General features: G+C 42.6%; 112 protein-coding genes, 1 pseudogene and 1 other annotated feature (2 of these 114 cut by a window edge). Of the genes and pseudogenes, 77 read left to right on the plus strand and 36 right to left on the minus strand.

All coding sequences use genetic code 11. The annotated features are described in order from the left end of the window. From AC4EHK_RS04700 to AC4EHK_RS04715, 4 genes are all read right to left on the minus strand, one after another. Positions 1-523, minus strand: the 5' portion of a protein-coding gene (locus AC4EHK_RS04700; protein ID WP_490977628.1) for a hypothetical protein. Its footprint begins 320 nt before the window's first position; the window shows 523 of its 843 coding nt (coding positions 1-523); its start codon is at positions 521-523; its stop codon lies off the left edge, out of view. 180 nt (positions 524-703) lie between these two features. Beyond that, positions 704-1426, minus strand: a complete 723-nt coding sequence (locus AC4EHK_RS04705) for an amino acid ABC transporter ATP-binding protein (protein WP_490977629.1) — start codon at positions 1424-1426, stop codon at positions 704-706. Then, positions 1419-2078 (minus strand): amino acid ABC transporter permease, encoded by a 660-nt coding sequence (locus tag AC4EHK_RS04710; RefSeq protein ID WP_490977630.1) that lies wholly within the window; start codon positions 2076-2078, stop codon positions 1419-1421. The genes AC4EHK_RS04705 and AC4EHK_RS04710 overlap by 8 nt, the downstream gene beginning before the upstream one ends. Before the next feature lie 28 nt (positions 2079-2106). Next, entirely contained in the window at positions 2107-2886 is a 780-nt protein-coding gene (locus tag AC4EHK_RS04715) for an ABC transporter substrate-binding protein (RefSeq protein WP_490977631.1), read from the minus strand. A 170-nt stretch (positions 2887-3056) separates the two neighbouring features. Between AC4EHK_RS04715 and pcp the strand changes: the two genes are divergently transcribed. Further along, on the plus strand, positions 3057-3659 hold the full coding sequence (gene pcp, locus AC4EHK_RS04720; protein WP_490977632.1) for a pyroglutamyl-peptidase I: 603 nt from the start codon (positions 3057-3059) through the stop codon (positions 3657-3659). A 448-nt stretch (positions 3660-4107) separates the two neighbouring features. Here the strand turns inward: pcp and AC4EHK_RS04725 are convergent, their stop codons facing one another. Then, positions 4108-4809, minus strand: coding sequence for an HAD family hydrolase (locus AC4EHK_RS04725; protein ID WP_490977633.1), 702 nt, complete (start codon positions 4807-4809; stop codon positions 4108-4110). Positions 4810-4917: 108 nt separating this feature from the next. On the opposite strand from AC4EHK_RS04725, the gene AC4EHK_RS04730 reads away from it, so the two are divergent. Beyond that, the gene (locus tag AC4EHK_RS04730) at positions 4918-5208 is read left to right on the plus strand and encodes a hypothetical protein (RefSeq protein ID WP_490977634.1); all 291 of its coding nucleotides are present in this window, start codon (positions 4918-4920) and stop codon (positions 5206-5208) included. Between the two features lie 107 nt (positions 5209-5315). On the opposite strand, the gene AC4EHK_RS04735 is transcribed toward AC4EHK_RS04730, so the two are convergent. Together AC4EHK_RS04735 and aceB are read right to left on the minus strand one after the other, a co-directional pair. After that, positions 5316-5444: a protein YhfH gene (locus tag AC4EHK_RS04735; RefSeq protein WP_490977635.1), complete on the minus strand. Its 129-nt coding sequence runs from the start codon at positions 5442-5444 to the stop codon at positions 5316-5318. A gap of 19 nt (positions 5445-5463) precedes the next feature. Beyond that, the gene (gene aceB, locus AC4EHK_RS04740) at positions 5464-7065 is read right to left on the minus strand and encodes a malate synthase A (RefSeq protein WP_490977636.1); all 1602 of its coding nucleotides are present in this window, start codon (positions 7063-7065) and stop codon (positions 5464-5466) included. Between the two features lie 164 nt (positions 7066-7229). Here aceB and AC4EHK_RS04745 point away from each other — a divergent pair, with 164 nt between their 5' ends. The 3 genes from AC4EHK_RS04745 to AC4EHK_RS04755 all read left to right on the plus strand — a co-directional run bounded on the left by AC4EHK_RS04745 (position 7230) and on the right by AC4EHK_RS04755 (position 9883). Beyond that, on the plus strand, positions 7230-7880 hold the full coding sequence (locus AC4EHK_RS04745; RefSeq protein ID WP_490977637.1) for a LytTR family DNA-binding domain-containing protein: 651 nt from the start codon (positions 7230-7232) through the stop codon (positions 7878-7880). Between the two features lie 238 nt (positions 7881-8118). Further along, positions 8119-9282, plus strand: a complete 1164-nt coding sequence (locus AC4EHK_RS04750) for an aminotransferase class I/II-fold pyridoxal phosphate-dependent enzyme (protein WP_490977638.1) — start codon at positions 8119-8121, stop codon at positions 9280-9282. A gap of 106 nt (positions 9283-9388) precedes the next feature. Next, positions 9389-9883: a cupin domain-containing protein gene (locus AC4EHK_RS04755; protein WP_490977639.1), complete on the plus strand. Its 495-nt coding sequence runs from the start codon at positions 9389-9391 to the stop codon at positions 9881-9883. A 97-nt stretch (positions 9884-9980) separates the two neighbouring features. Here AC4EHK_RS04755 and ahlS read toward each other — a convergent pair whose 3' ends face one another. After that, entirely contained in the window at positions 9981-10829 is an 849-nt protein-coding gene (gene ahlS / locus AC4EHK_RS04760) for an AhlS family quorum-quenching N-acyl homoserine lactonase (RefSeq protein ID WP_490977640.1), read from the minus strand. A gap of 115 nt (positions 10830-10944) precedes the next feature. Next, entirely contained in the window at positions 10945-12309 is a 1365-nt protein-coding gene (locus AC4EHK_RS04765; RefSeq protein WP_490977641.1) for an aspartate kinase, read from the minus strand. Positions 12310-12436: 127 nt separating this feature from the next. Between AC4EHK_RS04765 and AC4EHK_RS04770 the strand changes: the two genes are divergently transcribed. From AC4EHK_RS04770 to thrB, 3 genes are read left to right on the plus strand one after another with little or no spacing between them, the layout of a single operon-like run. After that, positions 12437-13729 (plus strand): homoserine dehydrogenase, encoded by a 1293-nt coding sequence (locus AC4EHK_RS04770; RefSeq protein ID WP_490977642.1) that lies wholly within the window; start codon positions 12437-12439, stop codon positions 13727-13729. Next, positions 13726-14787 carry a threonine synthase gene (gene thrC / locus AC4EHK_RS04775; RefSeq protein WP_490977643.1) on the plus strand — a complete coding sequence of 354 codons (1062 nt, stop codon included), beginning with the start codon at positions 13726-13728 and terminating at the stop codon, positions 14785-14787. Before AC4EHK_RS04770 ends, thrC begins: the two co-directional genes overlap by 4 nt. Continuing rightward, on the plus strand, positions 14784-15689 hold the full coding sequence (gene thrB, locus AC4EHK_RS04780; RefSeq protein ID WP_490977644.1) for a homoserine kinase: 906 nt from the start codon (positions 14784-14786) through the stop codon (positions 15687-15689). Before thrC ends, thrB begins: the two co-directional genes overlap by 4 nt. 60 nt (positions 15690-15749) lie before the next feature. On the opposite strand, the gene AC4EHK_RS04785 is transcribed toward thrB, so the two are convergent. Beyond that, complete coding sequence (locus AC4EHK_RS04785) at positions 15750-17174, minus strand: NAD-dependent succinate-semialdehyde dehydrogenase (protein ID WP_490977645.1); 1425 nt, start codon at positions 17172-17174, stop codon at positions 15750-15752. A gap of 322 nt (positions 17175-17496) precedes the next feature. On the opposite strand from AC4EHK_RS04785, the gene AC4EHK_RS04790 reads away from it, so the two are divergent. From AC4EHK_RS04790 to AC4EHK_RS04830, 9 genes and pseudogenes are all read left to right on the plus strand, one after another. Then, positions 17497-18693, plus strand: a complete 1197-nt coding sequence (locus AC4EHK_RS04790) for a hypothetical protein (protein ID WP_490977646.1) — start codon at positions 17497-17499, stop codon at positions 18691-18693. Between the two features lie 18 nt (positions 18694-18711). Continuing rightward, a complete protein-coding gene (locus AC4EHK_RS04795) occupies positions 18712-19887 on the plus strand; it encodes an amidohydrolase (protein WP_490977647.1) in 1176 nt (391 codons plus the stop codon). 25 nt (positions 19888-19912) lie between these two features. Next, on the plus strand, positions 19913-21214 hold the full coding sequence (locus tag AC4EHK_RS04800) for a M20 family metallo-hydrolase (protein WP_490977648.1): 1302 nt from the start codon (positions 19913-19915) through the stop codon (positions 21212-21214). 207 nt (positions 21215-21421) lie between these two features. Next, positions 21422-21721 (plus strand): replication/maintenance protein RepL, encoded by a 300-nt coding sequence (locus AC4EHK_RS04805; RefSeq protein ID WP_490977649.1) that lies wholly within the window; start codon positions 21422-21424, stop codon positions 21719-21721. Positions 21722-22117: 396 nt separating this feature from the next. Next, a complete protein-coding gene (locus AC4EHK_RS04810; RefSeq protein ID WP_490977650.1) occupies positions 22118-22786 on the plus strand; it encodes a YveK family protein in 669 nt (222 codons plus the stop codon). A 28-nt stretch (positions 22787-22814) separates the two neighbouring features. Next, complete coding sequence (locus AC4EHK_RS04815; protein WP_490977651.1) at positions 22815-23825, plus strand: GNAT family N-acetyltransferase; 1011 nt, start codon at positions 22815-22817, stop codon at positions 23823-23825. Between the two features lie 55 nt (positions 23826-23880). Next, positions 23881-24351, plus strand: a complete 471-nt coding sequence (locus tag AC4EHK_RS04820; protein ID WP_490977652.1) for a hypothetical protein — start codon at positions 23881-23883, stop codon at positions 24349-24351. A 35-nt stretch (positions 24352-24386) separates the two neighbouring features. Then, positions 24387-24717, plus strand: a pseudogene (locus tag AC4EHK_RS04825) (MGMT family protein). 188 nt (positions 24718-24905) lie between these two features. Continuing rightward, complete coding sequence (locus AC4EHK_RS04830; RefSeq protein WP_490977653.1) at positions 24906-25640, plus strand: gamma-glutamyl-gamma-aminobutyrate hydrolase family protein; 735 nt, start codon at positions 24906-24908, stop codon at positions 25638-25640. Between the two features lie 35 nt (positions 25641-25675). On the opposite strand, the gene AC4EHK_RS04835 is transcribed toward AC4EHK_RS04830, so the two are convergent. The 3 genes from AC4EHK_RS04835 to AC4EHK_RS04845 form a co-directional block, all read right to left on the minus strand. After that, on the minus strand, positions 25676-26269 hold the full coding sequence (locus AC4EHK_RS04835) for a DUF3267 domain-containing protein (RefSeq protein WP_490977654.1): 594 nt from the start codon (positions 26267-26269) through the stop codon (positions 25676-25678). A gap of 96 nt (positions 26270-26365) precedes the next feature. Then, a complete protein-coding gene (locus tag AC4EHK_RS04840) occupies positions 26366-26701 on the minus strand; it encodes a hypothetical protein (RefSeq protein ID WP_490977655.1) in 336 nt (111 codons plus the stop codon). A gap of 5 nt (positions 26702-26706) precedes the next feature. Further along, complete coding sequence (locus AC4EHK_RS04845; protein ID WP_490977656.1) at positions 26707-28002, minus strand: helix-turn-helix domain-containing protein; 1296 nt, start codon at positions 28000-28002, stop codon at positions 26707-26709. A 509-nt stretch (positions 28003-28511) separates the two neighbouring features. Here AC4EHK_RS04845 and AC4EHK_RS04850 point away from each other — a divergent pair. Both AC4EHK_RS04850 and AC4EHK_RS04855 read left to right on the plus strand, forming a co-directional pair. Next, positions 28512-29105, plus strand: coding sequence for a general stress protein (locus tag AC4EHK_RS04850; protein ID WP_490977657.1), 594 nt, complete (start codon positions 28512-28514; stop codon positions 29103-29105). Positions 29106-29239: 134 nt separating this feature from the next. Next, positions 29240-30109 (plus strand): YflT domain-containing protein, encoded by an 870-nt coding sequence (locus tag AC4EHK_RS04855; protein WP_490977658.1) that lies wholly within the window; start codon positions 29240-29242, stop codon positions 30107-30109. Positions 30110-30151: 42 nt separating this feature from the next. On the opposite strand, the gene brnQ is transcribed toward AC4EHK_RS04855, so the two are convergent. The 3 genes from brnQ to AC4EHK_RS04870 form a co-directional block, all read right to left on the minus strand. After that, a complete protein-coding gene (gene brnQ, locus AC4EHK_RS04860; RefSeq protein WP_490977659.1) occupies positions 30152-31474 on the minus strand; it encodes a branched-chain amino acid transport system II carrier protein in 1323 nt (440 codons plus the stop codon). Positions 31475-31593: 119 nt separating this feature from the next. Further along, positions 31594-31770 (minus strand): CsbD family protein, encoded by a 177-nt coding sequence (locus AC4EHK_RS04865; RefSeq protein ID WP_490977660.1) that lies wholly within the window; start codon positions 31768-31770, stop codon positions 31594-31596. Positions 31771-31833: 63 nt separating this feature from the next. Then, positions 31834-32136, minus strand: coding sequence for a hypothetical protein (locus AC4EHK_RS04870; RefSeq protein WP_490977661.1), 303 nt, complete (start codon positions 32134-32136; stop codon positions 31834-31836). Positions 32137-32244: 108 nt separating this feature from the next. On the opposite strand from AC4EHK_RS04870, the gene AC4EHK_RS04875 reads away from it, so the two are divergent. Together AC4EHK_RS04875 and AC4EHK_RS04880 are read left to right on the plus strand one after the other, a co-directional pair. Next, positions 32245-33207, plus strand: coding sequence for an NAD-dependent epimerase/dehydratase family protein (locus AC4EHK_RS04875; RefSeq protein WP_490977662.1), 963 nt, complete (start codon positions 32245-32247; stop codon positions 33205-33207). Positions 33208-33415: 208 nt separating this feature from the next. Beyond that, complete coding sequence (locus AC4EHK_RS04880) at positions 33416-34492, plus strand: glycosyltransferase family 4 protein (protein WP_490977663.1); 1077 nt, start codon at positions 33416-33418, stop codon at positions 34490-34492. A gap of 88 nt (positions 34493-34580) precedes the next feature. Here the strand turns inward: AC4EHK_RS04880 and AC4EHK_RS04885 are convergent, their stop codons facing one another. Together AC4EHK_RS04885 and AC4EHK_RS04890 are read right to left on the minus strand one after the other, a co-directional pair. Further along, entirely contained in the window at positions 34581-35630 is a 1050-nt protein-coding gene (locus AC4EHK_RS04885; RefSeq protein WP_490977664.1) for an LCP family protein, read from the minus strand. A gap of 171 nt (positions 35631-35801) precedes the next feature. Next, positions 35802-36437 (minus strand): YigZ family protein, encoded by a 636-nt coding sequence (locus AC4EHK_RS04890; protein ID WP_490977665.1) that lies wholly within the window; start codon positions 36435-36437, stop codon positions 35802-35804. 155 nt (positions 36438-36592) lie between these two features. Here AC4EHK_RS04890 and AC4EHK_RS04895 point away from each other — a divergent pair, with 155 nt between their 5' ends. Then, positions 36593-37738: a sensor histidine kinase gene (locus tag AC4EHK_RS04895; protein WP_490977666.1), complete on the plus strand. Its 1146-nt coding sequence runs from the start codon at positions 36593-36595 to the stop codon at positions 37736-37738. Between the two features lie 27 nt (positions 37739-37765). Beyond that, positions 37766-38440 (plus strand): response regulator, encoded by a 675-nt coding sequence (locus AC4EHK_RS04900; RefSeq protein WP_142826075.1) that lies wholly within the window; start codon positions 37766-37768, stop codon positions 38438-38440. A gap of 361 nt (positions 38441-38801) precedes the next feature. Here AC4EHK_RS04900 and AC4EHK_RS04905 read toward each other — a convergent pair whose 3' ends face one another. Further along, a complete protein-coding gene (locus AC4EHK_RS04905) occupies positions 38802-39410 on the minus strand; it encodes a 3'-5' exonuclease (protein WP_490977667.1) in 609 nt (202 codons plus the stop codon). A 133-nt stretch (positions 39411-39543) separates the two neighbouring features. Between AC4EHK_RS04905 and AC4EHK_RS04910 the strand changes: the two genes are divergently transcribed. The 5 genes from AC4EHK_RS04910 to AC4EHK_RS04930 all read left to right on the plus strand — a co-directional run bounded on the left by AC4EHK_RS04910 (position 39544) and on the right by AC4EHK_RS04930 (position 43466). Beyond that, positions 39544-40110, plus strand: a complete 567-nt coding sequence (locus tag AC4EHK_RS04910) for a DUF4440 domain-containing protein (protein ID WP_490977668.1) — start codon at positions 39544-39546, stop codon at positions 40108-40110. A 103-nt stretch (positions 40111-40213) separates the two neighbouring features. Then, positions 40214-41047, plus strand: a complete 834-nt coding sequence (locus AC4EHK_RS04915; protein WP_490977669.1) for a DegV family protein — start codon at positions 40214-40216, stop codon at positions 41045-41047. 38 nt (positions 41048-41085) lie between these two features. Then, entirely contained in the window at positions 41086-42414 is a 1329-nt protein-coding gene (locus AC4EHK_RS04920) for an ATP-dependent helicase ComFA (RefSeq protein ID WP_490977670.1), read from the plus strand. Then, the gene (locus AC4EHK_RS04925) at positions 42411-43067 is read left to right on the plus strand and encodes a ComF family protein (RefSeq protein ID WP_490977671.1); all 657 of its coding nucleotides are present in this window, start codon (positions 42411-42413) and stop codon (positions 43065-43067) included. The genes AC4EHK_RS04920 and AC4EHK_RS04925 overlap by 4 nt, the downstream gene beginning before the upstream one ends. Before the next feature lie 39 nt (positions 43068-43106). After that, complete coding sequence (locus AC4EHK_RS04930; RefSeq protein WP_490977672.1) at positions 43107-43466, plus strand: PilZ domain-containing protein; 360 nt, start codon at positions 43107-43109, stop codon at positions 43464-43466. Here the strand turns inward: AC4EHK_RS04930 and AC4EHK_RS04935 are convergent. Then, the gene (locus tag AC4EHK_RS04935; protein ID WP_490977673.1) at positions 43463-43924 is read right to left on the minus strand and encodes a hypothetical protein; all 462 of its coding nucleotides are present in this window, start codon (positions 43922-43924) and stop codon (positions 43463-43465) included. The two genes, AC4EHK_RS04930 and AC4EHK_RS04935, sit on opposite strands and share 4 nt — an antisense overlap. Positions 43925-44045: 121 nt before the next feature. Continuing rightward, the gene (locus AC4EHK_RS04940; protein WP_490977674.1) at positions 44046-44753 is read right to left on the minus strand and encodes an SDR family NAD(P)-dependent oxidoreductase; all 708 of its coding nucleotides are present in this window, start codon (positions 44751-44753) and stop codon (positions 44046-44048) included. 126 nt (positions 44754-44879) lie between these two features. On the opposite strand from AC4EHK_RS04940, the gene hpf reads away from it, so the two are divergent. The 12 genes from hpf to AC4EHK_RS05000 all read left to right on the plus strand — a co-directional run bounded on the left by hpf (position 44880) and on the right by AC4EHK_RS05000 (position 57605). Continuing rightward, positions 44880-45446, plus strand: a complete 567-nt coding sequence (gene hpf, locus AC4EHK_RS04945; protein WP_490977675.1) for a ribosome hibernation-promoting factor, HPF/YfiA family — start codon at positions 44880-44882, stop codon at positions 45444-45446. A gap of 283 nt (positions 45447-45729) precedes the next feature. After that, positions 45730-48246 (plus strand): preprotein translocase subunit SecA, encoded by a 2517-nt coding sequence (gene secA / locus AC4EHK_RS04950; protein WP_490977676.1) that lies wholly within the window; start codon positions 45730-45732, stop codon positions 48244-48246. Between the two features lie 61 nt (positions 48247-48307). After that, a protein-coding gene (prfB, locus tag AC4EHK_RS04955) for a peptide chain release factor 2 (RefSeq protein WP_490977677.1) occupies positions 48308-49409 on the plus strand; the annotation gives its coding sequence in 2 pieces (ribosomal slippage) (positions 48308-48379 and positions 48381-49409; 1101 coding nt in all). A gap of 161 nt (positions 49410-49570) precedes the next feature. Further along, complete coding sequence (locus tag AC4EHK_RS04960; protein ID WP_490977678.1) at positions 49571-50443, plus strand: YitT family protein; 873 nt, start codon at positions 49571-49573, stop codon at positions 50441-50443. Positions 50444-50493: 50 nt separating this feature from the next. Continuing rightward, on the plus strand, positions 50494-50835 hold the full coding sequence (gene cccB / locus AC4EHK_RS04965) for a cytochrome c551 (RefSeq protein ID WP_490977679.1): 342 nt from the start codon (positions 50494-50496) through the stop codon (positions 50833-50835). Between the two features lie 266 nt (positions 50836-51101). After that, positions 51102-51788, plus strand: coding sequence for a cell division ATP-binding protein FtsE (ftsE, locus tag AC4EHK_RS04970; RefSeq protein ID WP_490977680.1), 687 nt, complete (start codon positions 51102-51104; stop codon positions 51786-51788). Further along, complete coding sequence (gene ftsX, locus AC4EHK_RS04975) at positions 51778-52662, plus strand: permease-like cell division protein FtsX (RefSeq protein WP_490977681.1); 885 nt, start codon at positions 51778-51780, stop codon at positions 52660-52662. Before ftsE ends, ftsX begins: the two co-directional genes overlap by 11 nt. 112 nt (positions 52663-52774) lie before the next feature. Then, positions 52775-54265, plus strand: coding sequence for a murein hydrolase activator EnvC family protein (locus AC4EHK_RS04980; protein ID WP_490977682.1), 1491 nt, complete (start codon positions 52775-52777; stop codon positions 54263-54265). Positions 54266-54396: 131 nt separating this feature from the next. After that, positions 54397-54975 carry a TlpA family protein disulfide reductase gene (locus tag AC4EHK_RS04985; protein WP_490977683.1) on the plus strand — a complete coding sequence of 193 codons (579 nt, stop codon included), beginning with the start codon at positions 54397-54399 and terminating at the stop codon, positions 54973-54975. Between the two features lie 11 nt (positions 54976-54986). Continuing rightward, on the plus strand, positions 54987-56093 hold the full coding sequence (locus tag AC4EHK_RS04990) for a trans-sulfuration enzyme family protein (RefSeq protein ID WP_490977684.1): 1107 nt from the start codon (positions 54987-54989) through the stop codon (positions 56091-56093). Between the two features lie 90 nt (positions 56094-56183). After that, on the plus strand, positions 56184-57335 hold the full coding sequence (locus tag AC4EHK_RS04995) for a PDZ domain-containing protein (protein ID WP_490977930.1): 1152 nt from the start codon (positions 56184-56186) through the stop codon (positions 57333-57335). Positions 57336-57347: 12 nt separating this feature from the next. Then, positions 57348-57605: a CsbA family protein gene (locus tag AC4EHK_RS05000; protein ID WP_490977685.1), complete on the plus strand. Its 258-nt coding sequence runs from the start codon at positions 57348-57350 to the stop codon at positions 57603-57605. A gap of 20 nt (positions 57606-57625) precedes the next feature. Here AC4EHK_RS05000 and AC4EHK_RS05005 read toward each other — a convergent pair whose 3' ends face one another. Both AC4EHK_RS05005 and AC4EHK_RS05010 read right to left on the minus strand, forming a co-directional pair. Further along, the gene (locus tag AC4EHK_RS05005; RefSeq protein WP_490977686.1) at positions 57626-57931 is read right to left on the minus strand and encodes an AzlD domain-containing protein; all 306 of its coding nucleotides are present in this window, start codon (positions 57929-57931) and stop codon (positions 57626-57628) included. After that, positions 57931-58623: an AzlC family ABC transporter permease gene (locus AC4EHK_RS05010; protein WP_490977687.1), complete on the minus strand. Its 693-nt coding sequence runs from the start codon at positions 58621-58623 to the stop codon at positions 57931-57933. The genes AC4EHK_RS05005 and AC4EHK_RS05010 overlap by 1 nt, the downstream gene beginning before the upstream one ends. 138 nt (positions 58624-58761) lie before the next feature. On the opposite strand from AC4EHK_RS05010, the gene AC4EHK_RS05015 reads away from it, so the two are divergent. From AC4EHK_RS05015 to AC4EHK_RS05045, 7 genes are all read left to right on the plus strand, one after another. Beyond that, positions 58762-59388, plus strand: coding sequence for a TVP38/TMEM64 family protein (locus AC4EHK_RS05015; protein ID WP_490977688.1), 627 nt, complete (start codon positions 58762-58764; stop codon positions 59386-59388). 79 nt (positions 59389-59467) lie between these two features. Then, the gene (addB, locus tag AC4EHK_RS05020) at positions 59468-62944 is read left to right on the plus strand and encodes a helicase-exonuclease AddAB subunit AddB (protein WP_490977689.1); all 3477 of its coding nucleotides are present in this window, start codon (positions 59468-59470) and stop codon (positions 62942-62944) included. Further along, positions 62922-66530 (plus strand): helicase-exonuclease AddAB subunit AddA, encoded by a 3609-nt coding sequence (gene addA / locus AC4EHK_RS05025; protein ID WP_490977690.1) that lies wholly within the window; start codon positions 62922-62924, stop codon positions 66528-66530. Before addB ends, addA begins: the two co-directional genes overlap by 23 nt. A 10-nt stretch (positions 66531-66540) precedes the next feature. After that, positions 66541-67719: a DUF418 domain-containing protein gene (locus tag AC4EHK_RS05030; RefSeq protein ID WP_490977691.1), complete on the plus strand. Its 1179-nt coding sequence runs from the start codon at positions 66541-66543 to the stop codon at positions 67717-67719. 43 nt (positions 67720-67762) lie between these two features. Continuing rightward, positions 67763-68662: a fumarylacetoacetate hydrolase family protein gene (locus AC4EHK_RS05035; RefSeq protein ID WP_490977692.1), complete on the plus strand. Its 900-nt coding sequence runs from the start codon at positions 67763-67765 to the stop codon at positions 68660-68662. A gap of 68 nt (positions 68663-68730) precedes the next feature. Beyond that, a complete protein-coding gene (locus AC4EHK_RS05040; protein ID WP_490977693.1) occupies positions 68731-69102 on the plus strand; it encodes a YisL family protein in 372 nt (123 codons plus the stop codon). 221 nt (positions 69103-69323) lie between these two features. Continuing rightward, positions 69324-70790, plus strand: a complete 1467-nt coding sequence (locus tag AC4EHK_RS05045) for an alpha-amylase family glycosyl hydrolase (protein ID WP_490977694.1) — start codon at positions 69324-69326, stop codon at positions 70788-70790. A 62-nt stretch (positions 70791-70852) separates the two neighbouring features. Here the strand turns inward: AC4EHK_RS05045 and AC4EHK_RS05050 are convergent, their stop codons facing one another. Genes AC4EHK_RS05050 through AC4EHK_RS05060 form a run of 3 tightly spaced genes read right to left on the minus strand, consistent with a single transcriptional unit; the run spans position 70853 to position 73881 of the window. Then, a complete protein-coding gene (locus AC4EHK_RS05050) occupies positions 70853-72187 on the minus strand; it encodes a CoA-disulfide reductase (RefSeq protein WP_490977695.1) in 1335 nt (444 codons plus the stop codon). Beyond that, the gene (locus AC4EHK_RS05055; RefSeq protein ID WP_490977696.1) at positions 72184-73053 is read right to left on the minus strand and encodes a DegV family protein; all 870 of its coding nucleotides are present in this window, start codon (positions 73051-73053) and stop codon (positions 72184-72186) included. Before AC4EHK_RS05055 ends, AC4EHK_RS05050 begins: the two co-directional genes overlap by 4 nt. Before the next feature lie 21 nt (positions 73054-73074). Next, on the minus strand, positions 73075-73881 hold the full coding sequence (locus AC4EHK_RS05060; RefSeq protein ID WP_490977697.1) for a Cof-type HAD-IIB family hydrolase: 807 nt from the start codon (positions 73879-73881) through the stop codon (positions 73075-73077). Positions 73882-74040: 159 nt separating this feature from the next. Between AC4EHK_RS05060 and AC4EHK_RS05065 the strand changes: the two genes are divergently transcribed. The 3 genes from AC4EHK_RS05065 to AC4EHK_RS05075 all read left to right on the plus strand — a co-directional run bounded on the left by AC4EHK_RS05065 (position 74041) and on the right by AC4EHK_RS05075 (position 77540). Beyond that, the gene (locus tag AC4EHK_RS05065) at positions 74041-74811 is read left to right on the plus strand and encodes a prolyl oligopeptidase family serine peptidase (protein WP_490977698.1); all 771 of its coding nucleotides are present in this window, start codon (positions 74041-74043) and stop codon (positions 74809-74811) included. Between the two features lie 67 nt (positions 74812-74878). After that, positions 74879-75187 (plus strand): metal-sulfur cluster assembly factor, encoded by a 309-nt coding sequence (locus AC4EHK_RS05070; protein WP_215100039.1) that lies wholly within the window; start codon positions 74879-74881, stop codon positions 75185-75187. Between the two features lie 211 nt (positions 75188-75398). After that, positions 75399-77540 (plus strand): ATP-dependent Clp protease ATP-binding subunit, encoded by a 2142-nt coding sequence (locus AC4EHK_RS05075; protein ID WP_490977699.1) that lies wholly within the window; start codon positions 75399-75401, stop codon positions 77538-77540. Positions 77541-77569: 29 nt separating this feature from the next. Here AC4EHK_RS05075 and AC4EHK_RS05080 read toward each other — a convergent pair whose 3' ends face one another. Continuing rightward, positions 77570-77758 (minus strand): DUF2929 family protein, encoded by a 189-nt coding sequence (locus AC4EHK_RS05080; RefSeq protein WP_490977700.1) that lies wholly within the window; start codon positions 77756-77758, stop codon positions 77570-77572. Between the two features lie 187 nt (positions 77759-77945). On the opposite strand from AC4EHK_RS05080, the gene AC4EHK_RS05085 reads away from it, so the two are divergent. The 7 genes from AC4EHK_RS05085 (at position 77946) to opp4A (ending at position 86477) form a co-directional block, all read left to right on the plus strand. After that, positions 77946-78884, plus strand: coding sequence for a beta-ketoacyl-ACP synthase III (locus AC4EHK_RS05085; RefSeq protein ID WP_490977701.1), 939 nt, complete (start codon positions 77946-77948; stop codon positions 78882-78884). 27 nt (positions 78885-78911) lie between these two features. After that, the gene (gene fabF / locus AC4EHK_RS05090; protein ID WP_490977702.1) at positions 78912-80147 is read left to right on the plus strand and encodes a beta-ketoacyl-ACP synthase II; all 1236 of its coding nucleotides are present in this window, start codon (positions 78912-78914) and stop codon (positions 80145-80147) included. A 543-nt stretch (positions 80148-80690) separates the two neighbouring features. Further along, positions 80691-81707: an ABC transporter ATP-binding protein gene (locus AC4EHK_RS05095; RefSeq protein WP_490977703.1), complete on the plus strand. Its 1017-nt coding sequence runs from the start codon at positions 80691-80693 to the stop codon at positions 81705-81707. Beyond that, positions 81694-82629: an ABC transporter ATP-binding protein gene (locus tag AC4EHK_RS05100; RefSeq protein WP_490977704.1), complete on the plus strand. Its 936-nt coding sequence runs from the start codon at positions 81694-81696 to the stop codon at positions 82627-82629. Before AC4EHK_RS05095 ends, AC4EHK_RS05100 begins: the two co-directional genes overlap by 14 nt. 5 nt (positions 82630-82634) lie before the next feature. Beyond that, positions 82635-83597, plus strand: a complete 963-nt coding sequence (gene opp4B / locus AC4EHK_RS05105) for an oligopeptide ABC transporter permease (RefSeq protein WP_490977705.1) — start codon at positions 82635-82637, stop codon at positions 83595-83597. A gap of 25 nt (positions 83598-83622) precedes the next feature. Next, positions 83623-84534 (plus strand): ABC transporter permease, encoded by a 912-nt coding sequence (locus tag AC4EHK_RS05110; protein ID WP_490977706.1) that lies wholly within the window; start codon positions 83623-83625, stop codon positions 84532-84534. Between the two features lie 116 nt (positions 84535-84650). Continuing rightward, the gene (opp4A, locus tag AC4EHK_RS05115; RefSeq protein WP_490977707.1) at positions 84651-86477 is read left to right on the plus strand and encodes an oligopeptide ABC transporter substrate-binding protein; all 1827 of its coding nucleotides are present in this window, start codon (positions 84651-84653) and stop codon (positions 86475-86477) included. A 45-nt stretch (positions 86478-86522) separates the two neighbouring features. Here opp4A and trpS read toward each other — a convergent pair whose 3' ends face one another. Together trpS and AC4EHK_RS05125 are read right to left on the minus strand one after the other, a co-directional pair. Beyond that, entirely contained in the window at positions 86523-87509 is a 987-nt protein-coding gene (trpS, locus tag AC4EHK_RS05120) for a tryptophan--tRNA ligase (protein ID WP_490977708.1), read from the minus strand. Positions 87510-87553: 44 nt separating this feature from the next. Beyond that, positions 87554-87766, minus strand: a binding site (T-box leader). Between the two features lie 43 nt (positions 87767-87809). Further along, on the minus strand, positions 87810-88112 hold the full coding sequence (locus AC4EHK_RS05125; RefSeq protein ID WP_490977931.1) for a DUF3899 domain-containing protein: 303 nt from the start codon (positions 88110-88112) through the stop codon (positions 87810-87812). 282 nt (positions 88113-88394) lie between these two features. Here AC4EHK_RS05125 and AC4EHK_RS05130 point away from each other — a divergent pair, with 282 nt between their 5' ends. From AC4EHK_RS05130 to pepF, 10 genes are all read left to right on the plus strand, one after another. Beyond that, complete coding sequence (locus tag AC4EHK_RS05130) at positions 88395-90104, plus strand: peptide ABC transporter substrate-binding protein (RefSeq protein ID WP_490977709.1); 1710 nt, start codon at positions 88395-88397, stop codon at positions 90102-90104. Between the two features lie 186 nt (positions 90105-90290). After that, positions 90291-91226 carry an oligopeptide ABC transporter permease gene (gene opp3b / locus AC4EHK_RS05135; protein WP_490977710.1) on the plus strand — a complete coding sequence of 312 codons (936 nt, stop codon included), beginning with the start codon at positions 90291-90293 and terminating at the stop codon, positions 91224-91226. Further along, positions 91226-92254: an oligopeptide ABC transporter permease gene (gene opp3C / locus AC4EHK_RS05140; protein ID WP_490977711.1), complete on the plus strand. Its 1029-nt coding sequence runs from the start codon at positions 91226-91228 to the stop codon at positions 92252-92254. The genes opp3b and opp3C overlap by 1 nt, the downstream gene beginning before the upstream one ends. Positions 92255-92269: 15 nt before the next feature. After that, positions 92270-93325, plus strand: a complete 1056-nt coding sequence (locus AC4EHK_RS05145; protein ID WP_490977712.1) for an ABC transporter ATP-binding protein — start codon at positions 92270-92272, stop codon at positions 93323-93325. After that, positions 93325-94263, plus strand: coding sequence for an ABC transporter ATP-binding protein (locus AC4EHK_RS05150; RefSeq protein WP_490977713.1), 939 nt, complete (start codon positions 93325-93327; stop codon positions 94261-94263). The genes AC4EHK_RS05145 and AC4EHK_RS05150 overlap by 1 nt, the downstream gene beginning before the upstream one ends. 299 nt (positions 94264-94562) lie before the next feature. After that, the gene (locus AC4EHK_RS05155; protein WP_490977714.1) at positions 94563-95771 is read left to right on the plus strand and encodes a putative glycoside hydrolase; all 1209 of its coding nucleotides are present in this window, start codon (positions 94563-94565) and stop codon (positions 95769-95771) included. Between the two features lie 456 nt (positions 95772-96227). Next, a complete protein-coding gene (gene spxA / locus AC4EHK_RS05160; protein WP_006829729.1) occupies positions 96228-96623 on the plus strand; it encodes a transcriptional regulator SpxA in 396 nt (131 codons plus the stop codon). Positions 96624-96865: 242 nt separating this feature from the next. Next, positions 96866-97522, plus strand: a complete 657-nt coding sequence (mecA, locus tag AC4EHK_RS05165; protein WP_191713877.1) for an adaptor protein MecA — start codon at positions 96866-96868, stop codon at positions 97520-97522. 29 nt (positions 97523-97551) lie between these two features. Continuing rightward, positions 97552-98700 carry a competence protein CoiA gene (locus AC4EHK_RS05170; RefSeq protein WP_490977715.1) on the plus strand — a complete coding sequence of 383 codons (1149 nt, stop codon included), beginning with the start codon at positions 97552-97554 and terminating at the stop codon, positions 98698-98700. A gap of 45 nt (positions 98701-98745) precedes the next feature. Then, entirely contained in the window at positions 98746-100554 is a 1809-nt protein-coding gene (gene pepF / locus AC4EHK_RS05175; RefSeq protein ID WP_490977716.1) for an oligoendopeptidase F, read from the plus strand. Between the two features lie 624 nt (positions 100555-101178). On the opposite strand, the gene AC4EHK_RS05180 is transcribed toward pepF, so the two are convergent. From AC4EHK_RS05180 to AC4EHK_RS05190, 3 genes are all read right to left on the minus strand, one after another. After that, the gene (locus AC4EHK_RS05180) at positions 101179-101976 is read right to left on the minus strand and encodes a ClpXP adapter SpxH family protein (protein WP_490977717.1); all 798 of its coding nucleotides are present in this window, start codon (positions 101974-101976) and stop codon (positions 101179-101181) included. Continuing rightward, on the minus strand, positions 101973-102371 hold the full coding sequence (locus AC4EHK_RS05185) for a globin domain-containing protein (protein ID WP_490977718.1): 399 nt from the start codon (positions 102369-102371) through the stop codon (positions 101973-101975). Before AC4EHK_RS05185 ends, AC4EHK_RS05180 begins: the two co-directional genes overlap by 4 nt. 104 nt (positions 102372-102475) lie before the next feature. Beyond that, positions 102476-103063, minus strand: a complete 588-nt coding sequence (locus tag AC4EHK_RS05190) for a CYTH domain-containing protein (RefSeq protein ID WP_490977719.1) — start codon at positions 103061-103063, stop codon at positions 102476-102478. 206 nt (positions 103064-103269) lie between these two features. On the opposite strand from AC4EHK_RS05190, the gene AC4EHK_RS05195 reads away from it, so the two are divergent. The 4 genes from AC4EHK_RS05195 to AC4EHK_RS05210 all read left to right on the plus strand — a co-directional run bounded on the left by AC4EHK_RS05195 (position 103270) and on the right by AC4EHK_RS05210 (position 106114). Further along, entirely contained in the window at positions 103270-103659 is a 390-nt protein-coding gene (locus AC4EHK_RS05195) for a UPF0738 family protein (protein WP_490977720.1), read from the plus strand. Between the two features lie 93 nt (positions 103660-103752). After that, entirely contained in the window at positions 103753-104430 is a 678-nt protein-coding gene (gene yjbM, locus AC4EHK_RS05200; RefSeq protein ID WP_490977721.1) for a GTP diphosphokinase, read from the plus strand. Further along, positions 104427-105233 carry an NAD kinase gene (locus AC4EHK_RS05205; protein WP_490977722.1) on the plus strand — a complete coding sequence of 269 codons (807 nt, stop codon included), beginning with the start codon at positions 104427-104429 and terminating at the stop codon, positions 105231-105233. The genes yjbM and AC4EHK_RS05205 overlap by 4 nt, the downstream gene beginning before the upstream one ends. Positions 105234-105238: 5 nt before the next feature. Then, complete coding sequence (locus AC4EHK_RS05210; protein ID WP_490977723.1) at positions 105239-106114, plus strand: RluA family pseudouridine synthase; 876 nt, start codon at positions 105239-105241, stop codon at positions 106112-106114. On the opposite strand, the gene prpE is transcribed toward AC4EHK_RS05210, so the two are convergent. Continuing rightward, the gene (gene prpE / locus AC4EHK_RS05215; RefSeq protein WP_490977724.1) at positions 106111-106848 is read right to left on the minus strand and encodes a bis(5'-nucleosyl)-tetraphosphatase PrpE; all 738 of its coding nucleotides are present in this window, start codon (positions 106846-106848) and stop codon (positions 106111-106113) included. The two genes, AC4EHK_RS05210 and prpE, sit on opposite strands and share 4 nt — an antisense overlap. 102 nt (positions 106849-106950) lie before the next feature. Between prpE and mgtE the strand changes: the two genes are divergently transcribed. Further along, the gene (mgtE, locus tag AC4EHK_RS05220; RefSeq protein WP_490977725.1) at positions 106951-108321 is read left to right on the plus strand and encodes a magnesium transporter; all 1371 of its coding nucleotides are present in this window, start codon (positions 106951-106953) and stop codon (positions 108319-108321) included. A 79-nt stretch (positions 108322-108400) separates the two neighbouring features. After that, positions 108401-109171: an enoyl-ACP reductase FabI gene (gene fabI / locus AC4EHK_RS05225; protein WP_490977726.1), complete on the plus strand. Its 771-nt coding sequence runs from the start codon at positions 108401-108403 to the stop codon at positions 109169-109171. Between the two features lie 64 nt (positions 109172-109235). Here fabI and AC4EHK_RS05230 read toward each other — a convergent pair whose 3' ends face one another. The 3 genes from AC4EHK_RS05230 to AC4EHK_RS05240 form a co-directional block, all read right to left on the minus strand. Beyond that, entirely contained in the window at positions 109236-109667 is a 432-nt protein-coding gene (locus tag AC4EHK_RS05230; protein ID WP_490977727.1) for a GNAT family N-acetyltransferase, read from the minus strand. After that, the gene (locus AC4EHK_RS05235; RefSeq protein WP_490977728.1) at positions 109668-110186 is read right to left on the minus strand and encodes a YjcG family protein; all 519 of its coding nucleotides are present in this window, start codon (positions 110184-110186) and stop codon (positions 109668-109670) included. A gap of 64 nt (positions 110187-110250) precedes the next feature. After that, positions 110251-110973, minus strand: a complete 723-nt coding sequence (locus AC4EHK_RS05240) for an alpha/beta hydrolase (protein ID WP_490977729.1) — start codon at positions 110971-110973, stop codon at positions 110251-110253. 104 nt (positions 110974-111077) lie between these two features. On the opposite strand from AC4EHK_RS05240, the gene AC4EHK_RS05245 reads away from it, so the two are divergent. The 4 genes from AC4EHK_RS05245 to AC4EHK_RS05260 all read left to right on the plus strand — a co-directional run. After that, complete coding sequence (locus tag AC4EHK_RS05245; RefSeq protein ID WP_490977730.1) at positions 111078-111662, plus strand: phosphatidylglycerophosphatase A family protein; 585 nt, start codon at positions 111078-111080, stop codon at positions 111660-111662. Between the two features lie 121 nt (positions 111663-111783). Beyond that, the gene (locus AC4EHK_RS05250; protein WP_490977731.1) at positions 111784-112764 is read left to right on the plus strand and encodes a TAXI family TRAP transporter solute-binding subunit; all 981 of its coding nucleotides are present in this window, start codon (positions 111784-111786) and stop codon (positions 112762-112764) included. Continuing rightward, a complete protein-coding gene (locus AC4EHK_RS05255; RefSeq protein WP_490977732.1) occupies positions 112765-113364 on the plus strand; it encodes a DUF1850 domain-containing protein in 600 nt (199 codons plus the stop codon). It begins immediately after the preceding gene. Beyond that, positions 113354-115343: the 5' portion of a TRAP transporter permease gene (locus tag AC4EHK_RS05260; protein WP_490977733.1), read on the plus strand. The gene runs 44 nt beyond the window's last position; the window shows 1990 of its 2034 coding nt (coding positions 1-1990); the start codon lies at positions 113354-113356; its stop codon lies beyond the right edge, outside the window. Before AC4EHK_RS05255 ends, AC4EHK_RS05260 begins: the two co-directional genes overlap by 11 nt.

Consider the following 115343-nt stretch of genomic DNA (forward strand, 5'->3'; position numbering starts at 1 on the left):
ACACACCTTCTTCAGTGGTAAATTCAGCAATCTCATGGCGCAGCTCCTGCACCCATTCACCATTGCCAAGTTGCAGGCTGCGGGATACATAGACGTTGCCAATCAGAATTTCACCAGCGTCTTTTGTGAATACTCCGTAAGGATTAGTTGTTGGATCTGGACCATAAAGTGCTTCATCGAGTCTAACGGTCGGTTCAGGATTCCAAGACTTAAATTCCGCATTTTCCAATCCGTTGACGTTCAATGAGAAAGTATAAGGAATCCAACCGGTATTTTGGATTTCTTCAAAAATAATGGACGTGCCGTTTGGCAGCGATCGGTCAACCAATGTGTACGTGCCAACGTCCAATCCAAGAAACGTCATATTGTATATTTGTGTAAAGTCTGAGCCATTCTCACTGGTTTCGGGTTCACTGAGTGTAATGAACGTCGGTTTTTCAACTGATAAAGAAACATTATTTTGCGAATAAAGTTCCACTTCATTTTTTAGAAACATGACGGCTGTAAAAATGATCAGCGACATGAAAAATAAGACTCCCAGTAAAATAATAATTTTTCTAAACACATTTCCACCTCTGTTTTCTGCATGTTTGCCAAAACTGATTATAACATGTCGAGGTGTTAAGCAGCCTGTCCATATTTGAGCATCAAATGAACAAACAGAATCAACAGCGACAAAAAACAGGCATCCAAGGGATGCCTGTTACAATACTTTAGCCAAAAAATCTTTGGCACGTTCAGTTGTAGGGTTGCTGAAAAACTCGACCGGCTGGCCTTCTTCAACAAGGACGCCGTGGTCAAGGAACAAAACACGGTCTGCAACTTCCCGAGCAAAGCCCATTTCATGCGTAACAACGACCATGGTCATACCGGATTTCGCCAAATCTTTCATGACGTCCAGCACTTCTTTGACCATCTCTGGATCGAGTGCTGAAGTAGGTTCATCAAACAGCATCAGTTCAGGTTCCATTGCCAACGCACGCGCAATGGCAACACGCTGCTTTTGGCCGCCTGACAAGCTGTTTGGATAGGCTTTTTCTTTTTCGGACAAACCAACTCGTTCAAGCAGGAGGCGAGCCTTCATTTCTGCTTCTGCTTTTTTGACGCCTTTAGCTTTCATTGGTGCATAGGTCAAATTTTCAAGTACCGTCAAATGCGGAAACAAATGAAAATGCTGAAACACCATGCCGATTTGCTGGCGAATCTTATGGATATTTTTTTTAGATGCCGTCAAGTTCTTGCCGTTGATTTCAATCGTGCCGGAAGTTGGAACTTCCAACAAGTTCAGACAGCGAAGGAACGTCGACTTGCCGGAACCAGAAGGACCGATAATCGACACCACCTCACCTTTTTTTACTGTCGTGGAAATATCGCTCAACACTTCATTGGTGCCGAACTTTTTATACAGGTTTTGGACATTAATCACTTTGTTTCAGCCTCCGTTCGAAAACTCTGCCAATCATCGTTAAGCCCATTACAAGGCACCAGTAGATGAGGCCAACAAATAATAGGGGTTCGAAGTTGCGGAACAGGTCGGCGCCCACTACTTGCGCCCGTCTCATCAGATCGAGATAGCCAATGGTCGAAACGATGGCGGATTCTTTTGTTAACGTAATAAACTCATTCATCAAAGCTGGCAGAATGTTTTTCAAGGCCTGGGGCAAAATGATGTCTTTCATCATGGCGCGGTAAGGGACGCCAAGAGCTTGTGCTGCTTCCATTTGTCCTTTGTCGACAGCTTGAATGCCGGCACGAATAATCTCCGAAATGTAAGCGGATGAATTTAGTCCGAAAGCCAAGATAGCTGACAGAAATGGTGAAATGTCATAGCCGCTCAGCTGGGGAATGGAGTAATAAATAATCATCAATTGCAAAATCAATGGTGTTCCGCGGAAAACCGACGTATAAGCATCGGCGAACCATCGCAACGGCTTTATGCTGCCAATCTTGAACAAAGCAAGCACTGTTCCAAGAATGGAACCAAGAATAATGGCGAAGAATACAAATTTTAAGGTGACCCATATCCCTTCCAGCATGAAAGGGATATAGGGAACTATTTGTGAGAAATCCAGGTTCATCTACTACAACTCTTTTCTAAAGGAAAGTTTACTCTTCGTCAGTCAGCCATTTTTCTTTCAGTTCGTCCAACTCGCCGCTTTCTTCCATAGCAGCTAGTACACCGTTAACATCTTCTACAAGTTCACTGCCTTTAGGAAAAGCGACAGCCATACCAGGTGAAGCTGTGGTCGGATCATCGAATGCGCCAAGGTCCTGCGCTTCGATATAGCCAAGTGCAACTTGTTTATCCATATATGCAGCATCGATGCGGCCGGATAGGATTTCCTGAATCAATGCGCCAGAATCGTCCAAAGCTTTTAATTCAAAATTAATGCCTTCGTCAGCAATAATGCTTTTCGCACCTTCTTCTTGGATCGTACCAAGCTGAACACCTACCGTTTTGCCTTCCAATGATTCGAGACTAGTAAGCTCTGAATCTTTAGGGGTAACGAACATTTCGCCCGAATGGTTGTACTCTGTAGAGAAATCAACATTTTCTTTGCGGGAATCAGTTGCAGACATGCCAGCAATGACCATATCAACGCGATCATTTTGCAAAGCGCCGATCAACCCATCAAATTTCATATCTGTGATTTCAAGTTCATAGCCAAGCTCGTCTGCAATATGATTGGCAAGGTCAATGTCAAAACCGACAATTTCACCTTCTGGATTGCGCGATTCAAAAGGCGCAAATTCTGCCGATGTGCCCATTTCCAATACTTCTTTTTCCTCTGAAGATCCTGCTTCACTCGAAGTATCGCTTCCACAAGCGCCAAGCAATAAAGCAGATGATGCAAATAAAGCGATAAATGGTTTTTTCTTAATCATAATTAGTTCCCCCTGTTATGTGTATGTTTATTCATTAAAATGAATTTTAACACAGGTAAAAATTTTTGGGAAGTTTTTTTCTGTACAAATAAAAAGTTTATGTTTTCAGAATTTTATCTTGTATGAAAGTATTTGGAAATGCGTATAATAGCGGATAGGGGGTGATAAAGTTGAAAAAACTATTAGTGACAGGATTTGAACCATTTTTAGATTTTACGGTCAATCCTACGTTGAAAATTGTGGAAGCGTTAGACGAAACGACGATTGGAAGTTATCACATAGTCGGAAAAATTATGCAAGTGGATTTTAATTCATCAGGAGCCGCATTGCTCAAGTTTATTGAAGAGGAAAATCCGGATGCTGTGATTTCGCTTGGCCTTGCAGCAGGGAGGTACAAGATAACGCCAGAACGCATCGCCATCAACTTCAAAGACGGTGCTGTGGATAATGAGGGGCATAAACCCGTGGATGAACCCATTCGGGAAGAGGGGGAACCGGCATACTTATCAACACTTCCTATCCGAAAAATGGTGGAGAATTTGCTTGCTAATGGATTGCCTGCCACCATTTCAAATACAGCAGGTGCATATCTATGCAATAACGTGATGTACGAGGGATTGCATTACGCCAAAACACACAAGCCGAACATGCCATCAGGATTTATCCACATTCCAGCATCGCACGAACTGGCGATCCAGCATGGCCGCATTCCGAGCTGGTCTCATGAAGATTTGCTGAAGGGTATCAAGATCTGTATTGAGACACTCGAGTAGATGTGAAAAAATGCGATTCGCTTTTCCAGCTTGTTGAAAAAGGGCATCACACATCCATTTCGCTTCAGCCGGATGCATTCCACGGGCACGGTTTCTGCCGCTTCCCTCGCTCTGCTCAGTCTAGTGGCTCTAGCTCGTGTCGCTCTGTCGCTTTGCTCCGCCGCTGTTCCCGTAGGAGTCGCTGCCTTCCGCTGCATTCAAAAAGTGAGTCTTTACTAAGTGGGTTGGAGAAGCGTCCGTTCGACTCTAGCGGGAAAGCGAGACGGCCGAGACCCCGCAGGGAACAGCGTGACTGAGGAGGCTTGGACGCGAGCCCGCGGAAAGCGAACGGTAAGCTTCGGAAACCCACGGCTTGTTATCAGTTTCTCGACAGTCTGAAAAAGCGAATCGCACCTGCGATTCGCTTTTCTGTTTATATCCACTTTAATCTAAACCGTTCACTGACCGATTAAATAATTTCCCAGTTGCGCTTTGTGGCAACGGTCCGCAGCCGGGGTTCTGGCTGAACCGCTACCGGGTTGCCGACGAGTTCAAGTACAGGAAGGTCCGAGTGGCTGTCGCCATATGCGTAACTGTTCGCCCAGTCGATGTCCTGTCCCTTAAGTGCTTCTTTGATCTTTAGTGTTTTCAATGGTCCTTGAATATGTGTAATGCGTGTCCGGTGGTCCAAAATATTGTTTTTGTAAAGAATGTCAGTTCCAATAATGGTCTTGATTGGCAATTGCTTGGTGACTGCGTGAAGAAGGGGCGTGAAAGCTCCAGATACAAGCATGACGTAATCATTATTGGCAACGTGGTTTTTCAACCGCTCGATAACTGTAGGATTCATATCACCGTGCATCCGGTCGGCAATTTCACCGAAATATCGCTCGAGTTCAGTTTGTGTGAAGGTTTCCAAAGCAGATAAGTAGGCTTGGACAGAGCGTTCGCGCATTTTTCGTTCCGGGTAAATTTTTAGCTTGTGGCCAATATACGGCGGCATGATGGCACGGTAAAATTGGCGGTACCGTTTGCTGTGCTCAGGATGGTTTTTCAAGTGGTCCATCATCAGTTGGAACGTTTCTTTCGAATACAAGGTCCCATCAAAATCAAATATGGCGACGCGCAAGACGATCAACTCCGGTCTGTCTTTTTTTGTTGCACTCATCATAACGGAAATTCAAGTTCTCTTCCAGTGACTGGCAGCTGCAGGTTTACGGAATTTCTACCGAAGGGTATAGAGACAGAAATGAATCATTACGCTACAGGAGGTTTTACTATGGAAAAGCAGCGCATTACAGTAGGCTACGTTGAATTGACACAAGAAGAATCGGACCGGCTATTCGAGCAAGTCCAAAAAGATAAGGAAGTTGAGAGCTATGGCGAACTTCAAGGATTGATGGACGATTTTGATTCGGTGATTATCGAACCCGAAGCCCGTCCGCTTGCCGATATCCTCGATGGAGAAGAAGCACCAACCGAAACACAAGGCGGTACACGCTATATAGAAGTCTTCAATAAACTCGAAGAAGACACCCGCTATCGTTTTAAATCATCTGATCAACAATAAAGCCAACCGCCCAAATTGAATTTGGGCGGTTTAGTTTTGGTTTTTTGCAACTCTTCCTCGAACATCAAAAAAGGACAACCCGTTGTTGGATTATCCTATCTTTCGATTCACTCTTCTTTATTCCCCATGCAGCGCTCACATTCATAGACAATCGATTCGCGCTGTTCTTTGATTTCACATCCACATTCCCGGCATTCTTTTTTTGAGCGAGTTTCATAAGTGTGCGTATTGTTCATCATGATCCTCTCCAATCGTTTAATTTAGTAGTTGATAACCAGGCAGTGTCAGGAATTCAGCAAAATCACTTTGCAAAGTGAGGGTTGTGAATAACTCTCGGGCTTCCGTATAATTTCCAGACGCATATCGTTCCTCGCCAATCGCTTGCTTAATCTTAGATGCTTCCTCTTCGACGACTTCATGGAATAAAGAAACATCAATCTTCCGGCCATCTTCCAAAATGCCTTTCGGATGGCGAATCCATTGCCATACTTGTGAGCGGGAAATTTCAGCAGTAGCAGCATCCTCCATTAAGTTATTGATAGGGGCTGCACCGTTTCCGGCTAGCCAGGATGCGATGTACTGGATGCCAACTGAAATATTGGAGCGGAGACCTTCTTCAGTAATGGTACCCGTTGGCACGGCCACCAATTGTTCAGCGGTCACCTGGACATCCTCACGCTTTTTATCAATTTGATTTGGTGCAGGCATATATTCATCAAATTGTTCCATCGCGATTGCCACCATGCCAGGGTGGGCCACCCATGTTCCGTCGTGGCCGTCCATTGCTTCCCGTCGCTTATCTTCTGCCACTTTTTGAAAAGCGGCAGCGTTGGCCTCGTCATTTCCTTTGATCGGAATCTGGGCTGCCATGCCGCCAAGAGCAGGTGCGTTGCGACGATGACAAGTCTTAATGCATAACTGTGTATAAGCTCGCATGAACGGTACGGTCATGGTTACTTGTGAGCGATCAGGGAAAATATACTCCGGCAGGTTGCGCATCCGCTTGATGACACTAAAGATGTAATCCCATCGCCCACAGTTTAATCCAGCAGAATGGTCGCGCAGCTCGTACAGAATTTCGTCCATTTCAAATGCGGCCAAAATGGTTTCAATCAAAACAGTTGCTCGGATGGTGCCTTGTGGAATTTCCAGTTCATTTTGCGCAAAGACGAAAACATCGTTCCATAGGCGAGCTTCTAAATGGCTTTCCATTTTCGGGAGGTAAAAATAAGGACCGGTGCCGCGGTCAATCAATTCTTGTGCGTTGTGAAAAAAGTAAAGACCGAAATCAACAAGGCTTCCGGAAATTGGCTGGCCGTTAATATGGAGATTCTTCTCCATCAAGTGCCATCCACGAGGACGTACCATCAATACGGCCGTTTTTTCATTTAACGCATATTTCTTTCCGGTTTCAGGTGCTTCAAAATCAATCTGGCGCCGAACTGCATCGCGCAAATTGATTTGTCCGTCAATAACGTTAAACCAATTGGGGGCAGTCGCGTCTTCCAGGTCCGCCATGAACATTTTGGCGCCGGAATTTAATGCGTTAATCAACATTTTTCGATTGGTAGGTCCGGTAATTTCCACGCGCCGGTCTTTCATATCTTCCGGAAGAGGAGCAATCGTCCACTCGTTGTTTCGAATATGTTTGGTTTCAGGCAGAAAGTCGAGTTTTTTTCCAGCATCGATTTCTTTTTGCCGTACTTGGCGTTTTTCAAGAAGCTTGACGCGGCGCTTATCGAAAGTTGTATGCAGTTTTTCAATGAACTCCAACGCTTCGGGCGTAAGAATGGATTCCATTCCCGGTATTTCTTCACCTTTTATGGTCACAGTCGATTTCGTTAACAAACAAATCATCCCTTTCTAAAAAAAGTTTTATTAACTGTATTAATACAGTTTATTTTATTGTATATTAATATATAACAGAGAGAATCAACTGTCAGGCAAATGCGATGAAAAGGAATAGGCAACGATAAAAGCGGTTATTTGGGGATAAACACATCTGGAAGGAGAATCAGGGAATGGAAAACAATGTGCTGGAGCAAATGGGTTTTATCATTGGGGACTGGATACCAAAAGAAGCATCGATCGCCATTTCTGTGGAGGAGAAGTATATCTACTATAAAGCGGGTGTTCATGACCTCCAGATTCGGGAAGGGCAACCCGTGCTTCCTGGCAGTATTGCTGCACGTGCCAAAAAGGAAGGGCAGCGGATTGAGATGTTTGTCGAAGAGTCGATTCTGGGAACAGCTTACTACGGTATCGGCTATCCAATGAAGTTTGGCGAAAAAAGTGGGGTATTGGTGATCATCCTGCCGCCTGATTACCTCGTCCGCCAAAAACAGCCGATTCGATTTCTGACGGGCAAGCTTGATGAAACGTGGCGTCCGGTTCCAGTTGACCTCGTATCCCATATCGAAAGCAGCCAGAAGAAAACCTGGTTCTTTACGGACAATGAAACCTATTGTTCCATCCATACCTTGAAAAACTTGAAGCATCAATTGCCGGACAGTTTTCTGCCAATCCATCGTTCCTATATTGTCAATATTAATTATATAGAAGAAATATCCCGTGATATTGCTTCGAATTATCAATTGACGTTAAGGGACGGTTCGATTTTGCCAGTCAGCCAGAATTATGCCGCGAGTGTCCGGGAGAGGCTCGGGTTTTGATAAGTCATAGATGGCAGCTGTTAAAACACTAGTGTATGCTTATATTTATCAGTGAATTTGCTTAGTATTTAGGTAAAGAAGTTGGCTGCTACTAAGAGTAGCTAATTATACAAATACTTTTGCATTACTGTTACCAGGCAAAATCCTCTTCATTTATTTGGTTCATAGGATTAATCCGATGTATATTTTAAATGGTAGTTCATTTGAATTAACTTATGTAAAAGAAAGGTTGTCACTCATGAGCATCTCAATCAACAGCCGGATCGAGGCTATTGAAATTTCCGGCATTCGCCAGTTTTCCAACCAAATGATCAACTTTCCAAACGCCATTAATCTAACAATCGGCCAGCCGGATTTCCCAACACCCGAGGCAGTCAAATTGGCGGCAATCGAGGCCATCCAAAACGATCAGACGAGCTATACGCACAATGCAGGATTGTTGGAGCTGCGTGAGGAAATCGCATCTTTTTTCCGCGATTCTTACAATTTGCACTATGATTCAAAAACGGAAATCATTGTTACCAACGGTGCAAGCGAAGGGCTGGATTCTCTTTTTCGGGCCATTTTGCAAGAAGGCGATGAAGTGATCTTGCCAGCGCCTGCTTATCCAGGATACGAACCAATTATTAACTTGTGCGGAGGGAAAGTGGTGTACTTGGACACATCGGATACTGGCTTCCAGCCAGATCCGAAGCGCCTTGAAAGTTTGATGACTGAGCGCACGAAAGCAGTATTGATGAACTTTCCCTCCAATCCAACCGGTGTCACAATGGAATCCGACCAGCTTCAAAAGGTTGCAGAAGTATTGGAACAACATGAGGTTTTTGTGATCACTGACGAAATTTACAGTGAAAACTCGTACGGTGAAAAACATTCAACTTTTGCACGTTTTGAAAAATTGCGTGAACGTACATTTTTAGTCCATGGCTTGTCCAAATCCCATTCGATGACCGGCTGGAGAATTGGGTTTGTGCTGGGACCGGAACTGTATATGAAACATGTGTTGAAAGTCCACCAGTACAATGCCATTTGTGCTTCTGTGCCAGGCCAATTTGCAGCACTCGAAGCATTGAAAAATCAGCGCCACATTCCCGCTGAAATGAATAAAGAGTATATTCTGCGCAGAGATTTTGTTTATAGCCGTTTAACTGGCATGGGGATTGATGTGGTACTGCCAAAAGGTGCGTTTTACATCTTTCCTTCAATTGAAAAATTTGGCATGACTTCCTATGAATTCGCTATGCGCTTATTGAAAGAAGGGGGCGTAGCTGCAGTGCCTGGCTCAGCTTTCACTAAATACGGAGAAGGATTTGTGCGAATTTCCTATGCCTATAGCATGCCTGTACTCGAAGAAGGTATGGATCGATTGGAGAAATTTATCCATAGCTTAACTGAGCAATAGGCTTTTAGAGCATCTAGTGATTTGCTCTCTATTAGTTCAATTTTCAATTTGTGATTAATCTATCGCCTCACGGGTAAAGTTCCTTAAACGAAAAGGAGCTGAGAAAATGGAAAAGTCACAGTTTTATCGATTTCAGGATGATGGATCAATCCCTAATCATCCCTCGTTGGAAGTGATTGTTTATCCGGCTGTTTTTAAAGAAAATCCGCACGAAATTGAAAGGGTCTTTAACAGCCACGACTGGACAAACAGCTGGACTGGAGGTGTCTTCAGTTACCATCATTACCATAGCAATACGCATGAAGTGTTGGGCGTTTGCCGTGGCTCTGCAACTTTACAGATTGGTGGGGAACAGGGAACAGCATTAGCCGTTGAAACAGGTGATGTCGTGTTGCTGCCAGCAGGAACAGGCCACAAAAAGCTGGAAGCCAGCAGCGATTTTGCAATTGTTGGTGCATATCCTGGGGGTGTCTCGTATAACCTGAAAACGGGTGAGCCAGGAGAACGCCCCTATGTGTTGGAAGATATACAAAACACGCCCTTGCCAAAAACCGATCCTGTATACGGCAATAAAGGTCCAGTCATCGAAAAATGGATATAAATCTAGAACAGATAAAAGCCCTTTGCCAGTCCCTGGCGAAGGGCTTTGAGTGCTTTGGCGTCTCTAGAAAAATGAAGACTGATCGACCTGTAACCAGTTATTCGTAATAGCCTTCGGTTGATTTGCGGAAGGTCTTAAACTGATTGGCGTCATGGCCAAACCAGACATCAGAATTGGTTTCTTTAGAGATTCTGCGAATTTTTTCAACGGCTGAAGTATAGCCAACGGAATCGTATAAAATACCAGGCGGTTTGATCGGTGGGCCAAAACTTTCCGCTGTGTATATAGCATCAGAAGCCAAAATGATTCCACCGGTTTCGGGAAGCTGAATTTGGAGGCCGAGCATTCCCCATGCATGGCCGCTGCCGAAGTTCAGAATTTTGATGCCTTCAGCAAGCTGCAGCCCATCTTCGGTCCGTTTGACGGTTTGCCATTGCAGATTGTTTTTGATCCACGCATCAATGTCCCCCCAAATATAAGCCCCTTCTTTCATATTGCGGGCATAGGTTTGCAAGGCACCGTTCAATTCATCTTCATGGACGATGATGGTCGCATTGGTGAACAACTCAAGACAGCCGGCATGATCCAGATGCAAATGGGAAGCGACCACATATTTGATGTCTTCCGGACGGACATTCAGTTCCTCTAGCCGGTGATGCAAATAGCATTCCTCGGGCATATCAATTGGAAAAAGGGATTGCGTCACCTGCCCCCAGCGGCCTTCTGCACCCATTGAATTGGGGTTGCAGGCTGTGTCGAACAAGATTTTGCCTTCTGGATGGTCGATTAATACCGTATAGACCGGGAATGTTACCATCTCGCCAGGTGGATTTGGGTTCTGTACACTTGCCGGGTTGTGCATTGAAATCATATAATTTTTATCCATGCTTAATGTACCATTATCCATTACGTAAAGTTTTGGATTTGGCTTGATTATACCTGTCATTAATTTTCCCCCTCTCAGAATAATTCCATAATATCACAATTTTCTGATAACTGTACAGAGTGAAATAAAAAACTCCCGGGCTAAGGTACCCAGGAGTTGAAGATAGGAATGCGGTTTAACGAACCATGGCGGGTTCAAAAAATTCTTTATACAATTCATTCAAGATTTTTTGCTCGTCTTCTTTCAGTATGCCAAACACCAAACTCACTTCAGAAGAACCCTGATTAATCATTTCAATATTGACGCCAGTTCGGGCGAAGGCATTTGCTGCCCGTGCTGTGAGGCCTTTAGAGTTGTTCATCCCTTCCCCAACCAGAACAATCATGGAAAAATCACTGCGAATGTGGACATCATCTGCTTGCAGTTCTGATTTTACACGTTCAATAATGCGCAGCTCTTTGTCAGCCGTCAATTGGTGGCTGCGCAGAATAACAGACAGGTTATCGATGCCGGACGGGATATGTTCATAGGAAATTTCTTCGTCTTCCAGTATTTGAAGCAGTTTTCGGCCAAAGCCGATTTCACGGTTCATTAAGTATTTACTGACATAGAGTGTCGAGAAGCCGCTGTCGGCAGAGATGCCTGTTACCGGACGCAGCGAGTGGTCGCGCTCGGCAACAATCATTGTGCCGGGAGCAGCAGGGTTATTCGTATTGCGGATGCATAAAGGAACCGCTGCTTTAAATACGGGCATTAGCGCCTCATCGTGTAGCACGGCAAATCCAGCATAGGAAAGCTCCCGCATTTCTCGGTAAGTCATTTGTTCGATTTCAACTGGATTTTCAACAACCCGCGGGTTTGCGGCAAACACACAGTCCACGTCTGTAAAATTTTCATACAACTCAGCTTTGACTGCGGCAGCCAGAATCGAACCGGTAATGTCTGATCCACCGCGTTCAAATGTCCGAAGTATTCCTTCTTTTGTATAACCGAAAAAACCGGGGAAGACGGTGATGGTTTCTTTCTTGCGAAGATCTGCCAGAAGATCATAAGCTTCAGGAAGCGCTTGTGCCCGCTCAGGCAAGCCATTAACAAACAATCCAGCGTCAAACGGATTGACGTATTCGGCAGATAGTCCAATCGATGTTAGATACGCAGCAATCAATTTGGCTGAGTTGTCTTCGCCACTCGCTTTAATCAGATCCGCAAAAAGAGGTGGGGAGCTTTTATCTGATTTGAGACGATTCATCAGGTCTGTTTCGATGACTCGCGTAATCTCACTGCCCATTCCTAAGTCTTGAGCGATTTCCGAATAGCGTCTGACAACTTTGGCCAATGGCTCTTCAGTTGATTCTTCCCGGAGCGCTGCTGCTGACAGGTTGATCAGCAGGTCTGTTACTTTTACATCTCCATCAAATCGTTTGCCTGGAGCAGAGACGACAACAATCTTACGGGAAGGCTCCGCTTCAATGATTGCGGCCACTTTTTTTATCTGTTGTGCACTAGCTACTGACGTCCCGCCAAATTTGCTCACTTTCATCCAATCAAGTCCCATCTTTTTTAATAGTCTGTAAAAGGGTTGTTTTAACTAAGATATAATACTATAATGTCCCTATGACAAAAACAGCTGTTTTTTCACAGTGTACACACCATGGGAGGAATCGTCAATGAAAAATGAAATTTCAATCGGATTATTAGGCCTTGGAACGGTGGGCAGCGGAGTTGCTAAAATCATCCAGCAGCATCAGCAGGATTTGCATCATAAATTAGGTGCCCAAGTTTCAATCCGGAAAGTACTGGTAAGAGATGCAAAAAAAGACCGGCTTTCCAGTTTAGATCCGAGTGTATTCACGACGGATATAGAAGAAATATTGAACGATTCTTCTCTCGATATCATTGTTGAAGTGATGGGCGGCATGGACGGTGCTAAATCCGCCATTGAAAAAGCATTAAGGGCAGGCAAGCAAGTTGTGACAGCCAATAAGGACGTCATGGCGGAATATGGCCACGAACTGTTAAAACTCGCGGACGCTGAAAAATGCGACCTATTTTATGAAGCAAGTGTAGCTGGCGGCGTGCCAATTATTCGGACGCTTGAAGATGGCCTGGCTTCTGATCGAATCTCCAGTTTGATGGGCATTGTCAATGGCACGACCAATTTTATTTTGACGAAAATGAAAAAAGAAAATATGACTTATGAAGATGCATTAGCGGAAGCTACGGAACTGGGCTATGCTGAGGCTGATCCTTCAGCGGATGTGGATGGCATCGATGCAGCTCGGAAAATGGTTATTCTGTCTTCTCTGGCATTCTCAACGGAAGTTCATCTCGATGATGTGCTGGTAAGAGGCATGAAAGAAATCCGTGACGGCGACCTGGAGCTGGCAAAGAAATTTGGTTATACCATGAAAATGGTCGGTTCTTCAACGAAAGATGAAGATGGAATCGAAGTCTCCGTAGAACCAATTTTCCTGGCAAACTCGCATCCGTTAGCATCTGTTAACAATGAATTCAATGCAGTCTACATATACGGAGATGCAGTAGGTGAGACCATGCTGTATGGCCCGGGAGCAGGATCATTGCCGACTGCGACATCCGTAGTATCCGATATCATTGCGGCTTGCCGCAACCTGCAGCTTGGCGTAAATGGAAAACGAGCGCATGCAGCACAGCATGAGCGCCTGATCAAACCTGTGTCAAAACGGTTTGCGAAATATTGCCACCGCCTGCTGGTAAATGACGAAGTCGGTGTCTTATCAAAAATGACTTCCATTTACAGCAAACATGGGGCAAGCATCCAATCGGTAATGCAGTCGCCTGCAGCAGATGCCGGCAAAGCCGAATTGGTATTGCTCACTCACAAAGTTTCACAGCAGCAGCATTTGGATGTATTAGATGAGATCAAAGCTACGGCGAGTGTCATTAGCCATTACCGCATAGAAGGAGAGGAAACAGCATGAAATGGCAAGGACTGATTGAAGAGCATAAAGAATGGCTTCCGGTTACAGAGAATACACCTTCGTTAACGTTGCAAGAAGGCAATACGCCGCTGGTGCGTCTGGAGAGTTTGTCGGAAAAATGGGGAATTGACCTCTACGTAAAACTGGAAGGAGCCAACCCCACCGGTTCATTTAAAGATCGTGGCATGGTGATGGCCGTAGCAAAAGCGAAAGAAGAAGGAAAAACGGTATTGATTTGCGCCTCAACCGGCAATACATCGGCTTCCGCAGCTGCCTACGGTGCAAGAGCGGGCATGCGGACCATCGTCGTCATTCCGGAAGGGCGTATTGCACTTGGGAAACTGGCCCAGGCAAAAATGTATGGAGCGGAAATTCTTGAAATCAAAGGGAACTTCGACGAAGCGCTGCAAATGGTGCGTGAGGTAGGGCAAGAAGCCGGAATTGCATTAGTCAACTCGGTTAATCCGTATCGTCTCGAGGGACAAAAAACCATCGCTTTTGAAGTAATTGACCAATTGGGAGAAGTGCCGGATATTTTTGCATTGCCGGTTGGCAACGCTGGCAACATCTCTGCATCGTGGAAAGGGTTTACGGAGTACGCAGAACGCTCAGGTGAAAAACGTCCAAAACTGTTGGGTGTCCAAGCAGCAGGTGCAGCCCCAATCGTGAATAATAAAGTCGTAGAACATCCGGAAACAGTGGCTACGGCCATCCGCATTGGCAACCCGGCAAGCTGGCAACTGGCGCTTAACGCACTCGATGAATCAAACGGCACCATTTTAGCAGCGACAGACGAAGAAATTTTGGAAGCTTATCAGCTGCTGGCTTCGACTGAAGGCATATTCGCTGAACCAGCTTCATGTGCTTCTATTGCGGGCATCAAAAAGCAGGTAGAAAGCGGTATGCTCGAACAAGGAGCAAAAGTAGTTGCTGTATTAACTGGGAATGGGTTAAAAGATCCTGAAACAGCAATTTCAGTGAATCAGCACAAAGCACTTCTTGTTCCGGAAGACATGGAACGTTTCTGGGAGGATTTAAAAAAAGGAGTGAAGATATGAGCTGGAAAGAATTTTCAGTGACTGTTCCTGCTTCAACGGCTAATTTGGGCCCTGGATTTGATTCAATTGGTCTGGCATTGGATCTCCGCATGTTTGTTCATGTATCGCCTGCGGCCGAATGGTTGGTCGAATACGAAGATCCCGGCTACCAACAAATTGCGAGTGGCAAAGACAACTTGATTGTCTCAACGGCACAGGCCGTTGCAGACAAATACAGGCGTCCTTTGCCAAGCGCAAAATTGATGGTGGAGACGGAAATTCCCTTAGGCCGTGGCCTTGGAAGCAGTGCCTCTGCAATTGCTGCAGGAATTGAAATTGCAGACCGATTGATAGACTTAAAACTGTCGATGAAAGAAAAATTGAGAATCGGCACGGAAATGGAAGGGCACCCAGATAACATTTCAGCTTCTTTGCTTGGCGGTTTGACGATTTCCTATTTTGATGAAGAGGATTTGGAAATTGTTCATGTACCAGAAGTAGAGATCGGGGTGGTTATTCTTGTTCCGCCAACCGAGTTTTTAACAACGGAATCCCGAAATTTGCTGCCGGAAAATTTGCTGTTCAAAACCGCCATACGCGGCAGTGCAGCTGGCAATGCTATGGCGGCGGCATTAGCAAGAGGGGACTGGGAAACAGCCGGGCGTATGATGCAGAAAGATGTTTTCCATGAACCTTACCGCAAAGACAGATTTCCTGATTTTGATGCAATCCAAACGAGCTGCCGTGAGTTAGGTGTTTATGGATCGGCTATCAGCGGAGCGGGTCCATCCCTGTTCATCGCTGTAAAAAAAGGACAAGAAACTAGAATAGCTGCTGACTTGGCAGAGAAATTCCCGCATTACGAATGCCTGGCTACCAAGCCTTCTGCAACAGGCATTAAAATAGGTGAAACGGTTTTATAAAACCCAAAAAAGCGTTCCGGAATTTTTCCGGAACGCTTTTTTTACGTGTTATTTAACACTTCATACTTTTATCGAGATGTACTTCGTTTCCAGGAAAGCATCCAAACCTTCTTGTCCGCCTTCACGTCCAACGCCGCTTTCTTTCATTCCGCCGAATGGAGCTTGTGCTGTCGATGGGGCCCCATCGTTCCAGCCAACAATTCCATAATCCAGATTTTCGGATAAGTAGGTGCCGCGGGACATGCTTTCAGTGAAAAAGTAAGCAGCTAATCCGAAACGCGTATTATTTGCCAATTGGACCGCTTCTTCATCAGTCTCAAAAGACATGATTGGAGCAACAGGGCCAAAGGTTTCCTCGTTCATGACCAGCATGTCCGAAGTGGCATCAACCAAAACTGTTGGGTTATAGAAATAAGCATTGTTTTCAGAACGGCCATCACCGCCGACCAGCACTTTGGCTCCTTTTTCAACAGCATCCTGAACATGTTTCTCCACTTTTTCGTAGCCGTCTTTGTCCACCAGCGGTCCGATTTGGACACCTTCGTCAAGTCCATTGCCGACTTTTAAGTTGCCAGCAGCCTGCTGAAGCTTTTGCGAAAATTCTTCAACAATGCTTTGCTGCACATAAATCCGGTTTCCGCAGACGCATGTTTGTCCGGCGTTTCGAAATTTGGATGCCATAACGCCTTCAACGGCCAAGTCCATATCCGCATCTTCCAAAACGATGATGGGAGCATGTCCACCTAATTCAAGAGACAAGTTCAACATGGTTTCTGAAGCTTGCTTCATCAGTTCTTTGCCAATTTCGGTTGATCCGGTAAACGTCAGTTTGCGAACATCGGGGTGGCTCGTGAAAACTTTGCCGATTTTGCTGGCGCTGCCTGTCACCAGATTGATGACGCCTTTAGGGAATCCGGCTTCGATCGCTAATTCGTACATCTTTACCGCAGTCAACGGAGTCATTTTTGCCGGTTTGGCAACAAACGTGCAGCCAGCAGCCAGAGCAGGAGCCATTTTTCTGGCCATCATTGCGGCCGGAAAATTCCATGGGGTAATGGATACGACAACACCAACCGGTTGTTTATTAATCTGAATGCGTTTGCCTTCTTTGCTTGCGGGAATCGTTCGGCCATACATGCGTTTGCCTTCTTCCGCAAACCAGGAGACAAATGAAGCTGAATACTCGATTTCACCGATCGCTTCAGCTAAAGGCTTGCCCATTTCTTTAGTTAAGATTTCTCCAATTTCTTCTTTATGCTCAAGCAACAGATCATGCCACTTCATTAAAAGTTCAGCACGGTGATAGGCCGTTGTCTTCGACCATTCCGGAAAAGCTTCGGCAGCAGCTTCGATCGCCGCTGTGGCTTCTTCTTCGCCTCCATTAGGCACGGAACCTACAACTTCACCTGTTGCGGGATTCATTATTTCAATTTTTCCATCGCCAGTTTCTGTCCATTCACCATTGATATAGTGTTTGCCATTCATGTGTTTAACTCCTCCTTTAAATTTTCGCTTATCCTAATAAATACCTCTAATGATTAACAAATAAACGTCTGCTCGGTCTTCGGTAATGGTTGGACGAAACCTTTTATTCAGATAGAAATTTGAGATCCAAACGAAAAGAATGAGTATATAAACAGAAAAATGAATAGAAATTCAGTTTAATGTTATTTCATAATAGTCGTTTTATTCTATTTATTATGCTGCGATATTGTGCTACTATTGCAACATTATTAAAATTTTCATGGCAATGCTTTGAAACGAATAGCTTATTTGCTATTGAAGAGAGAAAAGGAGGAAACAAAAGATGGCTCAGATGCTCGCATTAACAATTTTAATACTTGTACTCTTTATCGGCGAGGCAATTTCTACCCGCACCAAAGCTTGGATTCCTTCTATATTTGTCAGTGGGGTTTTGTTCCTTCTGGGATATTGGACGTTCTTTCCTCCAGAAATCGTTGCCATTGCGGGAATTCCACCTGCAGTAGCAGTCATGCTCATTTATTTACTGATCACGAATATGGGAACATTATTGTCTTTGGAAGAACTGAAAAATCAGTGGAAAACAATTTTAATTGCTATATCAGGCATACTTGGAATTATTGCGGCATTATTCAGTATCGGCATCTTATTGTTTGATTTTGAAACCGTCGTAGTTGCAATTCCGCCATTGGTCGGCGGATTGGTATCGGCATTGATTATGTCAGAAGGAGCAGCCGCAGCTGGTTTGCCAACTTTAGCTGTCTTCGCCATTGTTATTTATGTGGTACAAGGGTTTGCTGGATACCCGTTGACGTCAATCATGCTGAAAAGAGAAGGGCAAAATCTATTAAATAAATACAGAAACAATGAACTAACGGCAAAACAATTGCCTGGTGAGAAAAAAGGGTCGACGGGCAAGACAGTCAAAGAACCGCGCATGTTCGCGAACATGCCGGAAAAATACAATACCGATTTCTTTAAATTTTTCCGTTTGGCATTGGTCGGCTACTTGGCTTATTTAACGTCAACGCTTGTTGCGCCGATTTTTGAGATCAGCCCGTTCGTCTTGTGTTTACTGTTCGGTGTTATCGCCCGCAGCATCGGTTTCTTGGAACGCCACCCGCTGCAAAAAGCGAATGGTTTCGGGTTTGCAATTATGGGCTTGTTGCTTTATATATTCGACGGCTTAAAAAATGCAACCCCAAGTATGATGCTGGAAATTCTTTATCCGTTAATTGGTTGTATCGTTATTGGTGTGGTCGGCATGTACATTTTTTCATTCGTGATCGGTAAACTTCTTAAAGTCAGCAAAGAGATGGCTTTTGCAGTTTCGTTAACGGCACTTTATGGATTCCCGGCAGATTATATTATTACTGTGGAAGTGATCAACTCACTGACGAAAGATGAAGAAGAACGGGAAGTACTAACGAGTCACATGCTGCCACCAATGCTCGTTGCAGGTTTTATCACAGTTACCATTGTTTCGGTTATCTTGGCAGGTATATTCGTCGGCTTCCTATAAAACTGGAGGAGATTACACATGATTAACCAAACTATAAAGAATGCTATCAAAGAAAATAATGAAGAAATGGTCAAAATCCGCCGCAAACTTCACAGTGAACCGGAGTTATCGTGGGAAGAGTTTCAAACATCCCAATTTGTTTATGATTACTTAACAGAGCTTGGAATCGAAGCGCGTAAAACAGAACCAACTGGTGTGATCGGAGAACTCAAAGGTGGCAAAGAAGGCAGGACCGTAGCACTGCGTGCCGATATGGACGCTTTGTCTGTGGAAGAACTGAATGTCGATCTGCCATACAAATCAAAAGAACTTGGCAAAATGCATGCATGTGGACATGATGCGCATACGTCGATGCTTTTGGCAGCCGCCAAAGCGTTGGTCGGCGTCAAGAAAGACATTCCAGGAAATGTTCGATTTATTTTTCAGCCTGCTGAAGAAGTGGCGACAGGTGCTAAAGTGATGGTCGAACAAGGTGCTGTAGAAGGTGTAGATGATGTTTTTGGCATTCACATTTGGTCTCAAAGTTCTTCGCATACCGTTGCCTGCAATCCAGGGCCATCGTTTGCTTCGGCAGATATTTTTAAAGTGCATTTTAAAGGACAGGGAGGACATGGGGCGATGCCTCAAGATTGCATCGATGCAGCCATTATCGCTTCATCATTTGTCATGAACGTGCAATCAGTCGTCTCTCGTACAATCGATCCTCAGAAGCCGGCAGTGATAACGGTTGGCAAAATGGTCGTGGGAACCCGCTTTAACATCATCGCAGAGAATGCAGAGATTGAAGGCACGGTAAGGTGTTTTGATCCAGAAGTACGAGATCATATCGAAAAGCAACTGAAGGTATATGCTGACCACACGGCTGCGATATACGGCGGAACTGCAGAAGTGGAATACATTAGAGGAACACAAGCTGTAATTAATGGCACTGAAAGTGCCGAATTGGTGCGGCAAGTCGCAATTGAGGCATTTGGTGAAAAATCGATTTACGATGAAAAACCGACGATGGGTGGAGAAGATTTTTCCTTTTACCTTGATGAAGTGCCTGGCAGCTTTGCATTAGTGGGCAGTGGGAATTCAGAGAAAGACACGGAGTGGGCCCACCATCATGGCAAGTTTAATATCGATGAAGATGCCATGGCTACAGGCGCAGAACTCTATGCACAGTACGCATGGTCATTTTTAACTAAATAACACAGTCAAAATCAAGGAGGAAATTATGCCAGTAAACAATGACAATCCTTTGTATGAAGACTTAATGAAAGGCTACAACAACGACCTCGATCATTCGGGCATTCAGGGAGAACGCATTGCACAACGCTTGTTCGAATTGTCTCAGATCGGTTTTGTACAAATCGGTGGCGTAAAGCGTCCAGGTTTTTCAAATGAAGAAAAAGAAGCAAAGACATTGGTGAAAAAATGGATGAGTGAAGCTGGTTTAACCGTTTCCGAAGATGGGGCAGGCAACATCACAGCTCGATTGGAAGGCAGAGCCAAAGGGCCGGCAATCGCATCGGGATCACATGTGGACAGTGTTCCAAATGGTGGAAATTTTGATGGGCCTCTTGGAGTTTTATCGGCTCTGGAAGTTGTTGAATCCTGGAAAGAAACAGGCTATACTCCTGAAAAACCTTACGAAGTCATTGTTTTTTCAGACGAGGAAGGATCGCGTTTCAATAGTGGATTGACCGGAAGTCAGGCAATGACTGGAGCCATTTCAGAAGAGGAAATGGCGCAGCTGCGTGACTACAATGGAGATACACTCGAACAAGTTTTAGCGCATTACGGCAGCACGCTCGATTCTTTTAAAGCATCCAAGAGAGACATCAGTGAATTGGAATTGTTCGTGGAAGTGCATATTGAACAAGGGAAAAAACTAGAAAAAGCAAATGAACCGGTCGGAATCGTCAGTGGCATTGCAGGCCCTGCTTGGCTCGAAGTCGAGTTTGTGGGGGAAGCTGGACATGCTGGAAATACGCCGATGATTGGGAGGAAAGATTGCCTCGTCGCAGCTGCAGACTTTCTCCACTCAATCCCGGAATTTCCAAAAGGCGTGAGTGATACGGCTGTGGCAACGGTTGGGAAGATGGACGTTTTCCCAAATGGAGCAAACGTCATTCCAGAAAAAGTGAAGATGCTTGTGGACATTCGTGATATCCACGAAGAACCGAGAGACCGTCTTATCGATGAGATAATCGAACAGGCAGAAAAAGTGGCTGCGAAACACGACATTCAAAGCAACATCAAACTAAACACACGTATTCAACCTGTGCCTATTGCTGAGGATTTACAAAATCGTTTGTCGGCTTCATTGAATAAATTTGGGATTACGCCAACTTATATTCCAAGTGGAGCAGGGCATGATGCCATGAATCTCGGGCGTTTTATCCCAGTAGCAATGCTTTTTGTCAGAAGTAAAGATGGTGTGAGCCACAATCCAAAAGAATGGTCTTCTTTAAATGACTGTGTAATGGGGATTCATGTGCTAAAGAATTTCATTGAAGATGCTATGAAGAAATAAAAAGTTCTGTAACAAAAACAGGGAAGAAAATTTTTCCTGTTTTTTTATTTAACTAAGTCTCATTTGGAAAAACCTATCCTTAAAATGGATATTTTTAATTAATATTGGAATTATCAGTATTTATTGAAATTCTGTGTATAATTTTAAAAAGAAAGGGTATATAAATTATAAGCATGATCAACTAGCTTTAATTTTGGAGGTGTTTAGATGAAAGTGATGGAAAACAGAGTGAACAGGAATACCAAAATTTTTTCTGAAGAAAGAATTTTAAGCGAATGTCGCGAGTATTTTTCATCAGAAACTGAAAAAACAGCGGAAATTGGAGAGAAATTCATGCATTATTTTATGAAAAATGCTTCATCAGAAGGTGTCCTATTTAAAACAATCAAGGAAATCACGACGGACATCAATATTTCTCACCAAACCTTAACTAAAGTATTAAAGACACTCGAATCCAGAGAAATAATTTATCGCAGAAACGGCATCATTGGTTTGTGGAAAGAATAATAGTTGAAAGAACATTTCTCAGTAAATGAGAAATGTTCTTTTTTTATTTAGAAAATATTGATTGAGAACAAAAAGAAGCAGAATAATTGGGAGAAAAGACAATTAATTTGAATAAGAATCAAGCTAACCTCATCGTATTTCTAAAATAAAGACATGCCTTAAGAATCATTGTAGTAAAAATCTAAATTAGGCATAAGTATCTAATTTAAGTAAAATTTTTATAATTATTTTTTAAATAAAAGACTAAGTGCTTATATTTTTTAATAATAATTTTAAAAAAATCTTCTAAAGTGTAGATTGAACCAAAAAATTATGATATAAATGAACTATAATAATCTGAATTTTTAGAAATAAATTCTAAAAATCTATCTTTTTCGATGAGGAGAGGGGTGCCAGATGACCAGTAATCAGGCGAAGACAGAGTTACTCAAAAAAACTAAAATTCTTTTTTTATTCGCGGTCTCATTCGTACCTTTTCTTGTATTGGCAGCAGGGGGGGCATTTGAGTTTATCCTTGATCCGGAGTATCAGGCATCGAGCCAATTGCTAATTGAAGAGTCAGTCCAGGCCAATCAATATCAAAATGTGGAATACAATCGAGTGGATTCTCAGACTATTGAAGCTTATGTAAGCTTTGCAACAAGCCCTAAAATTTTGGGGGAAGTTAAAGAAAAACTAGATTTACATAGCTCCCTTACTAATATTCGTCAGAAAATCCAAGTAGATTATGACACCAATTCACCAGTCTTAACGATCACTGTTGCATCTAAAGATAAGCAACAAGCAACCATCATTGCGAATACGCTATCATCTGTTTTTCAAAATGAAGTAAAGAATTCATTAAAAGACGGTCATATCAGCATTATTTCTCAGGCATCATCCGAAAATATAGATGCAGGCCAAAGTCAACAGAAGAAGATGCTCAGCCTATCAATAGCCGCAGTTTTAGGACTCATCTCAAGTTTCCTTATTACTTTTATAGTTAGAGCAAAAAAGGATTCTACTAAGCCGACAAATAGAGATACAAGAAAAAAAGAAAATCAAATGCAGACAGTGTTCAAATGATTTTCTAGGTGGAGCAGGGGTGAAATGTATGTACGAGCTAATATCAATACGAGAGCACAGCCGTTGGCAAAGAATTCTCGATATTTTACAAATATCGGATATTTACTACACAAGCCAATATTTTTTAAGTGCTTTGAAATTAGATCCAGGAGAAGCGCTGCTCTTTTACTATAAGGATGATGCTGGAGAAGTTGCTTATCCTTTCATTAAAAGGCAGATAAATGATATAGACACCCCTTATTTTGATGTTACGACCCCTTTCGGTTATGGAGGTCCGATATTGAAAACGGTAGAAAGCAGTGAAAAGTTGGCAGCCAATTTCAGAAAAGCCTTTGTTGAATATTGTAAAAATGAAAAAATTATTGCTGAATATATACGTTTCCATCCATTAAAAGAAAATGCTCATTTTTTTAATAAATATCTAAAAATTTCTCCGCTTTATGAAACTTTTTCAATCAAGTTAAAAGATTACGTTGAGTCCTTAAAGAATAACCCGCTCTTACAACAAGAGTCAGATAAAAATACAGATCTAGTAGTAAAAAAATTGGGAACGGTGCGTCATATGTTCGAGTTTCTTGTCTTGTACTACTCCGCTGCAAGGCGAAGAGAAGAAGCAGATAGCTACTATTTTTTTACCAACGATTATTTTGAAACACTGATTAGTTCTATAGGTCCGAATCTTCACTTGTTTGGAGCCTATGATAATAACAAGTTGGTGTCAGCGTGCTATATTCTCGCGATGGGAGATACAATTTACTTTCATCTCGATGGCAGTTTATCTGAAGCAGACAGTGAAAATACCATGAGGACTTTACTGCTGAAAGTTGCGGAATGGGGAGAAGAAAACTATTATGCATTTTTCCATCTAAGTGGAGATTTTCAAGGAAATGCAAACAAAGAGCGAAAAATAAAAAGGGAGATTGGCAATTGCAAACCTTCCATTTTCTATATAGGACAACAAGTGCATGATCAGCAAATCTATAATAAATTGGTTTCTTTAGAAGATAGTGACATTGTACGAAGATACCGAAATATTTAAAACACTGCTTAATCAGCAGAGCATAAAAATCTAAGTTACTCTGGGAGGTATACTCATGAGATATATGCAATATAAGGGTGTTGTAGAAAGAGAATATAAAAAATCATTAAGAAAAATTATGTATGAAATTTGTGTGGTAGAAGGGTTGAATGCTTCCCTCGGAGCAAAAAAGTTGGGAGTAGCAAAAGAAATCTTTGTTTTTTGGCGAAATTTTTACCGCCTCGACAAAAACCAACAACTCTTTGATCAAGCAGTTGATAGTTTTGATCAAATGAAGTTCCTTTATTTAAATGAAGCAATAGGCATTGATTTGTCTAGACCATTGCAGCACGAAAATGAACAATCGGTTGAAGCGCTTGAAGAATTGATTGAGCGGATGGTAGAGTATTATAAGTGCAAACACGCCGAAAGTGGCGGTTTGGATGTAGAGACTGGAAAATTGCCATTGTATGAATTTGCACAAGAGTTGCTCAAGGATTACAAAACTGGAAGTTTGCTACTAGAAGTTAAAAAACAGATAGAATAAGCATATGGACACTGCCAACGGAATGGATGAACTTGATGAAAACTTTTACTGAACAAGCCTTGAATGTCTTACAGAGGATACCTCCTGGTAAAGTGATGACATATGGCCAAGTTGCGGCAGCTGCTGGAAGCCCTCGTGCTGCAAGACAAGTGACTAGAATACTTCACAGCATGAGTGCAAAGTACAACTTGCCTTTGGCATCGAATTGTTAACGCACAGGGACAAATAGTAGTGCGAGATGAAGATTCACGATTTTTTCAGAGGAGCTCACTGCAAAGAGAAGGCGTGGAAGTGGATGGCGATGATCGTATTGATTTAGATCAATTTCGCTTTGATCCTATGCCAGATGAAAGCAAAAATTTTTAAACTAAGCCCTTAAAAAGGCTTTTTTTTGAGGGGAATTTAGAATGCAATCCGTATAAATAGCAAACGGGAAATGCCAATCATATAAGCAAAAGCAAAGCTATGGTCTTGTAGCGAAATGTTTATCTATTAAAGAACAACGGGTATATAAACTGATGGACAGGATCATTAATTGGAAAAGAGGGATTTAAATGTCAGTTAAAGATAAGCCGGTCATTGGTATAACAGCGCGAGTAGAAGAAGATCAAACTTATACATTAGATCCCGTATACGGACAAGCGATTCTGCAGGCAGGAGGTTTGCCATTGATTGTACCCATCGTCGACAAAGAAGACATCCCGTTACTCTGTGAACGCTTGGATGGCTTAATTGTCACAGGTGGAGGCGATATCAATCCTACCTTGTATGGAGAAGAGCCTCATTTACGTTTGGGTGCTGTATATCCAGGCAGTGATGAGTATGAAAAGGAACTAATATTGAAATTTCTAGAACTGGACAAACCATTTATCGGAATGTGCCGGGGACTGCAAATGTTTAATATTTCATTTGGTGGGACTAATTACCAGGATTTAGAAGCTCAATTTGAGGGAGAGCTAAACCAACACAAGCAAATGGCAATGCGGACTCACCGTACCCACTCGGTAATTTTGGAAGAAGATAGCTTGCTGTACGATATTATGAAAGAGAAAAAGTTCAATGTAAACTCTTTCCATCACCAAGGGGTTAAGGATGTATCAGATCAGTTAACAGTTGCAGCATATGCTGCTGACGGACTAGTTGAGGCATTGGAAAGCAAAAATCATCAATTTGCCATGGGAATTCAATGGCATCCAGAGGAGTTTGCTCTTCAAGGCGATAAGGCTTCAATGAATATTTTCAAGCGTTTTGTAGATGAATGTCTTGTGGATAAAAAACAAAATCAGTAAACAAGAAAAAAATTGACACATAAAAGATCCTAGGACTAATTAGTCCCAGGATCTTTTTTTATATCTACCGTCGTATAGAGAATGGTTTCTTTTCCGTTATCTTGAAGCAATGTTCCTGCCGGCGATTTTAGGGCAACGTACGCTTGTGCATAATCGCCTCCCGAACCAGCAAAATTCAGAATAAGCACTACGTAAAAACTAAGGAAAATCTGTAAAGGGACAAAAAACAACAACAAAATCAGTAATGCACCCCAAATCAGTACGGGTGCCAAAGCGATGGCGATAAAACTTCTTCGATTAAAGTATGCTTCGCTGCCCACTGATAGAAATGGAAAGCGAATTCGAAAGGATGGGCGTCTTTTAGAAAAAATTTTGATAAAAAATGCGTGGGTAAGTTCGTGAAGTGACATATAAATCAAAACCAAAAAAATAGTAATTACTAAGGAGAAAAAAGGATTTATATCATTCGCCAAAGGTAGTCCAGTCCATAAAGCAAAGCCAATCAGAGTCATAGTAATGAAAACAAAGCAGAGCTGAATCACAAGATTAATGTGTTTGTCTTTGGCTAAATTTACTTTTCGCAAAACCACGTAATCAGCAGGCAAGACAAAAGTATCCTCAACACTCATTTGATTTCCTCCAACCATAATAGTATGGAATCGATTTAAAAAGTAAAAGGTTGCCGCTCTATGAAACAAGCGACAACCTATTATAGATTTATGATATTAAACCTGTTGGGGTTTAACAGACCAAGGTTCAGGAACGCGCGCTTGAACAGCAACTTGATTACGGATAGACCAAGGTTCAGGAACGCGCGCTTGAACAGCAACTTGACTACGGATAGACCAAGGTTCAGGAACGCGTGCTTGAACAGCAACTTGATTACGGATAGACCAAGGTTCAGGAACGCGTGCTTGAACAGCAACTTCGGTACCGACAGACCAAGGCTCAGGAACGCGCGCTTGGACAGCAACTTCATCGGTTGAACTTGAACTATTACCAAATGATAAAGTGCTTATTGCAAGGATAGAGAAAAATAAAATTGTCATATTTTTTTTCATCATTTTCACTCCCTAAATAAAATATTAATGTTTTTATATGATTTTCTTGCTTTGTTCATGGTCTCAGCTGACTCTTTATACCGACCTTGTTCGTAGTATATGTGGCCTAAATGTCCAAAATAATAGCCACTTTCGAAGTAATTGTCTGTAGCTTCTAAACTTGGTATCAATTGGCTTAATACGTAGTCCTCAAACTCATCATAGTTTTCATCTAATAGATGTACTAGGCAAATAAACTCAATATAAGCCTCTTTAAAAATATGATTAGTAGGGGAATGGATATTTAGTTTTTTATTTTCGACAAGCTCTAAGCCCTTATCGACCCAGTGTTTTGCCGCAACCAAGTTGTTCACTTCATACTGAGATTTAATTAAAATACAATAACTTAGTAGAAGATCTGCAGTGTACTCTGGATGAATGTATTTTAAAGAATTTTCCATATGAACAATTGAGTGATTGTAATTTTGGAACAAAAAATATGAATATCCTAAATTAAATTCTGTTGTAAAACGCAGAATGTCAATTTCTAATTTGTTGCCTATTGTTAGTGCGTTTTTATAATGCTCCATGGACATTCTAAAATTTCCGAATTGTTGATGAGAGATGGCTATATTCAAATGGCATTCTACAATACGTTTTGGAATGAACTCCTGTTGATAAATCTTCAGTGCCATTTCAGAATATTTAAAAGCCATTTCTGTTTCTCTGCACTTTGTGCTGGAAATACCAATTGAATAGTAGAGATCTCCAAGTTCTGAAGCAGAAATCGTATTCGGTGCTATTTTTTCAGCCACTAAATAGGTTTTTAATGCTTTTTCATAGTCATTGAGAATGTAATTATAGTTTCCATTGTACTTATGGAACAGGTAAAACTGCTCTTGATTCATAAATTCCCTGAAACGATCCATTTCTTTGATTTTCTCTTCGGCACTATCCAAATCACCAGTGATAATAAAATACCGAATTTGTTGAATGCTGTACTCCAATTCCACATCCTCATCCGCATGCAATAAAGGGTGACCTTGAATATCGGAATACTGTTCCATAATTTTAGCTTTGTTTTGCGGATGAAGTAATGAATTCTTAAAATTTTTAACCAGCACTTTGCCAATCGGATTGTCTTTTGGAGCTAAAGGAATCGTCAACTTTTTGCATAGTGCTTCCAAATCTTTTAAGGCGGGATCTTTAGTGCCACTTTCAATTTTTTTTAATTCTTTAGGTGAGAGTATGCCAGCGGCTATTTCATCCAAACTAATTTTTTGTTTTAAACGGTGGTATTTCAAACGCATTCCCGTGTCCATTACTGCTCTCCTTTCCTTTTGCAAGGGCAGTATTTCAGTCATCCATGTAGGAGAGTTGTTTTCCGCCTTCCTCGGTCCATCCGAAAAGTAGGAAGAAAATAGATCGCCAAGTACGATAATTGTCGCCTCCACATCTCATATTTTACTTTGCATTAATATCTTTTATTCATGATATCATCAATTTTCGAAATAAACTGCTTTTTTATTTTGTAAATTTTTAAAAATAGAAAAAAGGTAAAATAAGCCTACTTCGGTAAATGCTGATTGAAAAATCACAATAAATAGCTTGATTTGTAGGTACATCTATTTACTATAGTGAGATTGTTGGAAATGACTACATATTCCGAGAGTATTTGTTACTTTTTAGTTACTAAAAAACTTTCAAACGAATCGCATTCTTAGTCTAGTTAAAAGTGATTAGACAAATGACTAAAGCAAAATGTTACGTAATCTCAAATAATGGGTAAACAAGGAAAAGAATATTCTATTAAATCTATGGAGGTTTTCCTATGAATTCGGATAAAAAAGTGTTGGCAGTTGTATTCTCAGAAAGTGATTTGATAAATAAAATAGAAAATCTAAAGAGTGCTGGCTATAAAGAACAGGATCTTCATATCATGGCGAAAAACGTTGAGCATTTTGAACATTATGCATTTGATAAAAAGGAAGTAGATACATTTTCTGATAAATTTAAGGGGTTTATTTCTGGGGATAACGGCATACGCGAAGGCGTTAAGTCCTTAAAGCTTTCAGATTCTGAAACTGAGCGTTACACCGCTGATCTGGCAAAAGGCGGAATACTTTTATATGCAGATGAGAAGGATAAAACCATACTTGATGCAATCAGCCGTAACGAAATGGGTGCTGAGGGGGAAAGTTCAACTGACCTTGAAAGACAGCAATTTATCAATTCGGTAGACAATAATTTTGATGAGCAGGAAGACCGTTTTGCTCGGGGAGAAACATTTACACAGGACCCTACTTTAGTAAAAGATGAAAAACATAATTCTTTTTCCACCCAGGAAGATTCTGAAGTTGGAAAAGCTCGAGGCGGATCTAGTGAGGCGGAAAAACACAGCCAAAGCAACAAAAAGTATAAATAACCTTGCGGAACGATCGCAAGGTTTTTCCTATACATCGAAATTTAACAATAGTTCCTTTCTTTTAATTAGTGCAGGTTTTAGCTATTGGTCTGAAAGGGTAAACAAAAATAACACAGTATACAGGAGGTCATACAATGAGATCAGGAAATCGTGAATTTGAAATTGTATATACTAAAGAAGAATTGGAAACAGCAATACATGACTTAAAAGCAAAAGGCTACCACAAAGAAGATATTCATGTACTAGCTAATGATAAAGGAATAGTGGAAGCAGCCGACACAGAGGGGGTTCATACCGATCAAGCCAACTCTATGTCTAATCGTTTCAAATCTTTTCTTAGCGGAAAAGACCTTGTCAGAAAAGAGCTAGATCGTTTCAATTTGAATAAGGACAGAACAGATGATTATGAACGAGAAATTGAAAAAGGAGCTGTTCTTCTCTACACTGACGGACAAGCTGCATCATCAGAAGATGAACATTTCTCTAGTGTAAACGATTCTGACACTCCAACAGACTTGGAAGAAAAAACTGCTGGAACACCTGGATCTGGATCAGTGCCGCGCCATACAGATACGAATCATGGCCCTGATGAAATTTATGCTCGTGAAGTATCCAGAGAAGATCAGCATGCTCGAGGAGGCAAGGGGGACCGCTTTCAGGATTCCCGTCTAAAAGGGGATGAAATTCATCCAACGAGTGGACTATCTAAAGATGAAGGCTCGGTACGTGAGAAGGAATTGGATCATGAACCAGGACTTCAGACAAAAGAAGGGGAAGAAAATTTATTGCGGGAAGCCGGAGTAAATCGCCGTCAGGATGAACCATCACCTGGTGTAGACCCAAATCTGGGCCCAGCGCCTTTTGGCCGTGATTCTGAAGAACAGCATTTGTTGGATGACGAACAAGCAAATGATTCGGATAGAACAACAGAATCTAGAGATCAGCACGATGAAAAAATCAAACGAAACAAAGATAATACTCCACCAACACCTAGAATTTTTTAAAACGAAAGGAGCCTTCCCCGATTTTGGGGAAGGCTCCTTTCGTTAGTTCTGATGTTTAATTCGTGCTATTACAATTCCTATAGCTGTGCCAAAAACTGCTGGCAATACCCATCCAATGCCTTGTTCGAAAAATAGCAGCTGGCCCAGTAGTGAGTCAACTTGTTCGAATGCGATACCGGTTGAACGCAATGCGTCAAAAATACTGATGACAGCAGTTAATGTGAGAGCAATTACGTAAACAAACGGTTCCCGGTAAAATACACGATCAAAAAACGACAAAATTACGAGAACAATTGCTACAGGATAGATAGCCAATAAGACTGGGAGAGAAATAGCGATCAATTGTGTTAAGCCAACATTCGCGATGATAGCGGAAAAGGCTGCAAAAAATAAAACATAGAACATATAAGAAAACTTCGGCAAAATCTTAAAGAAAAACTGTGCAGTAGCGGATACCAATCCAATCGATGTTGTGAGGCAAGCAAAAGTTATCGCTGCAGACAAGATGATGCCACCAATGTCACCATACAAAACACGGGAAGCCATAGCGATAATGATGCCGCCATTGTCCTGCAAACCAATAGCGTCAACACTCGTAGCTCCAATATAACTTAAAGATAGATAAACGGCTGACAATCCAATGGCTGCAATAAACCCAGCATACGCCGTAGATTTTAAAATGGTTCGGGTATCTGTAATGCCTTTGCTTCGGATGGATTGGATGATTACTATGCCAAAGACCAGAGCTGCTATAGCATCCATCGTTAAGTAACCTTGCAAGAAGCTTTCGAAAAATGCTTCGGTATCATAATTTCCGATGGGTGGATTTATAGATCCCATGGGAGTTAAAAAACTTTTTATCGCCAGCAATCCAATCACTATAATTAGCAAAGGAGTCAACACTTTGCCGATTCTATCCACCAGTTTTGTGGGATTCATGGCAAATAGTACAGTAATCGTAAAGAAAACAATCGTAAATACAGTTAAAGACCAAAAAGATTCCGCTAGAGCAGTTGGCAGAAAAGGGGCGGTACCGATTTCAAACGCAACCGTCGCCGTACGTGGAATGCCGAAAAAAGGACCGATGGCCAAATACACAATCAAGGTAAATACAATTCCGAATACAGGATGTACTCTGCCGGCAATCGATTGAAGATCTCCGCCTGCTTTAGCAATAGCCAGGATACCGAGTAACGGTAAGCCAACTCCTGTCAATAAAAATCCTGTAATAGCAAAAGCCAGCTGATCGCCGGCAAGTTGCCCTAAGTAAGGTGGGAAAATAATATTTCCAGCCCCTAGGAACAACGCAAACAGCATAAGCCCTAACGTTAAAATATCGGTTTTTGTAAGCGCCTTCTTTTCCATAACTAGCTCCTTAATGAATAACATTTACACACGAACATTTATTATAACCGAATTCTTTAATTTTTGAAAACATTAAAAATGCAAAAGAAAAACCCGGTTGGAGAACCGGATTTGGGTTATTATTTATTTTTGAAATCGCCAATTGTATCTTGGATGTTTCCTTTGGCTTTGTCCTTTTTACCATCTGCCTGTTTGTTTGGGTCATTTGAAGCATTACCTACTTGATCTTTAACTTCACCTTTTACTTTATTTACTGCACCTTTTACTTTGTCAGAAAAACCTTTGTTGTCGCTCATGAATAATTCCTCCTCTAAATTTCATCTACTTATACAATAGCCTTCTATCGGAGTTTTCAAACATTAACATGAGCAATTAGGTATAATTGGCAAGTTTAACAAGGTCTCTTTAGCGGTATCCTTAACAGTAATACATAAATCTTCTTCGCTTAGCCTTTTTAGAGTTTGTAAAGGTGTTTTCCTATTTTGGGCAACAGCTAATCTCACTTCTGTATGCTGATCCATAGACAAGTCAACGAGCAGTCCATTGCAGTTGATAATCTTAGCGAGCTCTGCCCGGGATTGATAATCCATTGTCAAAACAGCAGCTTCATCCCAAGGTGTCCATACAGTCTTCAGCAAATAAAATTGAAGCGTGTCATCCATCTAGTTTACACTCCTAAGAAAATTATTAAAAATTCGTTCTATTCCATTTAATATATCATATTATAAGATATATAGAAATTAAAACTACTTTACTAAAGGAGTGGCAAAATGAAAGTTTTAGTCATTGGAGGTACATCTTTTGTCGGGCGACATATTGTAGAAGAACTTATAGAAAAGAAGCATGAAGTGGTTTTGTTTAATCGTGGAAAAAGCAATCCGGGAATATTTCCGGAGCTAAGAAAAATTTTAGGAGATCGCAGAAAAGATGCAGCGAAATTGGCAAATGAGCAATGGGATGCAGTAATCGATACATCAGCTTACACTCCAGCAGACCTCCAGCCGGTAATTGAGAATATTTGCACAGACCACTATACATTTATCTCTACCATATCTGTTTATACCGATTTTAAGGAAGGTCCAGTTAAAGAAAATGCGGCTGTATTTGAAAAGCGAGTATTGGGAGATAAGGTCACAGGTGAAACCTATGGTCCTTTAAAGGTGATGTGTGAGCGGTACATTGAAGAACAGGTAAGCGAGAAAGCATTGATTATTCGTCCTGGTATTGTCATTGGCCCTGCGGATCCGACAGACCGATTTACCTATTGGGCTATTAAATTAAATTCAGAAGGACCAGTTTTGATTCCTGGAAGCAAACAACGGAAGGTGCAATGGATTGATGCCAGAGATTTAGCGCAATTTACAGTTTCTCAGATTGAAAAAGAGGCGACCGGCGTATTCAATGTCGTTGCTGACTCTGAATCGATGGAGAAATTTGTATCGGGAGTATCCCTTGGGAATCCGGAGACTGTTTGGGCAGATGATTCCTATCTATTAGAAGAGGGACTGCAGGCTTTCGAGTTGCCTTTTTGGATTCCAGTTTCTGCAGACTTTCCTGAAGGGTTTATCTTGGCAGATAATGAAAAAGCTAAAGCACAAGGACTTGCGCTGCGTCCTGTTAAGCAGTCGGCAAAAGATACGCTTCAATGGAGCGAAGCTGAAGGGATTTCGGAGTTGAAAGCTGGGATAAACAAAGAGAAAGAGCATAAATTATTAAAAAACTTAAAATTATAAACTCCGAATTATTTTGAGATTTTAGAATTCCAAGTAGATTCTCAGAAAATTATCATAAAAATGATGATGTTGAAACTTTATTGCTGTAAGTGCGTCCAATTCATTGAGAGCTTGAATTCCTAATGCAGTTTTTTCTTTATCTTTAATGGAATCATGCTATAATACATACTGATATGTATGTATAAAAGATGTTTTGAGGAGGAAAGATATGCTTTACCTTACCATGGTCTTGGCATTTATCGCTTCGATTGTACTGACTCCGATTGTTAAGCGTATTGCCTTTCGCGTAGGAGCAGTTGACCGTCCTAATTACCGAAAAGTTCATGCGAGAATAATGCCGCGTTTGGGCGGGTTGGCCATTTTTGGTTCATTTTTAATTGCATATTTCATATTGACACCTCAAGATCCCATTTCAAATGCGATCGAAGCATCATTTATTTCAATTGAAATGTCTATTATTTTAGGAGCTCTAATCATTATTATCACGGGTGTACTCGATGATATGTATGAAATTAGTGCCAAAGCAAAATTGTTTGGACAATTGGCAGCTGCGGGAATTGTCGTAGTTGGTGGTGGACTTGAAATTTCATTTATTAACTTACCATTTGGTGGTGTTCTGGATTTTGGCTACCTAAGTATTCCATTGACCATTATTTGGATTGTTGGGATTACTAATGCGATAAACTTAATTGATGGTCTTGATGGATTGGCGGCTGGTGTTTCAACAGTTGCTTTACTAACTTTGGCAGCAATGGCATTCATTATGGGAGATGTTTACGTCATGTCAATGGCGGCTCTTTTGGCAGCCAGTACTTCAGGGTTTTTAGTATACAACTTTCATCCTGCTAAAATATTTATGGGTGACACAGGTGCTTTGTTTTTAGGATTTATGATTTCAGTACTGGCCCTGATGGGTTTCAAAAATGTCACCGTTGTGGCATTGATTATCCCAATCATCATGTTGGGTGTACCTATTTCAGATACATTTTTTGCTATCGTTCGTCGAGTGCGTGAAAAAAAATCAATCTCCGAAGCGGATAAATCCCATTTACATCACTGCTTATTGAATATTGGTTTTTCTCATAGACAAACGGTTTTAATAATTTATGGCATTGCAGCATTGTTCGGACTTGCCGCACTCCTTTTCTCACAAGCAACTCTTTGGGGTGGGATTTTGTTGATCAGTGTCATGCTGGTTGCAATAGAGCTCTTTGTAGAAGTGGTGGGCTTGGCAGGTAAGAATTACCGCCCATTATTAAATCTGGTAAGGCTCTTCGGCAAGTAACGGGATTGAACTTGAAGCATTTTGCTTTTGGTTCACTCCTTTTTTTTTTGCATAGATCGGATGTTACACAAAAAAACACCACAGCTGGTTATTGTGGTGTTTTTTCATCGTCAAGCGGATATTCCGCCAATTCTTGTTCGGTATTATTGATAGTTAAATTAGAAGTATCTGGCTTCAAACCTAGGTGACTTTGTAATACGTCTTGTACTTCCATAAGAGACTCTTGTTCAAGTTGCCAGTAATAAATCCCGGTAGTCATATCATCATATCCATCAAGTGTAATAGTTTCTACATCCGGTTTCCCGTTTTTCGCATATTCGAAAAATGCTTGCATATCTTGAAAACTCATGTTGGTTTTCATATTTCCACCAACCGCTTGAATCACATCTCCATATTTGGTAATCGATCCAGCAGATAGGGCGCGGTTCATAATAGACTCCAAAATCATTTGTTGACGTTTGCCGCGTTCAATATCGTTGTCATAATGACGTGTTCTAGCTAATGCCAGTGCTTCACTGCCATTTACAAACTGAATGCCTTCTTTTAATTCGATAGCATTTTTCAAATCATTTTCATCCTGTTCAGTCAAATCATAAGGAACTTCAACTTTAATGCCACCTAATGCATCGACAGTGTCAATAAAAGCATCAAAGTTCATTCGCAAGTAGTAATCAACGGGTACATCTAATAATTCTTCTACGCTTTCGATCGTAGAACTTGGACCATTATAGGCATATGCATGGGTAATTTTATCTTCATATCCGGCATCGGGTATATACGTATAAGTGTCACGAGGAACACTAACGAGCTTAATAGATTTATCTTGATTGTTTAACGTCGCTAATACGAGTGCATCGGACCGTATGTTGTCATCACTTTGATTTCGTTCTTCGCTATCATCTACTCCTATAAATAAGATTGAGATGTTATCGGTAAGTGGTTCGACTTTTTCATCACGTAAATTAGAAACTGTAACGTCGTCATCAAATGCTTTATCTACGGCAGACTCTGCTTGTTTAACTAAGTAAATTCCATAAACAGAGACACAGATAAGAAGTGAAACAGCAAGAGTGGCAATCACTTTTAGAATGGTTCTTTTCCTGCTCGATTTGGTTTTCCGATAAACTTTTCGGTTCATGTAAGTTGCTCCTCTATTGATTATGGGCCAACCGAGTATTTAATTCGGATCAATCCAATTTTTATCAATGTTGCATATTCTTTTCAGTAGACGGTTTTAAAGAGTGAATGTTTCATTTTTCTGTGCTTTTGATATTATACAGTGGTTTTCGAAATGCGTAAATGAAAAGAATTAAGACAATTTAAATTCAAGGAACTGATTGTCAATTTTACTGACATGTGCCTGACCGTTTGTCAGTTCATTTATCCAACTGATAAACTCCTCCTCTTTTTCAATAGGAACGTGAATATAGAGGTCTACACCTTCCGTATATTCCATGTTGTCCAATGGAAATGGAGACTGCCGAATTTCATTTTCCAGCTTTCCAAGCCAAGTGTAATCGATCGAAACTTTCATCAGATAGTGAAGTTTTCTTTCTACGATGCCAGCAGCCGAAAGTGCAGATGACGCGGCTTTTCCATATGCTCTTATCAATCCTCCACTGCCCAATTTAATGCCGCCGTAGTAACGTGTAACTACAAGCACGGTATCTTTTAAACCTTGTTTTTTTAGTACTTCGAGCATAGGGAATCCTGCAGTGCCACTGGGTTCACCATCGTCGTTGGCTTTTTGGACAGAGTCATGTTCTCCTATAAGATAAGCTGAACAATTGTGAGTAGCGGATCGGTGAAGAAGTTTAATCGAATCGATAAACTCAATGGCTTGCTGTTCTGTCTCTGCACGTGCAGCATGTCCAATGAACCTGGATTTTTGGATAAGTATTTCTGCACTGGCAGAAACGCCTACAGTTGTGTAATTATCTCGCAATTTGACTCCTCCTGTTGTAAAATAAAATCAGATAATTTGTAACGTATATTTAATATGATCTTGCTTATATAGTGATATACTTAGTACAACCGACAAGGTATAAAGAAGCAATTAATTTACCCGGATACAGTTAGTATAGCTAAGGCGGTTTTAGAATGGCAAAGAAAATCGGTAATAAAGCACCTGATTCTATTTTTAATGACATGTTGGCTGGAATGGAACAGGCAAAACAAGATATCTTCGTCATTAGTGAAGAAAGTCGTCAAAGTTATGAAGAAATGAAAGATGAACTAGAAGACGTCCGATTAAATATTTCCCGTGTGATCGCGGCTGGGGATTTCTTAGAAGAGAAAACTCGTGCTGCCCGTAGACGTTTGGCTGAGGTATCGCAATTTTTTAATTCTTTTACTGAAAGTCAGGTTCGCCAAGTATACGAGCAGGCAAATGATCTTCAAGTACAGCTATCTCTTAATCGAAATGAAGAGAAAAAATATCGGCAAAAGCGCGATAAACTGCAACGGCGGCTTCAAGTATTGCTTCAAACAATTGAGCGAGCCGAAAACCTGGTCAATCAAGTGAATGTAGCCAGCAGTTATTTGACCTCAGATTTAAAGAATGTGGATGAAGCAATTGGCAAGGACAAGTCAAGCAAGGATTATAGTCTTCGCATTATCGAAGCACAAGAAGAAGAGAGAAAGCGTCTCTCCAGAGAAATTCACGACGGCCCTGCACAAATGATGGCTAATGTCCTGCTTCGTTCAGATTTGATCGAAAGAACTTACCGCGAAAAGGGTCCTGAGTTGGCTTTCCAAGAGATTACATCATTAAAAGAAATGGTCAGACAGGCTCTCACTGAGGTAAGGAAAGTTATTTACGACTTACGACCAATGGCCCTCGATGATTTGGGTCTAGTGCCGACCTTGAAAAAATACATCGATACTATTGAAGAGTATAACAAAGGCATTAAATTGAAATTCCACTCAACTGGTAAAGAAGTGCGGTTGCCCAATAAGTACGAAACCGCTATTTTCCGCCTTGTTCAGGAAGGCATTTCAAATGCAATACGCCACGGCAAATCGATTGAAATTACCGTTGAATTAGAGTGGTTAACAGATCAAGTTAAGATTATCGTAACAGATAATGGAACTGGTTTTGATCAAGGAATTGTTAAAAACCAGTCATTTGGCTTGGCAGGTATGAGAGAGAGAATTGAATTAGTCGAAGGTGACTTTTTCATCAACTCCTCACCTGGGAACGGAACGGTCTTAATGTTTCATATTCCCTTTAAAAAGGGTATATAAGATAGGGTATTCGAGGAGGACGACGTGATGACAAAAATTATTATTATTGACGATCACCAATTATTCCGTGAAGGTGTAAAAAGAATTTTAGATTTTGAAAGTTCGTTTGAAGTTGTGGCTGAAGGCGGAGACGGCAACGAAGTCGTTAAATTATATGAAGAAAATCAGCCGGATGTGGTATTGATGGATATCAACATGCCGCAAAAAAATGGTGTAGAAGCTACTGGCGAATTGATCGAAAAATTTCCTGATGCTAAAGTCATTATGCTGTCCATCCACGACGATGAATCATACGTAACTCATGCGTTAAAAACGGGTGCTTTAGGTTATATGCTTAAAGAAATGGATGCAGATGCAATTATTCAAGCCATTAAAGTTGTGGCAAAAGGTGGATCTTACCTACATCCCAAGGTGACACGCAACTTAGTAATGGAGTTCCGTCGTTTGAGTGAGCGGGAAAACAAAGGTTCTTTCCATCAAACAGAAATACGCCGCCCTTATCATTTGTTGACGAAACGTGAAAGCGAAGTTCTTCAATTGTTGACAGATGGTCAGAGTAATCGTGTTATCGGGGAAACTTTGTTCATCTCTGAGAAAACGGTCAAAAATCACGTGTCTAGCATTTTGCAGAAAATGCAGGTGAATGACCGGACACAAGCGGTTGTGACCGCAATCAAAAATGGTTGGGTAGAAGTAAGATAATAAATAAAAGACGGCATGTCTGCTTTTGCAGGCATGCCGTCTTTTTTGTATGAATGAAAATCAGCGAAATATCTTATGCCCGTCGAATCTACACGGCAGCTTGCGCTTTTCTCAGTGTCTAGACTCCGGCGCCCAGCTCTTCGGATCATGAGCCAACCCAGCTGTGCGGCTGAAAACATGCCACTTTGCTGGTCTGTTTTATGCCCGGCAGAGCTACACGGGCGCCTACGCTTTTCTTTTGTCCAGACTCCAGCTGCCAGATTCTAGGGTCATAAGCCACTCTGGCTATGCGGCTGAAAACATGCCGCTTCGCCAGAGCGTCTTATGCCCGTCGAATCTACACGGCAGCTTGCGCTTTTCTTCAAATCCTGTCGTAGCAGTATTGGTAGATGGCGGCTGTTGCCAGGCAGTCACCCAATGCATCGTGGGCGTTGTGTTCCAATTTTAAAAAAGCAGTCAGTGTGGTCAGTTTGTGGTTCGGGGTTTGAGTAATTGCTCTTCTGGCCAGTTTGACGGTATCGATTACCGTGTATTCGGGAATTGGTGTGATTTCTTCAAGTGCGTAAAGAAAACCCATATCAAATGGTGCATTGTGAGCAATGATTGGCAGACCGCCGATAAATGCAATCAGTTCATGAGCCACTTCTTCAATAATCGGTGCATCTTGAACATCTTTATTGGTGATGCCTGTGATGCGGGTAATTGTACTCGATATTGAACATTCGGGGTTAACCATCAAGTACATGGTTTCTTTCCGTTCATGATTGATGTATTTAACAGCTCCGATTTGAATGATTTTATCGCTTCCCGCACGCAATCCCGTGGTTTCAAAATCCAAAACTACGTAATCTTCCACTTTTTGCATGCTTGCTTTATATTTTTTGGGGCGTGTGGGTTGTTTGCGGTTCCATTGAGAGCGTGTTTCCTTCATTTTTTGTTCCAGTATTTGTCGTGCATCTCTTTTTTCCATGCAAGCCCTCCTATAATTTGTACCTACTAGTGTACCGCAAAACCAGAAAATATTCCGTTTTGAGAGTTGACACAGTTTCTTCATTGTATTCACCAACCGCCTATGGCAAAATGAAGCGCAGGAGGAATGCATGATGAAAAAATTGATAATTGCTGCAGGCCTTATGTTAACGCTTGCTGCGTGCTCGAATTCTGAAGAACCTTCAGTCAATGAAAATACAGTCGAAGATGGCAATAGTGCAAATGAAAACAATGCAATCGATCATGGTATTGATGAAGACCAAGAGGAATCCGCTGGTTTTACAGTGGATGATGAAGGAAATGTCATAGAAGCAGATGTACCAGAAGAAAAAGCGAGCGCCCTTTTGGCAGCTTATGAGGAATATATAGCCGCATTCAATTCTGAAGATATTGATCGTTATATGCAAACAATCGCTCAGGAACCGGATGGATTTGATCGCGAAGAAGACCAAGCGGCATTGAGTCAAGCTTTTGAAACTTATGACACTCAATACGAAACAACGGATGAAACCATTGTGAAATATGAAGAAGAGCGCGCAGAAGTTTTTGCTACTCTTTCGGTAAATATGAAGGACGCGAATTCAGATGATGCTGTCGAACAGGAAGGGCGTCAAGTAGTAGTATTTAAAAAAGAAAACAATGAGTGGAAAGTTACCAGTGTTCATTTTATTGGTAATTAATGAATGATTTCCCGCTAATGCGGGATTTTTTTATTTTGTCTTTCTGTTCTATGTCTTTTACGTGTCTTTTTTTGGTAAACTGGAAAAGGAGGCTGATTAACCAATGAAAACCGCAATTGTCACTGACAGTACAGCTTATTTATCTAAGGAAACACGAAAAGCGTTGAATATCCATATGGTTTCTCTGCAAGTAACATTTGGTGGTCATTCTTATAGAGAAGAAGAGTTGACTGAAGAAGCGTTTTACCAAAAGGCAAAAAAAGAATTTCCGAAAACTTCACAGCCCCCATTAGGCGAATTCGTCAATTTATTTACGGAGCTTGCCGGCCAATATGAGGAAGTGGTCTCCATTCACTTGTCGAGCGGCATTAGCGGAACTTACTCGGGATCGCAGCAGGCTGCTGAAATGGTTGATGGAATTGAAGTTTATACGTTCGATTCGGAACTTACTTGTGCACTCCAGGGATTTTATGTAGTGAAAGCTGCAGAAATGGCAAGAGATGGTGCTGATGCACAACGTATTTTAAGTGAATTAAACCAAATGAAAAAAACCTTGCGTGCTTATTTCATGGTAGAAGATCTAAAGCATTTACAGCGTGGCGGAAGATTATCCAGTGCACAAGCATTGGTTGGTGGAATGCTGCAAATTAAACCAATTTTGCATTTTCAGGAAAAAATCATTGTTCCTTTTGAGAAAGTGCGGACACGGAAAAAAGCGATGAATCGAATTGTTGATTTGCTGAAAGAAGACAGTAAAGATGGCCAAAAATTGCAGGGAACGATCATTCATGCAAATCGGCCGGAAGAAGCAAAGCAGTGGTTAGAAGAACTTGAAGTTGCATGTCCAGAAGTAGATTTTGAAATTTCTTATTTCGGACCTGTTATCGGAACGCATTTAGGTGAAGGAGCAATGGGTCTTGGTTGGGTGAAAAAATAACCTGCTAGGGCTTTTTTTCTAATGAAGGGAGGCTGCAAATGCAGCAGTTAGAAGAGTTTTTAACCGGGAGAATATGGCTAAGAAATTTCACTCCGTTTCCTCAAGAACAGATTGATAGGGCCATTGCTACTGGCCTCATTACTGTCAGTCCAGGCATTCTGGAAGGAAGGCAATGTGCCAGATGCCTTGAAAAATCCACGAAAAAAATTATTCCTTTTTCCTGTGCTGCCTGTGGTACGATCTGCTATTATTGCCGGCATTGCATCAAGATGGGGCGCATTAGTTCCTGTGCGGAACTGATTACTTGGGCGTCCCCTTCAACGATTTCTCCTCAAAACCCTTCATTTGTTTGGAAGGGTAACCTCACTCCCCTTCAGCAAAGAGCTTCACAGGAAGTTCAAACGAGCCTCTCACAAAAAAACGACCACCTGGTTTATGCTGTTTGCGGAGCAGGAAAAACTGAGTTGTTATTTCCTCCCATTTTTGAAGCGTTAAAAAAAGGGCAACGCGTCTGCGTGGCTGCTCCCAGAACAGATGTGGTCTTGGAGTTGGCCCCGAGATTGCGTGCTGTTTTCCCAACCATAACAATTCATACCTTGTACGGAAATTCTCCAGAAGAGTTGGGTTTTGCCCGTTTGGTCATTGCGACTACTCATCAGCTTTATCGATTTCAAGACGCTTTTGATGTCATGATTGTCGATGAAGCGGATGCTTTTCCCTATTCGTACGATCCAGCTTTAAAACGGGCTGTCATAAAAGCTAAGAAAAAAGAAGCTCCGATTGTTTACGTATCCGCCACTCCTTCCAGGGAATTGCTGAAAAACGTGCCAAATACTTCAGAAATTTTTCAGCGTTTTCATGGCTATCCTTTGCCAATCCCAGAATTCCGTTCTTTGTGGAGCTATGAAAAGGATTTTGCGAAAGGGAAGATCCCTGCCAGGCTAGCTGTTTGGGTAGATGAAAAAATAGAAAAACAGGAACCTTTTTTGGTTTTTTTCCCAACCATCGAATTGATTGACCAGGCAATTGCTTTGTTTAAGAAGAAACACCCAGGCATTGAAGCAGTACATTCTAAGGACGAGGACAGGAAAGAGAAAGTCATGAAGCTGCGCAGCCGGAAAATCCCAGGCGTTTTGACCTCAACCATTTTGGAGCGCGGAATTACCATCCCAAACGTGCAGGTGGCAGTTGTGGGAGCAGACCAGCCCATTTTTGATGCAGCAGCATTGATTCAAATTGCAGGACGTGTTGGCCGATCTTCAAACAATCCAGATGGCGATGTTGTCTTTTTTCATAACGGTATTGTGAGACAGATGGACAAGGCTAAAAAACTCATTGTTTCCTACAATAGCGGAGGTGTAAAGTGAACTGTTATTTATGTGACCGTGACCTGCCTTTGAAAGTCAGTTGGCGGAGCATCTTTTTTAATGAGCTGGAAGAAGTTATTTGCGATCGCTGCCGTCAACGTTTTGAACAAATAGATGGCGGTTGTCCAATTTGCAGCGCGCTGGGGGAAGGAATGTGCCTGAATTGCAGCGAGTGGGAGACGACGGAGTATGCTGGGATGATTGATTCAGGCAGATGCTTATATCACTATAACCATTCGATGAGAGAGTTTTTGCATCAATATAAGTTTCTCAAAGATGCTGTGCTGTCAGAAATTTTCGCAGAGGCTTTAAAAAAAGAATTAAATGGCCAGAAATCAGTTATTGTGCCGATTCCGATGAATAGAAACAAACTGAAAGAGCGCACATTTTCTCAAGTTGATCGGTTGCTTGACTCGGCCTCAGTCTCCTACACACATTTGCTCGGAAAAAACGAAGTAGGTGTGGGCGGAAAATCCAAGTCAGAAAGAATGGCGCTGCACGACATCTTTTGGTGGGATGGCAACTCTGTACCTGAAAAAGTATTGCTGTTTGATGATTTGTATACGACTGGAAGTACGATGCGCTTGGCTGCAAAGGTGTTGAAAGAAAAGGGCGTGAAGGAAATTGAAATTTTAGCGCTTATCCGTGCTTAGGAAATAGTTTATGATAGAAGAACAAAAGGAGGGACAGCCATGTTTTATAGACGGACAGAAAGTTTTCGTTATACATTCGGCACACCACCAGAAATACATTTGCGAGTAAGAGAGCCATTTGCGAATCGTGTTTCCTCTGTTAACATGTATTGTTTATTGCTTGATATTTCTCCTAAAGGAGCAAAGCTTTTTTCAGAAAAGGAGTTAAAGTCAGGAGAAAAGGCAGTGAGCCTGGAATTTATTCTGAATCATGAAACAATCTCTGCAGACGCGGAAATTATTTGGATGCAGCAATATGAGCAAGGGTGGATGTACGGCGCCGACTTTGAGCGCAACTCGATTAAAGAAATGCTCATTTTGAATGAAATAAGGGAATTGAAAGAAATAGAAATGAATTAAAAAACCGGCCAAGGCCGGTTTTTTATGTTTTGAGAGTATTGAAATTGGTTTTTCATCGAATCAGTAATTAGTGGCTTTCGCTTTTCGCGGTGTCCAGTCGCCAGCAGCCAGCTCTTCGGGTCATAAGCCAACCCAGCTGTGCGGCAAAGAACGCCGCTTCGCTGGTCTGTTCTTATGCCCGTCAGAGCTACAAGGCTGCTTTCGCTTTTCGTGGTGTCCAGACGCCAGCAGCCAGCTCTTCGGGTCATAAGCCAACCCAGCTGTGCGGCAAAGAACGCCGCTTCGCTGGTCTGTCTTATGCCCGTCAGAGCTACAAGGCTGCTTTCGCTTTTCGTGGTGTCCAGTCGCCAGCAGCCAGCTCTTCGGGTCATAAGCCAACCCAGCTGTGCGGCAAAGAACGCCGCTTCGCTGGTCTGTCTTATACCCGTCAGAGTTACATGGCTGCTTTCGCTTTTCATTGTCTAGACTCCGGCAACCAGCCTCTCGAGTCGCTTCAGCCTTACCAACAATGGCGAAAAACGCCATTATCGGTAAGGCTTCCAGCGCTTGTCGAGGCTACATGGCAGCCTTCGCTTTTCTTTAGTGCTCGTAGATCATTTTTCGGGTCATGCCGCCGTCGATGTTCAGGCATTCGCCATTGATAAATGAGTTTTGTGGATTGCTTAGAAATACGCATGCGCGGGCGACGTCGGCAGGTTCACCGACGCGGCCGCTCAAATGCTGCTGGTGATCGACGTCACGCAATTCAGCAGTGTCGCCCGTATGAATCCAGCCTGGTGCAATCGAGTTGACACGAATTCCTTTTTCGCTAAACGTGTTTGCGAGTGAATGCGTCAAGGCAAAAATACCGCCTTTTGATGCCGAATACGTTTCGGTGTTGGGTTCCGACATAAATGCCCGTGTCGAGGTCATATTGATGATGGACCGCATATCTTCTGTCATATAGCGGGCAGCTTCCCGGCTGCAAATAAAGACACTTTTTAAGTTAGTATCTAATACATCATCCCATTCTTGTTCGTCCACTTCCCAGATGGATTTGAAAGTTGAGACGCCTGCATTATTAACCAATGCGTGGATAGCGCCATAATCTTCATTGATTCTTTTAAATACTGCCATGACATCCTCAAAATTCCCGACGTCGCATTTCCGGTATTCTACGCCTTCAATTTCAACTGGTTGAACGTCCAACCCGATGACACGTGCATTTTCGGCAGCAAAATGTGCTGCAATACTGTTGCCGATGCCCTGTGATGCACCGGTTATGACGATGGTTTTATTAGTAAACATGAACTTCATCTCCTTGTCATATTGTTTACCTGAAATTCATGTTCTTAAAACTTTTTTGGTTTTAAGAAGGAAAGACAAGGGAACATGTAGAATTGTACAGATAGCACAAAAGAAGGAGGAGTTAACATGTTGCAATTTAACATCAGAGGCGAAAATATTGAGGTAACTCCCGCAATACGTGACCACATTGAAAAGAAAGTCGAAAAAATTGAACGCTATTTCACAGACGGTGCAAATGCTACCGCAATGGTCAACTTGAAATCCTACAATCACAACCAAACAAAAGTGGAAGTTACCATACCGATGAAAAACCTGACATTACGTGCTGAAGAACGGCACGATGATATGTATGCAGCAATCGATTTGATTGTCAGCAAGCTGGAGCGTCAAATTCGCAAGTACAAAACAAAAGTAAATCGCAAATTCCGTGAGCGCGATGGTATGGGTGTTGCCTTTGCGACTGCCGAGAACGATACACGCGTCCAAAATGAAACTGAAGATGAAGAGGATTTTACAATTGTCCGGACCAAGCAATTTGATTTGAAGCCGATGGATGAAGAAGAAGCGGTTTTACAGATGAATATGCTTGGACATAATTTCTTCGTTTTCACTGATGCTGAATCCAATGAAACAAATATTGTATACAAGCGTAAAGATGGAAGCTATGGCTTGATCGAAACTTCTGCACAATAAGGAATACAGCGGATCAGCTGTTAGCATTCTCTGTAACCAAAAGCCTCTCTTTTGAGAGGCTTTTGGTTTGTCTTCCTTTAACTGGAGGTCCGGCGTCATCATTATTTGCACGCATTTCTGCGCAGTGTTAAAATAAACAGTGAGATTTTTTTAAAATTGACTAGTGATGATTTGGGTAAATAAGTTTTTTGAGCGCGTGCGCTTAATGGGACACTATAAAAGCTAAAGCGATCATCCGGTATATTAAATGCCGGCGGACACTTACGCAGGGAGCGGTATAATTATGCTAGGAGTATTAAACAAAGTATTTGATCCGAATAAACGGGATTTAAAACGATTGGAGAAAGTTGCAGATCGCGTAGAAGCACTGGCTTCAGATTTTGCGGCTTTGACTGATGAAGCATTGCAAGCGAAAACCGAGGAGTTTGTGGAACGGCATGCTAAAGGCGAGACATTAGATGACTTGCTTCCGGAAGCTTTCTCAACAATTCGTGAAGCTTCAAAGCGTGTACTTGGACTTTATCCATTCCGTGTCCAGATTATGGGTGCTGTGTCCCTTCACGAAGGGAATATTTCAGAAATGAAAACAGGTGAAGGTAAAACTTTAACTTCAACCCTATCTGTTTATCTGAATGCCATCAGCAAAAAAGGGGTTCACGTTGTAACGGTCAATGAATATTTGGCTAGCCGTGACGCTTTGGAGATGGGTCAGCTATATGAATGGCTTGGATTGTCTGTTGGTTTAAACTTGAACAGTTTGACGAAAGATGAAAAACGCGCAGCTTATCAAGCTGACGTAACTTATAGCACGAATAACGAGCTGGGCTTTGATTATTTGCGTGATAATATGGTGCTGTATAAGGAAGATATGGTCCAGCGTCCATTAAATTACGCAGTTATTGATGAAGTCGATTCAATCTTAATTGATGAAGCACGGACACCATTGATTATATCAGGACAAGCAGCTAAAGCTGCCCAATTGTATCAGCAATCGAATGCATTCGCACGTTTGCTGACGAAAGACAAAGATTACACGTATGATGAAACGACCAAAGGCGTCGTTTTGACGGAAGAAGGCATTGAAAAGGTTGAAAAAGCATTCGGCATCGACAATCTTTTTGATATCAGCCATGTTCGCTTGAATCACACCATTAACCAATCATTGAAGGCCTATGTCACAATGCACAAAGATGTGGATTACGTGGTTCAGGAGGAAGAAGTTGTCATTGTCGATCAGTTTACAGGCCGATTAATGAAAGGGCGCCGCTATTCTGATGGATTGCATCAGGCAATTGAAGCCAAAGAAGGCTTGGAGATTCAAAATGAATCCATGACGATGGCTACTATAACGTTCCAGAACTTCTTCCGGATGTATGACAAGCTATCGGGAATGACAGGTACAGCCAAGACGGAAGAGGAAGAATTCCGCAATATTTACAATATGTATGTCATTGTTATACCGACAAATAAACCAATTATTCGTGAAGACCATGTCGACTTAATTTATTCGACCACTGCCGGCAAATACAAAGCGGTAGGTGATGATATTGCTGAACGTCATGCCAAAGGCCAACCAGTGCTTGTTGGGACAGTGGCAATTGAAACATCAGAAATCATTTCGGAATATTTGACGAAAAAAGGAATTAAACATTCCGTGCTAAACGCGAAAAACCATGCGCATGAAGCGGAAATCATTTTAAATGCCGGCCAAAAAGGAGCAGTCACAATTGCTACCAACATGGCAGGTCGTGGTACAGATATCAAGCTTGGTGAAGGTGTAATTGAAGCAGGTGGACTTGCTGTTCTTGGTACAGAGCGCCACGAATCACGACGCATTGATAATCAGTTGCGTGGACGCTCAGGACGTCAGGGTGATCCGGGTGTTACACAGTTCTACCTGTCTCTTGAAGATGATTTGATGCGCCGATTCGGATCGGATGCTATGCGCAACATGATGGGTAAGTTGGGGATGGACGATTCGCAGCCGCTTCAATCCAAAATGGTGACGCGTTCTGTAGAATCAGCGCAAAAACGAGTGGAAGGCAATAACTTTGATGCACGGAAACGCCTGCTGCAATATGATGATGTTCTTCGCCAGCAACGCGAAATCATCTACAAAGAGCGTATGGAAGTGTTGGAAACCGATAATATGCGTGCATTGGTAGAAAACATGATTAATAGTTCAATCGAACGCATGGTTTATGCACATACTGCAGAAGAAAAGCAGGAAGACTGGCACTTGAAAACTCTTTCTGAATTGATTGCAGGAAATCTGCTTCCAGAAGATGCAATTACTGAAGCAGATCTTCAAGGGAAATCCCAGGAAGAGCTTATTGCGTTCATTAAAGAAAAAGCGACTAAGCGTTATGATGAAAAAGAAATCGAAATGACACCTGAACGGATGCGTGAGTTTGAAAAAGTAGTTCTACTCCGTTCAATTGATACAAAATGGATCGACCATATCGATGCAATGGATCAGCTTCGCCAAGGGATTCACTTGCGTGCTTATGGACAAAGCGACCCACTTCGCGAATACCAAAGTGAAGGATTTGCGATGTTCGAAGCAATGGTCGAAGCTATTGAAGAAGACGTAGCGAAATATTCGATGAAAGCCGAGATCCGCAACAATCTTCAGCGCGAGGAAGTGGCAAAAGGCCAGGCAGTTAATCCGAAAGAAGATGGGCCAGCCCCAAAACGGAAAAAAGCGCCTGTCCGCAAAGAAATGGAAGTTGGGCGCAATGACCTTTGCCCATGCGGCAGCGGCAAGAAGTATAAAAATTGCCACGGCACAGCTTCATAAGAATGTGTGAAAATGCCGAAGAGCCCTTGCTCTTCGGTGTTATTTTGAGGAGGAACATATGATGGAATTAGCAGACATTCGCAACGAGCTCGACAAATCAGCCAGTAAATTGGCCGACTTTAGGGGGTCTCTTTGACTTAGAAAACAAAGAATCCCGCATACAGGAATTGGATGAAATGATGCTGGATCCTGATTTTTGGAATAGCCAGGAATCAGCACAAACGGTCATCACAGAATTGAACGGTTTAAAAGAAATCGTTAATACGTATTATGATTTTATGGACACACAGGAAAATATGGAAATGTCCTTGGAGTTGTTAAGAGAAGAAGACGACGATGATCTGCATGAAGATGTCGACAAAGATATGAAGCAATTCATTTCGAAGTTGGCGGACTATGAACTGACGATGCTCCTCAGTGAGCCTTACGATAAAAACAACGCCATTTTGGAATTGCATCCTGGTGCAGGCGGAACAGAATCACAAGATTGGTGTTCGATGCTGCTGCGCATGTATACACGCTGGGCAGAAAAGCGCGGCTTTAAAGTCGAGACGCTTGATTACCTGGCAGGCGACGAAGCAGGTGTTAAATCTGTCACCCTTGGAATTCGTGGACATAATGCATATGGGTACTTGAAAGCTGAAAAAGGGGTTCATCGTTTAGTCCGGATTTCTCCGTTCGATTCATCTGGGCGCCGCCATACGTCATTTGTGTCTTGTGAAGTGATGCCAGAATTTACAGGTGAAATTGAAATTGATATCCGTACGGAAGATTTAAAAATCGACACTTACCGCGCAAGTGGAGCAGGTGGCCAGCATATCAATACCACGGATTCTGCTGTCCGCATCACTCACCTTCCAACGGGTGCTGTTGTAACGTGCCAGCAGGAACGTTCACAAATCAAAAACCGTGAAAAAGCGATGCAAATGTTGAAAGCAAAGTTGTATGCATTGAAAATTGAAGAAGAAGAAGCACGTCTTCTTGAAATTCGTGGAGAACAAAAGGAAATCGGATGGGGAAGCCAAATTCGTTCGTATGTATTTCATCCCTATTCAATGGTCAAAGATCACCGCACCAATTTTGAAACCGGTAATTTAGGGGCTGTCATGGACGGCGATATTGATGGATTCATCAATTCCTTGCTGCGTTCGAAAATGGATTGACCTAAAGTATAAGAAGCTCGAAAGCGCATTTGCTTTCGGGCTTCTTTTTAGATTCTTACCCCTGTAAAACTTTGCTTTACCCGGATGAAGTTCACAAAGCCTTTAGCGTTTGGTATACTCTGACAGGGTTTAACCGAACAGTAGAGAAGAGGAAGAAAAAAATGACCAAAAAAAATCGGCGTCTTCGCAAAGATCCGCATCCGTTGCTAACTTTGTTCATAGACTATGCCAGCGTGATTATCGGATCGACGATAGTAGCTATTTCCTTTAATGTGTTCTTGTTGCCAAATGAAGTGGCGTCGGGTGGCGTCAGCGGCATCAGTACGATACTGAAGGGCTTGTTTGAATGGAAGCCGGCATTTGTTCAATGGGCTTTTAATATTCCCCTGTTTATCGCAGGACTAATTTTATTGGGAAAAAACTTTGGAATTAAAACTGCAGTTGGTACCGTATTCTTGCCTCTTGTGGTGTTTTTGACAGAGTCCTGGGAGCCTTGGACGCGAGATCCATTGCTCGGCGCATTATTCGGTGGGATTATGGTTGGTCTTGGACTTGGCATTGTCTTCCGCGGAAAAGCATCCACCGGTGGAACTGACCTGGCTGCACAAATCATTACGAAGTATACAGGCTGGACACTGGGCACAAGCGTTGCAATGATTGATGGCTTTATCGTTTTAGCAGCCGCATTAGTATTTGATATTGAAAAAGGGCTTTACGCTTTGATTGGTTTGTATGTGACGACCAAAACCATTGATCTTGTCCAAGTAGGGTTTGGACAATCAAAGCTGGTTTATATTATCACAACAAAGCAAATGGAAATCCGCGATGCCATTTACGAAGAAGTTGACCGTGGAGTAACAGAATTGACAGCAACAGGCGGCTATTCAGGAACTGAAAAACCACTACTGATGGTAGTCATCCCTCAAACCGAGTTTACAAAACTGAAACAATTGGTCAAGTTTATTGATCCATCTGCTTTCGTTATTGTCTCAGATGCCTCTGAAGTTTTGGGTGAAGGTTTTAAAAGGCCGTAATTTTGGTATACTCTAATAGGAAGAAACAAACGACAAGAGGAGGTCACTATATGAAAAAGCAATTACTGGCCATGCTATTCGGTGCAACACTTATACTGGGCGCATGTGGCGGCGGCGATGAAACCACAGAACCAGAAGCACCTGCTGAAAGCGGCGGAGAAGAAACAGCCGCTGTCGATGCGGAGCAAGTTGTTCAACAAAATTGTATTTCATGCCACGGTGAGAACCTGGAAGGCGCAGGAAATTTCCCGGCGTTGAATGATGTTGGCTCTCGATTGTCTCAAGAAGAGATTCTTTCGGTTATCGAAAACGGTCAAGGTGCAATGCCTGCTAACATTATCGAAGGCGAAGAAGCAACAGCAGTTGCGGAGTATTTGGCGAATATGAAATAAACCTGGTAAGCAACAGGTTTATTTTTTTTGAGTTTTTATTGATAAATTTAATACTTTTTTATTGACTAAAAGTTATAAATTGGTATTTTTATAATGTTTTTTAATTGCTTTTATTAATATATTTTATAGTTCAGACTATTCAGATTGAATTTTAAATGATACAGAAATGTAATAAAAATATATGTTTAAGGTGTTATAATGGGTTTGCTGCGAAATTCTATGGAAATAATTTGGCGCGAGCCAACTAACAATAGGTGGGTAATAAAATGATTCAAATGAGAAATGTCTACAAAAAATATCCGAATGGAATTGTCGCTTTGAACGGTCTCAATGTAGAAATCGCTCAAGGAGAATTCGTGTATATCGTAGGCCCAAGTGGGGCAGGGAAATCAACATTCATTAAAATGATGTATCGCGAGGAACGACCGTCTTCCGGTCAAATGTTCGTTGACGATATTGACATAGCAACATTAAAGAACAGAAAAGTGCCGATGCTTCGTCGTCAAATCGGTGTGGTGTTTCAGGATTTCAAATTGCTGACAAAGCTGAGTGTCTACGAAAATGTGGCATTTGCACTTGAAGTGATTGAAGAAAAACCAGCTGATATTAGAAGACGTGTAATGGAGGTATTGGATTTAGTAGGATTAAAGCACAAAGCAAAAATGTTTCCGACTGAATTGTCGGGTGGAGAGCAGCAACGCGTATCCATCGCACGATCAATCGTTAACATGCCGAAAGTAATGATTGCAGATGAGCCAACAGGAAATCTGGATCCCGATACTGCTTGGGATATCATGAACCTGTTCGAACGCATCAACAAAGCAGGCACCACCGTCATTATGGCTACTCATAATCAACAAATTGTCAATACTCGCAGACACCGTGTAATTGCAATAGAAGGCGGATTAATCGTCCGTGATGTAGCTGGAGGTGACTACGGCTATGAAGGCTAGAACTTTGCTGCGCCACTTTAAAGAAAGCTTTAGAAGTATCGGGCGCAATAGTTGGATGACATTTGCCTCAGTTAGTGCGGTAACAGTAACGTTACTGTTGGTCGGTGTATCGGTCCTAATTATGATGAATTTAAACAAAGTGGCTGATGATCTTGAAAATGACGTAGAGATCAAAGTATTTGTTTCGTTGGACGCTGAAGAAGAGACTGTACAAAATCTTGAATCGCAGATAAGGGAATTGCCCGGAGTCGAATCAACGAATTTCTCAACTAAAGAAGAAGAATTAACGGACTTGGTTCTTGATTTTGGAGATGAGCTGAGCTTATTCGAACAAAACAATCCTTTGTTCGATGTTTTTTATGTGAAAGCAATTGATCCGCAGCAAACCCAAAGAGTAGCCACAGATATTGCGGCTTTAGAAAGTATCGAAAATGTAGAATATGGCAAAGAAAAAATAGAAAAACTGTTTAACTTTTTGAATGGTGGCAGATATGTTGGATTGGTTTTGATCCTAGCGTTGCTGTTCACAGCAATGTTCCTGATATCTAATACGATTCGCATCACAATCGTCGCAAGACGCCGTGAAATTGAAATTATGAAGTTAGTTGGTGCAACTAACTGGTTCGTTCGTATTCCATTCATTTTGGAGGGCATGTGGCTCGGAATATTGGGCTCTCTCGTTCCAATCGGCTTAGTGGCATTGCTTTACAAAGAAATTACAGATTTTGCACAACCCCGTTTGACCGGAGAACTGTTTCAGCTACTGGAATTTACTCCCTTCATCTATCAAGTAAGTGCATTGATCTTAATGATGGGTGTATTTATCGGAATTTGGGGAAGTTTCATGTCAATCCGGAAGTTTTTACGTGTATAAGATGGATTTATTTCCAGTTTACAGGTACTATTGAGATACCTAATGCCACTGGATAAAATAGAGAGATAAAGATAGATAGAAAAGAGCGTAAAGCCGAAAGGGGAACACGAACTTGAATTCAAAGTCGAAATGGTTGTTGACTGGTGTTTCATCTGTATTGGCGTTAACCTTATTGATTCCAACAGCAAGTGCAGATACCTTAAGTGAACTACAGCAAGAACAGCAAAAAATGGAAGAAAAACAAACTGAGTTGAATTCAGGTATCGGTCAAAAATCTACTGAAATAGACCAAAACCAATCTACACTGGAAAATATTATGGCCAAAATCCAGGAGCTCGAGAACCAAATGCTCGAAACTCAGTCAAAAATCAATGGAGTTCAAGGTGAAATCGATCAGACAATGGTTGAAATTGATGATTTGAAGGAATCTATTAAAGAACTCGAAAGAAAAATAGCTGAACGAACAGAACTGTTGCAGGAACGTGCACGTGCCATTCAATTGAGCGGAGGCTCAGTTGACTACATAGATGTATTATTAGGTGCTAATAGCTTTGTTGATTTTATCGATCGATTCTCAGCAGTGAATACATTGATTGATGCAGATCGCGAAATCATGAATGAGCAAGCAGAAGATAAAAAACTATTAGGCGAACAAAAAGCGCAAGTGGAAGAAAAACTTGTCGGTCAAGAAGATCGTCGTGCAGAGCTTGTCAGCCTTAAAAAATCATTAGACGGACAAAAAGCACAGCAAGCAGAACTTGTGCAAGATTTGAATGCTGAGCAAGATCGTTTAGCAAAAGAAAAAACTAACCTTGTTGAGCAGCGTGATGAAACAATTGATGTAAGTGCAGAACTTGAAACAAAAATCGTTAACGAGCAGGCTCGCCTTGCAGAACTTGCAAGAAAAGCAGAAGAAGAACGTTTACGTAAACTGGCAGAAGAGCGTGCAGCAGCCGAGAAAGCAGCCGCTGAAAAAGCAGCAGCACAACGAGTAGCGGCAGAACGCGCTGCAGCTGAACAAGCAGCAGCGGAAAAAGTTGAAGCAGACAGAGCAGCCTCTCAAAAAGCGGCTAACGAAGCACAGGCTTCAAGTGCACCAGTTGCACCAGTTGCACCAAGTACACCAAGTGTAGCCACACCAGCACCGGCACCAGCATACAGTGCGCCTGAACCAGCAGCTACAGTTAATGTGAGTTCTGGATTTATTCGCCCTGCTGCTGGCCGCTTCACTTCTAAATTCGGAATGCGCGATATTGGTTCTGGACCAGAATTCCATCAAGGCGTGGACATTGCCAATAGCAAAGGTACAGCCATTGTTGCTTCGGCCAGCGGATTCGTGTCTTACGCTGGATCAATGGGCGGCTACGGAAACGTAGTCATCATTACACATTCAATTAATGGACAAACGCATGCGACGGTTTATGCACATTTGAACTCGATCGGTGTGTCAGTTGGCCAACAAGTATCCCAAGGGCAAAACATCGGTGGAATGGGGAATACCGGACGTTCGTTCGGTGATCACCTGCATTTCGAAATTCATGTTGGGCCTTGGAACGGTGGGCGTACGAACGCAGTCAATCCAGCAAGTTATATCTCATTGTAAATTTAGGACAGCCGGCATCTCAATGCCGGCTGTTTTTTAGAGTTTTATCATCCTTCACATTTTTAATTTAATATAGTGGAACAAGACGTCTTATTTATCGTATGATGAAAATTGAATGGAGTGAATAACAGATGCCTAAAAAGATTATTGGCTTATTGGTGCTTGCTGTTATGGTTGGAATTGTAATCGTAGGTGCTGTTCAGAATCATACGGCAGAGTCTGAGGCGCTCGATAATATGGCTCTCGGTAGTGATGTAGATTTTTTGCCGACGGACGAAGGCTTGGCTAAAGGCGAACAAGCCCCAGATTTTCAGTTGACCACATTGGATGGTGAAGTGGTGACTTTATCAGACTATAAAGGTCAAAAAGTATTATTGAATTTCTGGGCGACCTGGTGTCCGCCTTGCAGAGCAGAAATGCCACATATGCAAACTTATTATGAAGAACAGGCAAAAAATGAAAACGTCGTAATTTTAGCAGTCAATTTAACCACTGAAGACAGGGGACTCGGAAACATTGAGGATTTTGTTGAAGAGTTTGGATTGGAATTTTCCGTTCCAATGGATGAAGAAGGCGATGTTGGCTCGACCTACCAAGCAATGTCGATTCCAACTTCGTATATGATTGACACTGAAGGGCGTATTCAAAATAAAATAGTGGGTCCAATGGATTTGTCCATGATGGAGCAGTTAGTCGATAATATGGAATAGGGGATAGAACAATGACATCAATTGAAACCAAATCAGTTCATACCGCAACAATGAAGGAACGGACAATCCAATCAAAAGTGATGCCGCTTTACCAAACCTCAGCATTTTCATTCTCTTCGTTGGAAGAACTGGAAGGCTATTATGAAGGAAACGGTACGTATTTGTATTCTCGGACAGCAAATCCAAATACTGATGCTTTGGGCCAAACAGTTGCAGATTTAGAACGGGCACCAAAGGGTGTTTCAGCATCTTCAGGAACATCAGCCATCCTTGCTGGGATTTTGGCGGTTGTTAAAGCAGGCGACCATATTTTGGCCGCTCAGGATGTCTACGGCGGTACCTTGCATTTGTTGAAAGAAGAGCTGGTCTTGATGGGAATCAGAGTTCATTTTGCTGATTTTTCGAATATTAATGAGCTGGAAAAAATTTTAATCGGTACACCGGAAATTAAACTGGTCTTCAGTGAATCGATCACCAATCCATTTTTGCGCATGGAAAATATTGAAGCTCTTTGTGAACTGAAAACACGCCACGATGTTCGCATAATGATCGACAACACATTCGCAACACCTTACACAATGACCCCATATGCACTTGGAGTGGATTTGGTCGCTCATAGTGCAACAAAGTATCTAGGTGGCCATAGCGACGTTACTGCAGGTGTTTTAGTGGGAGATACAGAACTGATCGGCATTGCTGAAAAGCGAGTCGTGAATCTCGGGTTGAACTTAAGCCCTTTTGAAGCATGGTTAACCATTCGCGGCATTAAAACCTTGGCCCTTCGAATGAAAACACAAACAGAAAATGCTCAAGCGATTGCCACATTCTTAGAAGGCAAAGCACGCGTCTGGTATCCGGGGGCAGGAGCCATTGTATCGTTCGAATTGCCGGAAGCAGTCGATGTATCGGTGTTCTTTTCTTCACTCGGGTGGATAAAAATTGTTCCGACTTTGGCGGGCGTAGAGACAACCGTTTCGTATCCATATGGAACTTCACACAGAGCGCTGTCGACAGAAGAAAAAGAAAACATTGGTGTTACACGACAAGTGATTCGGCTGTCTGCAGGAATTGAAGGAATCGAAGATATTTTGGAACAATTGGGCGCCGCTTTCGTTTAACTGAAAAAGAACTGCAGTAAGCCGGTTTTGTTTGGTACAATGAGAGGTAGCTTCAATTGCTGGTGATAGGATGGTGTAAGTACAGTGATAATGGATTTAGTATTCGCGATTGGTAGATTTTTTGTAAATCCGGTTTTATACATAGCATTGCTTGCCGCAGTGTTGTTGGGATATTATCGAGTAAAAAAAGAACGTAAAATTTTCAGGATTCGGATTGTCTACGGACTGACCGAATTTAAAAGGCTCGTAAAAGATGGGTGGTTATATGCCCTTATCTTTTCTGTCCTGTTTGCAGGAATCGGGCTGGTTGTCCCAATCGGATGGCTGATTGCTTTGAGCATCGTGTCTATTCTATTGATGGTGACGACTTTTTATCAGGCTGGTTCATTTATTTACTTGGCGGCTGCAGCCGTTGGGCTAAGTTGGTTGTTTCATGCCAATGGATGGTCGGTGAACTTTGGTCTATTCAGTTTTGAAGGAACAGCATTTGCCTTTCAATGGTTGATTCCAGTGGCACTTATCGCAGGCGCACTTGTGTTCGCAGAAGGAAAAATGATTGATAAAGCAGCAGCAGAGGCTGCATCTCCACGATTGCATAAATCTGGACGTGGCTTAAAAGCAGCAGCATATATCTCGAAGCGCTTGTGGCTATTGCCCATCTTATTGGTGGTGCCAGGTGAATTAATTGATTCCTATGCGCCTTACTGGCCGCAGTTACCGATTGGCGAAACAAATTTTTCGCTGATTTTGTTCCCGTTCATTTTTGGGTTTCTGGGCCGTTCTCAACGCACCTTGCCGGTTTATCTGTATCCAGTGGTTGGTAAAGCCGTTTCGAAACTAGGAATTGGTATTATTGTAATCGGGTTGCTTGCATTAGCATGGCAGCCATTGGCAATTGCCGCTTTGGCAGCCGGAGTAATTGGAAGAATTGCGATCTCAGTTTATTTTGCGCTGAAAGAGCGTGGCGGCAATTACGCCGTTACTCCGCAAGCTCAAGGAGTTATGATTGTAGATGTGCTGCCAGGTTCTCCAGCTGACAAAATGGGCTTGCTGCGCGGGGAAGTGATTCGCAAAGTGAACGGCATTGCAATTGCAAACGAGTCAGAGTTGTATGAAGCAATCCAAGTCAATGCGGCTCATTGCCGTCTGGAAGTACTGGACCATAATCTGGAAGTTCGCTTGCGCCAACATGTTATTTTCCGTCACGATCATCATCGATTGGGATTATTAGTGGTCAATTAAGGAGATAAACAAATGGAATCAATGGTAACCAAGTTTTTTCTGTCACTGCTGGTGCCCGGGCTGCTCGTCATTTTATTTACGAGAGTTACGTTTAACCACATTGTTGCATTGATTTTGACTGTGGCACTGATAGCAGCAGCTGTTTACGCGGGATACACGCAAACGTGGCTGTTGTTCGTTGTGAATGCGGCTTCTCTAACTGCCGGATTCTGGTATTCCACAAGAATGTTCAATCGCAGAAAAAAAGCCGAAGCTCATGAAAATGAGTGACGGCTTTTTTTTGCGTAGCTTCAAATAAATATACTGTACACTGCCAGCACGGCGATTGACCCAAGGACGACAATCATCACATTGGCGCCTGTAACAGCAATGCCAAATGCTGCAATGGCACCAATTATTCCAAACCAGATATTTTCTTGAATAAAAAAGATTGCTGGAAAAATCAATGCCCCTAAAACGGCATAGGGAATATTCCGCAGAATGTTCTGAAGGGATTCAGGCAATTCGCGCCCTTCCAGAAATGTCAGTGGAATAGCACGAGGGAGATAAGTCACCACGCCCATACCCAGTATCATCCACCAATACCATGAACCCATTACGCTTTCACACCTTTCCGTGAAATCCATTCAATGAATATGGCTGAGGCCAATGTAGAAACCATAATAGCCCAACCTGTAGACAGCCATTCGGTGAAGAAAAACAAGGAATTGATCAGTCCGGCAATGACGGCGAGGCTGACTACTTTCCGATTGCCGCGCATCGAAGGCACCAATAGGCCAACGAACATCGCATAAAGCGCAATAGACATGGATGCCTGTAAAAATTGAGGCAGGTTGGCACCGATTAAGTGGCCGACTGCGGTAAAGACAATCCAGCTGCCATAGGCGATGACAATAACGCCAACAGCAAAAGCCGTGCTCAATTTAGTGCCTTTTTGAGTAGCCAATACTGAAAACGATTCATCCGTAATTCCGAAAGCATACAGCGCTTTTTTCCAACGATCATCCGGCTGCATCTTTTCATTAAGCGAAGCCGTCATAAGAAAATGGCGGATGTTGACGATGAAAGTGTTTAGCACAATTACTGCTGGCGCAACCCCCGCAGTGATAAGAGATAAAGAGATATACTGGGCTGCGCCCGCGTAAACAAAGATGCTCATTGCTGTCGCTTCCAGCAAGGAAAGTCCAGTTGTCTTAGCCAACAATCCGAAGGTCAATGCTATCGGAAAATAGCCGATCGCTATGCTGGTCCCAGCCTTTAATCCAGCAGAAAATTCACGTCCGTCCATTTTTCTCGCTCCTTATGTATAGGTATTTCCTTTTCCAAACTCCCTGAAAGGGTGTAAAGTAATTATAATAGCATATCATATAAACATTTTCGTTTTGAAGAGCATTTTTAAAATTTTGCATTTTAAAGGAATGAGCCTATGTCAGAGTTTTTTTCCATGGAGAATATTGTTGAATTGACCCAATCTTACCGGGCATTTGGTCCGTTGATTGGCTTCCTGCTTCCATTCATCGAAGCCTTTTTGCCTTTCCTGCCATTGTTCGTTTTTGTTTTTGCGAATGCAACGGCTTATGGACTTTGGCTTGGCTTCTTATTATCATGGGGCGGTTCGGTCTTAGGTGCTTATGCAGTGTTCTTATTGGTTCGCAAATACGGCCGTGCACGCTTTATGAACTTCATGACACGGCATGAAAAGGTCCAAAAGTTGATTCACTGGGTTGAGCGAAATGGATTTGGCCCGCTGTTCCTATTGCTGTGCCTGCCTTTTACACCGTCTGCACTTGTTAACTTAGTAGCAGGCTTATCAAATATTCGAAAGCATTATTATTTATTGACTGTCATGGCTGGGAAATTTGTGATGGTGTTTACGATTTCTTATGTAGGCTATGACCTGCGTGCTTTATTCACCCAGCCGGTGCGGACAGCGATTGTTGTCTTGGTAATCATATTGTTGTATGTTATCGGTAAAATTCTGGAAAAACGATTAAATAAAAGAGTAGAAGCCGATTTTCGATTAGCGAAAGAAGAACGCGAGAAACACAAGTGACAATAGATTAGTGAAATTAGCAATCAACTTTGCTTAGTTGTATAATTAGAACAAACGTTCTTATTTGGAGGGTGATTGAATGTCTTTGCGCATTGTATACGGCAGAGCGGGGGCGGGAAAAACTCGTTTTGTTCAGGAAGAAATTGTCTCTGAGTTACAGCGGCAGGCAGACGGAGAACCGATTTTCCTTATTGTGCCGGACCAGATGTCGTTTTCCACAGAGTATCGACTTGCTGCCTCCTATGGCATGAATGGCATGATCCGTGCACAAGCTGTTACTTTCAAGCGGCTTGCGTGGCGAGTATTGCAGGAAGTTGGCGGCATCAGCAGAAAAGAAGTGGATACGTTCGGGTATCGCATGCTGATCCGCAGCTTGCTGGAGGACCATCGCGACGATTTTCAATTGTTCCGCAGAGCTGCAGGAAAACGCGGCTTTACAGACCAAATTGAACAACTGGTGAAGGAGTTTGCTCGCTACTGTGTGGATTGCGGGGAGTTGAGCTCAATTCGCTCGTCATTGACGGAAGCAGGTGCTCCAAAAACATTACTCGACAAAGCGGAGGATTTGGAATTGATCTTGACAGAGATTGAAAATCGCCTGGGCAAAGTATTTGTAGATTCCGAAGGCCATTTAGCTTTATTGAGTGAAAAAATTCCTTATTCCGATTTGGTAAAATCGGCGACAATCTATATTGATGGATTTGTCACGTTCACTGCAAGAGAGTACGAGATTCTCTTCGAATTGATGAAGCACGCCAAATCAGTGACCATCGCGCTTCCAATGGATGAACAAACAGATCCATTCGATGAGCAGGCTTTGTTTTACCAGTCTGCCAATACCGCCCGCCGCTTAAGCGAGCAGGCTGCCAAAGAGGGCATTGAGATTGAACATCCGGTGCACCTCAATTTGCCTCGCCGTTTTGCGCACCAGGAGCTCGAGCATATCGAACGGCATTTCGATGATTACCCGACACCGAAAATTCAAGGCCAAGGCCATGTATCATTAGTCGAAGCAGCAAATAGACGTGCTGAAATCCATTCGGTTGCGCGAAGCATACGAGATCAGGCAAGACAGGGGTTTCGCTATAGTGAAATTGCCATCTTGTACCGGCAGCCGGAAATTTATGATGAATTGATTAATACCATTTTTCCACAATATGACATCCCCTATTTCATCAGTCAAAAAAAATCGATGCTGCACCATCCTTTGATTGAGTTCAGCCGGTCGGTTCTTGAAGCGGTTGTTTCCAATTATTCGTACGAATCGGTGTTCCGTGCCGTCAAAACAGATTTATTCTTTCCGCAGGGACCTCTATCAAAATGGCGGGAGCGCAGTGATTTATTGGAGAATTTTGTCATTGCCAATGGTGTATACGGAGAACGCTGGTTTGAAGAAAAACGGTGGTTCTACAAAAAATACCGCGGTCTGGAATTCCATACATCAATCCAGACGGATGAAGAATTGGCAGCACAAATGGAACTTCATGCGGTCCGTGATTTGATCAGAGAGCCTTTGGCGCAATTAAAAGAGCAACTGAAACTTAGCGGAACCGGAAGAGACGTTGCAGAAGCCTTATTCCTATTTATTGAGAAGATGGATGTTTACGCAAAAATTCAAACCTTAAGAGAGCGGGAAGAAACCGAACATCGCTTGTTGGCGGCTACTGAACATGAACAAGCATGGAACCAGTGGATCGGTGTATTGGATCAGTTTGTGCTGATGTTCGGCGACAAAGAAATTGACTTAGCAACAGCTGTCAAAGTTTTGGACGAGGGATTCGAAACGCTGGAGTTTTCCCGCATCCCGCCTTCATTGGACCAAGTGACAGTGTCGAAGATTGATTTAGCGCGTTTAATGGATATCAAGTCGGTATTTGTTATTGGTGCCAATGATGGGGTATTGCCAAAACGTATTGAGCAAGAAGGCATTTTGACCGATGCAGACAGGGACTGGTTTGCACAAATTGGTTTTGAACTGGCTCCAAATTCAAAAATGCGTTTAATGGATGAAACTTATATGGTCTACCGTGCGTTTACTTCTGCTTCAGAACTGCTGACGGTCTCGTTTCCAATCGCAGACGAAGAAGGAAAAGCACTGCTTCCTTCTCTCTATATTCAAAAACTCAAGGATATGCTGTCAATCGACTTAACTCCTGCAGTCATTGATCCGGAAGAGCTTCTGGACACGTCGCCACTTGCTTATATTTCGCATCCTCGGGCAACTCTGGCTTATTTGACATCGCAGATTCGCAGCGGGGAATTGACAGCTGAATGGCGTGCAGTTTTAAACTATTACCGCGAAGATCCATACTGGTCTTCGGTCATTGAACGAATTCTGGCGCCAATTAAACCAAATACAGCAGATCCCCTGCGCCCAGAAATTACTGAGCCATTGTACGGCTCTCCAATTTCATCCAGTGTTTCCCGTGTGGAAACTTATTATAGCTGTCCGTTTGCACATTATGTTACTTACGGTTTGCGCCTTGAGGAACGCAGCCAGTATAAATTGGCGGCTCCCGCTATGGGAGACCTGTTCCATGCAGCAATCAAATGGATTTCAGACGAAGTGTTAAGGCTTGGCGTTTCCTGGTCATCCTTAACGCAAAAACAGTGCCAGAATTTGGCCAAAGAAGCGATTGAGCAGCTCTCTCCATATTTCGTTAATCACATTTTAATCAGCTCCCACCGCTACCGATATATCCAGCACAAGTTGGAAGGCATCATCCGCCAGACAGCATTTATGCTCAGTAAGCACGCCAAAGTTTCCGGATTTGTGCCGGTTGCTTTGGAAGTTGGTTTTGGACCCCAAGAAACCATTCCGCCACTCGACATTCCGTTAAACAATGGCCGCAAAATGAATGTCCGCGGACGGATTGACCGAATCGATTCGACTGAAATTCACGGCAAACCGTATTTGCGCGTGGTCGACTATAAATCGTCCAAGCAGGGGCTCGATCTCAGCAATGTTTATCATGGTCTTTCCCTGCAAACGTTCACGTATCTGGATGTGGCATTGACCCATTCGGATCGCTGGCTGGGGGAAGAGGCGGAACCAGCAGGCGTTCTATACTTCCATATGCATAATCCGATGCTGAAATTGACGAAATTAATGACAGCTGAAGAACTGGAAGAAGAAATGGCTAAATCGTTTAAAATGAATGGATTGGTTGTCGAAGATCCAGAAGTGATCCAGGCGATGGATGATGGGATTGACGGTTACTCCAATGTTATCCCAGTCCGGCTCAATAAAAGCGGTTCAGTGTCTGCCTCCCAGTCGAAAACAGTCATTAAAGAAGACATGCAAGCCATCCGCCGATTTGTACGCGGCAAGCATCAACATGCCGGAAATGGCATACTCGAGGGCAATACAAGCATCACGCCTTATAAAGTAAAAGAGGATACGCCTTGCCAATTTTGTTCCTACCGTTCCGTATGCCAATTTGACCCGTCAGATCCAGAACAAAGCTACCGCAAACTCCCAGCTTTGTCGCCGGATAAAGCAGTAGAGTTGATCAGAAAGGAGACCACTGAAGATGATACCGAAAAAACCGATTGATGCCACGTGGACCGATGAACAATGGCTGGCGATTTGGGCAAAAGGCCAGGACATGCTCGTGTCCGCTGCAGCCGGTTCAGGGAAAACAGCCGTCCTGATCAACCGAATGATTGAAAAGGTGCTGGCTGAACAAGACCCCATTTCAGTGGACGAGCTGTTGGTCGTTACTTTCACCAATGCATCTGCTGCTGAAATGCGGCATCGCATGTCAACTGCATTGGAAAAGGCAGTGGCAGAGAATCCAGAATCAAGCCACCTAAGAAAGCAATTACGTCTGATCAATAAAGCCCAAATCTCTACACTGCATTCTTTTTGTTTACAAGTAGTAAAACAGTATGCTTATTTACTTGAAATCGATCCAGGATTCCGAATTGCCGGAGACACCGAAGCGGCTTTGCTGCGGGACGATGTACTCGAAGCAGTGCTCGAAACAGCTTATGAAGGTGAAGGGGCAGAGGCGGTATACCGTCTGGCAGACAGCTTTACTTCCGACCGCAGCGACCAGGCAATGGAAGTACTGCTTAGCAAGCTATATGATTATTCGCGTGTGCACCCTGACCCCGAAAAATGGCTCGAGCAAGTACCGAGCTTATACGATGTACCAGTGTCAGCATCCGTTGACGAACTGCCATTTATCGGAGACTTAAAACTAACGATACGGCATGCTTTAGAAGAGGCCTTGCAGCTTACGCAGGAAGGCCTGCAATTGTCCTTGCAGCCGGATGGTCCTGCTTTGCTGGAAGGAACATTTAAAACAGATGCTGAAGTGATCCAAGCGGCTATTGCTGCTTTAGAAACTTCTTGGAACAGCCTTTATGATTTTTCACAGTCATTCCAATTCGAAAAAGCAGCGAGCATCAAAAAGGATTCCTGTGACCCTGCAATTGCAGAAGAAGCAAAGGGGATGCGCAATGAAGTGAAAAAAATTGTCAGCGGTCTGTTTGATGCTTATTTCACACGCTCACCAAAGCGCCTGCTTGATGAAATGCGCGAAATGGCTCCCATGATGAAGACGCTAGTGGAACTGACGCAAACGTTTGCCGAGCAGTACAAAACCTTGAAGATCGACCGGGCTTTGGTTGATTTTTCTGATTTGGAGCATTATGCGCTGGAAATCTTATCGGACAATGGCAAAGCTTCTGCCATTGCAACAGAATATCAGGCGCGGTTTAAAGAAGTGTTGGTGGACGAATACCAGGATACCAACCTGTTGCAGGAAACGATTTTGAAACTAGTGAAATCGGGTGGTGAACACGACGGCAATATGTTTATGGTAGGCGATGTAAAACAATCGATTTACCGCTTCCGTCTCGCTGAACCGATGCTGTTTTTAGGGAAGTATTCCCGTTTCCGCCATGATGCCGAGTCTACAGGTCTGCGCATTGATTTAAATGCAAATTTTAGAAGCCGTAAAGAAATACTGGACGGCACCAATTATATCTTCTCGCAAATTATGGGCGAGCGGGTTGGAGAAATCGACTATGACGAGGCGGCAGCTTTAAAAGCGAAAGCTCCTTATCCAGACCAGCAGATTCCAATTGAATTGGCCTTGATTCACGAACCGGAAACGGAAGAAGAAGCAGTGGATGAGGACATGGTGAAATCTCAATGGGAAGCGCGCTTTATTGCCAAGAAGATCAAAGAAATGATGGAACAGGAAATGTTGGTAAATGACCCATGGACACAACAGCAGCGCAAGTTGGAATATCGGGATATTGTGGTGCTGATGCGCTCTATGACCTGGTCTGGAGATTTTGTGGACGAATTTAAAATGGCCGGCATTCCCTTATATGCGGAGTTAACTGGCGGCTATTTTGATGCGCTTGAAGTCATGATCATGCTGAATACGCTGCGCGTCATCGATAACCCATACCAGGACATTCCGCTGACTTCCGTTTTGCGGGCACCGTTTATCGGATTAAATGAAAATGAATTGGCTGAAATCCGCTTGGCGGCTCCTCAAGCCTCGTTTTACGAAGCAGTAAAAACTTTCATGCGCACTGGCACAGGAATTGATCCTGCGGCGGCTGAAAAACTGCAGCGCTTCGTTATTCAGTTGGAAGGGTGGCGCAATCAGGCTCGCCGAGGCTCGTTGGCTGAGTTGATTTGGCAAGTTTATTTGGATACAAATTATTACGAAATGGCAGGTGCGATGACCAACGGCAAGCAGCGGCAAGCTAATTTGCGCGCTTTGCATGACCGTTCACTGGAATACGAAAAAACCTCATTCCGCGGCTTGTTTCGCTTTTTGCGTTTTATTGACCGCATGCGGGAGCGAGGCGATGATTTGGGGACTGCGAAATCACTGAGTGAAAAAGAAAACGTGGTCCGGCTTATGACTGTCCACAAGTCAAAAGGGCTTGAATTTCCTGTAGTCTTTTTTGCAGGTACGGGCCGTTCGTTTAATGAAATGGATTTCCGCAAATCCTATCTATTCGACCAGGATTATGGATTGGCCGTCAAGGCGGTTAACCCGGATACGAGAATTGAATATACGTCTTTGCCTTTTCTGGCAGTAAGAGAAATGAAGCAGCTGCAGATGAAAGCAGAAGAAATGCGAGTATTGTACGTTGCGATGACACGAGCAAAAGAGCACTTGTATTTGACCGCTTCGGTAAAAGATATCGATAAGCTCTTTGAAAAATGGAAAGTCAGCACCAACGAAGTCCGGCTGCCGGATTTTATGCGTTCACGTGCCAAAGGCTATTTGGATTGGATTGGCCCGGCCGTTGCGAGACATCCGGATGCGGCGGAGCAGCTGAATGTGAATGGCAATATTCTCGATCATTCATCCCGTTTTCATATTGAAATCATCGAATCCCAGTCTTTGCTTCCAGGAATTGTGAATTTGGTTAAATTGCTGGAAGGGGAAGAATCGAATGAAAACTATCACAAATTAGTCAGTGACCGTTTTAATTATCAGTATCCGCACCAAGGAGCGGTTGAGAAGCGGTCCAAGCAGTCCGTGACAGAAATGAAACGGCTGCAAATGCTGCAGCGCAATGATGAACCTGAATCATTCATTCAAACGGCAAAACCTGAAAGAACAATGTTGATGCACCGTCCGGATTTCATGACAGACAAGCGCTTGTCAGCATCTGATGTGGGAACCGCTGTACACGCGGTTATGCAGCACATTCCATTGAACAGAACGATGGACGCTGCTGAAATAGGTGAATTTATCGAAACGCTGGTAGGAAAGGAAATTTTGTCTCCTGACGAAGGCAAAGCCGTAAAAGTGGAAGAAGTCGAACGCTTTTACGAAAGCCATACTGCGGAACGCTTGCGAGCAGCCAAAAATATCAAGCGAGAAGTTCCGTTCACATACGCCAAACAAGACGCAGATGGGGATCATCAAATCATTCAAGGAATCGTCGATTGCCTGTTTGAGGAACCGGATGGCTGGGTGCTGCTCGATTATAAGACGGACCGTGTAACGCATATGAGTGATGTGGATAAAGAAATGAGCGAGCGCTATAGTGTGCAGCTGACTGTTTACCGGGAAGCCGTGGAATCGATTCTTCAGATTTCGATTAAAGAAAAATTGCTGTATTTATTTGCGGCAAGTGAGGAAGTAAACATTTAGGAGGAATATTTTGAACTTACAACCAGTTTCTTTAAATGAACGTGTAAAAGCCATTGATTTAATGAGAGGGTTTTCGCTTTTTGGCATTTTGGTCATTAACATGCTGGCTTTCCATTCGCCTTTGTCTTATATAGATCCTTATAAATGGTTTAATGGAAATCTGAATGAAGGGATATATTTGTTTATTGATATTTTTGTTCAGGCAAGCTTCTATCCCTTGTTTGCCATGTTGTTCGGCTATGGACTGGCTATGCAATTTATGCGTGCTGAAGCCAAGCAGCGCCCTTTTATTCCAGTAGCAGTTAAGCGCCTGTCAGTTCTTCTGCTGTTTGGCATTATTCACGCCTTTTTAATCTGGTATGGAGATATTTTGATCACCTATGCCATTATGGGCTTTCTGCTTATCGGAATGATCCGTTTGCCATCAAGCTGGTTAATGGGCTTTGCAGTCATCATCTATGCACTGCCTCATCTGTTGCTGTTGGGGGTCATGTTTATCGCGGCAGCAGCAGATCCAAATACGTATGTAGGGTACATGGAAATCGAGAGTTCGATTCAGTCTTACCAGTCCGGCAGTTTTGCAGAAATTTTTAGCCAACGCTTGCAAGATTGGACCTATACGAACAATTTCGTCGGCTACATTATTTTAATCGCGACCATCTTGCCGTTTCTGATGATCGGTGCAGCTGCCGGAAAATGGCGGCTGATTGAACGGACGCAGGAAAAACGCAAACTATGGCTGTTTTTAGCCATTGTTCCATTGCTGATCGGCTTGTTGTTGAAGGCTGCGCCATTTCTATTTGAACCAAACTATGCCTTTGTCTATTTGCAGGATATTTTTGGAGGACCGCTTGTAGCAATTGGCTATGCAGCCATTATCGCTTTGCTGGCTCAAAAATCCAGCTTGCAAAAGCTATTATCTCCGTTAGCGAAAGTCGGACGGATGTCACTAACGACTTATATTACCCAATCGGTATTGGCAACATTGATTTTTTATTCGTACGGCTTTGGTCTTTATGGGCAGGTAGATTTGTTGACCGGAACTTTGATTGCCATCGGAATTTTCGTCGTTCAGTTGATTTTCGCAGAAATTTGGTTTGAAAAATTTTCAAGAGGGCCGCTTGAAAGTGTCTGGAGAAAATGGACATATGGAAATAAATTCGAAAAAACTAACAATTCAAAACCGTGAATGTGTATAATGAATTCAACCACAGAAAAGGAGTGTTTGACGAATGAAGCTGTTATCATTTCGCTATGAAGGAAAAGAAGGATTCGGACCAAAAGTTAAAAAGGAAGAAGCTGTTTGGGATTTGCTTGCCATCCAACAGCAATTAGAGGTCCTGCCTGCATTCCCAGCACAATTGATAGAAGGAATTCCGCAAGGTCTGGAGTTTGTTGAACAAATTCGCAAATTGACGGAAGCCGCTGTTCAGTCTGACCACTCTGAAGAATTCAAACACTCTTTTTCAGAAATTGAATGGTTGTCGCCAATTTCCAGAACACCTAAAAATATTATTTGTGTTGGAAAAAACTATGCAGATCACGCAAAAGAAATGGGCGCCGATGCTCCAGTAGATTTGGTGGTTTTCACCAAGTCGCCTACTTGTATTTCAGCAGACGGCGAAACGGTTTCTGTTCACAGTGATTTGACTGATTCTTATGATTACGAAGGTGAATTGGCTGTGATCATCGGAAAAGCCGGCCACAACATACCTAAGCAAATGGCATATGACTATGTGTTTGGCTACACAATCGCAAACGATTTGACTGCACGGGATCTGCAAGAAAAACATCAGCAGTATTTCCTGGGGAAAAGCTTGCCAGGTTCATGCCCAATTGGACCTTATATCGTCACAAAAGATGAGATTCCACAAGCACAAAACCTGTCCGTTGTGACAAAAGTGAATGATGAAGTGCGCCAAAACGGCAACACAGAAAACATGATTCGCCGAGTGGATGATCTTGTTGCGGAAGTATCAAGATACATTGCGTTAGAACCGGGAGATGTTCTGCTTACCGGAACACCGGCTGGAGTCGGCAAAGGCTTTAATCCACCAAAATTCTTAAAAGCAGGAGATACGGTGAAAGTATCAATTGAGTCCATCGGGACACTCGTCACACATTTGTCATAAGATCTGAGCTCTTCTCATCGTCCGATTTGTGATAAACTGGAAAGGACTTTATTAGAAGAGGTGAGCTTTTGGATATTTTTACACAGACCACACATTTACACATTACGACATGGGTTGTTGCAGTCGTTTTGTTCTTGATCGCAGCATTTATGCAGCGTGACAGCAAAGGCCGCAAAATTCTCCACATGGTATTGAGATTGTTTTACATTTTGATCATTATTACAGGACTTACATTGTTTATCGAATGGTCTTCTTCAGATCCAATGCTTTACGGCATTAAATTCCTATTGGGTGTTTTGACAATCGGAATGATGGAAATGGTTTTGGTTCGTTCGAAAAAACAAAAACCGGTCACGATGTTTTGGGTATTGTTCGCAGTGTTCTTATTTGGAACAATGTTCATTGGCCTTATGTTGCCAATCGGTATGGATTTCTTTTAAACAAAGCAGGCAGGTGCATCCAGCACCTGCCTTTTTTGTTTTTTGAAAAGCGATAATTCGGTTCCATCTGCGTACCCTATTTTTCTCGATTTTCACAGTTTAGACGAAACTCCGGGAAGTACTGGCCGAAAGCTGAACTTAACATGGCGACGGCAGCCGGATTTTGATAAAATGAATCGGGGTAGAACGCAATAGCAACCTCATTGAAGGAGGATTTTGGATTGAAAGCAAAATGGATTTCAAGCATATTAACTGGCGCATTGCTGATGACCTTCGTTACTCCAGCATCTGCTGCAGAAGAGCGTGAACTGAAAGATGAGCTCATCTATGATGTGCTGGTTGACCGCTATTTTAATAAAAAAATTGACAATGATTATGAAGTGAACGCATTGGACCCTGCCAGTTTCAGTGGGGGCGATTTTGATGGCATGGCCAGCGAACTCTTATTTGTGAAAGAAATGGGCTTTACCGCTCTTTCAATCGGACCTGTTTTTTCGACCGCTACATATGATGGAAAAAGAGTGTTGGACTATAATGAGTTCGAGCGCCATTTTGGAACAGAACAAGAATTTACTGCATTGGTAACTGAAATTCATGATCAGGATATGAAAGTGATTGTGGATGTACCGACACAGCAAGTTAGTGAAGATCATAATTGGATGGCTAAACACCCGGAATGGTTTACAGAAAATGAAGATAGCAGCCTTGCACTAGATACCGCGAACCCAGAAGTTCAAGAAGCGTTAATTGCTACCTTTTCGGATTTTAGCGAAACCTATCAAGTTGACGGTTTTCGGCTTCAGGACGCAGATCAGTTGGATCCCGAGTTTGTTGTGAGTTTTTCCGAAGCGATGAAAGACGTTCGGAACAGCTATATCCTTAGCGACCGGGAACTGCAGGATAAAGCTGGATTTGATGCAGTGGTCATGCCGGGTATTGAAGAAACGCTTCGTGCCGGGTATAAAAATTTTGATCAGGATTTGACTGGAATTTCTTCTGCTATGCAAGAAAGCCAGGACAACTTGATTCAAGTGGATTCATTAATTGGATCGAGATTTACTGCCGATGTAGTTGAAGAAAATGGATTTCCGCCAACACGATGGACCTTGTTGTTGACCCAGCTATTAACAATGCCTGGAATACCGGTTGTCCAGTACGGATCTGAATCAGCAATGAATGGGACAGAGCTGCCAAAATCTCACCAAATTCTGGATATGGCAGTAGACAAAGAACTGGTTGACCATATTACAGATTTGAGCTCATTGCGCAATTCTTCCGAGGCATTGCGAAACGGTGAGTTGGAAATGCTGCATGACGAAGATGGCTGGATGGTCTATAAGCGTTCCAACGATGAAGAAACATGGATTGTTGCCATCAACAACTCGTCTTCAACGAAGAACATTAACCTGCCTGCAGATATTATTGGCGATGGGCAGGAGTTGCGTGGTTTATTTGAGAGCGATATTATCCGCCAGGAAGACAATGGAGGATACCGAATCACACAGGACCGTGAAATTGCGGAAGTGTTTAATGTAATAGAGGAAACCAAACTTAACGCGGCTTATATTGCGACTCTGGCAATCATGTATTTGGTGTTTATGCTGTTCCTATGGATCGTTTGGCGCAAAGGCAAACAACGCAAAGCAGATGCAGCCAAACAACAGGCAACTGAACATACAGCACAATAGGATTATAAAAACAGGCAACGATAAAGCGATTCGCTTTATCGTTGCCTGTTTTAATGGCGGTATTATTTAGTGATGGCCTTATAGCCAACCATATTGATCGGGTCTTTGGGCGAAGAGTAGGGAGGGGCATAACAAAGCTCAAGCGCCTGTAAATCGTCGATGCTCAACCCGGCATAAATGGCAGTGACGAGGACATCTATGCGTTTGTCGACTCCCTTGCCGCCAATACATTGTCCACCTAGTATTTTACGGGTCTTTGGATCGTAGTGGACCTTTAACGTGAGTTGCGAATGCTCTGGGTAGTAGCCGGCATTGGAATTGCCAGTATGGATGACCGTGGCAAAATCCAAATTTTTGTCTTTGATTGCCTGTTCATTCAATCCAGTCATGGCAGCTGTCAATGAGAAAATCTTCAAGACAGATGTGCCAAGCAATCCTTTTTTCGCTATTTTGTCTCCCATCAAATGGCGTGCTGCGATAAATGCTTGCCGGTGAGCGGGAGAAGCAAGCGGGACTCTCTTGGGATCGCCTGTCACCATGTCAACATTTTCGGAAGCATCACCTATTGCATAGACAGATGGATCGTTAGTTTGCATAAATTCATTGGTTTGAATGCCACCGGTTTCACCGATTGTCAGTCCGGCGTTTTCAGCAAGTTCTGTATTTGGTTTCAAGCCGATGCTCATGATAATAAAATCAGCCTGAAGCTCGATGCCATTTTGCAACTTCATGGTTGTGCCGTCAGTTTTTTCAATTGAAGTCCCTGTAATCAATTTGACCCCATGAAGCGACAACTCTTTTTCGATGATCAATGAAATGTCGTTATCCAGAATGGACATAATTGTGGGAGATTTATGCACCAGCGAAACATCCAAACCGAGGTTTTTCAAGTTTTCTGCCATTTCAAGGCCGATAAACCCGCCGCCGGATACGATACAGCTTTTGGGCTGTGTGGATTTGATAAACTGATCAATCTTCTGCATATCCCCATAGCTGCGCAATGTGAAAACCTTTGACGAATCAAGCCCTTCAACTTCCGGTACAATGGCGGAGCCGCCGGGTGACAAGATTAACGCATCGTAAGGCTCATCCCATTGTTCACCGGTTTCCATATTCCGGACCAAAACTGTTTTGGCCTCTCTATCAATTTTCAGCACTTCGTGGCGCAATTTCACATCGATATTGCGCTTGGTTCTAAATTGTTCGGGATCTGCCATAATAATGCAGCTTTCGTCTTTTATGACGTTGCCGATGACATAGGGAGTGCCGCATGCTGCGTAAGACATAGTAGAATCACGGTCAAACACCACGATATGCGCTTCTGGATCATAGTATCGAATTTGGCCCGCAGCTGTTGCGCCGCCGCCAACTGCGCCTACAATGACTATTTTTTTCAACGTCCGATCAGCTCCTGATCAATCTGATTAAAGAAGAATAATGCCAAAGTTCCGGGACCGGTATGTGCAGCAATGACTGAACCAATCATATGGACTTCAACATGTTGAGGGTTAAAGTTCTCTTCGATTTCCTGCTTCAGAACATTTGCGAACTCTTCATCGTCGCCATGGCTAATGGCAATGGTTTGCTGATCCAATTGTCCCCCGCGTTCTTTCATTAGTTCAATCATTCGCTTGATGACTTTTTTGCGTCCCCGTAACTTCTCGATGGGCACCAGCTTGCCTTCTTCTACGTGAAGCAATGGCTTGATGTTCAACAATCCGCCAACAAAAGCGCTTCCTTTGGAAATACGCCCGCCTTTCGCCATATAATCCAGGTCTTCTACAGTAAAGAGGCTTTCCAAGTGATTGGCCATAAAGCGAGTCTTTTCAATAATTTTTTCCAGCGGCTGTCCAGCATCCCGCAATCTAGCAGCTTCTTTTACCAGCAGGCCATAGCCAAGTGAAGCGGCCTTTGAATCCAGTATAGTCAGCTGTAAATCAGGATATTCTTCCCGAACCTGATCGGCTACCATCACCGCCGTACTGTATGTGCCGGATAGCTCAGAAGAAAAGGCGATATAATAACCTTCATCTCCGTCTTTTGCCAGCTGCTCAAAAGCGGACAGCATTTCTTCAGGAGAAACCTGTGACGTTTTTGGATGATTGCCTGCACGGATTGTTTCAAATACTTTAATCGACTGAATGCCCCGGATATCTTCATAATCCTGATCTCCAATATGGACACGCAGTGGAAATAAAACGACTTGTTCATTATCAAAAAAATCCTTTGGCAAGTCTGATGCGCTGTCAGCAAATAATCTCATAAGCAAATCCCCCTTTTTAATTTACAGTTTCAGTCGGTCAATCAGCAACTCAGCAATGCCGTCTTCGTTGTTTGATAACGTAATTTCATTAGCAATATTTTTCAAAGGGTCAATTGCGTTGCCCATTGCCACGCCAACCCCCGCAAAATCAATCATTTCAAGGTCGTTGTCTTCATCCCCAAAGGCGATGATGTGTTCTCTCGAGATGCCGAGGGACTTGGAAACACGATCTAAGCCAACTGCTTTGCTCATGCCGCTTTTGACAATTTCAATCACGTGCCAAGGGGCTCCCCAGCGGCGATGGTCAATCACTTCGGCATGAACAGATGACAGATGGTCGTGAATTTCCTGTACCCGTTCATAAGGGGCGTGGATCAAAATAGAGGTTGGATCTGTCTTCAAGAAGTTGCGCAAATCGCCTGTTGTAATGGTCGGATCGCCAAATCGGAAAATATCCATGAGCTTTTCGTCATGATGGTGGACATAAACATCGTCGAGGACTTCCGCAACAATATTATGGAAATCATAATCATGCATGGATTCGACCACTTCGTGCACTACGTCTAATCCAATAGGGGTATGGTGAGTTCCCCAGTGGCTGTTGGTTGGGTGATGTACAAAGGCACCGTTAAAGTTCACAATTGGTGTCGTCAATCCCAGCTCCTTGTAGTAAGTCTCACTGGAACGGTATGGACGTCCCGTTGCAATCATCACCTCATGCCCTGCTTCAATTGCTTTATTTAAAGTTAGTTTTGTTTTTGCTGAAATGACTTTCTGGTCTGTTAATAAGGTTCCGTCCAAATCAAGAACGATTAAATGTTGTTTCATAATATAGCCGTCTCCTTTCTATCTATTCCTAGTGTAGCGATAAAGCACAGGATTCGTCAAAAAATGTTGAGGAAATGCAAAGATTCAATTGGAAAAGAATTGGTGATTGCCGGATTTCTGGAAGATTGGTAGGATGAATAATGAAGGAAGTGAATGCAGTTGAGAGTTCAACGACAAATATGGGGACATATCCCGTTGCTTCATATAACTCCGGATCAAACAGCGGAGACGGCATTGCCAACAGTTGTTTTTTTTCATGGCCATATGAGCGCTAAAGAGCATAATTTGCATTATGCCTACCAATTGGCTGAAAAAGGGATGCGTGTCATTTTACCGGATGCGTTACTGCACGGAGAACGAAGCGAAGGATCAGATGAGGTTCAAATCAGTTTGCGGTTTTGGGAGATTGTCTTGACTTCGATCGAAGAGCTGGCGTTTTTACACAAAGAATTACATGAACAGGGACTGGTTGCTGGAGAACCTGGGGTAGGCGGTACTTCCATGGGAGGCATCACTACTTTAGGGGCACTGACCGTGTATCCGTGGATTCGGGCGGCAGCTGTCATGATGGGTGCAGGAAATTACGTAGAGCTGGCGCAGGCACAAATGGCTCAATACGAATCGAGAGGGTTCCAGCTGCCGATCAGTGCAGACGAACGCGAGCGTATGCTGTCGACTTTAGCTATTTTTGACAGCGGCAAGAACCAGCCGAAATTTAATAGCCGCCCCCTTTATTTCTGGCACGGGGAACAGGATGTAACAGTGCCATTTGAGCCAACTTATCGTTTGTTCAAAGAACTGAAAGAACACTATAAAGCGACACCGGAAAACATTGCATTTACTCGTGAAAGAGAAGCGGGGCATGCCGTCAGCCGAAAAGGAATGCTTGAAGCGACGGAGTGGCTGGCGAAACATTTGAAGACAGAGTAAGCGTGTCAATTTCAATTCCGCCTAAAGTTTGATAAGATGGTACTACTAGTAAAGGGAGGGATTTATAATGGATCAAGATATGAAAGACAGCATGATGGGTGCATTGGAAACAGTAATCGATCCCGAATTGGGAGTTGACATTGTCAATCTCGGGCTTGTATATGATGTAATGGTGACTGAAGATGGCTTTGCAGTAGTGACGATGACGTTAACGTCAATGGGATGCCCTATGGGACCTCAAATCGTAGAAATGGTCAAAGCTGCTTTGTACGAATTGCCTGAAGTGGAAGAAGTCGATGTTAAAATCGTCTGGACACCCGTCTGGGGCAAAGACCATATGTCACGTTACGCAAAAATGGCGCTTGGCGTTAGATAATTACTTTTAAAAAACCTTGTCGGATTTTATTCCGCCAAGGTTTTTTTCTGCAGAAAATCCTACGCAGATCGCTGCAATAAGTAATTTTTAATTCTATAGTCTAACTTCTAAGTGCATGAAATTTAAATCCATAATAATTGCTTATTCCTGAAAATTTGACTATAATCTAATTAGTCAAAGATAGTCAAACTAATTGAAAGGTGTGGTTGGTATGGTCCAATCTCCAAATAACGCAGAACAAAAATCTCCGTTGGAACAGTTTGGCCGCAACATGGTGGAGCAGGCGCAATCCGGGAAAATGGATCCTGTAATCGGTCGCGACCAGGAAATCCGCAACGTTATTCGGATCCTGTCACGGAAAACCAAAAACAATCCGGTATTGATCGGCGAACCGGGTGTTGGGAAAACAGCAATTGTTGAAGGTCTGGCACAGCGAATCGTACGAAACGATGTACCGGAGGGCTTAAAGAATCGAACTATTTACGAACTTGATATGAGTGCCTTGATTGCGGGTGCGAAATACCGCGGAGAATTTGAAGAACGTTTAAAGGGTGTCCTCAAACAGGTCAAAGACAGTGAAGGGCAAATCATCTTGTTTATCGATGAAATCCACACGATTGTTGGGGCTGGAAAAACAGAAGGAGCGATGGATGCAGGCAATATGCTGAAACCGATGCTTGCGCGTGGGGAACTTTACTGTATCGGGGCGACCACGCTGGACGAGTACCGGATGCATATTGAAAAAGATCCAGCACTGGAACGCCGTTTTCAACAGGTGATGGTGAGAGAACCATCAGTTGAAGATACGGTATCCATTTTACGTGGGTTAAAAGAACGTTTTGAGCTGCATCACGCCGTCCGCATTCATGACCGGGCGATTGTAGCAGCGGCTGCAATGTCCGACCGGTATATCACCGAGCGCTTTTTGCCGGACAAAGCCATCGACTTGATTGATGAGGCGTGTGCAATGATTCGTACAGAGATTGATTCAATGCCGCAGGAACTTGATGAAGTGACGCGTCGTCTTATGCAATTAGAAATTGAAGAGCAGGCCTTAATGAAAGAAAAAGATGCAGCGAGCAAAACGCGATTGGAAACCTTGCGAAAAGAAATCGAGGAACTGCGGGATTCTTCTGCAGGTATGAAAAATCAGTGGACCACAGAAAAAGAATCGTTGAAAAAAATTCAGGAAAAACGGGAGCAGCTGGATCAATTCCGCAGACAACTTGAAGATGCGGAAAATCGTTACGATTTGAACGCGGCTGCTGTTTTGCAACATGGCAAAATTCCTGAGCTTGAAAAGGAATTGCAGGCTTTGGAAGCGGATTTGGAACAGGAAGGCGCTGAACGATTGCTGCGTGAAGAAGTGACGGAAGAAGAAATTGCAGGAATCGTCGCCAGATGGACGGGAATTCCGGTCACGAAATTGGTAGAAGGCGAGCGCGATAAACTGCTGCGGCTAGGCGATACTTTAAAAGAACGTGTAATTGGCCAAGATCGGGCAGTCGAGCTGGTGACGGAAGCCGTATGGAGAGCACGCGCAGGCATCAAAGATGAGCGGAAACCAATTGGCTCGTTTATTTTCCTGGGGCCTACTGGGGTCGGGAAGACAGAATTGGCCAAAGCATTAGCCGCAAACTTATTCGATTCGGAAGATCATTTTATTCGGATTGATATGTCTGAGTATATGGAGAAACACAGCGTATCTCGGCTGGTCGGTGCACCTCCAGGTTACATCGGCTACGAGGAAGGCGGACAGTTGACTGAAGCGGTGCGCCGTAATCCTTACTCGGTTGTCCTGCTTGATGAAATCGAAAAAGCGCATCCGGACGTTGCCAATATTTTATTGCAGATTTTGGATGATGGGCGCATTACCGACAGCCAAGGACGGCTTGTCAATTTTTCGAATACTGTAGTGATCATGACTTCCAACATTGGATCTGCGCATATCAGCGATGCCAGTAGCGAACACGATATTGAAGACATTGTCATGGGTGAATTACGTAGGCATTTCAAGCCGGAACTGTTAAACCGGATTGACGACATCGTTATTTTCCATGCGCTTACCAATACCCATTTTTATGGTATAGCTAAGAAAATGATTGCCGAACTGGCTGCACGCATCAATCAACAACATATTAAACTGATTGTAGACGAATCAGTCATCAATCACATTGTTGAAGCTGGAACTGATCCGATATTTGGAGCACGCCCGTTAAAACGTTTTATCCAACGCAATATCGAAACCAATATTGCTCGTGAACTGATTAAAGGCGGAATCATAGCCAATACAGAGCTGCAATTGACGATGGATGAAAATAATCAAATTATCATTAACAAAAAAGAAGCATAATCCGGACATCCGGATTATGCTTCTTTTTCTTATAAATGCTTTTCAGGAGCAGGTCCCTCTGGGATAATCGCTGACATTACAAAAATCAAAATTGTAACCCCAATTGAAATGTAAACACCCATCATAAAATCGAAAGGTACGTTCTGAACTGCGCTTACAACATAATTGAGCAAAGAAATCAAAAAGAACGACCATAAAAATGTTCCAATATATTGCATCTAGTTTCACCTCTACATAGAATATCTAGTTTAATCATAGCATAAGCTTTGACGGACAGAAAGAAAGAATGGAAAGAATGAAAAAAAATTGTCGGAAATATGTCAGTTAGTTGAAATTAGCTAGTTAGTGGCGTATTATTAACACCAGGTACTAATATATGATGATAATTGAAATGAGGGATATACAATGAATGCTGGAATAATCGGTTTAGGCAGGTGTCTGCCGGAAGACAGACTAACAAACTTTCAATTAGAGCAGCGCATGGATACCAGTGATGAGTGGATTCGTACGATGACTGGCATACAAGAACGACGGATTGCGAAAGACGATCAAGACACTTCCGACATGTCACGGGAAGCTGCAAAAAAAGCGATTGAAGACGCTGGCATCGATCCTGCTGAAATTGGGTTGATTTTAGTTGCAACCGTGACGCCAGACCAGCCTTTTCCATCGATGGCTTGTGTAATTCAACAGGAAATTGGTGCTGTCAATGCTGCAGCTATGGATATTTCTGCTGCTTGTGCCGGATTTATGTATGGGGTTATTACGGCAAAACAATTCATTGATTCTGATGTTTATAAATATGTTTTAGTGGTGGGTGTGGAGAAATTATCGAAAATCACCGACTGGGAAGACCGCAACACCGCAGTTCTATTCGGTGATGGCGCTGGAGCAGCAGTAATCGGCAAAGTATCGGAAGGCCGCGGCATTCTGTCTTTCGAACTTGGTGCAGACGGTTCAGGAGGCAAACACCTGTATCAGGACGACAGGGATCATCTGCAAATGAACGGCAGAGAAGTATTCAAGTTCGCTGTGCGCCAAATGGGCGAGTCAGCGATAAACGTCATTGAAAAAGCGGGATTGCAAAAAGAAGACGTCGATTTTCTTATTCCTCACCAAGCGAATATTCGCATTATGGAAGCATCGAGAGAACGTTTAGGTCTTCCAGTTGAAAAAATGTCGAAAACAATTCACAAATACGGCAACACTTCAGCGGCATCGATTCCGATTTCTCTAGTCGAAGACGTCGAAGAAGGCCGGGTCAAAGACGACGATGTAATCGTTATGGTCGGTTTTGGCGGCGGTTTGACATGGGGCGCAATAGCTATGAAGTGGGGCAAATAATTAGGTATGCGAAAGGAAGAAAATAGAATGGAAAACCGTCGTGTAGTCATTACAGGAATTGGTGCTGTAACACCATTAGGAAACAATATTGAAACAACGTGGGAAGCTGTGAAAAACGGTGAATCCGGGGTTGGGCCATTAACGAGATTGGATGCCGATTTATATTCTGCGAAAATTGCTGCGGAAGTGAATGACTTTTCGATAGAAGATTATATCGAAAAGAAAGATGCACGCAAAATGGATCGCTTCACGCATTATGCTTTGGCTGCTTCTATTATGGCAATGAAAGATGCGAATCTTGAGTTGGATGAAAAAACAGCATTGCGGACGGGCGTTTGGATTGGCTCGGGAATTGGTGGAATGGAGACCATTGAAAATCAGATGAACGTGTTAAATACGCGCGGTGTCCGTCGCATTAGCCCCTTCCTGATTCCAATGATCATTCCGGATATGGCATCCGGCCAAGTATCAATTTATTTTGGCGCGAAAGCCATCAACTCGTGTTCGGTGACAGCTTGCGCTTCAGGCACAAACTCCATCGGCGATGCCTTTAAAGTTATTCAGCGCGGAGATGCAGACGCCATGATTTCAGGTGGGGCAGAAGCACCGATCACTCAATTATCGGTAGCTGGATTTACAGCCAATACGGCATTGACGACTAATCCAGATGCAGCTACAGCATCGCGCCCATTCGATAAAAACCGGGATGGTTTCGTTATCGGTGAAGGCGCGGGCATCGTTATCCTTGAAGAATATGAGCATGCCAAAGCGCGCGGCGCGAAAATTTATGCAGAAGTTGTCGGCTATGGCTCAACTGGAGACGCGCATCACATTACAGCTCCGGCTGAGGGTGGGGAAGGCGCAGCCCGCGCCATGGCGCAAGCATTAGCAGATGCTGGTGTCGAAACAACAGAAGTTGGATACATCAATGCCCATGGCACAAGCACACCATATAACGATTTATACGAAACTATGGCTGTGAAAACAGTATTTGGCAAGCATGCTTATAAGCTGGGAATGAGCTCTACAAAATCCATGACGGGCCATTTACTTGGAGCTGCCGGTGGAGTTGAAGCCATTTTTACAGCACTAGCATTGAAGGAAGGCATTATGCCTCCAACAACTAATTATGAAACGCCGGATGAGCAATGCGATTTGGATTATGTTCCAAACAAAGCACGCAAAGCAGATCTTAAGTTTGCGATGAGCAATTCACTTGGATTTGGCGGGCACAATGCTTCCTTAGTATTCAAAAAGATTTAACCTTCAATCATAGAAAATGGCAATTTACAGATTGACACTGTAAATTGCCATTTTTTATTACATATAAAGTAAAAAAATAGGTGATGCATCTAAAATTTTATAATAATTGAAAAAATATTCCGATAATTAGTCGGCAATATGTTATTCTAGATTAAAGAAAAAATAGTATTGATGTAGTGGATTCATGATGCAAGTGAAAAAATAGCATTTGCCATCTAGTTGATTTGTGGAAACAACTAGTAATGTCTAAAAACTTAAGTGTTTTATAAAGTTGATAGACCAGCGTTTAACAGCCAAATAACTAATTTTAGAAAAGTTGATTTTTAAGAAAATTAAAAATTATGTTGTTTTTGTAATTTTATTGTAATAATATTATGAAGAGTTAGTATTATTCAAAAAAAACATACTAACTTTTAGTAAACTTTCTAGATTCAAATTTATTTATTTTTTTGACTCAATAAGTCAGAAGATTGAAAAAGCGAGATAGGCTGTTCGATACAAGATGATGGCTATGACGCAGTTTTATGTTGAGGAGGTATAAATGTGAGTGAAGTGTTGCTGGACATCAAGAATTTAAAAACGTCTTTTCGAATTAAAGACCACCATTATGCAGCAGTTGATGATGTTACGTTGACAGTCAAAAAAAATGAAGTGCTGGCAATTGTAGGTGAGTCAGGTTCTGGAAAAAGTGCGTTTGCATTTTCGATTATGGGGCTTCATACAAGAGCTAAAATTGAAGGAGAAATTAATTACAAAGGCAATAATTTAGTACAAGCAAGCTCCAATCAAATGAAAAAGCTGAGAGGAAAAGAAATGGGAATGATTTTTCAAGATGCTCTTTCTGCGCTAAATCCCCTTATGGTGGTGGGTGCTCAAATCGATGAAGCGATCTTTCTCCACAATCCGAAAAGTTCCAAAAACCTGCGAAAGATGCAAGTCATTAATTTGCTGAACCAAGTTGGCATTCCCCGCCCCGAAAAAACATATCACCAATATCCGCACGAACTTTCTGGGGGAATGCGGCAACGCATTGTCATTGCGATGGCCATTTCAAATCAGCCGGAACTGCTAATTGCTGATGAACCTACTACTGCCCTTGATGTAACGATACAATCCCAAATTCTAGATTTGATCAAAGAGCTGAAAGAGACGATACACGCTGGCATTATCCTCATTACTCATGATTTAGGAGTAGTGGCAGAAATGGCGGATCGAGTAGCCGTGATGTATGCAGGACAAATTGTAGAAATCGCTGATGTTTACACATTAATGGAAAATCCGCAGCATCCGTATACCCGTTCTCTTTTAAACTCAATACCGACGTTAAATGATGTCAAAGAAGAACTTCACGTAATACAAGGTGTTGTGCCTTCGTTGCAGAATTTGCCAAGAACCGGTTGCCGGTTCGCTTCACGAATTCCTTGGATTGAAGAATCTGCACATGAAGCTTCACCCGAACTCCATGAGATTAGTCCCGGCCACTATGTGCGCTGCACGTGCTACCAGGACTTTTACTTCCCAGAACAAGCCGAGGAGGAGCACAATTATGTCGCTAATTGAAGTTGAAAACCTGAAAGTTCACTTTCCCGTGCGTGGAGGCGTTTTTCAGACGGTTCAAGATCATGTTCGTGCAGTAGATGGCGTCTCATTTTCAATTGAACAAGGACAAACATATGGATTGGTTGGAGAATCCGGGTCTGGAAAAACAACCACGGGACGAGCAATTATCGGATTGAATGATATAACTTCAGGAAAAGTGATGTTTGAAGGCAGAGATTTAGCTTCTATCAGCAAAAAAGAATATATCGACGTACGAAAAGATATTCAAATGATCTTTCAAGATCCGTTCTCTTCACTAAATCCTAAAAAGCGGGTTGCAGATATTGTAGCCGAACCGCTTCGCAATTATGAAAATCTCTCTCCTAAAGAAGAACGTGTCCGAATTCAGGAATTAATGGAGTTGGTAGGGCTCAGTCCTGAAGCTATTTATAAATACCCGCATGAATTTTCGGGCGGACAGCGGCAGCGGATCGGTATTGCCCGGGCAATTGCACTGAACCCTAAACTAATCATTGCAGATGAACCGGTTTCAGCGTTGGATGTATCTGTTCAAGCCCAGGTGCTGAACTTTATGCGTGAAATTCAAAAAGAATTGAACTTAACTTATTTGTTCATCAGCCATGATTTAGGCATTATCCGCCACATGTGCGACCATATCGGCATCATGTACAAAGGGCGCTATGTTGAACATGGCACTTCAGAAGAAATTTTCACGAATCCACAGCATATTTACACGAAGCGCTTGATTGCAGCCATTCCAGATAGCAATCCACGCAATCGCGACATGCATTATGAAAACCGTAAATTGGTCAAATCCGAATACGACAAGCTGGAAAAAGACTTTTTTGATGAAGAAGGTTTGCCTTTCTCGTTAAAATCAATTTCAGCTACCCATCAAGTAGCATTGCCTGAGAGAGGTTGAATGGTATGTGGAAACTAATTGTACGCAGGACACTCATTACAATCCCGCAAATTATTGTTTTAAGTATTTTGGTCTTTATTTTAGCGCAGGCGATGCCTGGAGATGCATTGACCGGATTAATTGATCCGAACATCGACCCGGCCACAATCGAAGCGATGCGAGAACGACTTGGGTTGAACAATCCATGGTATGTTCAGTATTTTGATTGGGTTAGAGGCGTATTGCAGGGAGATTTTGGACAATCATTCCGCTTTAAAATGCCAGTGTCGGAGCTGATAGGCGAACGCATGGTCAATACATTGTGGCTGTCTCTTGCGACATTGATCCTGACTTACTTAATTGCTATCCCACTAGGTATTATCAGCGGCCGCTTTAACGATACATGGTTGGACCGCGTTATTACTGGCTACACGTACATCGGATTCGCAGCTCCATTATTTATTTTCGCATTGGTGATGTTGTTCATTTTCGGATTCCAGCTAGGCTGGTTCCCAACAAGTGGCAGTGTTGCCCCAGGTACTGAACCAGGGACCTTTGCATATTTTATCAGCAAGGTGAATCATTTATTATTGCCGGCATTGTCCATGGCATTAATCACGACGGTATCCACAGTCCAATATTTGAGAAGTGAAATCATTGATACAAAACAAAAGGATTTTATTGTAACCGCCCGTGCTAAAGGATCTTCTGAATCGAGGGTTTACAATCGCCACGTATTGCGAAATTCCTTGCTTCCAATCGCAGCGTTCTTCGGCTACGAAATTACCGGTTTGATTGGCGGAACGATATTCATTGAAAATATTTTTGGCTATCCTGGAATGGGTGAGTTGTTCCTTTCGTCTATCAGTTTACGCGATTACAGCGTAATGACAGCTCTTGTCCTATTGTTCGGACTTGCAGCTATTATTGGTGCTTTGTTATCTGATATCATCTTGAGTTTGGTGGATCCACGTATTCGGATTAAATAATAAATGATAATTTTGAGGTGTAAATATGAGAATTGATAAAGATAGCGGAGTACAAATCCCAGATGTGGATCTTGGAAAAAGCCCATCCGGATTCAGTATATTACTGAGAGAATTAATAAGGGACAAAATTGCATTTGGTTCTCTACTTTTTTTGTTCCTGATCATTGTTGGCGTTTTTGGTACATCCATCATTATGGACCAGTCCGAAATCATCAAAGTCGATCTCTTTGCGCTCTATGAACCACCATCCGCTACTTACTGGCTAGGTACCGATTACGGTGGGCGAGACATCTTTGGGCAACTGATTATTGGGACCCGAAATTCTTTGGCTATCGGATTTTTGGTCACGCTGCTGACAGGAATCATTGGCATATTGGTTGGCCTGATTTCTGGATATTACGGCGGCACAGTAGACAATGTCTTTATGCGTTTTGTTGACTTTTTTATGGTATTGCCAATTTTAATGATTGTTATTGCATTCGTTACAGCAGTACCTGGATACAGCATCGTCTCTTTCTCGTTAATCATGACCGCCTTTTTGTGGATGGGGATTGCACGGCTAATCCGTTCAAAAGCACTTCAGGAAAAAGAGTTGGATTACGTAAAAGCCTCTAAGACATTGGGAACATCTGATTTTAAAATTATGTTCTTTCAAGTTCTGCCAAACCTTAGTTCGATCATTATTGTGACGATGACGTTAAATTTGGCAGGCAATATCGGAATCGAATCCGGCCTTTCCTTTTTAGGGTTTGGCTTCCCGGAATCGACTCCAAGTTTGGGGACCTTGATCAGTTATGCAAGAAACCCTCAAACACTTGAATTAAGATGGTGGATTTGGTTGCCGGCATCAATACTAATTTTTGTCTTGATGCTTTGTATAAATAACGTCGGGCAAGCCTTAAAACGCGCTACCGATGCCCGACAGCGCAGAGGGTAACAAAAAGTGGGGAAAAGGGGGAGTAGGGTTCTCAGTACCAGGCAGAATTAACTCTATTCAAGTACAACAGCAGTCCAAAAGAACTTTATTTGAAAAGAAAGAGGAGGAAACAGAGAATGCCGAAAAATAAGTGGTCTAGATATTTAGCATTGCCAATGTTGTCTTTTGTTTTGATATTAGGAGCTTGTTCGGGTGATGAGGAAACTTCTACGGAAGAAGGCGGCGGAGAAACTGCTTCAGATGGCGGACAGGAGCTTGAAAATGGCGGAATGTATTCCATCGAAGATTTCAACAATGTAAAAACAAATGAAGGCGAAGCAATTGATGGCGGAACTATTACATTTGGTTTAGTATCGGATACTGTATTTGAAGGGACCTTAAACTGGAATTTCTATTCTGGTGCGCCGGATGCTGAAATCCTTGAATGGTTTGATGAAGGTTTACTGACTTGGGATGAGAACTATGTCTACACAAATGACGGGGCAGCAACCTATGAAGTTTCAGAAGACGGCCGTACATTCACTTTCACCATTGGCGACAATGTCAACTGGCATGACGGTGAACCTGTAACGGCAGAAGACTGGTTGTTTGCACACGAAGTCATCGGAAACCCTGATTATGATGGCCCGCGTTACAACTCTGATTTCACGAACATTGAAGGAATGGAAGAATACAATAGTGGATCAGCAGACACAATTTCTGGTATTGAAGTAATTGATGACAAGACTTTATCTATTACGTACATCGAGTCTACACCTTCTCTTTTGACAGGAAGCATCTGGTCTTATCCATTGGCTAAACATATCTTTGGAGACATGGCAGTTGCCGACATTTCTTCTTCACCTGAAGTGCGCGAAAACCCAATCGGTTTTGGACCGTTTAAAGTAGACAGCATCGTACCTGGTGAGTCTGTAACTCTTACCAAAAACGAAGACTACTGGCGCGGTGAACCAAACCTTGATGGCGTCACAATCAAAGTAATCAGCAGTTCAACAGTTGTTCAGGAACTGGAAACTGGCGGAGTTGACTTGATCAGCGAATTCCCGGTAGATCAATTCCCAGACAATGCTGAAATGTCCAACGTAGAGTATTTGGGAGCGATTGATCGCGCCTACACATACATCGGCTTTAAGTTAGGAACGTGGGATGCTGAAAGCAGCACTGTAGCTTATGATCCTGAAGCAAAAATGAATAACAAGGAACTTCGTCAGGCGATGTGGCATGCGGTAGACAACACAGCAGTAGGCGAACGCTTCTACAACGGTTTGCGTTGGAATGCGACAACATTGATTCCACCATCCCACCCTGAATTCCATGACGACAGCAATGAAGGCCGTGCGTATGATCCTGAAGCAGCAAATCAGCTTTTGGATGATGCAGGCTATGTAGATACAGATGGAGATGGTTTGCGTGAAGACCCAGAAGGCAATCCGCTTGAAATTAACTTTATCTCAATGACAGGCGGCGACACAGCTGAACCATTGGCACAATACTATGTTCAGTCTTGGGAAGCTGTTGGTTTGAAAGTGAACTTGGAAATGCTTGAATTCAACTCGTTTTATGACCGTGTCGGAAACGGCGGAGAAGATGATCCAAATGTAGACGTTTATCAGGCTGCATGGGGAGTCGGTATTGACGTAGATCCTTCAGGACTTTACGGTGCCAATGCTATTTACAACTTTGGCCGTTGGGAAAATGAAGAAAATGAGCGTCTTCTTGCAGAAGGGCGCTCAGAAGAATCATTTGACCTGCCATACCGTCAGGAAGTTTACAATGAATGGCAGCAGTTGATGGTTGAAGAAGTTCCAGTATTCCCGACATTATACCGTGCAGTCTTAAGCCCGGTTAACGATCGCGTATTAAACTACGCAATCGGCGATGGAACGGAAGTCTATTTGAATGAACTTGCAGTCAGTGCAGAATCACCAATCACTGCAGAATAAAAACCGAATGAAAAGGAGCTGCGATTATGCAGCTCCTTTTTGATGTTATCTTTTTCGTCCCAGACCCATGGCATTTTCCATTTTCTTTAATGTTTTGTTTGCCAGGACATTGGCTTTTTCAGCGCCAGTATCCAGAACTTTGTCCAGTTCATCCGAATTAACCAAAGCGGCATATCGCTCTTGGATAGGTGCTAAATGCTCAGTGACGGCTTTTGCCACAGAGGCTTTAAAATCCCCATATCCGGAACCTTCGTACTTCGCAACCAGACTATCAATTGTTTCACCAGTCAACGCAGCTTCAATGGTCAATAGGTTAGCCACACCGGGTTTGTTGATTGGATCGTAACTGACAATGCCTTCAGAGTCGGTAACGGCACTTTTAATTTTCTTTTCAATCGTTTTCAAGTCATCAAGCAAAGTAATAATTGCTTTTTTATTGGTGTCGGATTTGCTCATTTTTTTGGTTGGGTCTTGAAGCGACATGATGCGTGCGCCATTTTTCGGAACACGGATATCAGGAATTGTAAAAATATCGTTGTATTTTCGGTTAAATCTTTCTGCCAAATCGCGCGTCAGTTCAATATGCTGTTTTTGGTCATCTCCAACCGGTACGATATCGGTTTGGTACAACAAAATATCAGCGGCCATTAATGGCGGATAGGTCAACAATCCAGCGAGCACAGAAGCATTTTTAGCCGATTTGTCCTTGTATTGCGTCATACGTTCAAGTTCTCCAATGGTTGAAACGCATTGAAGCATCCATCCGGCTTGTGCGTGCGCTGGCACTTCAGACTGGATAAATAAGGTCACTTTATCAGGATCAATGCCTACAGCCAGGTACAGTGCTGCTAATGCTTTAATATTCTTGCGAAGTTCTAAGCGATCCTGAGGCATCGTGATGGCATGCTGGTCCACGATGCAAAAGATGCAGTCGTACTCATCCTGCAAATCGGTAAATTGTTTAAAAGCACCTATGTAATTCCCGAGTGTTACCGTTCCAGTAGGCTGAACGCCTGAAAAGATTTTTTTCATTCCAATTCCTCCTCAAAGTAAAAAACACAGCACACATCCCATAAAAAAGGGACGAATGATGTGTTTTCCGCGGTACCACCCTAGTTGCCGTCGCCGGCCACTCTTCTTCATAACGTGAAGAACACGGAACCGGCTACTCGTTTGTTCACCGATTCAGCTCAAAAGTCCATTCAATGCAGCACTCCATCTGTTTTCACCAACCACAGACTCTCTATATAGAAGGAACTGCATTTACTCTTCTTTTTCAACGCTCATTTTATATCTTATTAGTATAATACAGAAGCATTTTAGGAAGCAATACTAGAGGCTATAAATTACGAGACAAATTGCCATTAACAGCAAGGTGATAGTTCCGGTAACGAGCAATGGTGCGCTTGAAAAGCCAAGTGTTTCGGAAGGAGGACGCATTTCATCATCGTCCAATGTCGATTTCAGCTTAAATGCTTTTCTCATACTTATTGTGAATATATCAAATACACCTGTCCGTACGACGAAAACCCACAAACCGAAAAACATTAGAATCCCACCATATACGAATGAGTTGTTAATATATGACAGAAGAGATAAGCTCTCTGTCCGAAAAAATATTGTAATAAAAATCATTAGCTGAATGATTATTACTGAAAAAAAGATTTTTTTCACCTTGGGCACCTCGATTCTTCTCAATTGTAGAAGAAATTTAAAAAAAAATCAAAAAAATCTTCATTTATCGTAGACGCAGAAAACGCTTACAAATCCAATATTCGTGCGGTGTTCTGTAATAACAATGTAACGGAATTGTTACAAGAGTGTAAAAATTTCCAAAAAAAGTTCTGTACAAGAAAAAAATATTATGTATAATTAGCCTTGTACCAATTTTTCAGAAAATTCGAGGGGGTCAATTTAGTGAAGAACAGCAAGATTTTTTGGCTACTAAGCCTAGTTTTAGTTCTAAGTGCTTTTCTAGCAGCATGTGGCGGCGGAGACGAAGAAGGAACTGAACCTGCAGAGACAGACGAGGGAACTGAAACAGGAGAAGCTACTGGTGGAGAACCGGATGCTGAACAAGTTCTTAACTTGATGGAAAGCGCTGAAATTCCTACTATGGATATTTCTTTAGCTGAAGATGCAGTTGCATTCAACATTTTCAACAACGTTAACGAAGGCCTTTTCCGTTTAGATCAGGAAAATGTAGCTGAACCAGCAATCGCTGAAGGCGAGCCTGAAGTTAGTGAAGATGGCTTGACTTACACATTTACATTACGTGATTCAAACTGGTCAGATGGTACTCCAGTTACTGCAAATGATTTCGTTTATTCTTGGCAACGTTCAATTGATCCTGCTACAGGTTCTCCATACGGAGCATACATGATGGCTGGTTCAATTCTAAATGCTACTGCAATTTCTGAAGGCGAAATGGAACCTTCTGAACTTGGAGTTACTGCTGTAGATGACAGCACTCTTGAAGTACAACTTGAACGTCCAGTTCCTTACTTCATGTCATTAATGGCTTTCCCAACTTTCTACCCACAGAACGAAGCTTTCGTAACTGAAGCAGGCGATGCTTATGCTTCTAATTCTGAAAACTTAATTTTTAACGGACCATTCACATTAACTAACTGGGATGGTACTGGTTTAACTTGGTCAATGGAAAAAAATCCTGAATACTGGGATGCTGAAACAGTTCAACTTGAAACGATCAACGTAGATGTTGTAAAAGAACCTGCTACTGCAGTTAACCTATACAACTCTGGTGAAAAAGACCGTGCTGGTTTGAGCGGTGAATTTGCAATGCAATATGCAAATGACGAAAACTTGGTTACTGAATTGGAACCAACTGTTTTCTACTTCAAACTTAACCAAGAACGTAACGGCGAAGAAAATGCATTATCAAACGTAAACATTCGCCAAGCAATTGCAAAAGGCTTTAACAAGCAAGATTTGGTTGACGTAGTATTAGCTAACGGTTCATTGCCAGCTAACTACTTAGTACCAACTGAATTTACTTTCGATGAAAGCAACACAGACTTCCGTGATGTTAATGGAGATCTTGTTGAATTCAACGCTGAAGAAGCTGCAGAACATTGGGCTACTGGCCTTGAAGAATTGGGAGTAGAAGAAGTTACTCTTGAAATCCTAGGTGGAGACACTGAAACTGCTAAAAACATGGATGCTTATTTGAAAGAACAACTTGAAACTAACCTTGAAGGTTTGACAATCAACCTTAAAGCAGTACCTTTCGGAGTTCGTTTAGAACTTGACGAAGCTCAGGACTATGACATCCAAACTGCTGGATGGGGACCTGATTACCAGGATCCTATGACATTCATTGACTTGTTTGTTACTGGATCTGCACAGAACAAAATGTCTTACTCAAATGAAGAGTATGACGCTTTAGTTGAATCAGCTAAAGGCGAATTGGCAACAGATCCTGCTGCACGTTGGGAAGCAATGGCACAGGCTGAAAAAATCCTTCTTGAAGATGACGCTGCAATCGCGCCAATCTATCAGCGTGGTTTGATGTCTCTTCAACAGCCTTATGTTAACGGAATCGTTACACACCCATTCGGTGGAGATTACAGCTACAAATGGGCATACATTTCGGGCAAAGAATAATTTAATCCCGTTACTGTAAAAACAAAATAGAAAGAGAGTATATCGCATTTTTAGGTCGATATACTCTCTTTTCTAATGTGAAGCAATTAACCGAAAATTGACCATTTTCTGCTAACTAATGAATGCTGCAAGTCCGCATTTTAAATGCAAGGGGCTTGTCAAATAGAAATAATTTGGAGGTGCACTATGGCGAAGTATATTGGCAAGCGTTTAATTTATATGGTGATCACTTTAGCACTGATCGCTACTTTTACATTCTTCTTAATGAAAATTTTACCAGGATCCCCCGTCGCTTCCGCAGATAAATTATCTCCAGAACAAAGGGCAGTCGTAGAAGCTAGATATGGATTGAATGAACCGCTTCCGGTTCAGTATTTCAATTATATGTTTGGCTTAGTGCAAGGTGATTTAGGAATTTCCATCAATCAATTTAAAGGTGCAGAAGTTACTGATGTCATTTTAAGTAGAATGGGTCCTTCTGCACAAATTGGTTTTCAAGGTATGATCTTAGGAACGGTATTGGGAATCTTGTTAGGTATGATTGCCGCCTTAAGACAAAATACTTGGGTTGATTACACCAGCACATTTGTAGCGATTGTCGGAATTTCGATTCCTTCCTTCGTATTTGCTTCATTGCTTCAATATTGGTTTGGATTGAAATGGGAACTATTCCCGGTTGCTTTGTGGAAAGATGGCTTTATGTCGAGTGTGTTGCCGTCTATCGCACTGGCAATGTTCCCACTTGCTACAGCAGCACGTTTTATCCGTACAGAGATGATTGAAGTTCTTGGTTCAGATTATATTACATTGGCAAAAGCTAAAGGCGCAAGCGGGTCTGAGATTGCATTTAAACACGCATTCCGGAACGCATTGATTCCATTGGTAACGGTTCTTGGACCAATGGCTGTATCAATCCTTACAGGATCACTCGTCGTAGAACAGATTTTTGCAATTCCAGGCATCGGGGAACAATTTGTTAAATCGATCATGGTCAACGATTTTTCTATCATCATGGGAACTACAATTTTCTTCTCCGTATTCCTAATTGTGATTATCTTGCTGGTAGATATCTTGTATGGTGTCATTGATCCTCGTATCCGTCTTTCAGGAGGTAAAAGTTAATGACTCAAAAAATTGATAAAATCCCGGAACTTCCAAAAGGGTCGTTCGAGCGGATTACATTAGATTCCCATCAAGCAGAGCGCATCACAAAACCAAGCGTCAGCTTCTGGCAAGACGCCTGGTACCGTATTCGCAAAAACAAAGGTGCGCTGTTCAGCTTAATTTTATTTGGCTTGGTTGTCATAATGGCATTTCTAGGTCCGATAATCAGCCCATATGAGCCGAATGCACAAACAATCACTCACGCAAACTTGCCACCGAAAATTCCGGTAGTTGAGAATCTTGGGATTTTCGACGGCGTCGGTACATTAGGTGGACAGGAAGTCGACCTATACGAAATGAAAAATGTTGAAGTTAACTATTGGTTCGGAACTGATGGGTTGGGCCGTGACATGTTCTCTCGCGTTTGGAAAGGTACTCAGGTATCTTTATTCATAGCCTTTGTGGCAGCTGCGATTGACATGTTGATCGGTGTTATCTATGGTGGGATTTCTGGATACTTCGGCGGGCGCGTTGATGACTTTATGCAGCGTATTGTCGAAATTTTGACAGGTATTCCTAACTTGGTTGTAGTTATCCTGTTTATTTTAATTATGGATCCGGGAATATTGGCCATTATAATCGCCTTGACCATAACCGGATGGACCGGCATGTCGCGGGTCGTTCGTGGTCAAGTACTTAAATATAAGAGCCAGGAATTTGTTTTAGCCGCCCGTACACTAGGGGCAAGTGACACACGCATAATCTGGAAACATTTGATGCCGAACGTTTTAGGCGTTATTATCATCAACACGATGTTCACCATTCCAAGTGCTATTTTCTTTGAAGCTTTCTTAAGCTTTATCGGACTAGGGCTACAAGCACCGGACGCTTCACTCGGAACATTGATTAACGATGGATATGCATTGATTCAGTTTTCACCGCATATTTTAGCATTCCCGGCTGTCTTGCTAAGTTTAATCATGATTGCGTTTAACTTGATTGGTGACGGACTTCGTGATGCCCTCGATCCGAAGATGAAAGATTAAGGAGGAAAGTTGATAATGGAGAAAATTTTACAAGTAAAAGACCTCGAGCTTTCCTTTAACACCCAAGGCGGGGAAGTTAAAGCAATACGTGGGGTTAACTTTGATCTATATAAAGGCGAAACTTTAGCAATTGTGGGAGAGTCGGGTTCAGGCAAATCTGTTACGACAAAATCCATCATGCGTTTGCTGCCAGAAAATTCAGCGGAATTTAAAAGTGGTGAAATTTTATTTGGCGGACGTGATTTGACAAAGTTGAACGACAAAGAAATGCAGAAAATCCGTGGAAAAGAAATTTCGATGATTTTCCAGGATCCAATGACGTCTTTAAATCCAACAATGCCAATTGGGCGTCAATTAACAGAGCCTTTGCTGAAACACCAAAAAATTAGCACCACCGAAGCCAAAAAAGTGGCAATTGACTTGTTGCGTCTTGTAGGGATGCCAAAACCTGAATTGCGGATGAAGCAATATCCTCACCAATTTTCGGGTGGCCAGCGCCAGCGGATTGTTATCGCCATTTCCTTGGCTTGCAACCCAAAAATTTTAATTGCAGATGAGCCTACAACTGCACTTGATGTAACAATCCAAGCTCAAATCTTGGAATTGATGAAAGATCTGCAGAAGAAAATTGATACTTCTATCATTTTCATTACACACGACCTTGGTGTTGTGGCAAACGTAGCAGATCGTGTAGCAGTGATGTATGGCGGGAAAATTGTTGAGATCGGTACAGTCGATGAAATTTTCTATAACCCTCAACATCCTTATACATGGGGCTTACTGAGTTCTATGCCATCGCTTGACACGGAAGATGCTAAATTATATGCAATTCCAGGCACTCCACCTGATTTGTTGGATCCACCGCAAGGAGATGCTTTTGCTCTACGCAGTGAATATGCACTAAAAATTGATATGGAGCAAAACCCTCCATTCTTCAAAGTTAGTGAAACCCATTCGGCTGCTACCTGGTTATTGCACCCTGATGCGCCACAAGTGGAACCGCCACTGACCGTTATTGAGCGTATGAAGAAATTCCCGGGAAGCAGATATTATGAAGGGGGCGCGGTTTAATGGCTGAAAAACTACTTGAAATTAAAAACTTGAAACAGTATTTCAATATCGGTAAAGCAAATGAAGTCCGCGCAGTAGATGACATTAGCTTTGATATTTACAAAGGGGAAACTTTAGGATTGGTTGGCGAGTCGGGCTGTGGGAAATCAACCACCGGCCGTTCAATCATTCGTTTATATGACGCCACTGATGGCGATGTTTACTATGAAGGCGAAAACGTCCATGGCAAAAAATCAAAGACGGAACTGAAGAAATTCAACCGTAAAATGCAAATGATTTTCCAAGATCCTTATGCTTCCTTGAATCAGCGGATGAAAGTTATGGACATTATTGCAGAAGGCATCGATATTCATGGACTTGCAAAAAATCCGGCTGAACGCAAACAGATGGTCTATGACTTACTGGAGACTGTTGGTTTGAACAAAGAGCACGCGAACCGTTATCCCCATGAGTTTTCAGGTGGACAACGCCAGCGTCTTGGAATTGCCCGCGCCTTAGCTGTAGATCCTGATTTCATCATTGCCGATGAGCCGATTTCCGCGCTGGATGTTTCAATCCAGGCACAGGTCGTTAACCTATTGAAGGAACTTCAAGAAGAGAAGGGATTAACTTTCCTTTTTATCGCTCATGATTTATCAATGGTCAAGTACATTTCAGATCGCATTGGCGTAATGTATTTCGGTAAGTTAGTAGAATTGGCACCAGCAGAAGAGTTATACAAGAATCCATTGCACCCGTATACGCAATCGTTATTGTCAGCTATTCCATTGCCAGATCCAAACTACGAGCGCAACCGGGTGCGTAAGTCTTACGATCCTGCAGTTCATGATTATACAAAAGCTGATGATGTGCGTATGAGAGAAATCAGCCCTGGGCATTTTGTTCAATGTTCAGAACGTGAACTTGAATCGATTAAAGCAGCTTCAGTCAGCAATTAATACAAGAACGATGTCCTCTCCGGGACATCGTTTTTTTTTGGTTGAAATCATTTTGGAATGCAAATAATTAAATACTAATGAATAGTTTTTTTAGAAAATTTTGTCTGCTTATTCAATAAATATATTTCAATTTGTCAGATAAATGATAGAATGGAAGAACAATGGATATAAAAACTATGATCAATTGGCGGTGTACAGCTCTATGCGATTATTTGTTAAATCAATCTGACTTTTGCAGAGATTATTCGATATAAAGAATGTCTTTTAAACTGGGGAAGTGGAATAAAGGGGTGCAGAGAATGAAAAAATCATGGAAGTGGCTGGCTATTTATGCAGCAAGTATAAGTTTAGCAAGTGCAGGCAGTGTCTATGCTGCGGAAGAAGACGAGGCACCAGATTTCACACCTAGAACTTACCACACTGTAGAACTTGATCCAAAAGTATTGGCTGCATCAAGTTTGTATACCTTTGATTCAGGCTTGGAATTTGCTTATCCAGATGCTGTCCGGGGAATATTTGTGACGGCTAACTCTGCAGGAGGACAACGATTCGATTCTTTAATCAATCTGGTAGATGAATCGGATTTGAATGCCATGGTAATTGATATTAAAGAAGATCTCGGGTACTTAACATACATACCTGAAGAAGGATCCCGGTTGGCTGAATTTGATATGGGACAAGCCTTAATAAAAGATCCACGAGCGATGCTGGAACGATTAGAGGAAAAAGAAATTTATCCAATTGCTCGTGTAGTTGTTTTTAAAGATACGGTTTTGGCTGAAAAAAGACCAGAACTGACGTTTATGGACGGTGATCAAGTTTGGAAAAACAACCGAGGTGAGTCATTCGTAAATCCGTTTATGAAAGAAGTATGGGATTATAATGTGCAAGTGGCCATCGAAGCAGCCAAACTTGGATTTAAAGAAATCCAATTTGATTATGTCCGTTTTCCGGAAGGATTTGAAAACCGTGCGGATAGTCTGAGTTACTCACTCGGGGACTACGAAGATGCAGATATTGATCCGATACAAAAACGAGTAGAGGCAGTTACGGATTTTGTGGCATACGCCAAAGAGCAGTTAGCACCTTATGGAGTAGAAGTGTCAGTTGATATTTTCGGTTATGCGGCTACTTTGCCGGAAGCTCCAGGCATCGGCCAGAATTTTTCGAGGATCTCAGAAAATGTAGATGTTATTTCTTCCATGATTTACCCAAGTCATTGGACATCTTATTTTGGAATCGCCAAACCGGACCTTGAACCCTATCAGCTAGTAGCTGAATATGCCAAGGTAGAAAATCAAGTATTGGATGCTTTAGACAATCCACCGGTCTCTCGGCCATGGCTGCAAGATTTCACAGCAAGCTACCTGGGATCAGGCAACTATAAGAGATATGGCAAAGCAGAAGTAGAAGCTCAAATCAAGGCGTTACAAGACAACGGAATCGATGAATATCTTTTGTGGAATGCAGGAAACTCTTATTCACCTGGAGTAGACTATACACCTTAACTGACCCTTTAAAGCTTATTATATTTTTCTTTTAAAACAGCTTATAAATATTCAGTATTGCTAGTCCTTGTTTTGAAAAACTAAGTAATTCTTAATCGTTTTAAAAATTTGTTCCGCATAAATTTTAGCTTCAAACGAAACTATTTGCTTTTTGAAACGTATTATATAGGTGTAAGAACATTTTCAAAAAGATTTTGTAACTGAGAATAAATAATTTTAGTGTAGAAGTTTACGACTGTAGAAAAAGGGGTAAAATTATATTATGTAGTTGTTTAAGTATAATGAATATATAGCTATTATGTGACAAAAAGATTGATTTTTAATTTTTTTATGGATATAAGCTATTAAATTCTCACCATACATTGTATAATGAATGTAGAGCCTCTAAACTATAATGATTCTAATTTGAAACGATTAAATAATTTTCAAGAATCCGAAAGGAAGTGCTCCACTATGATGGTTACATTATTCACTTCTCCAAGCTGCACATCTTGCAGAAAAGCAAAAGCTTGGCTTGAGGAACACGAGATTCCATATACAGAACGCAATATTTTTTCTGAGCCATTGACAATCAGCGAAATCAAAGAAATTTTACGTATGACTGAAGACGGCACAGATGAAATCATCTCTACCCGTTCTAAAATATTCCAAAAACTAAATGTTGATGTTGAGAGTTTACCGCTTCAGCGTTTATACGAATTAATTCAAGAGCATCCTGGATTGCTGCGCCGTCCAATTATTATGGACGAGAAACGCTTGCAAGTCGGCTACAATGAAGATGAAATTCGCCGATTCCTTCCACGCAAAGTTAGAGCTTATCAATTGCTTGAAGCTCAGCGAATGGTGAACTAACTAAAGCACATCAGCTGTCCGGTCTTTATGGTATTTCATAAAAGATCTTGGGCAGCTTTTCTTTATTTTAATTAGTTGCATAAATCTGTTAAGTACATTAAACTCTATGTACTTGTAACTTGTCTTAGGTGATAGGCATAAACTTTTTCTTTAGCAATGAAAAAAGTTATACTTGTAAGAAGCAATACAGCACGGCTCTGAGGAATGTTCTCTTAGTCCAAACCGTAAAGGAGAGGTGTAAAATGGAAATCGAACGTATCAACGACAACACAGTTAAATTTTACATTTCCTATCTCGACGTTGAAGAGCGAGGGTTTAGCCGTGACGAAATCTGGTTTAACAGAGATAAGAGCGAAGAGCTTTTTTGGGAAATGATGGATGAAGTTAATGAAGAAGCCGATTTCGTAATGGAAGGTCCGCTTTGGATCCAAGTCCAGGCTATGGACAAAGGTCTTGAAGTTACAGTAACACGTGCTCAATTAACTAAAGATGGGCAGAAGCTTGACTTGCCTGATGATATAGAAGAACGCCGTAAAATGTTTGCAAGTGAAGATGCGGTCACTCCGGAATTTGATGAATTCGAACCGGTTTTTGATGAGCCTGACATTAAGAAACTTGAATATACATTTGTTTTCTCTGAAGTAGAGGAACTGTTGCCAATTGCGCGCCGGTTAATGTATGTGCCAATTGAATCCGCAGTTTATCATTTCGAAAACAAGTATTACCTTTACACAAGTTTTGATGAAATCCTTCATTCGGAAGAAGACATCAAAAACAATGTCAGCATTATCACTGAGTATTTACGTATTTCACCGGTAACTGTTCATCGCCTTGAAGAATACGGCAAACCAATTTTCAAAGAAGACGCGCTCTCAAATGTACTTCATTATTTTGGTTAAGATCTCCTATTCAGGAGGTCTTTTTTTTATTGCCAAAAAAGGATCAATTCCATAGAATGGAAGAAAGGAGTGTGATCAATATACTGGTAGCGAAAACTGAACAAGATGAATTGTTTTATTTAACTGGAAAGCATACCCGAACAGAACTTCAGGAGATTCGTCTTCGAAAAAACTTTTCATGCCCTTCTTGCCGTGCCCCTTTGGTTTTAAAGGTTGGTAAAATCAATATCCCACATTTTGCACATCGAACTCTTACTTCTTGCGATACCTTCAGTGAACCAGAATCTTCTCTCCATCTCCATGGAAAACTTCTTCTTTATCAATTCTTCTCTCAGCGTAACTTTAAAGTCGAATTAGAAAGCTATATTCCCGAAATTCGTCAGCGTGCAGATCTTTTGGTTAATGGCCGTATCGCCATCGAGTTTCAATGCAGCGCAATACAAGCTGGACAACTTAAACAGCGTTCACAAGGCTATTTAAAGATGAATAAGGAGCCTGTATGGATTAAAGGCTTAAAAGATCCTTACTGCGAGGGAATCGGGTTGCTCCGGCTGAAAACACATGAACTTGAAATGAGGCAATATGCTGCTCAGTCTTTTTTCATACTGTTGTTCCATCCGACTGACAATCGATTTTATTATCACTCCAACTTGTTTTACGTCAGTGCAAATCGATGGGTAGGAAAAACCAAGTCGCTTGGAGCTGGAAATCAAGTCTTTCCTTTCGCAGTACCCAAAAAGCTGAACAAAGATGAATTTAATGTCGTGCTCGGTATTTTTTACAATCTGCAACAGCAATATATTCGAAGCCAGTTGTACATCGAAAATCGAATTAAAAGCTTATACTGCCGCTTATGTTACGAATTGCGTCTGGATATGGCCGATTTGCCGTCTTTTTTTGGACTGCCGTTACTTGGTGCCGAATGTTTCAAACAACCTGCTGTATTATGGCAATTACAGGCAGTAGCAGCTTTTGAAAAGGGGATTTCTATGGAAAAATTGGTTGCTTCAGGTAAATTGGCATTAACAGATGCATCCAAAATATCTCAAGCTGCTGAGTTATTGTCAGAATACCTGGCTCTGTATGTTGCGATAAAAGACTTTTCCTCTGAAGATTCCAGTCTTTTGGATATCACTTACCATAACTATTGCAAAAACTTGCGAAAATTGAGAAAATAAGGTGTAGTTCGTTTCCCGAAAGAATGGGACAGAGGAGGAAGTTAAATGGTAAACAAAGTATTGGCAAGAGAAGAAGTTCCAACAGAACTAACGTGGAAATTGGAAGATATATTCGAAACCGATGAACTTTGGGAAAAAGAGTTTGTGGAAGTTTCTGCAATTGGAGACAGAGCAGAGTCGTATCAAGGAAAATTGCAGGAAAGTGCTGCCGCTCTTTATGAGGTGCTGGTTTATAAAGATGAATTGACCGAGCGCTTAAGACGCCTTTATACGTATTCGCATATGCGCTACGATCAAGATACGACCAACTCGAAATACCAAGCGATGGACAGCCGTGTAAAATCGTTATTTGCGAAAGTGTCTGCTGGCTTGTCGTTTCTGACGCCTGAAATTTTGGCTTTGGAAGAGTCTGTACTAAACAGCTACGTAGAAAGTCATGAAGGATTGAACCTATACAAACAAGCACTTGAGGAATTAAACTCGCTTCGTCCACACGTGTTGCCTGCAGAACAAGAATCTTTGCTTGCGCAAATGTCGGAAGTAAGCCGTGCATCTTCTGAAACGTTTGGCATGTTGAACAATGCCGATTTGGAATTTCCAGAAATCGAAGACGAGTCGGGCGAAAAAGTCCAGATTACGCACGGCAATTACATTCGCTTCCTGGAAAGTAAAGATCGCCGTGTACGGGAAGATGCTTTTAAAGCGGTATACGCAACTTACGGCAAATTCCGCAATACCTTTGCTTCCACCTTATCAGGCAACATTAAGCGCGACAACGTCAATGCACGCATTCGCAAGTTTGAGTCTGCTCGCCAAGCGGCATTGGCTGACGATCATATTCCAGAAGCGGTATACGATAACTTGGTGGAAACGGTTAATAACAATCTTCATCTTTTGCACCGCTATGCAGCGCTGCGCAAAGAAGTGCTTGGAATCGACAAAGTTCATATGTGGGATATGCATACGCCTCTAGTCAAAGAAGTAAAAATGGAGATTCCATATGAAAAAGCTACAGGCATAATGCTTAAAGGCCTCGGAGCTCTTGGAGAGGAATATGTAGGGATTGTGCAAGAAGGCATCGACAATCGTTGGGTAGACGTCAAAGAGAACAAAGGGAAGCGCAGCGGAGCATATTCATCAGGGGCTTACGGAACCAATCCGTATATTTTGATGAACTGGCAGGACAATGTGGACAATCTGTTTACATTGGCGCACGAATTTGGCCATAGTGTCCACAGCTATTACACACGCGCGAACCAGCCTTACATCTATGGAGACTATTCAATTTTTGTAGCAGAAGTGGCTTCGACTACTAATGAAGCTTTGTTAAACGAATACATGGTAAATTCCACTGAAGACGACCAGGAGCGCATTTACTTACTGAATCATTGGCTCGATGGATTCCGGGGGACTGTATTCCGCCAGACAATGTTTGCGGAGTTTGAACACTTGATGCACAAAATGGATCAGGACGGAGAAGCGTTGACAGCTGATCGCCTGACAGAAGTTTATTATGAATTAAATCAAAAGTATTTCGGACCCGACGTGGCAGTTGACGAAGAAATAGGGTTGGAATGGGCACGAATTCCACACTTCTACTATAATTATTATGTTTTCCAGTATGCTACTGGTTTTAGTGCAGCTACTGCGCTTAGCAAAGGGATCCTTGAAGAAGGGCAGCCTGCAGTAGACCGTTATATCAATGAGTTTTTGAAGGCTGGCAGCTCGGATTATCCGATTGAAGTGCTGAAAAAAGCTGGTGTCGACATGACGCAATCAAAAGCTGTCGAAGAAGCCTGCAAAGTCTTCGAACAAAAGCTGAATGAACTTGAGAAATTATTGCTGAATAAATAATTATGTAAAAGAAGTGGACTCATTAAGTCCACTTCTTTTATTTTAGCTATTTTAAAATAACTAAAATAAAAGAATGATATTTTTAAATCAGATTAATTATGACAGATTTGTGAAAGCATTTGTGAATTATTGCATTAACTATTATTCCATGATAAGATTGGGTTGTGAAATAAATCACATACAAACATACACCCCTTTGTTTGAGCGTGAACATTTCTCCCATCCCCTTTGTGTAATATAGAAAGGCGCCTTCCGGACGTGGAAGGCGCCTTTCGCTTTGGTTACAGAAAAGCGGAAGCGCCCGTGGAGATTCGACGGGCATAAGACGATCTGGCGAAGCGGCGTTTTTTGCCGCACAGCCGGAGTAGCTTATGCCCCGAGAATCTGGGCACTGGAGTCTGGAAAATAAGAAAAGCGGAAGCGCCCATGCAGATTCGACGGTCATTTTTAAAAGGTTTATTCCATTTAAATGGATATACTTTCTGAATCTGCACGAATACTTTCTAGTTCGGGCTAAATACTTTCCACTAGAGATAAAATACGTTCCAAAAACTCTCAAATACTTTCCGAAGCCAAATCCAAGACCCAAAAAATAAGCTGTGTCCCACAAAAGTGGGACACAGCTTATTTTACTTTCCATAAAGTTTCTTTTGGCATGCAAATGCGCTCAAGTTTTTGTTGAAGCACTTGCTTTTTTAATTCGCATTCTGCGGTTTGTTCGGAAATATTGTATATAGAGGCTATTTCTTTAGTTGCCATCGTTGAGTATTTTGTAAAAAGATCATCCAAGGACGGTGGGGTTTGCCGGTTCAAGCTTTCTTCCCCCAACATTTCTTGTAAAATTGTTTGATAAACATCGTACGAATAAAGTCCGGATACTTTAACACCTTCGTCTTCAATACATTCATTGAAAAAGACGATGCTTGGCACTTCGTTGATTTCCATTTCACGGGTGATCTGTAAATCGCATTGGAAAGCTTTTGCGGTATGTACAGAATGAAAATCCAATTTGAACTCTTCCTGATCCAATTCTGCTTCTTCCGCAATTTCCAATAAGACGCTGTATGAAGAGACGTCTTTTGATTGGAGGAATAAATGCTCCTGTAATTTGTGAAGGAACCGGTTTCCTGATCGTTTTCCTTGAAGTTCTGCAGCTTTTATAGCTACTGAAGGCAAAACGGGATGTGTTAAATTATTGGTATCAATATTTGATGAGAGTACTGTTTTGTTTAAATTGGATAATTGCGTACTCAACACAATGCGCATGGAAAAATAATGGCCGTATTCAATCTGTAACTTTCGGATAATCCCCTGCAGTTCCCAGCATTCCGAATTTAACGGATCTACGAAAACATACAGTTCCATTGGTTTAAAGGAATTCGCAGGCTCACGAATTTCCTGAGCCAAGTCTAAGTTGCTCACTCCAACTCCTCCTCACTATCAGACTCATTGATCATATGATGGGCTGTTAAAACAAGGCGATTGTATAAGGTATCACGGAATTTGCCACTCAACCCAACTTCGTCCATTGCTTCACTCATACACTCCAGCCAAGCTTGAGCTCTAGCAGGCGTAATTGCAAATGGGTGGTGCCGTGCTTTGAGTCTTGGATGGCCATGTTCTTCTGAATAAAGATTCGGTCCACCTAAATATTGGGTCAAAAATTGTTTTTGTTTACGGGCAGTTTCTGAAAGGTCATTTGGAAAAATAGGCTGCAGCTGTGGATGTGCCGCTACGCGAGCATAAAATGCATCGACTAACTTTGATAATGTTTCCGCACCGATCTCTTCGTACGGAATAATAGGTTTTCCAGTCATTATCGTGTCTCCTTTGCTTTAGCTGTAAATTCATTCTAACAACGCAGCCTGAATATCTCAAACAAATCGATTGAACAGCTGGCAAATTTTAGGGTTGAAAAATGTTAATCTAGAGGATGTGCAGAAGCAGAATCCATAAAACGTGCGATTTTTTTGTTTGCTGGCCGCTCGGGTATCCCTTGCTGCTGCAAAAAATTGGCGAAGCGTTTTTTGCCTTCTTTGGCATCTGTTACTTCGAACTCGAGTTCGAAATCTTCCAGGCCGTTGTATTCGGAATGGTCCATCACCAACAAGCCGTCCAACAAATCGAATTCCACACGGTGGGTAGTCAATGTCCCAATTTTCTTTAATTCGGCAATGGATACGTTCATTTTTTGCAGGGTATCTGAGACTTCTGCCGCTTCAAACGTTTTTAAATCGAGCATGCGCCGTGCTTGTTCTTTGGTTAGTTTATCAGTAATTTCATAGTTGCCAACAGATGCCGGCGTTTTCAATGTGCACTCAAAAAGGCCGCTTTTATTGCGGATGCGCAGAGCGCTGCGCTGTTTCTTTAATTGAAAATCAGCTGTATCAAAATAATGGTTGTGCTGGGTGATGGGGCCGTCATGAAAAGCAGCGAAATCTTCCAGCAAGCGTATATACTCTTTTTTAGTCAGCATGTTTTTAAATTCGATTTCAAGTTCTTTTGTCATGGGACACCTCTTTGTAAAAATTAATTGGAAGAACTTTTGCTATTGAATAATCTGCTTGCACTAGGGTTCTTGAAAGAAGCGAAGCAGCACATCGTTTGTTCAGTTTAGGCAGTAACTTCATTATCGGATAGTTCAGTGCAAACTGCAACGAATGGCAGAGCTGTGTTAAAATATCAATAACAGGAAGCTAGAAAGGAAGTATCGATTTGCATAAACTTGTGGCAATTAACCGAACCGAAATTACTGAAAATAAAATTGAGTTCTTCATTGAAGAAATGGAACCAGCAGAAGCAATAGAAGCTTCAGGCCAAATGCTCACAGATTCTGACAATCAGGCGTTTGTCTATCTGTTGGATACGGGTACGGACTATATATATGTTCAGTTTGGCGTACATACATGGCCAGCGTTGACCAAAGCGCTGCAGCAAGAAAAAGTTCCGCTCTTGACATGGGGCAAACAAATTATGCCGCTGGCAGAGTTTCATGAAGAATTATGGATGTTGGTAGAGAACATCGAAGGCAATGACAATTACGGTGAAGCGTTCCGTACGGCTGTAGAACAGGCATTTCATGAGGCACTTGCTTCACGAACATAAAGAGAAACTGCAATCGGTGGGGAATCTCCCACTAATTGTTAGTTGATCCTACTGCCCGTTAAAGCGGGGCAAAAGAAGTGAGGAGGACCGGGGATGGGTCAATGGAATCGATTTTTAGCACCATATAAACAGGCAGTAGATGAATTAAAGATAAAATTCAAAGGCATGCGAAGCCAATTTGAGAATGACAATACCAATTCGCCGATCGAGTTTGTGACTGGCCGCGTTAAGCCTTTAGCAAGCATCTACGACAAAACCTTGGAAAAAGGCATTCCGTTTGAGCCTTCCGAAGAACTTGCCCACCAATTGCAGGATATCGCTGGAATTCGCATGATGTGCCAATTTGTTGGGGATATTGAAACGGTGGTCGGCTTGTTGAGGCAGCGCAAAGATTTGCGCATTGTGGAAGAAAAAGACTATATCTCCAATGAAAAACAAAGTGGCTACCGATCCTATCACGTGATTGTGGAATATCCAGTTCAAACGATAAATGGAGAGCAGCTGATTTTAGCAGAAATTCAAATTCGGACTTTGGCCATGAATTTCTGGGCATCAATCGAGCATTCCTTGAATTATAAATACAAAGGTGTTTTTCCGGAAGAAATTAAGAATCGGCTTCAACGTGCTGCTGAAGCTGCGTTTCAATTGGACGAGGAAATGTCTCAGATTCGCGATGAGATTCAGGAAGCTCAAGCCTATTTTACCGAATTTAAGGAATCACCCGGAACCCATTTTCGAACCGATAGAGAAGGAGGTCGACCAGAACGATGAAGTTTTATATCATATCGAGAAGTGATAAATTATCCAACGAGTTGATGGCCACTGCACGAAACTACCTGGAGGATTTTGGGATGGAGTGGAACGAAGAAGCGCCTGATGTTGTCCTGTCAATTGGCGGGGATGGAACTTTGCTTCATGCATTTCATAAATACAGTGAGAAGCTGGCAGATGTAGCTTTTGTTGGAATACATACTGGCCATTTGGGTTTTTATGCAGACTGGAAGCCGATAGAAATTGAAAAACTTGTTTTATCGATTGCGAAAAAGGAATACGAGGTTATTGAGTATCCGTTGCTGGAAGTCAGCATCCACTACCAGAATTTGGATGATCCGGCCGTTTATTTAGCGTTGAACGAGTCCACTGTCAAGTCTCCGGATGTCACGCTGGTTATGGACGTCTTTTTAAACGAACATCATTTCGAGCGCTTTAGGGGAGATGGCCTGTGCATGTCTACGCCTTCAGGGAGCACAGCTTACAACAAAGCACTGGGAGGCGCGATTATCCACCCGTCTTTGCAGGCGATGCAATTAACCGAAATGGCTTCGATTAATAATCGGGTTTTCCGGACAGTGGGATCGCCGCTTGTTTTGCCTGGCCATCATCGATGTGCTTTGCGCCCGGTAAAAGCACCTGATTTTATGGTCACGATTGATCATCTTCAATTGCTTCACAAAGACGTAAAATCGATTGAATATAAAGTAGCGAATGAAAAAGTCCGGTTTGCCAGATTCCGCGCATTTCCATTCTGGCAGCGTGTCCATGATTCGTTCATTGACAGCGAGCTGTCAGATTGAGCGCCATGAAGCCTTTTCAATTAACTTACACTGCCAAAGCTCCCAGTCTGTTGCGCGAAGCACTTACGGAGTGGGGCATCTCTAAACGCACACTGGCTTCCGTCAAATACGGCGGTGGCCGGATTTTGGTAAATGACGCAGAAGTAACGGTCAGGCATCCCTTGGAAACAGGTGATGCCGTGACCGTTATTTTTCCGAATGAAGCGCATGGAAAAGGCTTGTCTGCTGAAGACGGTGACTTGGAGATTGTTTACGAGGATGATGCATTGCTGATTGTTGAAAAGCCCCCTCTGCAAAATACCATTCCATCGCGAGAGCATCCGTTTGGGAGTTTGGCCAATATTGTCGCTAAGCATTTCAACGACCATGGCATTCCTTCTACTCTGCATATTGCGACGCGGCTGGACCGCGATACCTCTGGGCTTGTCTGCATCGCAAAAAACCGCCATATCCATCACATGATCTCACTGCAGCAGCAGGAGAAAAAGATGAAACGGCGGTACGAGGCATTGGTTCATGGAACTGTAGAACAAACTGAATTTACGATTACCGCTCCCATCGGACGAAAAAATGCCAGCATTATTGAACGGGAGGTGCGCGCTGACGGCCAATTTGCAGAAACCGAAGTCCGTGTACTCCAAAAGCTGGAAGGCTATTCGCATGTTACCCTGCAATTGAATACTGGCAGAACCCATCAAATCCGTGTTCATTTGGCGCATATCGGCCATCCGCTGTTAGGCGATGACTTGTATGGCGGCAAAAGGGACCTGCTGAACCGCCAGGCGCTTCACTGTACGGAGTTGGAATTGGTTCATCCGATTTCGGGAGATCAGCTTTTTTTCAGTTCTGTGCTGAATCAGGACATGCAGTCATTAATTTAGGTGAAGAGGTGAAAACGTTCTGGTTGATAAGGCTGCTGGGAAGGTACCGAAACAATTTCTTTTTCGGGATAGCGGAAAGCGGTTAATGTGCCTCCAAATACGCAGCCGGTATCAATATTGACGGTGTTGTTAATAAAATAAGGCTGTATAGTTGGCGTGTGTCCATAGACCACCCATTTGCTCCCTCTATAGGATTTAGCCCAGTCACGCCGGACAGGACGGCCGTCGGCATGGAACCTTCCGGTGATGTCGCCATACAACACAAAAATCGCGATGCCTTTGCTGAGCGGCTTTCCAATCATCTCAGCTTTTAATCCGGCATGTGCAATAATCAAGTCGTTTTCCAGCTGTTGGTAATGTGGAAGTTGTTCGTAAAAATGAATATAGCGTTTCCGGAATTGCTTTTTTTCCGGTTCAGGCAGTTGCTGCCATTCCGCTACCGTAACTTCGAGGCCGTGGGCGAGTTGAACATCATGGCCTTTAAAAAAACGAAAAAGTTTATTGCAATGATTGCCAGGTGAATAATAAAGCATGTCGTCATCCTGCAGCGCAAACAGCAACCTCAGCACATCAAGCGACTGTGGGCCACGGTCAATCGCATCGCCGACAAACGCCAGTCGCCGTTTTTCCGGATGCACAAACAAAGCTCCTTGTTTTTGATAGCCGAGTTGCTCGATGAGCTGCAAAAGTTCTTGGTAGCAGCCGTGAATGTCACCGATAATGTCGTATTTCATATTGGGCACCTTCTTTGTTTTAAAATTTACTATACATACCTATGGTGTAGCGTATAGAATACTATAGCAAGCAAAGACAATCTTCGGAAGGAGGGAGTATACATGGTGGAAGAAAAAGTAGTACGTGATGAAGAATTAAACGACGCGTTATTTACTGAATTGCTGATCCGCGGAGATGTTAAAGAATTCCGCGATGAGTTTTTATCGCATCATCCATACGACCAGGCAAGTTTTTATGAAAAGGCGGATTCCGCAACTAGGCAATTGTTGTATCAGTATCTCTCTCCTAAAGAGATGGCGGATATTTTTGAAGCTATTGATTTGGATGATGATGAATACGAAGATTTATTTCACGAGATGGACGCCCGTTATGCTTCTGATTTGTTGTCTTATATGTACACGGATGACGCGGTAGATGTCTTAAACGAATTGAATAAAGAACAGGTCGCCAGCTACCTGACGATTATGGACAAGGAATCGGCGCAGCAAATCAAGGACTTGCTGCATTACGAAGAGTATACAGCGGGTTCCATCATGACCACCGAGTTTGTGGCCATACCAAAAAATTCTACGGTCCGTTCGGCCATGAACATTTTGCGGAATGCAGCACCAAATGCTGAAACCATCTATTATGTGTTTGTCATTGATGATGATAAAAAATTGTCGGGCATTGTGACGTTAAGAGATTTGATCCTGGCTGAAGAAGATACGCTCATCAGTTCGATCATGAATGAACGGGTCGTCAGCGTTTCTGTCAGTGAAGACCAAGAAGAAGTGGCCCGGATGATCAAGGATTATGATTTCCTGGCTTTGCCGGTTGTCGATTTTCAAAATCATCTTCTTGGAATCATCACAGTCGATGATATCATTGACGTCCTCGAAGAAGAAGCGTCGGACGATTACTCCAAACTGGCCGCCGTTTCCGATATGGATACCTTTGACAAAGGACCGTTGACGGCTGCAAAAAAACGCCTGCCCTGGCTGCTGTTGCTGACATTTCTTGGAATGCTGACAGCGAACTTAATGGGCATGTTTGAAGCGACATTGGATGAAGTCGCGTTGTTGGCGGTCTTTATTCCACTGATTGCCGGAATGGCCGGGAACAGTGGAACACAGGCACTTGCTGTTGCTGTACGAGGCATTGCGACCGGCGACATTGAAGAACAAAGCAAAATGAAGCTGTTGTTCCGTGAAGCGGGTACAGGACTGATTACCGGTGTAGTGTGTGGTATTGTCGTTGTTGGACTCGTTTATTTTTGGAAAGATGAATTGCTGATCGGCATGCTCGTTGGAACAGCCGTGATGAGCTCTATTTTTGTGGCAACCTTGGCGGGGTCATTTATTCCGTTATTGATTCACCGCATGAAAATTGATCCAGCCGTGGCATCTGGGCCCTTTATTACCACTTTGAATGATATCATTTCAATCGTCATTTATTTAGGCTTAGCCACTACGTTTCTTAGCCGACTCTAGAAAAGTGCGAATTGCACTTTTCTTTTTTGTGAGGTATTATTAGTACCAGGTAATAATAACAGACGCAGGAGGAATGGACATGTCAATATCATTAAAAGGAAAGACTTTTGTCATTATGGGAGTAGCCAACAAACGCAGCATCGCTTGGGGAATCGCACGCTCTTTAGACCAATCGGGAGCCAATCTGATTTTTACGTATGCAGGAGAACGCTTTGAAAAATCAGTTCGGGACTTGGTGGCAACGCTTGACGGCAGCCATGAACTAATTTTGCCTTGTGACGTGACCAACGACGAAGCAGTCGCGGAATGCTTTACCGCTATTAAAGAACAGGTGGGAACGATCCACGGATTGGCACACTGCATCGCGTTTGCTAAAGGCGAAGAGTTGTCCGGCGACTTTTCGGATACATCACGAGATGGTTTCCTATTGGCGCATAACATCAGCGCCTATTCTTTGACGAGCATCGCGAAAAACGCCAAGCCCTTAATGGCAGAAGGCGGAAGCATCGTCGCATTAACGTATATTGGCGGCGAACGTGTTATGCCGAACTACAATGTCATGGGAGTTGCCAAAGCTTCCCTAGAAATGTCCGTCCGTTATTTAGCGGCTGATCTTGGACGACATGGCATCCGTGTCAACGCCATTTCTTCAGGCCCAATTCGTACCTTGTCCTCAAAAGGGGTCAGCGATTTCAATTCGATCCTTCACGAAATCGAAGAAAAAGCACCGCTTCGCCGCAACACGACACCTGAAGAAGTGGGCGATACCGCCGCGTTCCTATTCAGCGACATGTCACGCGGGATTACAGGAGAAACCATCCATGTAGACAGCGGGTTCCATATTTTATAAAACCTACAGAAAAACGCAGATTGGCCGAGTCACTGGCCAATCTGCGTTTTTTGTTATTGATAAATTAAGTAATGACTTTTTCCATCGATTTGTGGGGAATGCCAGCATCCATAAATTCATCGGATGTGATGTCATAGCCCAATTTTTCATAGAAGGGGAGTGCATGGGTTTGGGCATTTAATTTGAGTCTGAAAAGGCCGTTTGTCCGTGCATACTCTTCCATCTCGTTCATCATCAGAACGCCTATATGCTGGCCGCGGTATTCGGAAAGTACGCACACGCGCTCAACTTTCCCCAGACCTGACTCCACTTCACGAATGCGTCCTGCCGCAATCGGCTGCTCCAGTTGATAGCCGATAAAATGAATCGCGGTATCATCGTACTCATCCATTTCAATATGAATGGGAACATGTTGTTCATCCACAAAAACTTTTCTGCGGATATCAAAAGCCTGTTCTTTTTCCATTTGGATTTCAGCAATTTTTACTTTTAGCACTTATTGATCATCTCCAGTTAATCTGAATGTCTCGTAAACTGTCCATGAACCATCTTCTAACTGATAAAGCAGGTGCATGCGATCGATCACTTCTTCGTGGTCAATACCAGCCATCTTCAGTTGTGCATAAACATCGGCGTGCTCGGTATCGGAAAACTTTTGCCCGATTGTGATATGCGGAACGAAAGAATGCTTGGGCATGCCTCCAAAAAAGTCGGAATGAAGATCTTCGTGCAACGCCGCAATTGCCGCATTTGGCTCCACTTTAAAATACAAGGTATTGGTAACCGGCGAAAATGTACTGACACGCGTAGCATGCAGTTTGAACGGCTTTTGCCGTTTGGCGATGTTCTGCATTTCTGCTGCAACGTCCTTAATGGTTGATGCATCGGCCTCAAACGGTTCTTTTAGCGTCATGTGAGGAGTAATTAATTCATAATGCGGATCATATCGTTTTCGGTACGAATTGGCAAGATCCTGCAATTTTTTTGAAGGAAAAGCTGCGACTCCATATTTCATCTTAATGACCTCCTTGTCTGTAATAACCATTCATACTGTTGCTTTGTCTTGGAGCGGCACTCAGCTACATGCCAAAGTTCTGAATAAGCGCACGCCTCAAATCAGGCTGCCAGTGCTTCCAAGTATGGTCTCCTTCAAATTCTTCATAAAAGATCGAAAACCCTTTATTTTTCATTAAATTATTTAATTGCCGATTTGGTTCGACAAAATCTTCGGTAGTGCCATTGCCAAGTTTGACGGCTGTTTCTTCTTTTCCAATCACATGGTAAACGGTAAAGGAATTAGCCGATTGGAAAGTTTCAACTGCTGTCATCATTTCTTTCCCAACCTTTGGCGATTGCAAAATAACGCGCCCGAATATGTTCGGATATTTTAATGCTGCCATGAGTGATACGGTCGCGGCCAGCGAATCGCCAATTAATGCACGTCCCATCCCAACTTGGTAGGTAGGATATTTTTCGTCAAGAAACGGTACCAGTTCATGTGCCAGAAAGCGCAGGTAAGCACCATGCTGTTCACCGGTAGGTTCGTATTTTTTGTTTCGGTCTGCGACGCTTTTATAAGGTACGCCGACCACGATAATGTTTTCAATTTCTTGACTTCCCAATAATTCATCCACAACACGGGGAATACGCCCCAATTGAAAATAGTCCTTGCCGTCAGAAGCAATGACCAGGGTGTATTTATAAAGAGGCGAGAAATTGGAAGGAAGATAGACGAGCAATTGCATGTCTTCTTGGAGTTCCTTGCTGTAGATGGATAAATCTTCTACCTTTCCAGTCGTCATTTAGAGTCCTCCTTTAAGGGTTTGTAAGAAAATTGTACCATACTGAATGTCCAAGGTATAATGGGAAAGAACACCAACTTATTAAGGCGAAAGGGGTTTTTTACATGGACGGTGCAAGATTTCGAGTTCATTCAGACGACGTGACAAAAGCAACGCATGAAGCATTAGAACGCAGAGGCGTTACCAATGAAGACATAGCCAAAATTGTTTTGGATATGCAGCTGCCATTTAATGAAGGCCTTAAAATTGAACATTGCATGGAATCAGTTGAAAGTGTTTTGCGTAAGCGCGAAATGCAGCACGCCTTGTTGGTCGGCATCGAATTGGATGAATTGGCGGAGCAAGGGAAACTGTCGCGTCCGCTGCAACAGATTGTCGGATCGGATGAAGGGTTGTTTGGCGTTGATGAAATGATCGGCTTGGGTGCAGTTTTAACTTACGGCAGCATCGCCGTTACAACATTCGGGCATTTGGATAAAAACAAAACCGGAATCATCCACAAGCTCGATACAAAATACGGCGGTCAGGTTCACACATTCCTGGATGATTTGGTGGCAAGTATCGCTGCATGTGCATCAGCGCGCATCGCCCATAGGACCCGTGATCTCGAAGAGCAGGGAAAAACATTCGAAGATTTGGCCCCAGAAGATACAGCACCTGAAACCCATGTAGAGGGTGCTGAAACGTAAAGAGTTTTCTAAATGTTCCCGCTGTAAGCGGTTGTATTTTTGAAAGTCGTTGAAACTAGTAAGAAAGACATGCTATTATTAAATTGGAACATAAAACACGATAGAAAAGGGAGGTCACCTTATGTTAAACAAGAAATTTGGTTTATTTGCTGCAGTAACTCTTGCAGGATCTGTATTTTTAGCAGGTTGCGGAGATGACGCAGCTACAGAACCGGAAGGCGAAGGCGGCGGGGCAGCGGATCCTGAATTCCTAAGCATCCTGACAGGCGGCACAACAGGAACTTACTATCCACTGGGCGGCGCAATGGCCACAATCGTTGAAAACGAAACCGGTTTGGATACGACGGCTGAAGTTTCACAGGCATCTGCTGCGAACATGACGGCACTTGCTGATGGAGCGGCACAAATTGCATTTGTCCAAACGGATACAGCATTTTACGCTGCTGAAGGAACGAACATGTTCGAAGGCGAAGTCATCGATACGGTTTCGGCCATTGGTGCACTTTACCCAGAAACGATCCAATTGGTTACCACTGCAAGTTCTGGAATTGCTTCATACGAAGATTTGGCAGGCAAAAGCATCTCTGTTGGTGCCCCTGGATCCGGAACTTATATTAATGCGGAACAATTATTGGAAATTCATGGCATGACGATGGACGACATTGATGCGCAAAACCTTGACTTTGGTGAGTCTCAGGAAAGCTTGCAGTCAGGTCAAATTGACGCGGCATTCATCACTGCAGGAACTCCAACAGGCGCAGTTGAAAGTCTTGGAGCAACTTCAGACGTTGTCATTGTACCTGTAGAACAGGACAAAGCTGACGAACTGATTGAAAAATATCCATACTATGCGCATGATACTGTACCATCGGGCATATACGGATTGACTGAAGAAGTTCCAACCGTTTCTGTTTTGGCGATGCTGGTAGTTCAGAATGACCTTTCAGAAGATCTTGTCTATGACATTACGAAAGCGATCTACGAAAACACAGATCAAATTCAACATGCAAAAGCTGAATTTATCCAGGCTGAAACGGCTCTTGACGGAATCGGAATCGATGTTCATCCAGGAGCGCAAGCATATTTTGACGAAGTAAATTAATTGAATGAGCGATTAACTGACGGTAAAGCGCAAGCTCTGCCGTCAGTTATTTGTTTTCAGATGGAGGAGAAACATATGCGGAGACTCCGGATACAGCTTGTTCTTCCACTATTGATTGCCCCTATCTTAATCGGCTCCTTAATCGCATTCTTCCCTCTCCATAAGTATTATGTGTTTATCGATAATAAGACTGAAAAGACAGCAGCTTATGTACCGGTAGAAAGCCCATTTTTCCAAATCCAGTATACACATTCGATTCATCTGTCAGAAGTTATTGAGAGCTATAAAGTAGTGGAAAATAATGTTTTGATGATGACAGAACTCGAATACGAAGATTTCAACATTGGCATGCCTTCAAATGCAGGAGAAGGCGAGACCTTTGTCGAAAAAGACGGGAAATACTTTATTAAAAATATGACCAGGGAAATTCCTGAGTTTCGTCTGTTTGTGGGAGATGTTGATGCAGGGTTGTCTTTCATTACAAAGGGACATGAGATGGATTTGAAAAAAACGCTTGAAAGAGGTAAGTCTTATACTTTTAGGGTAGAGCGCTTATCCTTGTTTCAACTAAGAGAAGGAGTGAGAATTGATGAGCGATAAGTTGCCGCCAGAAGAACGCAACCAGCACAAGTTGCCGCCGGAAGATGAATCTTACATCTCAGCGGAAAAGCAAAAGGAAGTTTTACAAAAGTATGACCCTGAATCCAATACGCGGGATTTAAGTGGAATGATTAAGCACGTTGTCTTTTTCGGTTTATTGGCATTTTCCTTATTTCAACTTTATACCGCTATTTTTGGTCAGTACACTGCCTATATTCAGCGGTCGATTCACTTAGGCTTTGCCCTATCTTTAATTTTCATATTATTCCCTGCCAGAAAGCGCAAAGGGATTCGCCATAAAGTGGCGTGGTACGACTATATTCTAGCTTTGCTGTCAGTTGGCGTAGCTGCCTATTGGCCAATCATGTACGATGATCTGGTATTCCGTCTCGGACGGGTTACCGAATTGGATTTGATTGTCGGAATTTTAGCGATCCTGCTAACGCTTGAAGCGACGCGTCGGGCAGTGGGCATGCCGATTACGGTTATTGCCAGTCTGTTTTTAGTATATGCCTTTTTCGGTCCTTATTTCCCAGGCTTTTTACGTCACAGAGGCCAGGATTTGGATTCGATTGTTCAACTGATGTTCTACACTACCGATGGGATACTGGGAACGCCAATTGGCGTATCCGCAACTTTCATTTTTACCTTCCTACTATTCGGATCCTTCCTGGTGAAAACAGGAGTCGGGCAGTATTTTAATGACTTGGCCGTCTCACTGGCCGGGAATTTGACAGGAGGACCAGCAAAAGTAGCGATTTTCTCAAGCGCCCTGCAAGGGACTATTTCGGGAAGTTCGGTTGCCAATGTTGTAACATCGGGTTCGTATACGATTCCGATGATGAAAAAGCTTGGATATAAGAAAGAGTTTGCCGGTGGGGTAGAAGCCGCAGCATCAACAGGCGGACAGTTAATGCCGCCGATTATGGGTGCCGCAGCTTTCCTGATGGTTGAGTTTATCGGGGGAGTCACTTATTGGGAAATTGCAAAAGCAGCTACAATACCAGCTCTTTTGTATTTCACAGGTGTTTGGATTATGACTCATTTCGAAGCAAAACGGATTGGGTTGAAAGGTCTTTCACCAGAGGAAATGCCAGATCGGAAGGAAGTTTTGAAAAAGATTTATCTTCTGTTGCCGATTGTGGCGATTATTGTCTTCCTTTTAATCGGCATTCCGACTATGCAGGCAGCACTTTACGGAATCCTGTTGACGATTTTCGTCAGTGCTTTCAATAAAGAAACGCGTTTGAATTTCAAAGATATCATTATGGCGCTTGTTGACGGTGCTCGCACGGCTTTAGCTGTCGCAGCTGCAACGGCAGCAGCGGGGATTATCGTTGGGGTAGTTGTAAAGACCGGACTCGGATTGAGTTTGGCAAACGGATTGGTTTCAGCTTCAGGAGGAAATATCCTGTTAACGTTATTCTTCACAATGCTTGCAGCAATTGTTTTAGGTATGGGATCGCCAACGACTGCCAACTATGTCATCACCTCTACGATAGCGGCGCCAGCCATTATCACGCTATTGATGCTGGATGAGCCGGTTGGAGCAGCCGTGCCGCTTGTGGTCGCTTTGTCTGCCCACCTATTTGTTTTCTACTTCGGGATTATCGCAGACATTACACCACCTGTTGCGCTTGCAGCATTTGCAGCATCAGGCATCTCAGGCGGAGAGCCGATACGGACTGGATTTACTGCAGCCAAATTAGCAGCCGCCGCGTTTATTATTCCTTATATGTTCGTATTGTCTCCATCGCTCCTAATGATCGATACTACTTGGCCTGAATTGATTTGGGTATTGATTACAGCTCTAACAGGAATGGTTGCAATTGGAGCAGGGCTGATCGGGTATTGGTACCGGAAGCTTAACTGGTTCGAACGCATTATTACCTTTGCAACTGGATTGGCGTTGATTTATCCAGAAGGATTGTCTGATACAATTGGTGCCATTTCATTTGTCATCTTATTCGGACTTCAAT

The sequence above is a fragment of the Planococcus sp. TJ-307 genome (genome assembly GCF_058268435.1).

Excerpts from the sequence above, each read along its gene's own strand:
- AC4EHK_RS04710 (WP_490977630.1), bottom strand. The coding sequence starts at position 2,078 with ATGAACCTGGATTTCTCACAAATAGTTCCCTATATCCCTTTCATGCTG.
- AC4EHK_RS04715 (WP_490977631.1), bottom strand. The coding sequence starts at position 2,886 with ATGATTAAGAAAAAACCATTTATCGCTTTATTTGCATCATCTGCTTTA.
- AC4EHK_RS04725 (WP_490977633.1), bottom strand. The coding sequence starts at position 4,809 with ATGATGAGTGCAACAAAAAAAGACAGACCGGAGTTGATCGTCTTGCGC.
- AC4EHK_RS04730 (WP_490977634.1), top strand. The coding sequence starts at position 4,918 with ATGGAAAAGCAGCGCATTACAGTAGGCTACGTTGAATTGACACAAGAA.
- AC4EHK_RS04735 (WP_490977635.1), bottom strand. The coding sequence starts at position 5,444 with ATGAACAATACGCACACTTATGAAACTCGCTCAAAAAAAGAATGCCGG.
- aceB (WP_490977636.1), bottom strand. The coding sequence starts at position 7,065 with ATGATTTGTTTGTTAACGAAATCGACTGTGACCATAAAAGGTGAAGAA.
- AC4EHK_RS04745 (WP_490977637.1), top strand. The coding sequence starts at position 7,230 with ATGGAAAACAATGTGCTGGAGCAAATGGGTTTTATCATTGGGGACTGG.
- AC4EHK_RS04750 (WP_490977638.1), top strand. The coding sequence starts at position 8,119 with ATGAGCATCTCAATCAACAGCCGGATCGAGGCTATTGAAATTTCCGGC.
- AC4EHK_RS04755 (WP_490977639.1), top strand. The coding sequence starts at position 9,389 with ATGGAAAAGTCACAGTTTTATCGATTTCAGGATGATGGATCAATCCCT.
- ahlS (WP_490977640.1), bottom strand. The coding sequence starts at position 10,829 with ATGACAGGTATAATCAAGCCAAATCCAAAACTTTACGTAATGGATAAT.
- AC4EHK_RS04765 (WP_490977641.1), bottom strand. The coding sequence starts at position 12,309 with ATGAAAGTGAGCAAATTTGGCGGGACGTCAGTAGCTAGTGCACAACAG.
- AC4EHK_RS04770 (WP_490977642.1), top strand. The coding sequence starts at position 12,437 with ATGAAAAATGAAATTTCAATCGGATTATTAGGCCTTGGAACGGTGGGC.
- thrC (WP_490977643.1), top strand. The coding sequence starts at position 13,726 with ATGAAATGGCAAGGACTGATTGAAGAGCATAAAGAATGGCTTCCGGTT.
- thrB (WP_490977644.1), top strand. The coding sequence starts at position 14,784 with ATGAGCTGGAAAGAATTTTCAGTGACTGTTCCTGCTTCAACGGCTAAT.
- AC4EHK_RS04785 (WP_490977645.1), bottom strand. The coding sequence starts at position 17,174 with ATGAATGGCAAACACTATATCAATGGTGAATGGACAGAAACTGGCGAT.
- AC4EHK_RS04790 (WP_490977646.1), top strand. The coding sequence starts at position 17,497 with ATGGCTCAGATGCTCGCATTAACAATTTTAATACTTGTACTCTTTATC.
- AC4EHK_RS04795 (WP_490977647.1), top strand. The coding sequence starts at position 18,712 with ATGATTAACCAAACTATAAAGAATGCTATCAAAGAAAATAATGAAGAA.
- AC4EHK_RS04800 (WP_490977648.1), top strand. The coding sequence starts at position 19,913 with ATGCCAGTAAACAATGACAATCCTTTGTATGAAGACTTAATGAAAGGC.
- AC4EHK_RS04805 (WP_490977649.1), top strand. The coding sequence starts at position 21,422 with ATGAAAGTGATGGAAAACAGAGTGAACAGGAATACCAAAATTTTTTCT.
- AC4EHK_RS04810 (WP_490977650.1), top strand. The coding sequence starts at position 22,118 with ATGACCAGTAATCAGGCGAAGACAGAGTTACTCAAAAAAACTAAAATT.
- AC4EHK_RS04815 (WP_490977651.1), top strand. The coding sequence starts at position 22,815 with ATGTACGAGCTAATATCAATACGAGAGCACAGCCGTTGGCAAAGAATT.
- AC4EHK_RS04820 (WP_490977652.1), top strand. The coding sequence starts at position 23,881 with ATGAGATATATGCAATATAAGGGTGTTGTAGAAAGAGAATATAAAAAA.
- AC4EHK_RS04830 (WP_490977653.1), top strand. The coding sequence starts at position 24,906 with ATGTCAGTTAAAGATAAGCCGGTCATTGGTATAACAGCGCGAGTAGAA.
- AC4EHK_RS04835 (WP_490977654.1), bottom strand. The coding sequence starts at position 26,269 with ATGAGTGTTGAGGATACTTTTGTCTTGCCTGCTGATTACGTGGTTTTG.
- AC4EHK_RS04840 (WP_490977655.1), bottom strand. The coding sequence starts at position 26,701 with ATGAAAAAAAATATGACAATTTTATTTTTCTCTATCCTTGCAATAAGC.
- AC4EHK_RS04845 (WP_490977656.1), bottom strand. The coding sequence starts at position 28,002 with ATGGACACGGGAATGCGTTTGAAATACCACCGTTTAAAACAAAAAATT.
- AC4EHK_RS04850 (WP_490977657.1), top strand. The coding sequence starts at position 28,512 with ATGAATTCGGATAAAAAAGTGTTGGCAGTTGTATTCTCAGAAAGTGAT.
- AC4EHK_RS04855 (WP_490977658.1), top strand. The coding sequence starts at position 29,240 with ATGAGATCAGGAAATCGTGAATTTGAAATTGTATATACTAAAGAAGAA.
- brnQ (WP_490977659.1), bottom strand. The coding sequence starts at position 31,474 with ATGGAAAAGAAGGCGCTTACAAAAACCGATATTTTAACGTTAGGGCTT.
- AC4EHK_RS04865 (WP_490977660.1), bottom strand. The coding sequence starts at position 31,770 with ATGAGCGACAACAAAGGTTTTTCTGACAAAGTAAAAGGTGCAGTAAAT.
- AC4EHK_RS04870 (WP_490977661.1), bottom strand. The coding sequence starts at position 32,136 with ATGGATGACACGCTTCAATTTTATTTGCTGAAGACTGTATGGACACCT.
- AC4EHK_RS04875 (WP_490977662.1), top strand. The coding sequence starts at position 32,245 with ATGAAAGTTTTAGTCATTGGAGGTACATCTTTTGTCGGGCGACATATT.
- AC4EHK_RS04880 (WP_490977663.1), top strand. The coding sequence starts at position 33,416 with ATGCTTTACCTTACCATGGTCTTGGCATTTATCGCTTCGATTGTACTG.
- AC4EHK_RS04885 (WP_490977664.1), bottom strand. The coding sequence starts at position 35,630 with ATGAACCGAAAAGTTTATCGGAAAACCAAATCGAGCAGGAAAAGAACC.
- AC4EHK_RS04895 (WP_490977666.1), top strand. The coding sequence starts at position 36,593 with ATGGCAAAGAAAATCGGTAATAAAGCACCTGATTCTATTTTTAATGAC.
- AC4EHK_RS04900 (WP_142826075.1), top strand. The coding sequence starts at position 37,766 with ATGACAAAAATTATTATTATTGACGATCACCAATTATTCCGTGAAGGT.
- AC4EHK_RS04905 (WP_490977667.1), bottom strand. The coding sequence starts at position 39,410 with ATGGAAAAAAGAGATGCACGACAAATACTGGAACAAAAAATGAAGGAA.
- AC4EHK_RS04910 (WP_490977668.1), top strand. The coding sequence starts at position 39,544 with ATGAAAAAATTGATAATTGCTGCAGGCCTTATGTTAACGCTTGCTGCG.
- AC4EHK_RS04915 (WP_490977669.1), top strand. The coding sequence starts at position 40,214 with ATGAAAACCGCAATTGTCACTGACAGTACAGCTTATTTATCTAAGGAA.
- AC4EHK_RS04920 (WP_490977670.1), top strand. The coding sequence starts at position 41,086 with ATGCAGCAGTTAGAAGAGTTTTTAACCGGGAGAATATGGCTAAGAAAT.
- AC4EHK_RS04930 (WP_490977672.1), top strand. The coding sequence starts at position 43,107 with ATGTTTTATAGACGGACAGAAAGTTTTCGTTATACATTCGGCACACCA.
- AC4EHK_RS04935 (WP_490977673.1), bottom strand. The coding sequence starts at position 43,924 with ATGAAAAGCGAAAGCAGCCATGTAACTCTGACGGGTATAAGACAGACC.
- AC4EHK_RS04940 (WP_490977674.1), bottom strand. The coding sequence starts at position 44,753 with ATGTTTACTAATAAAACCATCGTCATAACCGGTGCATCACAGGGCATC.
- hpf (WP_490977675.1), top strand. The coding sequence starts at position 44,880 with ATGTTGCAATTTAACATCAGAGGCGAAAATATTGAGGTAACTCCCGCA.
- secA (WP_490977676.1), top strand. The coding sequence starts at position 45,730 with ATGCTAGGAGTATTAAACAAAGTATTTGATCCGAATAAACGGGATTTA.
- AC4EHK_RS04960 (WP_490977678.1), top strand. The coding sequence starts at position 49,571 with ATGACCAAAAAAAATCGGCGTCTTCGCAAAGATCCGCATCCGTTGCTA.
- cccB (WP_490977679.1), top strand. The coding sequence starts at position 50,494 with ATGAAAAAGCAATTACTGGCCATGCTATTCGGTGCAACACTTATACTG.
- ftsE (WP_490977680.1), top strand. The coding sequence starts at position 51,102 with ATGATTCAAATGAGAAATGTCTACAAAAAATATCCGAATGGAATTGTC.
- ftsX (WP_490977681.1), top strand. The coding sequence starts at position 51,778 with ATGAAGGCTAGAACTTTGCTGCGCCACTTTAAAGAAAGCTTTAGAAGT.
- AC4EHK_RS04985 (WP_490977683.1), top strand. The coding sequence starts at position 54,397 with ATGCCTAAAAAGATTATTGGCTTATTGGTGCTTGCTGTTATGGTTGGA.
- AC4EHK_RS04990 (WP_490977684.1), top strand. The coding sequence starts at position 54,987 with ATGACATCAATTGAAACCAAATCAGTTCATACCGCAACAATGAAGGAA.
- AC4EHK_RS04995 (WP_490977930.1), top strand. The coding sequence starts at position 56,184 with ATGGATTTAGTATTCGCGATTGGTAGATTTTTTGTAAATCCGGTTTTA.
- AC4EHK_RS05000 (WP_490977685.1), top strand. The coding sequence starts at position 57,348 with ATGGAATCAATGGTAACCAAGTTTTTTCTGTCACTGCTGGTGCCCGGG.
- AC4EHK_RS05005 (WP_490977686.1), bottom strand. The coding sequence starts at position 57,931 with ATGGGTTCATGGTATTGGTGGATGATACTGGGTATGGGCGTGGTGACT.
- AC4EHK_RS05010 (WP_490977687.1), bottom strand. The coding sequence starts at position 58,623 with ATGGACGGACGTGAATTTTCTGCTGGATTAAAGGCTGGGACCAGCATA.
- AC4EHK_RS05015 (WP_490977688.1), top strand. The coding sequence starts at position 58,762 with ATGTCAGAGTTTTTTTCCATGGAGAATATTGTTGAATTGACCCAATCT.
- addB (WP_490977689.1), top strand. The coding sequence starts at position 59,468 with ATGTCTTTGCGCATTGTATACGGCAGAGCGGGGGCGGGAAAAACTCGT.
- addA (WP_490977690.1), top strand. The coding sequence starts at position 62,922 with ATGATACCGAAAAAACCGATTGATGCCACGTGGACCGATGAACAATGG.
- AC4EHK_RS05035 (WP_490977692.1), top strand. The coding sequence starts at position 67,763 with ATGAAGCTGTTATCATTTCGCTATGAAGGAAAAGAAGGATTCGGACCA.
- AC4EHK_RS05055 (WP_490977696.1), bottom strand. The coding sequence starts at position 73,053 with ATGAGATTATTTGCTGACAGCGCATCAGACTTGCCAAAGGATTTTTTT.
- AC4EHK_RS05060 (WP_490977697.1), bottom strand. The coding sequence starts at position 73,881 with ATGAAACAACATTTAATCGTTCTTGATTTGGACGGAACCTTATTAACA.
- AC4EHK_RS05070 (WP_215100039.1), top strand. The coding sequence starts at position 74,879 with ATGGATCAAGATATGAAAGACAGCATGATGGGTGCATTGGAAACAGTA.
- AC4EHK_RS05075 (WP_490977699.1), top strand. The coding sequence starts at position 75,399 with ATGGTCCAATCTCCAAATAACGCAGAACAAAAATCTCCGTTGGAACAG.
- AC4EHK_RS05080 (WP_490977700.1), bottom strand. The coding sequence starts at position 77,758 with ATGCAATATATTGGAACATTTTTATGGTCGTTCTTTTTGATTTCTTTG.
- AC4EHK_RS05085 (WP_490977701.1), top strand. The coding sequence starts at position 77,946 with ATGAATGCTGGAATAATCGGTTTAGGCAGGTGTCTGCCGGAAGACAGA.
- fabF (WP_490977702.1), top strand. The coding sequence starts at position 78,912 with ATGGAAAACCGTCGTGTAGTCATTACAGGAATTGGTGCTGTAACACCA.
- AC4EHK_RS05100 (WP_490977704.1), top strand. The coding sequence starts at position 81,694 with ATGTCGCTAATTGAAGTTGAAAACCTGAAAGTTCACTTTCCCGTGCGT.
- opp4B (WP_490977705.1), top strand. The coding sequence starts at position 82,635 with ATGTGGAAACTAATTGTACGCAGGACACTCATTACAATCCCGCAAATT.
- AC4EHK_RS05110 (WP_490977706.1), top strand. The coding sequence starts at position 83,623 with ATGAGAATTGATAAAGATAGCGGAGTACAAATCCCAGATGTGGATCTT.
- opp4A (WP_490977707.1), top strand. The coding sequence starts at position 84,651 with ATGCCGAAAAATAAGTGGTCTAGATATTTAGCATTGCCAATGTTGTCT.
- trpS (WP_490977708.1), bottom strand. The coding sequence starts at position 87,509 with ATGAAAAAAATCTTTTCAGGCGTTCAGCCTACTGGAACGGTAACACTC.
- AC4EHK_RS05125 (WP_490977931.1), bottom strand. The coding sequence starts at position 88,112 with ATGATTTTTATTACAATATTTTTTCGGACAGAGAGCTTATCTCTTCTG.
- opp3b (WP_490977710.1), top strand. The coding sequence starts at position 90,291 with ATGGCGAAGTATATTGGCAAGCGTTTAATTTATATGGTGATCACTTTA.
- opp3C (WP_490977711.1), top strand. The coding sequence starts at position 91,226 with ATGACTCAAAAAATTGATAAAATCCCGGAACTTCCAAAAGGGTCGTTC.
- AC4EHK_RS05145 (WP_490977712.1), top strand. The coding sequence starts at position 92,270 with ATGGAGAAAATTTTACAAGTAAAAGACCTCGAGCTTTCCTTTAACACC.
- AC4EHK_RS05150 (WP_490977713.1), top strand. The coding sequence starts at position 93,325 with ATGGCTGAAAAACTACTTGAAATTAAAAACTTGAAACAGTATTTCAAT.
- AC4EHK_RS05155 (WP_490977714.1), top strand. The coding sequence starts at position 94,563 with ATGAAAAAATCATGGAAGTGGCTGGCTATTTATGCAGCAAGTATAAGT.
- spxA (WP_006829729.1), top strand. The coding sequence starts at position 96,228 with ATGGTTACATTATTCACTTCTCCAAGCTGCACATCTTGCAGAAAAGCA.
- mecA (WP_191713877.1), top strand. The coding sequence starts at position 96,866 with ATGGAAATCGAACGTATCAACGACAACACAGTTAAATTTTACATTTCC.
- pepF (WP_490977716.1), top strand. The coding sequence starts at position 98,746 with ATGGTAAACAAAGTATTGGCAAGAGAAGAAGTTCCAACAGAACTAACG.
- AC4EHK_RS05185 (WP_490977718.1), bottom strand. The coding sequence starts at position 102,371 with ATGACTGGAAAACCTATTATTCCGTACGAAGAGATCGGTGCGGAAACA.
- AC4EHK_RS05190 (WP_490977719.1), bottom strand. The coding sequence starts at position 103,063 with ATGACAAAAGAACTTGAAATCGAATTTAAAAACATGCTGACTAAAAAA.
- yjbM (WP_490977721.1), top strand. The coding sequence starts at position 103,753 with ATGGGTCAATGGAATCGATTTTTAGCACCATATAAACAGGCAGTAGAT.
- AC4EHK_RS05205 (WP_490977722.1), top strand. The coding sequence starts at position 104,427 with ATGAAGTTTTATATCATATCGAGAAGTGATAAATTATCCAACGAGTTG.
- AC4EHK_RS05210 (WP_490977723.1), top strand. The coding sequence starts at position 105,239 with ATGAAGCCTTTTCAATTAACTTACACTGCCAAAGCTCCCAGTCTGTTG.
- prpE (WP_490977724.1), bottom strand. The coding sequence starts at position 106,848 with ATGAAATACGACATTATCGGTGACATTCACGGCTGCTACCAAGAACTT.
- mgtE (WP_490977725.1), top strand. The coding sequence starts at position 106,951 with ATGGTGGAAGAAAAAGTAGTACGTGATGAAGAATTAAACGACGCGTTA.
- fabI (WP_490977726.1), top strand. The coding sequence starts at position 108,401 with ATGTCAATATCATTAAAAGGAAAGACTTTTGTCATTATGGGAGTAGCC.
- AC4EHK_RS05235 (WP_490977728.1), bottom strand. The coding sequence starts at position 110,186 with ATGAAATATGGAGTCGCAGCTTTTCCTTCAAAAAAATTGCAGGATCTT.
- AC4EHK_RS05240 (WP_490977729.1), bottom strand. The coding sequence starts at position 110,973 with ATGACGACTGGAAAGGTAGAAGATTTATCCATCTACAGCAAGGAACTC.
- AC4EHK_RS05245 (WP_490977730.1), top strand. The coding sequence starts at position 111,078 with ATGGACGGTGCAAGATTTCGAGTTCATTCAGACGACGTGACAAAAGCA.
- AC4EHK_RS05250 (WP_490977731.1), top strand. The coding sequence starts at position 111,784 with ATGTTAAACAAGAAATTTGGTTTATTTGCTGCAGTAACTCTTGCAGGA.